Raw genomic sequence first — 115,343 nt, 5'->3', positions numbered from 1 at the left:
GTCAGCTGCGGCAGCGTTGAAAACAGCCAAGCTGGATCTGCAATACGCGAAAATTACAGCCCCGGTCAGTGGACGGATTTCAAATCGACGAGTTGACGTTGGTAATCTGGTTGGTAGTGGTGATGCCGGTCAGGCACTGACCACCATAGTTTCTCTAGACCCGTTACATTTTGTATTTGATGTTTCCGAAACAGAGTATCTGGAATTGATACGATTGCCTGAAGGACAGGAGCAACTTGCCAATGGCAGAACCATGCCCACTCAGCTCAAATTAATTGATGAAAAAGAATGGACACGCGAAGGACGTATCGACTTTGTTGATAACCGACTTGATGAAAATACCGGTACGCTGAGAATGCGCGTGGTGGTGGATAATGCTGATGGTGTTTTACGACCCGGCCTGTTTGCCAGATTGCGGCTTCCGACCAGTCAGAATGATGAAGCCATGCTGATTCCGGATAAAGCCATTGTCACCGATCAGGCGGCCAAGGTGGTGATGATAGTAAATGATGAAGGCAAGGTTGTACCCAAACCGGTTGAACTTGGCACATTGCAGGGTGATATGCGGGTGATACGCTCCGGTTTGAGTCAATCAGATCGAATTATCGTTGAAGGTTTATTGCGAGCTCGTCCGGGAACAGAAGTCAATGCGGTTCCCTATCAGGCTGATGAGCTGGCACAAAACAATGGGCAAGACTCATGAAATTCACACATTTCTTTGTTGAAAGACCCATTTTTGCAACCGTAATTTCGGTTCTGATTGTACTGGTTGGTACGATTGCCTATAGCAATCTGCCTGTTGCACAGTATCCTGAAATTGCGCCACCAAGTATTTCTGTCACCGCCACCTATCCCGGTGCGACAGCCGAGACCGCTGGTAATACGGTAGCGACAGTGTTGGAACAGCAGATAAATGGTGTAGAGAACATGCTCTACATGAAATCTGAAAATACTGCAGATGGGCGTACATCGTTAAATATCACCTTTAAGCCGGGTACTGATTTGGATACGGCACAGGTTCTGGTGCAAAACCGTATTGCCATTGCTGAGCCGTTGCTGCCAGAAGAGGTCACCCGGCAAGGTATCGATATACGTAAAAACTCGCCCGACCTGATGATGGTTATCCATATCCTGTCTTCCGATGGCAGTCGCGATAACCTCTATGTTTCAAACTATGCCAGAACCCAGGTAGTTGATCGTCTGGCACGAATTGATGGCGTAGGTGAGGCACGTATTGTTGCTGAGCGGGCTTATGCCATGCGGATCTGGATTGATCCGGAACGGGCTCAGGCATTTGGTATGACAGCTAGTGAAGTTGTCGCAGCATTACGTGAGAATAATACCCAGATAGCGGCTGGTACTATCAATAGAGAACCGATTGAAACCAAAGGCGGTTTTGAATTGAGTGTGGAAACTCAAGGGCGTCTGCTGGAAGAGGATGAGTTCAGCAATATCATTGTCAAACGTGGTACGGATGGCCGAACCGTAAGGTTACGTGATTTAGCCAGAGTAGAGCTGGCAGCGCAGGACTATAACAACATCGGTTATTTGGATGACAACCTGGCATTACCGGTCGTTATCTTTCAGCGTCCCGGTTCCAATGCATTGGAAACCGCCCAGGCATTACGGGCAGAAATGAAAGATATCGCCCAGAGCATGCCTTATGGCGTTGAATATCAGATTATTTATGACCCAACCGAATTTATCGCCAAATCGATAGAGAAAATTTATCACACCATCCTGGAAGCCATTGTTCTGGTTATTCTGGTAGTAATGTTGTTCCTGCAAAGCTGGCGTGCTTCGATTATCCCGATTCTAGCCATACCGGTTTCGTTGATTGGTACCTTTGCAGTCATGTCGATGTTGGGCGTTTCACTGAATAACCTGTCGTTATTCGGTCTGGTATTGGCTATTGGTATTGTGGTGGATGATGCCATCGTGGTTGTTGAAAACGTTGAACGATACATCCGTAATGGTTTTAGTCCACGTGAAGCGGCGCATAAAACCATGGATGAGGTTGGCGGTGCATTGGTTGCCATAGCGATCGTACTAACGGCCGTATTTATTCCAACAGCGTTTATTACCGGTATTTCCGGAGCGTTCTATCAGCAATTCGCCTTGACCATTGCTACCGCAACGATTATTTCGCTGATCGTTTCATTAACCCTGTCACCGGCCTTGTCAGCACTGTTATTAAAACCGCACGTCGATGGTCACCAGCCCAGCGGAGTCTGGGGCAAAATAAGTTATCCATTTCGCGCTTTTGGTAATGGCTTCAACCGTGCGTTTGAATGGATGGGCGATCGCTATTCGGTGATGACACGCAAGTTGTTACGAATGCTGTCGATCATGCTATTGATTTATGTCGGCCTGATTATGTTCACGGGGTATCAGTTTAATAAAGTCCCAACAGGCTTTATTCCTGAGCAGGATCAAGGCTATTTAATCAACGTATTACAGTTACCCCCCGGGGCAACGCTGGAAAGAACAGATGCGGCGGCACGTGAAGCCTCTGCGCGTTTAAGAGATGTTCCGGGTGTGGCACATGCTGTGCTGTTTGTTGGCCTGGATGGCCCAACCTTCACTAATGCCTCGAACTCAGCAGTTATCTTTACACCGCTTGATTCATTTGAAGACAGGATCGCTGCCGGTATTAGTATTGACGATATTGTGGCAGGTTCACAGCAAGCCTTATCACAGGTGGATGCGGCAATGGCTTTTGCTATCAGACCACCACCAGTTCGAGGTATGGGTAACTCCGGTGGCTGGAAACTTTATGTTCAGGATCGTGGTGGGCTTGGTCTTGAAAGGTTACAGGCCGTCACCAATGAAGTGATCGGCGCAGCCAATCAAACGGATGGGTTATCGGCCGTGTTTACCTTTTTTAATTCTGGCACCCCCAGAATTTATGCCGATATTGATCGCACCCGTGCAGAAATGCTCAACGTACCGGTCGGTAATGTGATCGATACGCTGGAGATCTATCTTGGCTCTCGATATGTTAATGATTTTAACTTCCTGAATCGGACGTATCGTGTGGTAGCACAGGCGGATGGTCCTTATCGTGATGAGATTGAGGATATCGGAAAACTACGTACCCGTTCCAATAATGGCGCGATGGTGCCAATTGGAACTATCGCGACGTTTGAAAACATTACGGGACCAATCCGGTTGCCACATTACAATCTGTATCCGGCGATTGAAGTGCAGGGAAATACCGCTCCGGGTTATTCCAGTGGTGAATCACTGGCCATTGTTGAACAATTATTGAGTGATACGTTACCCGAAGGAATCAGTTTTGAATGGACTGAGCTGGCCTTACAGGAAAAACTGGCAGGTGATACGGCATTTCTCAGCTTTTCACTGGCAGTAGTGTTTGTCTTTCTGTTGTTGGCTGCCTTGTATGAAAGCTGGTTGTTGCCATTAGCCGTAGTACTGATTGTGCCCATGTGTTTACTGGCGGCGATTCTCGGGGTCAGTTTGCGCGGTATGGATAACAATATTCTGGTTCAGATTGGCTTTGTGGTGCTGATTGGTTTGGCATCAAAAAATGCTATCTTAATCGTTGAGTTTGCCAAGCAGGCTGAAGATCGCGGTTTAAATCGTCTGGATGCAGCAATTGAAGCCGCAAGAACGCGTTTGCGTCCAATCCTGATGACCTCGTTTGCCTTTATTCTGGGCGTGGTACCATTGGTACTGGCTTCCGGTGCTGGTGCAGAAATGCGTCAGGCTCTCGGTACAGCAGTGTTTTTTGGTATGTTGGGTGTAACTTTCTTCGGGCTGATATTTACACCGGTCTTTTATGTGTTTTGTCGCTGGCTGGCATCGTTAAGAGATAGGCGTAAAGTAGAAACAGGCAATGATACTGACCCTTCAGACAAGGATGATAAGCTGGTTGTTGATCATTGAAACTTCATGTATTCAACCGAGTCCGACCAGATGTCACCTTTATTCAGGAGTAAATGATGAAAATACTGACGAGCATCATAGTTGCGCTGGCTTCTTCTGCGGCAATGGCAGAGACCCAAGTCGAGCTGTTTGAAGTCGATAAGCAGGGAACGGGTAAAAGTCTGGGCAGTGTAGAAGTACATCAATCTGCTTTTGGCTTAGTCTTTACGCCGGACTTAAAAGCCTTAACCCCGGGCTTGCATGGGTTCCACGTTCATGAGAATCCGAGTTGTGATGCGGCTGAAAAAGACGGTGAGCTGGTTCCAGCCCTGGCTGCTGGTGGACATTATGACCCTTACAATACCGGTAAACATGATACTCCTTGGGGCAGCGGTCATGCAGGTGACTTACCGCCGCTATATGTCGCTGAAGACGGCACGGCGACACACCCTGTTTTGGCTCCGCGGCTTACATTGGCTGATTTACAGGGTCGTTCCTTGATGGTACATGCTGGTGGAGACAATCACTCTGATCATCCCAAACCACTAGGTGGTGGTGGAGCAAGAGTGGCCTGTGGGGTCACAAACTAACTTTTTAAAATAATTTACTCGGCTTCAGGCGGGAAGCACAATGGCTATTTTGAGTCCACCTTCCTGCCTGTTTGCTGCCGTAATTTCACCACCATGAATTTCAATTGCACGATGAGCGATGGTCAGTCCCAAACCAATGCCATTATGATGTTGGTTATCCCGGCTGCGAAAGAATGGCTGGAAAATCTGTTGTAAATCCTGCTCTGCAATGCCCGGCCCCTGATCTTCTATTTTGATTGAAATGTATTTTGATGATTTCTCAACAGTAAGTTGAATAATTCCGTTTTGCGGTGAATATTTAATGGCATTTCGTAATACATTTTCGATAGCGCTATGTATCAGTTCAACCCGTCCAAACAGGTTGATATGGTTAAACGTATTATGCTGGATTTGAATAGCTTTGTTTTGTGCCTCGAAACGCGCGTCTTCAATAATATCCGTTAGTATCCCGGTGAGATCGAAGTGTTGCCGCTCATCATTTTCACTGGTCGGATTTTCTATTCTGGATAAATTCAGCAGGTCACCAATCAGATGATCGATGCGTTCTGATTCACGTTCTACGCGATCCAGCATTTTGGCTGTTTTATCGGGGCTTTGCTGAGCCAGTCCAATAGCCGCCTGCATACGTGCCAACGGAGAACGCAACTCATGTGAAACATCATGTAACAAGCGCTTCTGGGCATTAAGTAACTGACCGATACGACTGGTCATGCGGTCGAAGTTTTGGCCGAGTTCCGCTAATTCATCACGACGTTTGCCCATTGCAGGACGGATACGGGTATCCAGTTTGCCATCAGCCACATCATCGAAGGCATTGCGTAGAATGCGGATCGGCTTGGTGAACCACCAGGCCAGCAAACTGCTGAATAACAATCCCGAAAGCAGCCACATACTCAATAACAATATAAGTGGCGGCGGTTTGGGCCGTTTAGGCGGAGCAAACTGCTGGCCAAGTTTTTCTGGTGAAGGTATGAATATTAATATTGCCCGGCCATCTTCGGATATCGCCTGGCGAACAGAACGGATTCTCTGGTTTTCAAAGAGTAATTGTCGTGTCGATGCGAGCAGATTTTCATCAACTTCCCGGCCCAGAATATCATTATTATCTTGAGTGATTGCAAAGATAGTAATGTTATTAAACTGTTGATCGCGAAGATATTTCTTCAGAGGTTCGATGCCTGCATATCGCACTATATCGGAGGCGCTATCAACCAGATCTGCCGCTTTCCAGCCGACTTGTACCGGAATAGCTTCAAAAGACTGACGCTCTGCATTGTGACGTAACCACATGCCGCTGGCCACCCCGATACTGGTCAGCAGTAAGGCCAGCAAAAAAGCAAAAAAGAATTTCCAGAATAAACTACGCATTATTTAATCAGTTGATATCCTTTGCCACGAACTGTCTGAATATAGGAATGGCCATCTTCTTGCTGACCGAGCTTATGCCGGATACTGCTCATATGCACATCAATACTTCTGTCAAACCTTGCCAGAGGACGACCAAGTGCTGCTTCGGATAACGCATTTTTACTGACCACCTGTCCGGCATTTCTGGCCAGTGTTTCAAGCAGACTGAACTCGGTACTGGTCAGCTCCAGCGCACTATCAAACCATAATGCTTTACGAAGTTGCGGCCAAAGCTGTAAGGGCCCGGTTTGAATGACAGATTCATCCTGTTGCTGCTGTCGGGTAATTTCGCTGCGGCGTAAAATGGCCTTAATGCGGGCAATTAATTCTCTTGGTGTGCAGGGTTTGGGAACATAATCATCAGCACCTGATTCCAGTCCCATAATGCGATCCACATCGTCACCTTTGGCGGTGAACATCAATATAGGAACATGACTCTGTTTGCGTATGGCTTTTAATACTTCGGTACCACTCATATCCGGCAACATCACATCAAGAATCACAATGTCGAACTCACCTTGCAAAGCAAGCTGCAGACCTTCGGTTGCTGTATCTGCAGTACGAACCTGAAATTTTTCTTCCTCAAGATAGTCTTGAAATAGGCCAGAAAGAATCACATCATCATCAATTATTAATACTTTGCTCACAGATATTTCCTGTTATTTTTAACGTAATAATACGTTCACAAAATTTAATCAGCTATTTGTAAATCAGTGTTTTACCTGAATTTACATATCAAAACAGTCATTAACAGTTTATCCGTCAATACTGTCTGCAACCTGTCAGTTGACAGTATTTTTTAAACTAACCGTCTCAGGAGAAACTAAATGCGTATTAAATTAATAACGCTCAGCTTGATTCCAGTTTTATTTTTAGCAGCCCCTGCCATGGCCGATAAACATAAAAGTTGTGGTGAAGGAGAGAAATATGCCGAGATGAAGAAGCATAAAGAGCATGATGGCATACCACGCATGTTACAGGGCGTTGATTTATCTGAAGCACAAAAATCTGAAATTAAAGAATTAGTTGATGCCCAGCAGACAGATAAAAGAAATGAGATGAAGGCACACTGGGAGTTGCAAAGGAAATTAAATCGATTGGCCTTTAATGATCGTCTGGATCAAAACAAGCTTGAAGCCATAATCAACGATGCTACAGAATCTCATGCAGAAAAATTAGCTAAAAGAGCCAAATTAAATAATGCAATTTTCAATGTGTTAACAACAGAGCAAAAGCAGCAGTTGCAAGACAAAATAGCTGAGTACGAACAAAGAAAGCAGGATTAAAATATCAATCTATCCTCATCCTGTAAGTTTATGCAGGATGAGGTTTTAGGGAGCTTCTCTCAGCAGTGCTATCACGGAAGCTGTTTGTGGACGCACGCCACGCCAGATATGAAAAGCTTCTGCAGCCTGCTCAACCAGCATACCCAGTCCATCAATTGTTTTGGCGGCAGAATGTGCTTTGGCCCATTGAATAAATGCCGTGTCTTTATCACTGTACATCATGTCATAACAACAGGCGCCTTTTGCCAGCACTGAGTCAGGCAACGGTGGGACCTCGCCTTGCAGACTGGCGGCAGTGGCATTAATCACCACATCAAATTCACTTTGAATATCGCTGAATCCGCCACCTTTTACATTGCCAGCCTTATCAAACTGTTCTGCCAGATGTTTGGCTTTTTCCGCGGTTCGATTGGCAATAAATATAGTGGCAGGTTGAAATTCCAGTAATGGGGCAATCACGCCACGTGAAGCACCACCGGCACCAAGCAATAAAATCCTTTTACCATCAAGTGAAATCTGATGATTGACCGTTAAATCACGGCATAGGCCTACACCATCAGTGTTATCACCAAACAGAGAGCCATCAGTATTAAAGATAACGGTATTTACGGCACCAGCCAGTTCGGCTCGGGCTGAACGATGATCGGCCATTGCCCATACCTGTTCCTTAAATGGTACGGTGACATTGAGACCTTTTAATTTAAGAACATCACGCAGCTGTTGCAGACTGTTCTGTAAATTTTCCAGTGGGACTTCAATCGCCGTGTATTCAATATCTTCAGCCGTTTGTCTGGCAAACTCAGCATGAATCAATGGTGATTTACTGTGATGGATCGGGTTGCCGATTACTGCGTATTTATCTGTCATGTTCAGCGTTGTAATTTGTTCGCAATATCTTTGGCAAAGTAGGTGAGAATACCGTCGGCGCCAGCGCGTTTAAAAGCCAGCAGACTTTCCATGATCACCTCTTCACTGAGCCAGCCTTTGAGTGTAGCCGCTTTGAGCATCGCGTATTCACCGCTGACCTGATAAATAAAGGTGGGTTTCTGGAAGGTCTGTTTTACCCGATACAACACATCCAGATAGGGCATGCCCGGTTTGACCATTACCATATCTGCGCCTTCCTGAATATCCAACGCGACTTCATGCAGGGCCTCATTCGAATTGGCCGGATCCATTTGATAACTGAATTTGTTGCCACCGGCCAGGTTACCCGCACTGCCTACGGCATCACGGAAAGGTCCATAAAAACTGGAGGCATATTTGGCTGAATAAGCCATGATACGGGTATGAATATGACCGGCATTTTCCAAAGCATTACGGATCGCTCCGATTCGCCCATCCATCATATCGGAGGGAGCAACCACATCGGCTCCAGCTTCTGCGTGAGAGAGAGCTTGTCTGATTAATACGTCAACAGTCTCGTCATTCATAATGTAACCATTGTCATCTATCAGACCATCCTGACCATGAGTGGTGAAGGGGTCCAGTGCAACATCTGTCATCACACCTAAATCCGGAAAGGCTTCTTTCAGCGCTTTAACTGCGCGTTGTGCCAACCCATCCGGGTTAAATGCTTCGGCAGCATCAAGTGATTTTTGCTCCAACGGGGTTACAGGAAACAATGCCATCATTGGTATGCCCAATTTATGAATGGTTTCTGCTTCCTTAAGCAGTAAATCAATACTCAGTCTTTCCACGCCAGGCATTGAGTTAACTTTTTCCCGCTGATTTTGCCCTTCAAGCACAAAGCAGGGATAAATCAGATCATCGACAGTTAATTTATGTTCGCGAACCAGCCGCCGGGAAAAGTCATCTTTGCGCAAACGGCGCGGTCTTTGCTGTGGAAAACCGGAAAAATTAAAAAACTGTTGGGTCATAAGTTCTGCCAGGTGAATAAGCTGCGCTTCATACTACCGCTGGTAAGATAACTTGTCATCGTTTTTAGCGTGGACGCATTGGCAGCAGATGGGCTAAAATTGCAAAGATTTTGTCCGGGGAGAACGTCCTTTCCCCTGTTCCTTTTTTATCTGGTGGAGGTTCCCCTTGCGTACAACTGCGCTACTTGCTCTTGAAGATGGCACGGTCTTTCACGGCGAATCGATCGGTGCTGTGGGTCAGTCAGTTGGTGAAGTGGTTTTCAACACCGCGATGACAGGATATCAGGAAATTATTACCGATCCGTCATACTGCCGCCAAATTGTGACTCTGACTTATCCGCATATCGGCAACGTTGGAGTCAACAAAGATGATGAAGAATCTGACCAGGTGTATGCCAGTGGTCTGATTATTCGTGAACTGTCCCCGGTAATGTCCAGCTGGCGTGGTGAAGAGGCTTTGGATAAATATCTGGAGCGCCACAATGTCGTGGGATTAGCCGGTATTGATACTCGCAGCCTGACACGTCTGTTACGTGAAAAAGGTGCACAAAAAGGCTGTATCGTTGCCGGTGACAATATTGATGTCGATGCCGCTATTGCTGCTGCCAGAGACTTTGCCGGATTGAAAGGCATGGATTTGGCCAAAGAAGTTTCTACCAAACAGGCTTATGAATGGACTGAGGGTGTCTGGCATATCGACAACCAGTCGCGCAAAGCTGAATCGCGTTTTCATGTGGTTGCCTATGATTACGGTATCAAGAAAAATATTATGCGTATGCTCACTGAACGTGGCTGCAAATTGACCGTTGTACCAGCACAAATGCCAGCTGAAGAAGTGATGAAACTTAATCCGGATGGTATTTTCCTGGCCAATGGCCCAGGTGACCCGGAACCTTGCGATTACGCTATCAAAGCCATCCAGTATTTCCTCGACAAAGAGATGCCGATTTTTGGTATCTGCTTAGGTCACCAGTTACTGGCTTTGGCCTGTGGCGCAAAAACCGAAAAAATGAAATTCGGCCATCACGGTGCCAACCATCCGGTACAGGAGTTGTTGGCAGGATTGGTGATGATTACCAGTCAGAATCACAGCTTTTCCGTAGATGAATCCACCTTGCCGGATACGGTTGAAACCACGCACCGTTCTCTATTTGATGGTAGCTTGCAGGGTATCCATCATAAAACCAAACCGGCATTCAGCTTTCAGGGACATCCGGAAGCCAGTCCTGGACCGCAGGACGCATCCCCTCTATTCGATCACTTTATCGACCTACTCGAACAAGCGACAGGTAAATAACACACCATGGCGAAACGTACTGATATTCAAAGCATTCTTATTCTGGGTGCTGGTCCGATTGTTATCGGTCAGGCCTGCGAGTTCGATTACTCTGGCGCACAGGCTTGTAAAGCACTGCGTGAAGAGGGGTACCGGGTTATTCTGGTCAATTCCAATCCCGCGACGATCATGACTGACCCCAATATGGCGGATGCAACTTATATTGAACCGGTTACCTGGGAGGCCGTCAGCAAGGTCATTGAAGTGGAACGTCCTGACGCCATTCTGCCGACCATGGGAGGTCAAACAGCCCTCAACTGTGCATTGGCCTTGGAAAAACATGGTGTGTTGGAAAAATACGGCGTTGAAATGATTGGCGCTGACAGTGAAGCGATCAATAAAGCCGAAGATCGTGACTTGTTCCGGGCCGCAATGCGCAAGATCGGCCTGGATATGCCGCAATCTGATATTGCACATTCATTGGATGAAGCGCTGGAAGTCCAACAGAAGTTCGGGTTTCCAGTCATTATCCGTCCGTCATTCACCATGGGTGGTAGTGGTGGCGGTATTGCGTATAACCGCGAAGACTTTATCGATATCTGTCAGCGTGGCTTATATCTTAGTCCGACTTCCGAATTGTTGATCGAAGAATCAATTATCGGCTGGAAAGAGTACGAGATGGAAGTGGTGCGTGACAAAAAAGATAACGCCATCATTATCTGTTCTATTGAAAACCTGGATGCAATGGGGGTTCACACCGGTGATTCAATCACCGTGGCTCCGGCACAAACATTGACCGACAAAGAATACCAAATCATGCGTAACGCTTCGCTGGCCGTTCTGCGTGAAATTGGCGTGGAAACCGGTGGTTCGAACGTTCAGTTTGCAGTGAATCCGGAAACCGGGCGTTTGATTATTATCGAAATGAATCCGCGGGTTTCACGCTCTTCTGCATTGGCTTCCAAAGCAACCGGTTTTCCGATTGCCAAAGTGGCTGCCAAGCTGGCGGTCGGCTATACCCTGGACGAATTGCAAAACGACATTACCGGTGGTGCAACGCCTGCGTCGTTTGAACCGACAATTGATTACGTGGTGACCAAGATCCCACGTTTTACCTTTGAAAAATTCCCATTGGCAGATAATCGTCTGAGCACACAGATGAAATCTGTCGGTGAAGTTATGGCGATTGGCCGAAACTTCCAGGAATCCCTGCAAAAAGCGTTACGCGGTCTGGAGACGGATCGGGATGGCTTTAACGAAATTCTGGATCTGAAAGCGGAAAATGCCGCTGAAGTGTTACGTCGTGAGTTAAGCCTGCCGGGTTCGGATCGTCTCTGGTATGTCGGTGATGCGTTCCGTTATGGGATGAGCTTTGATGAAGTTCAGCAACTGACACATATCGATCCATGGTTTCTGATTCAGATTCAGGAGCTGGTGGAAATTGAAAATCAGCTTAAAGAACGTTCATTGAACGATATCGATGAAGTGGAAATGCGTGCGCTGAAACGTAAAGGTTTTGCGGATTCACGACTGGCCAAATTGCTGCATAAAACCGAAAAACAATTCCGCAGCCATCGTCATGCGATGGGCGTACGGCCCGTCTACAAACGTGTTGATACCTGTGCGGCAGAGTTCTCAACATCTACGGCGTATATGTACTCATCTTATGATGAAGAGTGCGAAGCCAATCCGAGCGATCGTGACAAGATTATGATTTTGGGGGGCGGACCAAATCGTATCGGTCAGGGGATTGAGTTTGACTATTGCTGTGTTCATGCGGCGCTTGCACTTCGCGATGATGGTTATGAAACCATTATGGTCAACTGTAATCCGGAAACCGTTTCCACCGATTACGACACATCAGATCGTCTGTATTTTGAATCGCTGACGCTGGAAGATGTGCTGGAAATTGTTGCACTGGAAAAACCTAAAGGTGTGATTGTGCAATTTGGCGGGCAAACACCATTAAAACTGGCTCGTGCTCTGGAAGCGGCAGGTGTGCCGATTATTGGTACGTCTCCGGATGCGATTGACCATGCGGAAGATCGCGAACGTTTCCAGCAAATGGTCGAAAAACTTGGTTTGCTGCAGCCGCCAAATCGTTTGGCGCATTCAGTCGATACTGCTGTTTCACTGGCTGCCGAGATTGGTTATCCACTCGTGGTTCGTCCTTCATATGTTTTGGGCGGCCGTGCGATGGAAATTGTTTACAACGAAGAAGAACTGCAACGTTACATGCAGACCGCTGTATCGGTTTCCAACGATTCTCCGGTATTGCTGGATCGTTTCCTGGATGATGCGATTGAAGTTGATGTGGATGCGATATGTGACGGTAAGGAAGTGCTTATCGGCGGCATTATGGAGCATATTGAACAGGCTGGTGTGCATTCAGGCGACTCTGCCTGCGCGTTACCACCATTCAGCCTGAGCCAGGAAATCATGGACCAGTTACGGGTTCAGGTAAAACAAATGGCGCTTGAGCTTGGTGTAGTTGGTTTAATGAATACGCAGTTTGCTATACAGGGCGACCGTATCTTTATACTGGAAGTGAATCCACGTGCATCACGTACCGTGCCCTATGTGTCAAAATCCATCGGTGTGCCTTTGGCGAAAGTGGCTGCACGTTGCATGGCGGGCATGAGTCTGGCAGAGCAGGGTGTTACTGAAGAGGTGATTCCGTCTTATTATTCTGTCAAAGAAGCCGTTTTCCCATTCATTAAATTCCAGGGTGTTGACCCGATTCTGGGGCCGGAAATGAAATCCACTGGTGAAGTCATGGGCGTTGGACGGACCTTTGGCGAAGCCTTTGCCAAATCACAGCTGGCGGCTTCTGTCAGCCTGCCAGTGGGTGGTAAAGCCTTTATCTCGGTTCGCGACGCAGACAAACAGGCGGTTATCAAGATTGCCAAAGATTTGTTAGGCTTAGGCTTTTCGTTGCTGGCGACTCGTGGAACACAGCAAACGTTGATGGAGGCTGACGTGCCTTGCGAACGAGTGAAGAAAGTCGCAGAGGGTCAACCGCATATCGTGGATATGATCAAAAACGATGAAATCGCTCTGATTGTGAACACAACTGAAGGTCGCCAGGCCGTAGCCGATTCCAGAGAGATCCGCCGCGCGGCATTGCAACATCAGGTGAATTACACCACGACTCTGGCTGCTGCTCGTGCCACGATTCTGGCCTTGCATTGTGAAGACAGCGTTTCAGTGAATCGTTTACAGTCATTACATGGAGAATTGATTTAATGGCCGTTCCAATTACCCAGCGTGGTGCCCAGGCACTGAAAGATGAACTACATGAACTGAAAACCATCAGGCGTCCAGCTATAGTCAATGCGATTTCTGAAGCGCGCGCTCATGGTGATTTAAAAGAAAATGCTGAATACCATGCCGCACGTGAGCAGCAAAGCTTCACAGAAGGTCGTATTCAGGAGTTGGAATCAACGTTGGCTGATTGTCAGGTAATTGATCCAACTGCCCTGCCAAAAGACGGTCGTGTTGTGTTTGGTGTGACAGTGGATTTGTTGAATATCGATACTGATGATGAAGTGCGTTATCAAATTGTCGGTGATTACGAGTCGGATATTAAATTGAACCGTATTTCCATTTCATCACCGATTGCCCGTGCTTTGATTGGTAAAGAAGTCGATGATATTGCAACCGTTCAGGCTCCTGGTGGGGCGATTGAATATGAAATTACCGGCATCCATTATCTGGATTAAATGTTGAACCTCTCTGAAACCATCGGCGAACGCCTGTTACTGACATTGTGGGTAGGTGCATTATGGTCTATTGGTTATCTGGCAGTTCCGCTTGCTTTTGTCAGCCTTGAAACACTGGTTGCTGCCGAATATGCCGCTAAACTGTTTTTTGCTGTCAATGTAATTGGTCTCATCAGTGGAACATTAATTTTACTCGGTAAACTGAGTATCCAGCGGGGCAGGGCGATACATTCATGGCGCTTCTGGGTATTGATTGTCATGCTGATGATTACATTGATATTCAGTATGTATATTCAACCTGAAATGGCCAGTATCAAAACCATCGATAATTGGCGTATGAATACAGAGCTTGCCGGGAGTTTCGAACGTCTGCATATGCTGAGTCAAAATTTGTATCTGATGTTAAGCATTGCCGGTTTGTTGCTGGTATTGAGTACCGATAAACAACATACTGCACGGCAGACCTGATATGGCGCGAAGTAAATCCAGTCATAATTGGCTTAGAGAACATTTTGACGATCCTTATGTCAAAAAAGCTCAGCAGAAAGGTTATCGTTCCAGAGCGACGTTTAAGCTGGAAGAAATCGATCAGAAAGATAAGTTAATCCGTCATGGCATGTCGGTTGTCGATTTGGGTTCTGCTCCCGGTGGATGGTCTGATTATGCTTTGCATCGTGTCGGTGACAAAGGTAAAGTCATTGCATTGGATATTTTGCCAATGACGCCACTGAGCGGAGTGCATTTCATTGAAGGTGATTTTCGTGAAGACCATGTACTGGATCAGTTGAATGAAGTATTGGCCGGACAATCGATAGACCTTGTATTATCGGATATGGCCCCCAATATGACAGGTGTGGATGCGATAGATCAGCCAGGCAGTATGCATCTGGTTGAGTTGGCCTTGGATTTTGCAATTAATAACTTAAGTAAACAGGGCGATTTTCTGGTCAAAGTTTTTCAGGGTGAAGGCTTTGATGATTTTTTGAAGTCCATGCGTACTCACTTTACTAAAGTGACTACCCGTAAACCAGATGCCTCACGCGCACGGAGCCGTGAAGTATATCTACTCGGACGTGGATTGAAATGACAGTAAAAAGACTAACGTTACTAGGGGTAACAAACATTGAGTGACATGATGAAAAACATTGTTTTATGGGTCGTCATCGCGATGGTATTGATGTCGGTATTTAACAATTTCGGTCCGCAACAAACTAAGCAGAGCGAAATGGATTATTCGACATTTATCAGTAATGTGAAAAACGGTGCGGTCTCCAGTGTCGATATTCAGGGACGCACCATAACCGGTAAATTAACTGATGGAAGCCAATTTACCACCTTCAGTCCTGAATATGATCCCGGTCTAATTGGCGATCTGCTGGATAACGGTGTTGCTATCAAAGCAGAGCCAGTCGAAAAAACTGGACTGTTGATGCAGATCTTCATTTCCTGGTTCCCGATGCTTTTACTGATAGCCGTGTGGATTTTCTTTATGCGTCAGATGCAGGGCGGTGGTGGCAAAAACCCTATGTCATTTGGTAAAAGCAAAGCCCGTATGCTCAATGAAGATCAGGTTAAAGTGACCTTCAAAGATGTTGCTGGTGTTGAAGAAGCCAAAGAAGAAGTACATGAGTTAGTCGATTTCCTGCGTGATCCTGGTAAATTCCAGAAGCTGGGTGGTCGTATTCCTCGCGGTATTTTGATGGTGGGTTCACCAGGTACGGGTAAAACTCTGCTGGCTAAAGCCATTGCCGGTGAAGCAAAAGTGCCTTTCTTTACCATTTCAGGTTCTGATTTCGTCGAAATGTTTGTGGGTGTTGGTGCATCACGCGTTCGTGATATGTTCGAACAAGCCAAGAAACATGCTCCCTGCATCATCTTTATTGATGAGATTGATGCGGTTGGTCGGCATCGTGGTGCCGGTTTAGGTGGCGGTAACGATGAACGTGAACAAACCCTGAATCAGTTACTGGTTGAGATGGATGGTTTTGAAGGTAATGAAGGTGTCATTATTATTGCCGCAACTAACCGTCCTGACGTATTGGATCCGGCATTGTTACGTCCAGGTCGTTTTGACAGACAGGTAGTCGTGCCATTGCCTGATATTCGTGGCCGTGAACAGATCCTTAAAGTACATTTGGGTAAAGTACCCGCTGATGAAGATGTAAATCCAAGCGTCATCGCGCGTGGAACACCTGGCTTTTCCGGTGCGGATTTAGCCAATCTGGTCAACGAAGCCGCTTTATTTGCAGCACGCACCAATAAACGCCTGGTTTCCATGAACGATCTGGAACTGGCAAAAGACAAAATCATGATGGGTGCAGAGCGCCGTTCCATGGTCATGAGTGATAAAGAGAAAGAACTGACCGCATACCACGAAGCTGGCCACGCTATTGTTGGTCGTAGCGTTCCGGGTCATGATCCGGTCTATAAAGTCAGTATCATTCCACGTGGTCGAGCGTTAGGTGTCACCATGTTTCTGCCAACGGAAGATCGTTACAGCTATACCAAACAACAACTGGAAAGTCAGATATCCAGTTTGTATGGCGGTCGACTGGCTGAAGAAATGATTTTTGGTGCTGAAGCGGTGACTACAGGTGCGTCGAATGATATTCAACGCGCAACCGAGCTGGCACACAATATGGTTACCAAATGGGGACTTTCTGACAACATGGGACCTTTATCGTATGGTGAAGATGAAGGCGAGGTGTTCCTTGGTCGTAGTGTCACTCAGCACAAAGCCGTATCTGATTTAACAGCCAAGCAGATTGATGAAGATGTTCGTGCCTTGATTACCCGTAACTATGATCGGGCAAAAAATATTCTGACGGAAAATCTCGATAAATTGCATACCATGGCCAAACTATTGATCACTTATGAAACCATCGACAGTGATCAGATCGATGCCATTATGGAAGGCCGTGAACCAGGTGCACCAAAAGGCTGGGATGACAAATCATCAACGCCGCCACCATCGGCAAAACCTGATGAAGATGGCCCGGAACCGACGGGTAAACCTGCTGATCAATTAAACTGAGATAGTTAAACCATGATCATGGACTTTGCGGGAAAATCACTGGATTTGTCCGCCCCGCAGGTTATGGGCATCGTCAATGTAACGCCTGATTCCTTTTCGGATGGCGGGCGTTTTTTTTCTGCTGACAAAGCCCTGGAACAAGCCCGCAAGTTAGTTGCTGATGGCGCCACCATTATTGATATTGGTGGCGAATCGACTCGTCCCGGCTCTGAACCTGTTGGCATTGAAGAAGAAATCCACCGTGTTGTTCCTGCAATAGAAGCTATTCATGCTGAGCTTGATGTGGTTATTTCTATCGATACTATGAAAGCCGATGTCATGCGAGCTGCAGTAGCGGCCGGTGCAAGCCTGATAAATGATGTCAATGCGCTGCGTGGCGAAGGTGCGCTACAGGCCGCCGCGGACCTGGGAGTACCGATATGTTTGATGCATATGCAGGGCACACCTCAAACCATGCAACAACATCCCCACTATGTCGATGTGGTCAATGAAGTGAATAACTTTCTGTCTGAGCGGATTGCTGCCTGTGAAGCAGCGGGAATCTCGCGTTCAGGAATTATTCTGGACCCTGGATTTGGCTTTGGTAAAAATGCCCGCCATAATCTGCGCTTAATGAAACATTTATCGGTATTCACCGAATCGGACCTTCCGGTTTTGGTTGGTGTCTCTCGTAAATCCATTATCGGTGCTATGTTGAAGGTTTCGGTTGATGAACGCTTGGCTGGAAGTCTGGCTTTAGCCTCAATAGCGGTTTGGCAGGGTGCAAAAATTATTCGCAGTCATGATGTGCGTGAGACGCTACAGGCAATACGATTGTGTGAACATGTAATGCAGGTTAACGATTTTGATTGAACAAAAACGACGTTATTTTGGTACTGATGGCATCCGAGGCCGGGTGGGCGATGGTGCTATTACTCCGGATTTTGTATTAAAGCTCGGTTGGGCGGTGGGAAGGGTTCTCGCCAAAGAGCGAAATAGCAAAGTACTCATCGGTAAAGACACGCGTATTTCAGGCTATATGTTTGAATCAGCATTGCAGGCAGGGCTTTCAGCTGCCGGCGTAGACGTTTATCTGATGGGGCCGATGCCTACCCCGGCGGTGGCTTATTTAACCAGAACATTTCATGCCCAGGCCGGTATTGTGATCAGTGCGTCGCATAATCCTTATCATGACAACGGCATTAAGTTTTTTTCTGATCAGGGGACAAAATTACCGGACTCAGTAGAACTGGCAATTGAGGCGATGCTGGATCAACCTATTAAAACGGTGGATTCTGCTCATTTAGGCAAGGCACATCGGATAGCCGATGCGGCAGGTCGTTATATTGAGTTTTGCAAAAGTACTATCTCCACTGGCGTCGATTTATCGAATCTGAAGATTGTGGTGGACTGTGCTCACGGTGCCACTTATCACATTGCGCCAAATGTATTTCGTGAGTTGGGTGCCGAAGTTATTTTAATGGGGGCCGATCCGGACGGACTGAATATCAATCAGAATTGTGGCTCAACCGAACCACGCTTGTTACAAGCCAGTGTTTTAGAGCACAAGGCTGACCTAGGTATTGCCCTTGATGGTGATGGCGACCGTCTCATTATGGTTGACCATCAAGGTGAACTGGTGGATGGCGATGACATTCTGTTTATCATTGCACGTGGCAGACAGCGTATGGGATTGGGAAGAGGGCATGTCGTCGGCACCCAGATGTCGAATCTGGGGTTGCAACACGCACTTGAAAAACACGACATCACATTACATCGCGCCAATGTGGGTGATCGGTATGTCATGGAGAAGTTACAGCAGGTCGATGGCCTGATAGGTGGTGAAGCATCCGGACATATTATCTGTCTTGATAAAACCAGTACCGGAGATGGTATTGTGGCGGCATTACAGGTGCTGGCTGAAATCCAGCAGACTGGCAGCAGTTTGCATGAACTGCGTTCAGCGGTGATTAAATATCCGCAGCGACTGATAAATGTGCGGATTAATAAACTGGTGAATTTACAGGATTATCCGGAAATTCAAACAGCAGTAGAAAGTGTTGAGGCCGAGCTCGGTAATGAGGGCCGAGTGTTGTTGCGAGCCTCTGGTACCGAGCCGGTTATTCGGGTCATGGTCGAGGGACATGATGCGACACGCACAAACCAATTATCCAAGTCACTGGCAGAGCAGATTGAGACAATTCTGCAGGGATAATGCGGTAACGTTTCAGGCCAAAAAGATAACGGGCGATGACATTGCTTTATCAACGGCCAGTCGGTAACCTTTATGATTAATCCTTAAATAAGAGTAGGTGTCTGTGCGCAAACCGCTGGTCGCTGGTAACTGGAAAATGAACGGCTCTAGCGCAAGTAACAAACTGTTGCTTGATGCGATACTGGCGCAAAGAGACTCCTTTGCATCGGTTGATGTTGCCTTATTTCCACCCGCACTTTATGTACAACAGGTACAGTCTGCCTTAACGGGCACGGGCATGTATTGGGGCACTCAAAACGTCTCTCAGTTTGATTCCGGTGCTTATACGGGTGAAATCTCGGCGGCCATGTTGCGGGATTTTGGTTGTCAGTATGTCTTGATTGGTCATTCGGAACGACGTGGTTTATATGCCGAACTGAACCTGGATCAGGTATTTCTTGATCACATCATCGCAGAAAAATACGAGATGACGTTACGTCATGGGATCACCCCGATTATCTGTATAGGTGAAAGTCCTGAAGAACACTCAATGGGCCGCACAGAAGAGATGGTGGCACGGCTGATGGATATTGTGATTGCGCAACAAGGCGTCGAAATGTTGTCAAAAGCGGTACTGGCTTATGAACCTGTTTGGGCCATTGGTACCGGTAAGACAGCCAGCCCGGAATGGGCGCAGGATGTGCATTCTTTCATGCGTCAGCGAGTGGCAAAACATGATGCGAAAATTGCCGCATCGCTCAGAATACTTTACGGCGGCAGCGTAAAAGGTAATAATGCTGCCCCATTATTTGCCAAGCCGGATATTGACGGTGGATTAATCGGTGGCGGTTCACGTGATGCCGATGAATTTGTTCAAATCTGTCAGGCTGCAGCTCAAAATTAGGAAATTAAATGGATGCGTTGATTCTTGGGATTCACGTTGTGATCTCGCTATTGTTAGTAGGTTTGATTTTAATCCAGCACGGTAAAGGTGCGGATGCCGGCGCTGCTTTTGGCGGTGGCGGTGGCGGCGGTGCTTCTGCTAGTCTGTTTGGCAGTCAGGGTTCAGCTTCTTTTCTCAGCCGTAGCAGCGCGATTCTGGCGACAGTGTTTTTTATCACCAGCCTGACGCTGGCTTATCTGGCAGGTAACACCGATCGGGTACAAAGTGTTACGGATTCAGTGGTGATTGAACAACCGGTAGAAGAAAGCCCTGCGGATCTTCCAGAGTTTCCGTAAAATATCCCTCAGTTAATTGCCGTCGTGGTGAAATTGGTAGACACGCTATCTTGAGGGGGTAGTGCCTTAGGGTGTGCCGGTTCGACTCCGGCCGACGGCACCAATTTCGAAGCCAGGTATTTGTAAAGCAGATACTTGGCTTTTTTGTATCTGGCTGCTTTGGAACAAATTACCGTTTACAGAACTCATGGGCTTTTACCCGTTGGTTAACCGGTCTTGTTTTGATGTGGAAACATTCTCAGTGACATTTGGTCACAGGCGTTACGAATAATACAGAGAAGGGACTTTTATGCTTAAGCTGTTGTTTCAACACTATCAAAAATTATCTGCTGCATTGTTGGCCAGTGGGATGTTGGTTACTTCCGGAATGAGTTATGCCGACTGGGATCTTGACCAAACCGATTCGCAACTGCATTTCATGTCAGTCAAGTCAACTTCCATTGCCGAGCTACATACTTTTAAAACCATCACCGGCAGTTTGTCAGATAGTGGTAAAGCCGAACTTGTCATTGATTTGAATAGTGTCAATACCAACATTCCCATCCGTGATGAACGTATGCAGGCTATGCTGTTTGATACCGTTAACTTTCCGCTGGCAAAGTTAGCGGCAGATGTTGATATTATTGCTGTAAAAGCTCTCGAGACTGGACAGACAATCACTCAGGATGTTGAGCTAAAACTCGATTTGCATGGTCAAACACAGACATTTCCTGCGCAGTTACAGGTTACGGCACTGGAGTCGGGTAAATTGATGGTCGCCACGACGGCGCCTGTGGTGATCAAAGCGGAAGATTTTAATTTGGTTGAAGGCGTCAATGCATTGCGCGATGTGGCTGGTTTGCCGTCAATTACACTTGCCGTACCAGTGACTGCTACTCTGTTTTTTAATCCGTAACAGAGTAAGGTCTGTAGACTTTTATATCGACACGGCTCGAAAGCATTGTTTTAAAAATTACCGGCCGCTAAGAGCGCTGTCGATGTTTTTTCCACATACCAGCGATAAAGAATATTAAAGCAATCCAGATCAGGCCAAAGGTAATCAGTCTTTCCGGCGGATAGGCTTCTTTTAGTACAAATACACCAATAACAAATTGGATGCTAGGATTAATGTACATGATGAAGCCCACTACGGATAAGTCGACTCGACTGGCCGCCATGGCAAACAATACAAGCGGTAAGGCGGTGAGCAGACCGGAACCAATAAGTAGTAGAGTTAATTGGGCAGAGTCACCAAACGCCAGGTCATAATCAGAGTTGGCTGCCTGCCACAAAATCCAGGCTAAGGCTACAGGTGCTAACCATAAGGTTTCTATCGTCAGGCCATTTACGCCATCCACCGGATGTTTTTTTCGGATGAGCCCGTACAAGGCAAATGCCAGAGCCAGTGATAACCCCACCCAAGGCAAACTACCCAAGCTGAACCATTCCCATAAAACAGCAATGGTAGCCAGAACCCCGGCCCACGCCTGTAACGGATGTAATTGTTCCTTGAGCAACCATCTGGCCAATAGCAGACTCATTACCGGTGTAATGAAATAGCCGAGACTGGCTTCCAGTACTCGGTGTTGTGAAACAGCCCAGATAAATATCAGCCAGTTTATGGCAATCAGGCATGAGGATAATGCCAGCCACAACAGCAATTTTTTATCTGCAAAGGTCTTGATCAATTTGCGTCCACGGCCGAGTAATAATCCAACCAGAGTGGTGGCAAGCAAAGACCATAGGATTCGGTGCGACAATACTTCAACTGCTGAAACGCTGTTCAGATAACTGAAATAAAGCGGGAAGCTACCCCATATTACATAAGCAGCAATAGCGAATATCAGGCCATACATAAATTACTTTGCTTTGAAAAAGTGTTATCGGAATCCATTGTAAATTGGCCAGGGTCTTGCGGCCTTGCACACAGTAATACAATAGCTATGCAAAATGGACAGTTTACGTAATTATTTTATGTAAACGATTTTTTAAAGCATTATTGTGTCAAAAGTTCATATCGATGAAAGTACTGGTTGGAGTAAACAGGGAGGTCAGGTGATCAGAACAAGGCTTAACCAATTGCAAAACCGGCTGGTTCAGTTGCGAAAAGCCGGCTTTTTTGCACCGCTGAGGATAGCCTTGAGTTATGCCCTTTTTGCCACACTTTGGATAATTTTTTCTGATCAACTGATGCAACGCATAACCGATGATAGCCAGTTGTTGTCTCGATTACAGACTTATAAAGGTTTGTTTTTTGTGACTATTACCGCCTTTCTGGTCTGGCTGTTGATACAACGTTTGTGGCTGTCGCAAAGCAAACTTATCGATGCTTTGCAGGATAGTCAGTCAAAGTTGTGCGTTATTTTCGATAATGTGCCGTGTGGTATTCAGGAATGTGATCTGCAGGGACGTGTAACTTTCAGTAATCAGGCACACCATCAGATCCTTGGCATTCAACCTGATAAGCTGATTGGACGATATATATGGGATTATCAACCCGATGAAAATGCCAAACAACAATTTAAACGTATATTTAATGATCTGGTCACGAATCAACCCAAGCCAGAGCTGTTAGTCACCATCAATCTTGCAGCTGATGGCCAGCAAAAAATCCTGGAATATAACTGGGATTATATCTATGACGATAAAGATGAGTTAGTGGGGCTTATTGCCGTCATATCTGACATTACGATGCGCCAGCAGCAGGAAGAAAGAATACTTCGTCTGGCGCATTACGATACGTTAACTGGCCTGCCAAATCGTTTCCTGTCCATGGATCGTTTAGCTCAATTATTGGAACTGGCTCGCCACAATAATGATCTGGTGGGGGTTTTATGTCTGGATTTGGATGATTTTAAAAAAATCAATGAATCAATGGGACATGAAGCTGGAGACGCCTTACTGATACAGATTGCACAGCGTATTCAATCACATATTCGTCATCGCGATATTCTCGGTCGGCTTGGTGGTGATGAATTTATCGTGTTACTGGCAGATATGCATTCTACGGAAGAGATTACGCCCATTCTGGAAAATCTGGTCCGACAATTCCGCCAGCCATTTATGATTGATGAACAGACAATAACACTGACCTTAAGCATCGGTGTGGCTACCTATCCTTTAGATGGCCATCATGCTTCACAATTGCTGCGACAGGCCGATACTGCTATGTTTTATGCCAAAAGCAGTGGCCGAAACACTTTCGTAAATTATACCGAATCGATGAACCGTGATGCGGCGCGAAAATTGCTCATAGAACAGTACATGTACGGGGCATTGGAGCGGGGTGAGTTTTATCTTCTCTATCAGCCGCAAATTGAATTGGCAACCGGCAAAATGACGGGGGCAGAGGCTTTATTACGTTGGCAAAATGAACAATTGGGACCTATTGGTCCGGATGAATTTATCCCGGTAGCGGAGCAGACGGGATTGATTGTTCCCATTGGTGAGTTTGTGATGCAGTCGGCGATAAAAAAGACTGCCGAATGGCAAAAACATCAGATGGGTTTCCGGATGGCTATCAATCTTTCTCCCTGCCAGTTTCGTGATCCGGGATTATTGGGGTTTGTTGAACAGCAATTACAGAAATACCCAGTTCATCCTCATACACTGGAACTGGAAATTACCGAAGGTGTGTTATTAAGCGGATACCTGATGACCGATGAGTTATTCAAGTCGTTTACGGCAATGGGCATTGATATGGCGATGGATGATTTTGGTACTGGCTACTCTTCACTCAGTTATCTTCGAAGCTATCCGTTTGCCATTGTAAAAATTGATCGTAGTTTTATTAACGATATGACTACTGATTCAGCGGATCGGGAACTGGTTAATGCCAGCATAGCCATGGCACATGGACTCGGTTTGAAAGTGGTGGCTGAAGGCGTGGAAACAGAAGAGCAGGCCATATCACTCAAGGCAATGAAATGTGATTACGTACAAGGTTATTATTACAGTAAACCCGTTCATCCTGACCAATTACTGTTGAAGCTCGTCGGGTAATCTGTAATAAACGATCTAAATACGCGCTTCAAATGCTGCACGTTAATGTGTACTATCGGGAGTTGATCAAATAAGTTTGAATGAACAAAAACAATAATAACTATCAGGTGTCACAAAGACACTAAATCTCGAGAGAGTGGAAGGGCGACATGTTAGAGGGATACCTCCCCATTTTGTTGTTTATCATTATCGGCATCGGCTTTGGTGTAATGCCGCTGATCGCAGGTTTTATTATCGGGCCGCAGCGGCCTGATGCCGAAAAACGCTCCAGCTATGAATGTGGTTTTGAACCTTTCGAAGACACGCATGGCAAATTTGATGTGCGTTATTATCTGGTCGCCATCCTGTTCATCATTTTCGATTTGGAAATAGCCTTTTTATTCCCCTGGGCCATTGTGCTTGATGAAATCGGGGTGTTTGGTTTGCTGGCCATGTTCCTGTTTCTGGGCATTCTGGTGGTGGGCTTTATCTATGAATGGAAGAAAGGAGCCCTGGAATGGGAATAGAAGGCGTTCTCCACGAAGGGATTGTGACCACCTCGGCAGATAAGTTGATCAACTGGGCGAGAACAGGCTCCTTGTGGCCGATGACCTTTGGTCTGGCCTGTTGTGCTGTTGAAATGATGCATGCCGGGGCTTCACGTTATGATCTGGATCGTTTCGGTGTGGTGTTTCGACCCAGTCCGCGTCAGTCAGATGTGATGATTGTCGCCGGTACGCTGGTCAACAAAATGGCACCGGCACTGCGTAAAGTCTATGACCAGATGTCAGAGCCACGCTGGGTCATTTCAATGGGCTCCTGTGCCAATGGTGGGGGCTACTATCATTATTCCTATTCGGTGGTTCGTGGATGTGATCGCATTGTGCCGGTGGATATTTATGTGCCGGGTTGTCCACCAACGGCTGAGGCCTTGCTCTATGGCATTATTCAGTTACAGAAAAAAATTCAGCGAACCAATACCATCGCTAAAAGCGTGCAGGCATAAGGTTGTTGCATGGAATCGCTTAAACATAAACTGGAACAGCATTTTGCCAATCAACTGGTGGAATGTGAGTTTAATCGTGGCGAAGTGACGATTCATGTTGAGGCGGAGCAGATTATTCCGGTATGTACAGCTTTGCGCGATGAGTTTGCCTTTACTCAGTTAATTGATTTATGCGGAGTGGATTATTCGGCTTACGGTAATAGTGGCTGGGAAACCAAACAGGCGACTGAACATGGTTTTAGCCGGGCTCGTGAAGCATTTTCGCAGATTGATAATGTTGACGAGGGCTTTCGTTATGCCGTGGTTTATCACCTGCTGTCCGTAAAATACAATAATCGACTGCGTCTGAAAGTGGATTTAATTGCTGAAACTCCGATTATCGATTCGGTGACCAGTATCTGGTATTCAGCAGACTGGTATGAACGCGAAGCTTTTGATTTATTCGGTATCCTGTTTAAAGGCCACCATGATTTACGACGCATTCTGACCGACTACGGTTTTGTGGGACATCCGTTCCGCAAGGATTTTCCATTGATTGGTAATGTGGAAATGCGTTATGACGCTGAGCAGAAACGGGTGATATATGAATCCGTCAGTATCGAGCCTCGAACGCTGGTGCCACGGGTGATTCGAGATGATAACCGGTATCTGCAACCTCATAATGAGGTCAAGAAATAATGGCTGAAATTAAAAATTACACCCTGAATTTTGGTCCACAACATCCGGCGGCACATGGTGTATTACGGCTGATTCTGGAAATGGACGGCGAAGTGATTGTGCACGCTGATCCACATATCGGTTTATTGCATCGCGGTACGGAGAAACTGGCCGAATCCAAACCCTATAACCAGAGCATCGGCTATATGGATCGGCTGGATTATGTGTCGATGATGTGTAATGAACATGCTTATGTCATGGCTATCGAAAAACTGTTAGGGATTGAACCTCCAGTCCGGGCACAGTACATCCGGGTCTTGTTTGATGAAATGACCCGGGTGTTGAATCATTTGATGTGGCTGGGAGCACATGGTCTGGATATCGGTGCCATGACTGTATTCCTGTATTGCTTCCGGGAACGTGAAGATTTGATGGATTGCTATGAGGCGGTATCCGGAGCCCGCTTGCATGCTACTTATTACCGTCCCGGCGGAGTGTATCGTGATTTACCCAACAGCATGCCGCAGTATCAAAAATCCAAATGGCATTCTGATGCCGAAGTCAAAAAGTTAAATCAAAGCCGTGAAGGCAGTTTGCTCGATTTTATCGAGGATTTTTGTCAGCGATTCCCAAAATGTGTCGATGAATATGAAACACTGCTGACCGATAACCGTATCTGGAAACAACGCACGGTGGGTATTGGTGTAGTGACACCGGAACGTGCATTGCAACTGGGATTCACCGGGCCAATGTTACGTGGCAGTGGCGTCGAGTGGGATTTACGACGTAAGCAACCTTATGAAGTTTATGAAAAACTGGACTTTGATATTCCGGTGGGCAAAGAAGGCGATTGCTATGATCGTTATCTGGTGCGGATCGAAGAAATGCGCCAGTCCAATAAAATTATGCAGCAATGTGTTGACTGGCTGCGAGCCAATCCGGGGCCGGTGATTATTGATAACGTTAAAATTGCCCCGCCCAGCCGTGCCGATATGAAAGATGATATGGAAGCTCTGATTCATCATTTCAAACTGTTTACCGAAGGCTATTGTGTACCGGAAGGTGAGGTCTATAGTGCTGTGGAACATCCTAAAGGCGAGTTTGGCATTTATATGGTGTCGGACGGTGCCAATAAACCCTACCGGGTCAAAATCCGTGCACCGGGCTTTCCCCATCTGGCCGCAATGAATGAAATGGCCAAAGGTCACTTGCTGGCAGATGTGGTGGCGATTATCGGCACCATGGATATTGTTTTCGGAGAGATTGACCGATGACAGCAGAATTGCAACTCACAGGCCACCGGGATCAATTATTCAATGAGACGTTACGTCAGCAGTTGGATAAATGGATCAGCAAATACCCGCCCGGGCAGTCCCAATCTGCGGTCATACCGGCGTTACATATTTTGCAGGATGCCCATGATGGCTGGCTTAGCGAGGGGGTGATGCGAGCGCTGGCTGAATACCTGGAACTACCCGCTATCAGTGTGTTCGAGGTTGCGACGTTTTATACGATGTTTGAACTCAAGCCAGTGGGTAAACACAAAATCAGCGTCTGTACCAATATTTCATGTTTGCTTTGTGGTTCTGAAGATATCGCCAATCATTTACAAAAACGACTTGGTATTGGTTTTGGCCAGACCACTGCTGACGGAAAATTCACGTTAAAAGAAGTAGAGTGTCTCGGTGCTTGTGTCGGCGCGCCGATGCTATTGCTGGATCGGGATTATCACGAACATCTGACACCGGAAAAAGTCGACGCGTTACTGGGCGGGGTAAAATGATGCAGCTGAATCAGGTTTGTTTTCGTACCATGCATCTCGACCAGCCCTGGTCGATGGAATCTTACCGCAGCGTTGGTGGTTACCAGATGCTGGAGAAAATCCTCCGCGAGAAAACCCGCCAGGAATCCATCATTGAGACAATCAAGAATTCCGCATTACGCGGACGTGGTGGCGCGGGCTTTCCTACCGGCTTGAAATGGAGTTTTATGCCGCGGCGTATGCCGGGTGATAAATATATCGTCTGCAACTCGGATGAAGGTGAACCAGGCACCTGTAAAGATCGTGACATTATGCGATTCAACCCGCATCAGTTGATTGAAGGCATGATCATCACTGGATATACCATTGGTGCCCAACGCGGCTACAACTACATTCGCGGCGAGTTTTTTGAACCGATAGAGCGGTTTGAACAAGCGTTAATTGAAGCGCATGAAGCGGGGTACCTCGGTAAAAATATCCTGGATAGCGGCTTTAATTTTGAACTGCATACCCACCCCGGAGCCGGTGCCTATATCTGTGGAGAAGAAACAGCATTACTGGAATCTCTGGAAGGCAAAAAAGGCCAGCCACGCTATAAACCCCCATTTCCTGCCGGTTATGGCTTATATGGTCGGCCGACAACCGTAAATAACACTGAAACACTGGCCTCGGTGCCGGTGATTTTGCAGCATGGTGCAGACTGGTTCCATGAGTTGGGAACGCCCAATAACGGTGGTCAGAAAATTTTCTGTATGAGTGGCCATGTTAACAAACCGGGGAATTATGAAGTGCCCCTGGGGATGCCGTTTGCCGAATTACTGGAACTTGCTGGTGGTGTGCGTAATGGTAATAAATTAAAAGCAGTGATTCCCGGTGGCACCTCGACGCCAGTGGTGCCAGCGGATGTGATGATGCAGACTGCGATGAGTTATGACGGTATCGGTAAAGCCGGCTCGATGCTGGGTGCTGGCTCGGTCATCGTGATGGATGAAACCACCTGCATGGTCAAGGCGCTGGAACGCATTGCCTATTTCTATTACGAAGAGTCCTGCGGTCAATGCACTCCCTGTCGTGAAGGTACCGGCTGGCTGTACCGGGTCATCAAACGTATTGAAGAGGGCGAAGGTCGCCAGGAAGACCTGGATCGATTAGTGGATGTTGCCAACAATATTAACGGCAATACTATTTGTGCCTTGGGTGATGCGGCTGCGGCACCGGTTATCAGTTTTATCAAGCATTTCCGTGATGAATTCCAATATCACATTGATCATAAATCGTGTCTGGTCACTGAACCGGAATTGAAGCTCAACTATGGTTAATATCGAAATTGACGGCATTCCACTGAAAGTGGATTCGGGCAAAATGATTATTCAGGCTGCTGATGAGGCAGGCATTGATATTCCGCGTTTCTGTTATCACAAAAATCTGTCGATAGTCGCTAACTGTCGTATGTGTCTGATCGAAGTGGATAACGCTCGAAAAGCATTGCCGGCCTGTGCCACGCCTGTTGCTAATGGCATGAAAGTCTTTACCCAATCAGAAACTGCGCTGGCCGCTCAGCGTGGGGTAATGGAATTTCTATTAATCAATCATCCACTGGATTGCCCGATTTGTGATCAGGGCGGGGAGTGTGAGTTACAGGATTTATCGCTGGGCTATGGCAGTGGTATCAGCCGATTCAGCGAGAAGAAACGTGTTGTCAAAGATAAGGATATCGGACCGCTGGTACAGACCGATATGACACGCTGTATTCACTGCACCCGTTGTGTAAGGTTTGGTCAGGAAATTGCCGGTATAAAAGAGCTTGGCGCGACGGGCCGTGGCGAACATATGGAAATTGGCACCTATGTTGAACACAGTCTGGCTTCAGAACTATCCGGCAATATTATTGATTTATGTCCGGTTGGAGCCTTAACCTCCAAACCATTCCGATACAAAGCCCGTGCCTGGGAAATGACTTCACATCCGTCAATTGCCCTGCACGATGCCGTGGGATCCAGTATTGACCTTCATACCCGGCAAAATGATGTGATGCGTGTAGTTGCCCGGGATAATGAATCCGTCAACCAGAGCTGGATCTCGGATCGGGACCGATTCAGTTATCTGGGATTAAAACACCCGGATCGCTTGCTGAATCCGATGATTAAACAAAATGGTGAGTGGCAGACCACTGACTGGCAGACAGCATTGGAATTTGCGGTTGATGGTCTCAAACACGTTAAAGCCAAAAATGGTGCTGATCAGATTGCTGGATTGATCTCGCCAACGGCTACCCTGGAAGAGGCCTATCTGTTTCAGAAATGGTTACGGGCATTTGGCAGTCAGAATATTGATCATCGTTTACGCCAGCTGGATTTCAGTGATGCAGCACATGAGCAGTTCGCACCAATAAGTCTGGCTGATGTTGAAGACAGTGATGCAATTGTTTTGCTGGGCTGTAATGTTCGTAGTGAGGCGCCAATGCTGGCACATCGGATTCGTCAGTCCGCGTGTGCCGGTGGCTTGGTCAGTGATATCAACTTCTTCAAGACCGATTTATTGATGCCGGTAGACCGCCAGGTTGTGGTCAATTCAGCACAGTTATTTACGCTGTTAAGTGGCATTGCTAAAGCCTTGTTACACCTTGATGCCAATGCGGCTAAAACATGGCAGCATCTGATGCGGGAACAGGCGGCTTCAGCGACCGAACAGAATATTGCCATGCAACTGGCTAATGCCGAGAAAGCTTTAATTGTGGTTGGAGCTTTAGCCAATCAACATCCTCAGGCATCGATTATTCGTGCATTGGTAGCTTTGATTGCCAATCTAACAGGAGCACGTTTATTAATTCTGCCGGAAGCCAACAGCCGGGCATTGCATCAGGCGGGCGCTTTGCCACATCAGGAAATGGCTAAGGACGTTAAGGATGGCCTCGATGCAAAAGCGATCTGGGAAGAACAGTTACGTGCTTATGTGTTATTTAATGTTGAGCCGGAGTTTGATTGTGCCAATCCGGCCGCTGCCCAGCTAGCATTGCAACGGGCAGGGTTTGTGGTGGCGATGAATAGCTTTCAGTGTGACAGCCTGCGTGAATATGCCGATGTGTTGTTACCCTTGGCGGCGTTTGCCGAGACTTCCGGTACGTTTGTCGGGCTGGATCATCAATGGCAATCTTTTACCGGCGCGGTTGCACCTCCCGGAGAAAGTCGTCCCGGCTGGAAGATTCTCCGCGTGCTTGGCAATATTTCGAAATTCACCGGTTTTGATTATGTTTCCTCAGAAGGTGTGCGTCAGGAATTGCAGGATCAGCTAAACCGTCAATCCACAGTCAGAAAGTCACTTTATATACCAGCTGAAATAAATACTTTCAAAGGTTTGCAGCTTATTTCAGAGGTACCGATTTATCGTACTGACAGTCTGGTCAGACACAGTAAAGCGCTTCAACTGACGCCGGAAAATCAGTTTCTGGATTCCTTACGTATACATCCGGCACAGGTTGAGAAATTCGGTTTGAATCAGGGAGATCAGGTACAGATTCAGCAAGGTGAACTCTGTATAACCGCGAGTGTATTGATTGATGAGCAGATTGCAGAAGACATGGTCTATCTGGCAGCTGCTTCACCACTTAGTGCTCGGTTGGGCCCGTCATTTGGCAATGTGGATTTATCCGCGATGCTGGAGACAGCTGATGCTTGATATTGTCACTCAGCATTTATTACCCAATATCGGCAAAATTTTGCTGATAGTGTCGGTATTGATGGTAGCCGTAGCTTATCTAACGTTGGCTGAACGCAAAGTAATCGGGTATATCCAGATGCGTATCGGCCCTAACCGGGTTGGACCAAGAGGCTTGCTGCAACCTATTGCCGATGGCCTGAAGTTATTGCTCAAAGAAATCATTGTACCAACCCGGTCCAATCTGTACCTGTTTGTATTGGCACCGGTATTGGCAATTGGCCCGGCTTTGGCAGCCTGGGCGGTGATTCCTTTTGATGCAGGCATGGTGCTGGCTGATATCAATGCCGGTTTGTTATATGTTTTAGCAATTACCTCAATGGGGGTTTACGGCATTGTGATTGCCGGTTGGGCATCAAATTCACGTTATGCGTTTTTAGGTGCGATGCGCAGTGCTGCTCAAGTTGTGTCTTATGAGATAGCCATGGGGTTTGCCCTGGTCGGGGTGTTGATTGCCGCAGGCAGTCTGAACCTGAGTGAGATAGTTCTGGCACAACAAGGCGGTATTTTGTACTGGTACTGGTTGCCATTGTTACCGTTGTTTGTCGTGTACTTTGTCTCAGGTGTTGCGGAAACCAATCGCGCGCCGTTTGATATTGCTGAAGGCGAGTCCGAAATTGTTGCCGGCTTTCATGTGGAATATTCCGGCATGGCATTTGCGATATTTTTCCTCGCTGAATATGCCGATATGATTTTGATTTCAATTCTGGCCGCTACCTTGTTTATGGGAGGGTGGCTGTCGCCCTTTGAAGGTATTCCGGTGCTGGAGCCGATGTTTGCCTGGGTGCCGGGGTTGGTATGGTTATTACTGAAAACCAGCTTTTTCCTGTTTGTTTATCTGTGGATCCGCGCCACCTTCCCTCGTTATCGATATGATCAGGTTATGCGCCTTGGCTGGAAAGTATTTATCCCGGTGACGCTGGTGTGGTTGGTAGTGATTTCGACCATGCAAGTATTTGATATTGGTCCCTGGTTTAATGATGTTGTGGAGGTGTCCACCTCATGATGGATTCCATACGTCACTTTTTTAAAAGCTTTTTATTGTGGGAGCTGGTTCAAGGCTTACGCTTGACCGGCCGGCATTTGTTTTCCCGAAAAGTTACGGTGCAATATCCCGAAGAACAGACACCGCAATCCCCACGTTTCCGTGGTTTACATGCATTGCGACGCTATCCGAATGGCGAGGAACGCTGCATTGGTTGCAAGTTGTGTGAAGCGGTTTGCCCGGCATTGGCTATCACCATTGATACTGAACCACGCGAAGATGGTACCCGTCGGACCACACGCTACGATATTGATTTATTTAAATGTATTTATTGCGGGTTTTGTGAAGAATCCTGTCCTGTGGATTCAATAGTTGAAACCCGGGTATTCGCCTATCACTTTGAGAATCGTGGCGAAAATATTATCGACAAACAACAGCTATTGGCCATTGGTGATAAATATGAAGCTGAAATTGCTGCTGATCGGGAGGCTGATGCGCCTTATCGCTAGCAACTAGCCTTGGCCTGAGGATTATGGAAAAAATACTGTTTTACTGCTTTGCTGGAATTTTGTTATTTGCTGCCACCATGGTGATTACGGTACGAAATCCGGTACGTGCTGCCTTATTTCTGGTACTGGCATTTTTTACCAGTGCGGCAATCTGGCTGATGCTGGAAGCTGAATTTCTGGCGATTAGTCTGGTGCTGGTTTACGTCGGTGCAGTACTGGTCTTGTTTCTGTTTGTAGTAATGATGCTGGATATTGATACCAGCACACTTAAGGAAGGTTTCACCCGTTATTTGCCGTTGGGCTTGTTTGTCGCGGTGCTGATTGTTCTGGAGTTAATTGCGGTTTTGGGCGCAGCGAATTTTGGTCTGGATCAATTTCCAGCCCCGGAAAGTTCAACAGAAAGTAATACCAAAATGCTCGGCCGATTGCTTTACACGGTGTATGTATATCCATTTGAAATTGCATCCGTGATACTGACAGTGGCGATTGTGGCTGCGATTATGCTGACCTTGCGACCCAATAAACGCAAAACCCAGGATCCGGCTGAGCAGGTCAAGGTGCGTAGTACCGATCGCGTGCGTCTGGTCAAAATGGCTTCGGAGAAACGTCAGGATGGGAAAGACAAATCATGATTGCTTTATCTGACTACCTGATTGTTGCGGCTATATTATTCAGCTTGTCAGTAGCGGGTATTTTTCTTAATCGTAAAAACATCATTATTCTGCTGATGTGTATTGAATTGATGCTGTTAGCAGTGAATCTCAATTTTATCGCTTTTTCCCACTATGCCGGCGACGCTGCAGGTCAGGTATTTGTATTTTTTATTCTGACTGTTGCTGCCGCAGAAGCGGCGATTGGACTCGCCATACTGGTGGTGCTTTTCCGTAATCTCAGCACCATCAATGTTGATGATCTCAATCGGTTAAAGGGCTGATGGCATGACGCAGTCCTTATTATTAACCATCGTTTTAGCGCCATTACTGGGCAGTATTATTGCCGGTTTGTTTGGCCGCAAGATTGGCCGTAACTGGTCACATCGTGTAGCAATTGCCGGAGTCAGTATTGCGTTTTTTTTATCACTCTGGGTTTTGAAGCTGGTGGTGATGGATGGCGCCAGTTATAACCAGGCGGTGTATCAGTGGTTACAGGTCGGCAGCCTGAGCATAGAAGTCGGTTTTATGGTTGATTCACTGACAGCAGTGATGATGACAGTGGTGACCTTTGTGTCGCTGATGGTGCATATCTACACGATTGGCTATATGCATGACGATGATGGCTACAGCCGTTTCTTCAGTTATATTTCGCTGTTCACTTTCTCCATGCTGATGCTGGTCATGGCGAATAATTTCATGCAATTGTTTTTCGGCTGGGAAGCGGTTGGTGTGGTGTCATATCTGCTTATTGGTTTCTGGTATAAAAAGCCCACGGCGATTTACGCCAATCTCAAGGCATTCCTGGTTAATCGTGTCGGTGACTTTGGCTTTCTGCTGGGCATCGCTGCAGTACTGATGTATTCCGGCAGTCTGGATTATCTGGAAGTATTTAATCAGGCACCGGTGATGGCTGGGCAGACCATTTCCATATTTGATAACCATACATGGTCATTAATGACTGTTATTGGCATTCTGTTATTTATCGGTGCGATGGGTAAATCGGCCCAGGTGCCATTGCATGTCTGGTTACCGGATTCGATGGAAGGTCCGACCCCGATATCCGCATTGATCCATGCGGCGACAATGGTCACGGCGGGTATTTTTATGGTGGCAAGAATGTCGCCATTATATGAATATTCTGAAACAGCACTGTCGTTTATTCTGGTGATTGGTGCGATTACCGCTTTGTTTATGGGCTTTCTCGGTCTGATTCAAAACGATATTAAACGGGTTATCGCTTATTCCACCCTATCACAACTTGGCTATATGACAGTGGCTCTCGGCGTATCAGCTTATTCTGCCGCGATTTTCCATTTATTCACTCACGCATTTTTTAAAGCTTTGCTGTTTCTGGCGGCGGGATCGGTGATTTTAGCTCTGCATCACCAGCAGGATATCCGGCAAATGGGCGGTCTGAAAAAATATCTGCCTATCACTTACTGGACCAGCTTAATTGGGACCTTGGCGTTAATTGGGTTTCCTGGTCTGGCAGGCTTTTTTTCCAAAGATGCCATCATTATGGCGGTGCATGAATCCACCATTGCGGGCAGCAGCTTTGCGTTATGGGCGGTAATGATTGGGGTGTTTGTCACCAGTCTGTACAGCTTCCGGCTTTTGTTTCTGGTGTTCCATGGCAAGGAACGCTTTGATGCACATGGTCATCCGCCTCATGAATCCCCAAAAGTCGTTACCTGGCCATTAGTCCTGTTAGCGGTTCCGTCAGTCTTGTCAGGTTATCTGATTGGCAGTCTGGTGTATGACAAATTCTTTGGCGATGCAATAACGGTTATGCCGCAGCATGATGTATTGGCAGCAGCTGATTATCATGGGCTTGCTGGCTTTATTTTACATGGTTTGATGACAGCACCGTTCTGGCTGGCAATGGCCGGTTTGGTAACCGCTTGGTATCTGTATCTCAAACGTCCGGATCTCCCCGCCAGGATTCAGCAAAGATTGATGTGGTTGTGGCGAATTCTGGATAACAAATATGGCTTTGATACGTTTAATGAAAAAGTCTTCGCCGGTGGATCACGAGGATTAGGCTGGTTGTTTTCCCGCGTTGGCGATCGCCTGTTGATTGATGGTTTGGTGGTGAATGGTGCGGCGCGGACAGTGGGCTTAATTTCGCGGGTAGGCCGCAAAATGCAAACCGGCTATTTGTACCATTATGCCTTTGTGATGATTATCGGGGTGTGGCTACTGCTCACCTGGTTTGTGGTTTAACAGGAGCAACAGCGTCAGATGATGGACTTTCCACTTCTCAGTGTGTTGATTTTGCTGCCGATTATCGGTGGCGCTGCACTGTTGCTGTGCAAACAAAATAATAAGCTGGCACGGCAATTGGCCTTGCTTGTCAGTGTGGCGACCATGTTGTTGTCTTTTTTACTATATATCGGTTTTGACAGCACTACTCATCAAATGCAGTTTGTTGAACGCCTGTCATGGGTGGCGACATTTAATATTGAGTATTACCTGGGGGTTGACGGTTTTTCAATGCCGCTGATGATCCTCACAACAATTTCAACAGTGTTGGTTGTCATTGCCGGCTGGCAGGTGATTGAGGATAGAGCCGCTCAATATATGTCGGCTTTTCTGATCATGGAAGGACTGATGTTAGGCGTGTTTGCAGCACTCGACGCCATACTGTTTTATCTGTTTTTTGAAGCGATGCTGATCCCGTTGTTTCTGGTAATTGGTATTTGGGGTGGCCCTAATCGGGTTTATGCCACCATCAAGTTTTTCCTCTATACCTTTTTTGGATCGGTATTTCTGCTGATAGCATTGCTGTATCTGCAATTTCAGGCAGGTAGTTTCTCGATTCTGGATTTTCACAATGTCAGCTTGAGTTTAACGCAGCAAATCTGGATTTTCCTGGCTTTTTTAATTGCCTTTGCGGTGAAAATTCCGATGTGGCCGGTACATACCTGGTTGCCTGATGCTCACGTGGAAGCACCTACAGGTGGTTCGGTAATTCTGGCGGCGATCACGCTGAAAATTGGTGGCTATGGTCTATTACGTTTTGCTCTGCCGATTACCCCGGATGCCAGTATGACGCTGGACTGGCTGGTGATTGGCTTATCGTTGATCGCCATTGTTTATATCGGTTTTGTCGCGCTGGCCCAATCGGATCTGAAAAAACTGATTGCTTATTCGAGTATTGCCCATATGGGCTTTGTGACCCTGGGACTGTTTATTGTGTTTCGCATCGTCGCCAATGATGCGATTACACTTGGTGTCGGTAATGGCGAAGTGTTAGCTATTGAAGGCGCAATGGTGCAGATGATTTCGCATGGCTTTATTGCCGCCGCGATGTTCCTCAGTGTCGGTGTGTTATACGACCGGATGCATACCCGTGAAATCAGTGCTTATGGCGGTGTTGCCAACAGTATGCCGAAATTTACTGCACTGGCCGTATTCTTTGCGATGGCCAATGCAGGTTTACCCGGCACCTCCGGATTTGTCGGCGAGTTTATGGTGATCCTGGCGGCGTTTCAGGCCAACTTCTGGTATGCCTTTTTAGCGGCTACCACCTTAATTCTTGGCGCGGCTTATACCTTGTGGATGGTCAAACGGGTGTTTTTTGGAGAGATTGCCAATGATGAAGTTGCCAAATTACAGGATATTAATTCACGAGAAATGCTGCTGTTGGCAAGTCTGGCAGTCATAGTATTAGTGATTGGTATTTGGCCCGATCCATTACTTAATGTGATGCATGCTTCGGTAGATAATCTGCTGCTGCAAATCACTCAGTCAAAGCTTTAAAGGACACACCAGATGGCGTTTGAGGTTCCAAATATGCTGTTTGCCTTGCCAGAGATGCTGATGCTGGCAATGTGCTGCATCGTGCTATTGGTGGTGGCGTTTACCGGTAACCGTCGAATTATGCTGGTACATGCGTTAAGCCAATTAACGCTGTTGATGACCTTTCTGACCGTTTTCTGGATGATGGGGGACGGTGGTCTGACATTTTCTGAAAGCTATATCAAAGATCCGCTAAGCGACTTACTCAAGCTGGCGATCTGTCTGGTAAATATGCTGGTATTAAGCTATTCCTACCGCTATTTGCAGGACCGGAATTTATTACAGGGTGAGTTTTATGTGCTGGCTCTGTTTGCCACTCTGGGAATGCTGGTCATGGTATCCGCTCATCATTTTCTGACCTTGTATCTGGGATTGGAGCTGATGTCACTTTGCCTGTATGCGATGGTGGCGATGCACAGAGATTCTTTTGCCGCCACAGAAGCAGGTATGAAGTACTTTATTCTCGGGGCGTTGGCATCAGGCATGTTGTTGTATGGCATGTCGATTATCTACGGTGTCACCGGTGAGTTAGGGATAGAGGCTATTGCAGCTGCCTTGACTAATGAAGAACTGAATCAAACCGTATTGAGTCTGGGCATCGTATTTCTGGTGATCGGAATCGGTTTCAAATTTGGTGCGGTACCGTTTCATATGTGGTTGCCGGATGTCTATCAGGGCGCGCCAACGGCCATTACCTTATTTGTGGCCAGTGCCCCCAAGATCGCCGCATTTGCCATGCTGATACGCATATTGACTGAAGGGATGGGCGATATGCTCAGTGTGTGGCGCGATATGCTGATTATGCTGGCGGTATTGTCTATTGTTGTGGGTAACCTGCTGGCAATCGCGCAAACCAATTTGAAGCGCATGTTAGCGTATTCCACTATTTCGCATGTCGGCTTTTTACTGTTAGGCGTATTAGCTGGAAGTCAGGCGGGTTATGCCGCAGCCCTGTTCTATACTTTGGTCTATGCGCTGATGACATTAGGTAGTTTTGGCATGATTCTGCTGCTCAGCCGGGAAGGTTTTGAGGCCGAAGAGATCGATGACTTTAAAGGTCTGGGGCAGCGTCATCCCTGGCATGCATTGATGATGCTGTTACTGATGTTTTCCATGGCGGGCATTCCACCTTTGGCCGGTTTTTATGCGAAATTAAGTGTGATTAAATCGGTGGTCGATGTTAACTTACTGGCCGTGGCAATAGTTGCAGTCGTGATGTCGGTGATTGGTGCTTATTATTATTTACGTGTCGTCAAAGTCATGTTTTTTGATAAACCAACACAACAACCGCATATTCAAGCGCCAGTCTCAGTGCAATATTTACTGAGTGGAAATGTGTTGGCGGTACTATTTCTCGGATTATTTCCGGGGGCTTTATTTGCGCTTTGCGCGAGAATATTCAGTTAGGTTATAAAGATGTCGATTTGGTTAATGCTGTTCATTATGTTTGTACTGGCGAATCTGCCCTGGGTAAATTCACGCCTGTTTTTATTTATACCGTTAAAAAATGGCAAAAATGCCTGGCTGAGACTGTTTGAAGTTGTGGTGTATTATTTTGTGGCATTATTGGTGGCCATTGCCTTTGAACAGCAGTATGCGGGGAATATTTATCCCCAGCAGTGGGAGTTTTTTGTCACTACCCTAAGCTTGTTTCTGGTGTTTGCCACCCCGGGTGTAGTGTATCGGCACCAATGGTTACCCTTACAGAAAAAGCTACGATAGCAATCGCAAAAATGCGCCCGCCGAATGCATTGCAATATTAGCCTGAAACTCTAAAGACCGCTATCAGGGCGCTTACAGGCCCTAACGTTAATTCAGGATGCATCCCGAAGGATAGTAGTTTAGAATTTGCGGGTTTAACTCCCTGATGATGTAAACAACATCAGTTATTCACACAATAGAGACAGGATTTATGGCTTCCGATTTATCCAAATACAGAAATATTGGTATTTTCGCCCACGTTGATGCGGGCAAAACCACCACAACCGAACGTATCCTTAAACTGACCGGCAAAATCCATAAGTCTGGTGAAGTACATGATGGTGAATCCACCATGGACTTTATGGATCAGGAAGCCGAACGCGGTATTACTATCCAGTCAGCGGCGACAACCTGTGAATGGAAAGGCCACCGGCTGAACGTTATCGATACCCCGGGTCACGTTGACTTCACTATCGAAGTTTATCGTTCACTGAAAGTGCTTGACGGCGGTATCGGTGTTTTCTGTGGTAGTGGTGGTGTTGAACCACAATCCGAAACCAACTGGCGTTATGCGAATGACTCAGAAGTTTCGCGTCTTATCTATGTCAACAAATTAGACCGCATTGGTGCTGACTTCTACCGTGTTGTTAAACAGGTTGAGACGGTATTGGCGGCAACTCCACTGGTCATGGTTCTGCCAATCGGTATTGAAGATGAGTTTACCGGTGTTGTTGATCTGCTGACCCGCAAAGCGTGGATCTGGAAAGATGATAAGAGCGCTGAAGATTACACCATCGAAGAGCCACCAGCAGATATGGCTGATGCTATTGAAGAATGGCGTGAAAAACTGATCGAAACCGCTGTTGAGCAAGATGACGATCTGATGGAAAAATATCTGGAAGGTGAAGAGCCTTCTGTTGAAGATCTGAAAAGATGTATCCGTAAAGGTACATTGAAACTGGACTTCTTCCCGACTTACTGCGGTAGCTCATTCAAAAATAAGGGTATGCAGTTAGTTCTGGATGCCGTTGTTGATTACCTGCCAGACCCAACGGAAGTTGATCCTCAACCAGAAGTTGACCTGGAAGGTAACGAAACCGGTAAACACGCTATCGTTGATATCAAAGGCCCGTTACGCGCCTTGGCATTCAAAATCATGGATGACCGTTTCGGTGCTTTGACTTTCGTTCGTGTCTATTCTGGCGAGCTGAAAAAAGGCGACACCATCCTCAATACTTTCACCGGCAAAACAGAGCGTGTAGGTCGTATGGTGGAAATGCATGCCAATGACCGTAACGAACTGGATTACGCTCATGCCGGTGATATCATCGCCATCGTGGGTATGAAAGACGTACAAACTGGTCACACCTTATGTGACCCGAAAAATCCGGCCACATTGGAACCAATGGTATTCCCGGATCCTGTTATCTCAATCGCGATTGCGCCTAAAGATAAAGCCGCCGCTGAAAAACTCGGTGTTGCACTGGGTAAAATGATTAAAGAAGATCCTTCATTCCGTGTTGAAACCGACGACGATAGCGGTGAAACCATTATGAAAGGTATGGGTGAATTACATTTGGATATCAAAGTTGATATTCTGAAACGTACCCATAACGTTGATGTAATTGTTGGTGAGCCGCAGGTTGCTTACCGTGAAACGATTACGCAAAAAATCGAAGACAGTTACACCCACAAGAAACAATCGGGTGGTTCTGGTCAATTCGGTCGTATTGACTACATCATTGAACCAGGTGAACCAGGCAGCGGTTTCAACTTTGAATCAACCGTAACCGGTGGTAGTGTTCCTCGTGAATACTGGCCAGCAGTTGAAGCTGGCTTTAAGAAAATGATGGGCCGTGGTGTGTTGGCTGGCTTCCCATTACTTGATGTTAAAATTAACCTGTTCGATGGTGCATTCCATGCTGTGGATTCATCAGCAATGGCCTTTGAAATTGCTGCGATGGGCGCTTTCCGTCAAACGATTCCAAAAGCGGGTCCACAATTGCTGGAACCTATCATGAAAGTAGACGTGTTCTGCCCGGATGATAACGTCGGTGATGTTATCGGTGACTTGAACCGTCGTCGTGGCATGATCAAATCGCAGGACGCGGGCGCTACTGGCGTACGTATCAAAGCTGAAGTGCCACTGAGTGAAATGTTCGGTTACATCGGCACTCTGCGTACTATGACTTCTGGTCGTGGTCAGTTCTCTATGGAGTTCCTGCACTACCTGCCATGCCCACGTAACGTGGCAGAAGAAGTTATTAAAGAAGTTAAAGAGCGTGAAGCTGCTGCGAAAAAATAAGCAGTTTGCTAAAAGTTCGATTGAGAAAGGGGCGTTTATCGCCCTTTTTTTTTGGCCAGAATTTGACCTTAACTCAGGTTAGCCCTGACTTGAAATAAGTAGGCTATGCTGAGGTTTACTAATAGTGGTCAAGGCTGAAAAAAATGGATCTGAAAAGCGGTTATCCCTTCTGGGCGATTAAAAATGGATTAATGCGAACCTTTCCGGCACTGGACCATAATATTGTGTGTGATGTGGCCATTATCGGAGGGGGGATTACCGGCGCATTGATTGCTGATGATCTCAGCTCAAATGGTTATGCAGTGGCGGTTATCGAACAGCGTGATATCGGCTGGGGCAGCACCGCTGCCAGTACGGCATTACTGCAATATGAAATAGATACCCATCTGACCGAGCTTGCCGCTTTATATGGCGAGGTTGATGCATTAAAAGCCTATCGGGCTTGTGCAGAGGCTATTACCGATCTGCAAACACTTGCTGAAACAGTCGGTGATGTTGATTTTGAAATGCAGGACAGTCTGTATTACGCCAGTCGCCGTCGTGATAAACAACCGCTCAAAGATGAATTTTTGTTACGACAAAAACATGGATTTGATGTTGAATGGTTGGAACCTGATGGCATTAAAAAACAATATGGTTTTAAATCTTCTGGCGCCATACTTAGTAAAAAAGCCGCTCGAATTGATCCTTATCGCTTAACCCATAAATTGCTCGACAGAATGCAAAGCAGTGGATATCACGTCTATGATCGGACGGAAATAAAAAATTTGAAGCCTTCTGCTGAGCAAGTTGAGTTAACGACTACATCGGGATTTAAGATTAGCTGCCAGTCTGTGGTGATGGCAACCGGTTACGCCAGCCAAAAATGGTTAAAACAAAAGGTAGCTTCAAATCGTAGCAGCTATGCTTTTATTACCGATCCGATAGATCCTGAGTTATTGGGCGAATTAAATAGAACCATGATGTGGGAATCCGCCAGGCCTTATCTTTATATGCGAACGACAGGCGATGGTCGTTTGCTGGTCGGTGGGGAAGACGATGATATCGATATTCCGGCAAAACGGGATAAACGGGTAGATAAAAAAGCCCATACTCTGGCTAAGAAAGTCGAAAAATTGTTTCCCAAACTACCCCTGAACCCGACATTTTCCTGGGCCGGCACCTTCGCTGAAACCGAAGATGGTTTGCCGTTTTTTGGTCCGCATAAACAATATGGCGAGCGAGTTCAGTTTGCCATGGCCTATGGTGGTAACGGTATTACCTACAGCATGATTGGTGCTGGCTTGTTAAGAGCCAATATCGAACAGCGTGAGCATCCGCTGGCTGAGCTGTTCTCTTTTTCCAGATTAGATTAATGCAACAGCAACTGAGGCTGCGACACAGAACAGCACCGTCCATAAAGCGGAGCGTTTCAGCACAAAAATAATCAGAAAACCACCAAGTGCAATCAGTAAATCCAGCCAGTGATTCACACCTTCGGTAAAAATAGGATCGTATAAAGCCGCGGCTAACAAGCCCACTACTGCCGCGTTGATTCCAGCTACTACCGCACCTGCGTTTGGCAGATGAGCAAGTTGTTGCCACAGGGGTAACATCGCCAGCAGTAATAAAAATCCCGGGACAAAAATAGCGAGAGTAGCGAGCAGGGCATTCCAGCCCGGGGGCAATTGTGAAGGAATTTCAGCACCGAGATAAGTTGCCAGCGTAAACATCGGACCTGGAACGGCCTGAGCAGCACCATAACCGGTTAAAAACTGATCGGTAGTGAGCCAGCCAGTGGCAACCGTCTGCTGTTCAAGCAGCGGCAGCACAACATGGCCGCCACCAAATACCAATGCACCGGCCTGATAGAAGCCGGCCAGCATATTAGTGGTATTAAGCTGACTGCCTGCAAACAGACTGAGAATAAGCAATAGCAGAAACAGGCTGAACAATAGCCAGGCAGTTTGTTTGCCGTAATTAACCGGAAATTTAAAATCTGCTGACAATTGTTGCTGACGACATAAAAACCAGCCGGCGAGGCCACCCAAGATAATCACTGCGATTTGCATAATCGCTAATTTGAACAGCAGCAAGAGGGCTAAAGCCAATAAGGCAATCAGAATGCGTTGCCAGTCTGGAGTCAATTTCTGAGCCATGCTGATAACCGCATGCGCTACTACGGCAACGGCTACCAGTTTTAAACCATTAATAATGGCTATACCGATCGCATTATCCAGCTGGTGGGCAATAGCAGCAAAAGCAAACAACAGCAATGCAGAAGGTAGGGTAAATGCAATGAATGCCGCAATGGCGCCAGGCCAGCCGGCACGAAATAAACCAATGGAAAAGCCCATCTGGCTGCTGGCCGGGCCGGGCAGAAACTGTGTCACAGCAAGTAACTGAGAAAACTGTTGTTCAGAAAGCCATTGGCGTTTGCTGATAAATTCAGTTCGGTAATAACCAATATGAGCAATGGGGCCACCAAATGCCGTTACACCCAGTTTGAGAAAGGCCAGAAACACGTCCACTACGTTCTGCAGATTGTTTGTTGCCTTCACAGTTATTTCCTCTGGTTAATCGGTATGACTGGCCGCATCGATTCGTAACAGTTCCAATAATCGTTGCATATCATCGGGTAAGGGAATCTGCCAGCTCACGGCTTCACCCGTAGTGGGATGATCAAAACCTAATAAACCGGCATGCAAAGCCTGGCGACGCGTATTCTGCAAAGCGGCCAGGCAGCTATCCGTCATACCTTTTGGTGTTTTAAACCGGCCACCATATAAAGGATCACCTAATAACGGATGGCGAATATGCGCCATATGCACTCGGATTTGGTGCGTGCGCCCGGTTTCCAGTTTGCAACGAAGATGGGTATGCGCCCGAAAACGCTCTTCAATCCGGTAGTGTGTCACGGCAGGTTTACCGTTCTGTGACACCGCCATTCGTTTTCGATCAATGTGATGTCGACCAACCGGTGCATCAACCGTTCCGCCTGCGGTAAACACACCACAGGCAATGGCCTGATATTCACGTACCACAGTACGTTCCTGTAATTGACTGATTAATGAATGATGCGCCTGCAAACTTTTGGCGACCATCAATAAGCCAGTGGTGTCCTTATCAATACGATGCACAATACCGGCACGTGGAATATGCGTCAGTTGTGGCGCATGCGCCAACAGCGCATTCACCATGGTGCCGTTCTGATTTCCTGCACCGGGATGCACCACCATGCCAGCCGCTTTATTGATGATTAACACATCGTCATCTTCATAAATAATATCCAGGGCGATGGATTCGGCCTGCCAGTTATCATCATGGATGATTTGCTGTGCGGCAATTTCAATCTGATCCCCGGTTCGTACCGCATCTTTTGGCCGACATGTTTGCTGATTCAGTAATACATCGCCAGCTTTAATCCATTTGGTCAGCTGGCCACGGGAGTATTCTGAGAACAGCTGTGCCAGGGCCTGATCAACACGCAGGCCAGTTAATGACTCGGGAATAGTGGCATCTAGTTTAATAATTTCAGTCATCAATGGCTTTGCATAAAATAGGGAGGGTATTATAACGTAGCTGGAATCATCGCCGTGAAACGGGCGAAAGGGAAATTATGAAACGATCACTGAGCTGCCTTATTTTACTGCTGGCTTCAACCACGGTTTACGCAGAACCGAATATGGCATTAATGGCATCATCCTGCGCAGGTTGTCATGGAACTGATGGACACAGCAAAGGTGATATGCCAAAGCTGGCTGGCTTAGCGCCGGAGTACTTTATTGAGCAGATGCAGGATTTTATCAGTGGAGAGAGAGAATCCAGCGTTATGCGGCATCATGCCGGGGCTTACAGCGAAACTGAAATTCGTTTACTGGCAAAGTATTTTTCGGAACAATAATCTAGATTTACCGTTTTTGGCATTGTGGGCAAAAATAGGTGGCTCGTTGTGACTGTCGAATCAGCTCAATCGGATGACCACATTGTTTACAGCCCATGTTCTGCCGCGCATATACCCATAATTCCTGCGCAAAATAACCTGGTTTGCCTTCACTGTCTCGAAAATCCCGTAAGGTTGTGCCGCCGGCGGCAATGGCTTTTTGCAGGGTCAGTTTAACGGCATCAACCAGTTTTTCAGCCTGTGATTTTTTTAATTTTGCTGCCTTTAATTGTGGATGAATACCGGAAAGAAACAGCGATTCACTGGCATAGATATTTCCTACACCGACTACGATTTCGGCATTCATAATAAAGGTTTTGATGCTGACCTGACGTTTACGGCTGCGTTGTAAGAGATATTCAGCATCAAATGCATCCTCCAGAGGTTCCGGTCCTAAATGGTTTAACAGTGGATGTTGCATGGGCGATTCACTGGTCCACAATACCGCGCCAAAACGGCGAGGATCGGTAAAGCGCAGAATAATGCCGTCGGCAAATACGATATCCACATGATCATGTTTTTCGGGTGGTTGGAAAACCGTCAAAATACGTAAGCGACCGGACATGCCCAGATGAATGAATAAAGTGCCAGTGGCCGTCGTGAACAGTAAATATTTGGCACGGCGGCTGACTGACTGAATAACCTGACCGGAAATTTTTTCATCGAGGTTATCCGTGATGGGCCAGCGCAGACGTGAGTCTCTGATGACTACCCGTTCTACAGTGTTATTTTCAACGTAAGGTGTAATACCACTGCGGGTGGTTTCAACTTCAGGTAATTCGGGCATATATCAGTCGTTTATTGAAAAAAGGGCGGAGATCATGGCTGCAGGAAATTGATACTGCAGCTGCAGTTCTGGATCTGTCAGAGTGAGGCCATCATTATTGTGCGTTACGACAAAATTACGTTGTGTATTATCGGATAATTCCATCACTACCTGTGGCTGATTTTCAGTGACTATTTCATCTGGATCGACAATGATAACCACCTGCATGGCATAAGCCTGTTGCCAGTTCTGCAAAAGACTTAGCAGTTTGTCCTGTTCGTGGTTTGCCGGTTTAGAATGCCAGCTGGAGTTTTGCTGATAGACAGACAGTCCGGCAGATTGCTGTTGAGCATTTTTATCAAGCAACTCGGGTAAATGAATTGCCTGAATGGTGCTGGCAGGATCCAATAGGCGATTATCGACAAAACTGCTGGCGCTGGCACCGAGCAGCGGTGAAATATCATCGTTAATCAGATATATCTGCTGATGATGCAGAATATAACGATAACCACTGAGAGACTCAGTATTACCAAAAACAAAAGCTTGTTGATTAAACAGTAACGTTAAATTTGGCTGCTCTAAACCAAACTCAGCAAGATTAGTATTATCTGTTACCGGGATCGGCGATTGTACCGGTTGATCTAACAGGCTTAACAACAGCTTGATACGGGTTTGATTGGCTCGCGCTTTGACGGGCTGGACTAACTGCCATTGTTTATCCAGTTGCAGTTGAACGGTTTGTTGCTGGCGACGCTGAATTTCAATTTCGCTTACTTGAGATTGGGTAATGCTGTCAGTGATATAGGTGTTTGGTTTTTGCACCTGTGACTCGGTCATCAGCCATACTAAAAAAACGGCGACCACCAATAACAACATGTTTGTCAGATAGGTACTTTTCATCGGCGTCTTCTAATCCACCACACACTAATGCCAATAATCAGCAAAGTTAACGGTAATCCCAGTAAAAAGCCGATACCGATAAACAATGATTGCCCATCCGATAATATCAGTTGATTATCGCGCGTTTTGATGACCGGGATTTCTATTGAATCATCTTCAACGACCAGCCAGTTCATCAGCGCCATGGCCAGCTCCAGATTAGCAGCTGTGCCGAGGTATGAGTTAGAGACAAAGTCGCCGTCACCCATGACGGCAATCCTCTGTCTGTGGTTGTCTGGAAATAATTTTTCCAGTAAGACACCCAACATTAGCGGGCCCTGAATATCCAGCTCATCATCAAACTGTAATGTATCCAGATTTGCAGTATTAATATCGCCCAGTTCGGACCAGCTTTCACTCTGGGACTGCATCAGTTGGGTAACTTGCCAGTCAGATTCTGCAGCAGAAAATTGGATGGCATGCGCTCCAGGCATCAGAGTGACGCTGGAGGTCGCGGCGGTAACGGGATGATTGGCGTAATCGGTCACAATCACAAAACGGGGATCTTCCAGGCCTAATTTGCCAGCATTCGGATCCACCATCGTACCGGGTACAAAGTTCAGATTTAGCTGCTCAGCAATAACGTTCAGACCAATATCCGTCTCCGGTTCGCTGAGCCAAAGCAGATTGCCACCTTGCTGTAGATAATCCTCTAACTGGACAATATCACTCTCTGGCCAAGGCTTTTGAGAGCTGGCAATAACTAACACAACGTTATCGTCAGGACTAATGTTTTGCATGGATTCAGCCATGGAAAGTGTCTGCACTTCAAAGCCGGTGATGGTCAGTTGATTGCGCCATTGCGCCATATCAAAGGCTGCATCACCCACAATATCGCGTTCCCCGTGACCGGAAATAAATATCAGTTTCGGCAAGCTGCTGCGACTGACTTTTATAATAGCGTTGCTAAGTGATTGCTCGGATAAATCAAATACATGCTGTTGGCCCTGCTGACCTGAAACCACCATTTCTGCCTGTTGTTGGATATTCAGTTCACGAACCCGCTGCGGCTGACTGACAGGATCAATAAAGGTGATCGTTAACTGCTCACTATATTGCTGATAGCGTTTTAATAAACTTTCAGCTGCGGGTTGGTATTGATGGCCCGGGCTGACAAATACTTCGACGGTTACCGGACTATCAAGAGACGTTAATAAGTTGGTGGTTGCAGAGGAGAGGGTATGTCGCTGATTGACCGTCCAGTCTGATTCAAAAGTGTAACGGTGTGACAAAACCGCTACGGCGATAATGATCACCAGTAATAAAATATAAAAGATGATCTGTTGCAGACGGTGCTGATATTTAAACTGTTTTGACATCTTCATTGACTCAGCCTCGCGGCATCAAGACGTCGAATAGTCATCAAGAGAAAGACAATACAAAACAAGGCAAAAAAACTCAGATCGACGCTGTTGACCTGTCCTGCCAGCATGGGTTGAAAATGCCCCAGCAGTGAGATCCAGCCCAGCCAGTTTATCTGACCGGAAAGCGTACTGGCGGCGGCAAAATCAATTATCCATAACAGAAACAGTAAACAGAACGTCATTACGGCCGCAATAATCGGCTGTGTAGTAAGCGAGGAAATAAAGGTTCCGGCAGCGACAAAACTGGCTACCAGAAATAATAAACCAAACATTGCGGCCCCAAGCTGGTAAAGATCGATAGCAGCGCCAGTCATCAGTGATAATGGCATGAATGCAATAAGCAGTAATTGCAGCAGAAAAAAACTGAGATAACCGAGGTATTTTCCTAAAACAATCTGACTGGCAGAAAGTGGTGCAGAGATTAATAATGGCAGACTATGATTACGATGTTCATCGGCAAAAGCCCGCATGGTGATAAACGGAGCGATTAATAGCATCACCAGAGCAGCATTATTTAATAACGGTGCGATAACCAGCTCCGTGACACCGGGGGCACCGGGTATAGCCGAAATCTGTCCCTGGATCTGCGCAAAATACTCAATATGACTGAGAAACAGATAAGCCAGTAAAAACTGTACTAAAGCCAGCATCACCCAGGCGAAGGGCGATAAAAACAAACGCGATAATTCCAGTCTTGCCACACACCACATCAGCTGTTGGCTCCCACTGTCGAAGGATCAGTATTTATCAACTGCATAAAAATATCTTCCAGCGAATCCTGTTCACGCACCAGTTCCTGCATTTGCCACTGTTGTGATACGGCATTGGCTAACAGACTTTCAGTAGGATCCTGCTCCGGGTGAAAGATGATTCTGAATTGGTTGGATGATAACGCTTCAACCGACGAAACATTGTCCAGAGTATAAAGCTCATTGAGTGACGGAGGATTAGATAAAATGACACGGAGGCTGCTGTGATGTCGTTGCTGATGCAACGCGCTCAGACTATCAGCAAACACCACCTGACCCTTACTGATGATTTGTACCCGATCACAGAGCATTTCCACTTCCGGCAGAATATGCGTCGACAGGATAACGCTATGCTCGTTGGCGATTTCACGGATTAATTCTCTGATCTGACGGATTTGCTGCGGATCCAGACCGGAAGTGGGTTCATCAAGTATCACCACTGCCGGGGTATGCACAATGGCTTGTGCAATGCCGGTACGTTGTTGATAACCTTTCGATAATTGGCCGATCAAGCGACGACTGACGTCACCCAACCCACAGCGTTCGATCACGGTGGCAACTGCCAGTTTTAATGGTGTACCTGTCAAACCATTGAGTCTGGCGCAATGCTGCAGATATTCGCGAACCGTCAATTCGCGATACAACGGTGGGGTTTCCGGCAGATAACCCAATTGGGCTTTGGCCTGTTTGGGTTGGGACAATAAATCAAATCCATTAATACGGATTTCACCTTTATCCGGTGCCAGATTGCCGCTGAGCATTTTCATGGTGGTACTTTTACCGGCACCATTGGGACCAAGGAATCCAAGGACCTCTCCGCGTTTTACCTTGATATCAATATCCTGGACCGCGATATTGGGGCCAAAAAAACGAGACAGGTTTTGTGCTTCAAGCAATATAGTCATAGCGCACTATAATACGGTTTTGGCCGGAATCGGCCAATCTTGTTTCAACAAAAATTTCAATCGAATTTAATTTATTTTAGCCATAAAAAAACCCGCGTTAAATTGCGGGTTTTCTTAGAAGCAGTTATCAGTAAAATTATTTGATTTTTGCTTCTTTATACATCACGTGCTGACGGATAACAGGATCAAACTTTTTGATCTCCATTTTTTCCGGCATGGTGCGTTTGTTTTTATCAGTAGTGTAGTAGTGACCTGTACCTGCTGATGAAACTAATTTGATTTTATCGCGCATGTCCTGACTCCTTAGATTTTTTCGCCGCGGCTACGGAGATCAGATAAAACGGTATCAATACCTCTTTTATCAATGATACGCAGACCATGATTGCTGACACGCAATTTTACCCAACGATTTTCAGACTCAACCCAAAAACGGTGTGAGTGAAGATTAGGTAGGAAACGGCGTTTTGTTTTGTTGTGAGCGTGTGAAACGTTGTTACCGCTCATAGGGCGTTTGCCCGTTACCTGACATACTCTGGACATGTTAATCCTGCTCCTGATGCATTTTTAGTGACTGACGCGTCCTGCCAACGCATCATTCTGAATAACTAAGCCGGACTTTATACCATATGTGCTATCTGATGTGTAGCAGTTTTGCGCTATAAATCAGCTGAGGCCCATTTTGACAAGTTGTTCTGAAACGCTCTCTTTATTCAATACGCCGATTTTGCGCATCACAATTTTGCCCTCGGGTGAAATCAGGTAATGGGTAGGTGTGACTCGGACATTATTAAATGCACTGGAAATTTCACCTTCACTGTCCCAGATAAGTGTATAGGGCAAACCCCGGGCTTCACGCATTGCTTTGATATGTGATGGGGTGTCATGCGGCAGTGAAACGCCGAGCATCACTAGCCCTTTTTCGGCATATTCTTCATGCAATGCAATCAGCTCCGGCAGCTCCTGCACGCAAGCAGGACAATCAGTCGCCCAGAAAATCATCAATATCGGCTGGCCGGCATAATCGGAGAAATGATGTATTTCTCCGTCGACATCTTCAAATTTTAGATCCGTATAGACTGGTGCAGTTGCGTTCTTGTATAAAAACACAATAAACAGTAACGCAAACAAAGCGGCTATAAAGGCAATAAAACGTTTTCCAGACTTCATTTTTACTCTCAGGTTGGCTGGGTCAATTGACTCAGAGATTCGGTCAGTTTCAGGTTTTCCCGATAATCCACCGGGCAGTCAATGACGGTAACGGTATGACTGTCTAATGCGGTTTTTAGCGCAGGCATCAGCTCTTCAGTCTTGTTGATTCTGACACCGGTAGCACCAAAAGATTGCGCGTATTGAATAAAATCAGGGTTATTGAATTTTACATTACTGGTACGGCCAAACTGGTTTTGCTGTTTCCATTCAATCAGGCCATAACTCGCATCATTCCATATCAGAATCACAATAGCGATATTCAAGCGCATCGCGGTTTCGATTTCCTGCGAGTTCATCAAAAAGCCGGCATCACCGGTAACGGCAACCACTTTGCGTTCGGGATGTGCCAGTTTGGCTGCAATTGCGCCCGGTACAGCAATGCCCATGCTGGCAAAACCATTGGAAATGATGCAGGTGTTTGGATATTCGCAACGAAACATACGCGACATCCACATCTTGTGGGCACCGACATCACAAATCACGATATCCTCAAGATGCATGGCCGTGCGCAGATCCCAGATAATTTTTTGGGGTTTAACCGGGAATTCGGTATCACGGCGGTGCTGATTCATTTCGGTAATTAAACTGTCACGTAAAGTACGCATGGCTTTGCCTTTATGGGGCGTAGTTAGCGCAGCGATGCGATTTAAACTGTGATTGATATTACCCACTACACCAAGCACCACACTGTAATAAGCATCAACCTCAGCGTGGGTTGAGTCGATATGAATTAAGATTCGATCCCGTGAAGGATGCCATAAGTAGGGATGGTATTCGACCATGTCGTAACCGATACAGATAATGACATCGGCATTGGCGAATCCGGTATTGACATAATCATTGGACTGCAAACCCACGCTGCCTAACGACATCGAATGACCAAACGGGATAACGCCTTTGGCCATAAAGGTATTAGCGACAGGAATCCCCAGTTTTTCCGCGAAATCGGTCAGGGCTGCTGAGGCATGCGCCCGCACCACGCCATTACCGGCCAGAATAATAGGATTCTGGGCATTGGAAATTAATTCAGCTGCCCGTTCAATATGCTCTGCGGCCGGTTCTGGAGGCGTGGCATGTTTAACTCGCAGCGGTGCATCGTCAATTTCCATTTCAGCAATATTCTCGGGAAATTCGATAAAGCAGGCACCGGTTTTTTCAGTCTGCGCCACTTTGAAGGCTTTACGCACAATTTCCGGAATCACCTCGGGGCTGACAATGCGGGTGGAGTATTTAGTGATGGGCAGAAACATCGCTTCCAGATTAAGCACCTGATGCGATTCTTTATGTAAACGATTGGTGGACGCCTGACCGGCAATAGCCACCAGCGGAGCATGATCCATATTGGCATCTGCGACACCGGTAATAAGATTGGTTGCTCCCGGTCCTAATGTTGCCATACAGACACCGGCACGGCCGGTTAGTCGACCATAAACATCGGCCATAAATGCTGCACCTTGCTCATGACGGGTGGTAATAAAATGAATTGGCGAACTGAGCAAAGCATCCATAACATCCAGATTTTCCTCACCGGGAATTCCGAATACATACTCGACACCTTCATTTTCCAGAGTACGGACAAATAGCTCTGCTGCTTTCATTTAAGATGACTCCGTTAAATTGCCTTGGCGCAAGCATACCCTGTTTTATTTGCGGCATGCGAGAGGCTGATTTGATTATTATTGAAGTGAATAATGACCATTAAATTTCTTGTGAGTTTTTTATAAAAAAACTCCCTAAAAAAGGGGCTTTCGCCCCTTAATTTTTACTGAAATGCTGTGGGAATTTGCTTATGCCAATCGGTAACCTGTTGATAGCGATGAGCAACATTAAGTAAACGTGCTTCATCAAAATAATTACCAATAATTTGCAGGCCTGCAGGTAACCCTCCGGCAAAACCTGCCGGAATAGACATGCCTGGCAGTCCGGCAAGATTGGTATTGATGGTATAGATGTCTGCCAGATACATAGCCACCGGATCATCTGTTTTATCACCCAGTTTAAAGGCTGTTGTTGGTGCAGTAGGGCCCATAATGACATCTACTTCTTCAAAAGCCTGCTGAAAGTCATCACTGATCAAACGGCGGCATTTCTGAGCTTTCAGGTAATACGCATCGTAATAACCGGCAGACAGCGCATAGGTGCCGATCATGATGCGGCGTTTAACTTCGTCTCCGAAACCTTCACCGCGTGAACGTTGATAGAGATCCAGCAAGTCTTTTGGATCGTCACAGCGATGACCGAACCGTACCCCATCCATTCGCGATAGATTGGATGAACATTCCGCTGGAGCGACAACATAATAGGTTGGTATTGCCAGCGCTGTATTCGGCAGGCTGATTTCTTTAACGGTTGCGCCGAGTTTTTCAAATTCTTTAATGGCAGCCTCGATAGTTACAGCCACTTCAGGTGACAGGCCTTCGCCAAAGTATTCTTTCGGCAGGCCAATGCGCAAACCTTCCAAAGAATCATTCAGATTGGCGGTGTAATCTGGAACATCGCGTTCCACACTGGTGGAATCACGCTCATCAAAACCGGACATCACGTTTAATAACAATGCCGCATCTTCGGCATTGGCCGCCATCGGTCCTGCCTGATCCAGACTGGAGGCAAAGGCAATCATGCCGTAGCGGGAAACGCGGCCATAAGTTGGCTTCAATCCGGTTAAATTACACAAAGAAGAAGGTTGACGAATCGAACCACCCGTATCTGTTCCGGTAGCAACCGGCGTTAAACGTGCAGCGACTGCTGCTGCAGAACCACCTGATGAACCACCCGGAACACGCTCGATGTCCCAGGGATTTTTTACCGGACCATAGAAGCTGGTTTCATTGGATGAACCCATGGCGAATTCATCCATATTGGTTTTACCCAGCATGACCATGCCGCTGGCAGCAATTTTTTCAACCACGGTGGCATCATAGGGCGCGATAAATTTATCAAGCATTTTCGATGCACAGCTGGTGCGGACACCTTTGGTGCAGAAAATATCTTTATGCGCCATCGGGATGCCGGTCAATTTACCGGCGGTTTTTTCCGCAAACTGTTTATCGGCAGCGGCGGCCTGCGCCAGCGCACTTTCCTCAGTAATGCTGATAAAGGCATTCAAATTACCGTTATGCGTTTTGATGCGATTTAAGAAATGTTTGGTCAGTTCCACACTGGTGATATCACCGTTGTGCAGCAACGCCGAAAGTTCAGATAAAGTTTTGTTATGCATGAGCTTGCCTGTGTTGGAATTTATTCGATGACTTGCGGAACCAGATAAACGCCAGCCTCGGTTTTGGGTGCGATAGACTGGAATAATTCACGCTGATCGGTTTCTGTCACAACGTCTTCACGAAGTCTCTGGTGAGCATCCAGAGGGTGTGCCATCGGACTGACCTCATTGGTATCCACAGCGCTCATCTGTTCAACCAGAGTAAGGATATTGTTCAGATCCCGTGCATAATCAGGAATGGTGCTTTCATCAATGGCGAGTCGCGCAAGATGCGCGATTTTTTCAACATCGGATTTATCTAAACTCATCAGTCGTCCCGTAAGTTAATTGATTTCACAAAGTTGAAGTTTAAATCATTAGTTGCTTGCCCAACAGACCTGAGCATTGCTAAAGTACTCATTTTACCTCTTCCGGATGTGGTTTCTTAAATGTTTGAACGTTTACGCGGGATATTCTCTAACGATCTGTCTATCGATCTGGGTACAGCCAATACGCTGATATATGTGCGGGGACGGGGCATCGTTTTAGATGAACCTTCCGTAGTGGCAATTCGACAGGATAAGGGGCCGGGCGGTCCTCGCTCGATTGCCGCCGTTGGTGCAGAAGCAAAAAGAATGTTGGGGCGAACCCCTGGAAATATCACGGCGATTCGACCATTGAAAGATGGGGTGATTGCTGACTTCACAGTCACCGAAAAAATGTTGCAGCATTTTATTCGCAAAGTGCATGAAGGGCGCTTTTTAAAACCAAGTCCGCGCGTTTTAGTCTGTGTTCCTTGTGGATCCACTCAAGTTGAACGTCGGGCCATTCGTGAATCCGCTGCCGGTGCCGGAGCGCGTGATGTGTTTTTGATTGAAGAACCGATGGCAGCAGCCATTGGCGCTGGTATGCCAGTTGAAGAAGCCAGTGGTTCGATGGTATTGGATATCGGTGGTGGTACGACGGAAGTGGCCATTATTTCATTAAACGGTATTGTTTATTCAGCTTCTGTTCGTATCGGTGGCGATCTTTTTGATGAAGCAATTGTGAACTATGTGCGTCGTAATTACGGCACATTAATTGGTGAAGCCACTGCGGAAAAAATCAAAAAAGAAATTGGTTCAGCTTACCCGGGAAATGAAGTCAGAGAGATGGAAGTGCGTGGTCGTAATCTGGCCGAAGGCATACCTCGCAGTTTCACTTTGAACAGTAATGAAATACTCGAAGCTTTGCAGGATCCGCTTGCCGGTATTGTGGCTGCAGTGAAGACTGCTCTGGAGCAGACACCACCTGAACTGGGTGCTGACGTTGCTGAACGCGGTATTGTTTTAACGGGTGGTGGTGCGCTGTTAAAAGATTTAGATCGCTTGCTGATGGAAGAAACTGGCTTGCCAGCCATTGTCGCAGAAGACCCGTTGACTTGTGTTGCCAGAGGTGGTGGCCGGGCGTTAGAACTTATCGACGAACGCGGGAGCGATGTATTTACGTTTGAATAGCCTTCAGTAAGATTGATGTTGGTATTTGACCTTTACAAATAACACGCTTGTTTGTGAAGGTCTTTTCATTTTCGGAACTGAGCCATTAAACCGCTATTTACCCATACACCGTCGTTAAATACACGAATGCTACTTGCCGTAGTCGCTTCTGTATTGCTGTATTTTCTCGATACCCGGCTGGATTATTTCAAGCCCGTAAGAGCCACACTATCGACTGTTGTCTATCCGGTGCAGAAACTTGCCTCGATGCCGGATGATTTCGTCACTTGGTTTAGTGAGTTATTTCAGGGACATCAGCAGCTTCGCGAAAAAATCATGACACTGGAAGCGCAAAACCTTACCAATAGTGTGCGGATGCAAAAAATGCAGGCACTGGAAAGTGAAAATATGCGTTTGCGAGAGTTACTTGGTTCTTCATTCCGTCTGCAGGAGCGAGTTCAAGTCGCTGAATTGTTGAGTGTCGATTTAGATCCTTTTTATCAACATGTCATTATCGATAAGGGCGAATCATTTGGTGTTTATGAAGGACAGCCAGTACTCGACTCATTAGGGGTCATGGGGCAGGTCGCTGAGGTGAGTCAGTTTTCCAGTCGCGTAGTATTGCTGACTGACCCGAGTCATAGTATTCCGGTACAAATTGTCAGAAATGGTTTACGTGCCGTGGTCACGGGGCGAGGTTTGGGCGAAGCCCTACAGATGGAGTTTTTACCCCACAATGCCGACGTGCGTGTCGGCGATATGTTAGTGACTTCCGGTTTAGGTGGCCGTTTCCCCGTGGGTTATCCTGTTGGAACAGTGACCGCAGTTGATTTCCCACAAGGAAAATCTTTTGCTGAAATTGCGGTTGCACCAGCCGCGCGTTTATCGACCAGTCGAGAAGTCATGCTGGTATTGCCCGGCGAAAAAATTGATTTCGGCATTACTTCCCCTTTGCAGATTGAAGAAGATGATCTGCAACGATTGGAAGAGCCACTTGCTATTGATGAAGTGGTGACGCCAGCAGAGGGAAATGACTGATGGTATTGGTGAGACCACAGCATAGTAGTGTGATTTACATTACCTTATTATTCGCCATATTGTTAATGCTGGTGCCAATACCGGATAGCCTGCGTTATGCACGGCCGGAATGGGTAGCAATGACATTGATTTATTGGGCTATGGCGTTACCGCAACGCGTTAGCATTGGTGTTGCCTGGTTAACCGGGCTGGTCATGGATTTGATTACGGGTGGTGTTCTCGGCATTCATGCGTTTGCCTATGCTCTGGTGATTTATCTGGTAGGCCGACTGCATTTACAGCTCCGCCAATACCCCCTATGGCAGCAAGCATTCACCATATTATCTCTGGTTTTTCTGGTGCACTTTATCGTCATGTTAAATGCGCCCAGCAGCTTTAGTTTGACTAATTGGATGACTGTTCTGACAAGTACGCTGGTCTGGCCGCTGGTATATGCCGTATTAAGGAAAATACGTCGTAGTTTTCAGGTGAGCTGATCGTGATCGATCCACGGCACCGACTTAAAGATCATTTTCGTGAAAGTCGTCTGGTGAGCAACCGGCTGATAATTGCCGGGCTTTTCTTTCTGGTATTGTTCGGCATTATCATTTTTCGGCTGGTGATGTTGCAGATTGTTGACTTTGAACATTTTGATTCACTGTCAAATCGTAATCGTGTTGCTATTGAACCCTTACCACCTCAACGTGGACTGATTTACGATCGTAATGGGGTATTGCTCGCTGAAAATATTCCAACTTTCAGTTTGGAAGTCATTCCTGAAAAAGTGACGAATCTGGATGAGACCATCGCCGAACTGGCGGAGTTACTGTCTTTAACCGAAGAGGATGTTGCTGCTTTTAACGAGCGACGTAAACGTCACAGGGCTTTTGAAGAAATCGTTGTTCGTAATCAGCTGACGCAAAAAGAAGTTGCGCTGTTTTCAGTGAATCGGCATCGATTCCCTGGAGTTGATGTTGTGGGCCGACTGATTCGTCATTATCCCCAAGGGACACTTTTCGGCCATGCGGTGGGCTATGTTGGCCGTATCAATCAACAAGAGATGCAGGTTATTGATCGGCAGAATTACAAAGGCACCCTGCAGATTGGTAAAAATGGTGTTGAAAAGCAATATGAAGATCTGTTGCATGGCACAGTAGGCTATCGGCAGGTGGAAACGAATGTTCAGGGACGTACAGTCAGAGAACTGTTCAGTGAACCAGCCACGGCGGGCCAAGATCTCTATCTGCATTTAGATATACAGCTGCAAAAAGCCGCTTCAGAAGCATTAGGAGAATACAATGGCTCTGTCGTGGTGCTGGACACGCGCAATGGTGGTGTTCTGGCCATGGTCAGTAAGCCTGAGTACGATCCCAATGCATTCGTGACCGGGATTAGCACCACAGACTATGCAGCGTTAAGAGATAATCCTGAGCAACCTTTATTTAATCGTGCCTTGCGCGGTCATTACCCTCCGGGTTCTACATTTAAACCCTTTGTTGCATTAGCGGGACTGGAGTTGAATGTGGTCACTGAGCAAAGCCGGACTTATTGCCCCGGTTTTTACAGGCTTCCAGGACATGAGCACCGTTATCGTTGCTGGCGGCGACAGGGACATGCCCATGTCGATCTGAAAAGCGCCATGGCAGAATCCTGTGATGTCTATTTTTACGATTTGGCTCATGCCCTGGGCATTGATCGGCTGCATGGCTTTCTGGATTATTTTGGTTTTGGTAAACGCTCAGGAATTGATGTGCCTGGGGAGAGTGCGGGACTGTCACCTTCAAGGGAGTGGAAACGGGCCCAACGAAATCAGGCCTGGTTTCCGGGGGAAACGTTGATTTCAGGCATTGGCCAAGGCTTTAATCAAACAACACCTTTGCAGTTGGCTCATGCCACTGCGACATTGGGTATGTTAGGTACTGTATATAAACCGCAGCTGGTACGTGCCACAAAATCAGATAGTGATGATGGTATGCAATTGATTGGGGGACAACAGACTGACAGTCTGCCAATTCAGAAATCGAGTAATTGGCAGGCTGTCATTGAATCCATGGTTGAAGTGGTGCATGGCAAACGCGGAACGGCACGGCATATTGGAGAAGACTTGCCATTCAAAATTGCGGGTAAAACCGGCACAGCTCAGGTATTTGGGATTGCACAGGATGCAAAATATGATGCAGAAACCCTGGCGAAAAAACTGCATGATCATGCTTTGTTTGTCGCTTTTGCCCCTGCAGATGCCCCTGAAATTGCTATTTCGGTTATTGTCGAAAATGGTGGCAGTGGCAGTGCCGTCGCAGCACCCATCGCCCGAAAACTGATTGATGTGTATTTTGGTATAGAAACAGAGAAAGAGAGCGATGAGCCAATTACTGAATGATCGTCGCAATCCACCCAGAACGATAAGCCCGTTGTTGCAGGATCGTCGCAAGGTCTCCAGAGTTCACTGGACTTCTATACTGCAGCGTATTCATCTGGATGGCTTATTGGTGCTGGGAATCGTGGCGCTGATGGTATTTAGTGCTGTGGTATTGTACAGCAGCGGCGGTGAAGATATCAGCTTGTTAATTCGCCAGGGTGTGCGTATGGCGATCGCCATTGCTGCCATGATTATTCTGGCACAAATCCAACCTGACAGATTTAAGGATATGGCTTTTTGGGTGTATGGCATCGGCGTTTTAATGTTGGTTGCAGTATTGCTGTTTGGCACGATTGGCAAAGGTGCACAACGCTGGCTTGATTTAGGATTTTTTCGCTTTCAGCCATCTGAAATAATGAAGTTGGCAGTGCCTATGGCTGTCGCCGTTTATCTGGCCGAGCGACCTCTGCCCCCCAGTTTTGCAAGATTGTTTATGGCTTTGCTGATGATTGCCATTCCGGTAGTACTCATCGGTAAGCAACCGGACTTGGGAACTGCATTGTTGATCGCCAGCTCTGGCCTGATTGTGGTGTTTTTGTCGGGTATGTCGTGGCGATTGCTCATGAGTTTTATAGTACTTTGCGCTTCCGCTGCCCCGGTATTATGGTATTTCATGCATGATTATCAGCGGCGACGGGTCATGACCTTGTTTAACCCTGAGTCAGATCCACTTGGCGCCGGGTATCACATTATCCAGTCAAAAATTGCGATTGGTTCCGGTGGTTTGCATGGACGGGGGTGGTTGCAGGGAACGCAGTCACATCTCGAGTTTTTACCGGAACGATCCACCGATTTTATTTTTGCTGTGATTGCAGAAGAATTCGGTTTGATTGGTCTGGTGATGTTAATCACAGTTTATCTATTGATTACGGCAAGGGGGCTATATATTGCCGCTCAGGCGCAGATGAGTTACATGAAATTACTGGCGGGCAGTATTGCCATTACTTTTCTGGTCTACGTATTTGTAAATGTTGGAATGGTTACTGGTTTATTACCTGTTGTCGGGGTGCCGCTGCCACTTATCAGCTATGGAGGCACTTCAATGGTGACCTTGCTGGCAGGCTTCGGTATCCTGATGTCTATACACACCCATCGGAGGATGATGTCACCGTGAAGAAGCATATTGTAGCCACACTTATAGGCCTGATGCTGACGCCAGCTTATGCCAATCCAGAGTTACCGGAATTGGATAAATTTATTGACGAAATGGTGCAGGAGCACGATTTTAATAGAGCTGAACTTGAAGCGTTGTTTGACCAGGTGGAAGTCAAGGACAGTATCCTTAAAGCGATTTCCAGACCAGCGGAAAAAAGTAAGCCGTGGTATGAATATCGCGAAATTTTTCTTGACCAGGCGCGTATTAATGCCGGTGTTGCCTATTGGAAAAAACATGCTGCTGCTCTGGAAAGGGCGGAAAATGAGTTGGGCGTACCAGCGGAAATTATTCTGGCAATTCTAGGTGTCGAAACGCGTTTTGGTGGCAATATGGGGAGCTTCAGGGTAGTTGATGCATTATCTACACTGGCCTTTCGTTACCCGCCGCGTAGTCCGTTTTTCCGTTCGGAATTGAAAAACTTCTTAATTCTGACGCGTGAGGAGGAAATGTCACAGCTGGAGCCAGTAGGGTCTTATGCCGGTGCGATGGGGCTGGGGCAATTTATGCCAAGCAGTTTCCGCGAGTATGCAGTGGATTTTGATGGTGATGGACATCGCGATATCTGGAAAAACCCGACGGATGCCATTGGCAGTATTGCCAATTATTTACGTCGCCACGGTTGGCAGCCTGGTCAGACAATAGTTCACGCGACACAATATCAAGGTAATGATTTACCACAGGATTTGGTTGATCGTGGGTTGAAGCCCAGCATAACCCGTGAAGAATTACGCAAGTCAGGATTGTCGACTGCCGATTTACCAGAAGGCGATGATGCTATTACTGTTTTCAGTCTGACTCAGCCGGGTGGCGAAGAACTCTGGTTAGGACGGCAGAATTTTTATGCGATTACCCGTTACAATCACAGTCGTATGTATGCCATGGCGGTTGTGCAACTGTCCGAAGAGATTCGTAATACTTATGAGTCCTCAAAATGAAACGCCATATAGTTAGGCATTTAAGTTTATCGTTGGTGCTTGTTAATCTGTGGTCCTGCGGAACGATCACAGAACAACAGGATGGTGCGCCCAGAGTCAAACCGGATGTGGCAAATATTCCGGATGCCGTACCGCGAGATGAGCCCCGCAGTAAATATGGAAATCCCGCTTCTTATGAAGTATTTGGCAAACGTTATTACACACTTGCCAGCAGTGAAAATTATGTGGAACGAGGTAAAGCGTCATGGTACGGCACCAAGTTTCATGGCCGGCGAACTTCCAGTGGCGAGCCTTACGATATGTATGCCATGACAGCAGCACATAAAACCTTACCATTACCAAGTTATGCTGAAGTGACCAATCTGGATAATGGACGTAAAATCGTGGTTAAAATTAATGACCGAGGTCCATTTCATGATGATCGGCTGATTGATTTATCCTATAGTGCTGCCACGAAATTAGGCATTATCGATAAAGGCACTGGCAATGTTGAAGTCCGCGCAATCACTAAAAAGAATGTGACGGCATCTGCTAACATCAGAGCGACTGAAAATGTTGCCAAAGCCGCCTCTGTTTCCAATGCGGTGGCACCAACCAGCACAATTGGAAAAGTAGTATTGTTCCTGCAGGTCGGGGCTTTCAGCACGATGAGTCGTGCGGAACAAATCAGACAGCAAGTTCAACAACAGATCGAAGAACGGGTGCATATTTCCCCTGTTGAACGTGCTCAAACGCCACTATATCGAGTCAGAGTCGGACCACTGGAAAGTGCTGAGTATGGCGAACGCATTGCCAGCAGGCTAGTGGATATGGGATTTTCCGATACCCGTATTGTGACCGAATAACGTTTTTACACTTGAGAGTAACTAATGATTAAATTGTTAAAAATGAGTCTGGCAGGTTTGCTATTCAGTGTTTCAACACTGACAGCAGCCGGCATGATTACACCGAATCCAACTGCACCATCTATCGCTGGCACTGCTCATATTTTGCAGGATTATGACAGTGGTCATATTCTGATGTCAGAAAATGCTGACGAACGCCTTCCACCCGCCAGTATTACCAAACTGATGACATCTTATGTGGTGTCACAGGAAATTCATGACGGCAACATTAATCTTGATGATGAAGTGTTAATTAGTGAAAAAGCCTGGCGAATGATTGGTTCGCGGAGTTTTATTGAGGTGAATACCAGAGTCACTGTAGAAGCTTTATTAAGAGGCATGATCGTACAGTCTGGCAATGATGCTGCGGTAGCACTGGCTGAACATGTCGCAGGCAGTGAAGAAGTCTTTGCCCAGATGATGAATCAATATGCTCAAAAACTTGGTATGTTCAATACCAATTATGAAAATGCCACCGGGTTACCCGGGCCGGAGCACTATACTACAGCCCATGATATTGCCATTCTGTCTGCGGCATTGATTCGCGATTTTCCCGAGCATTACAAATGGTATGCCGAAAAGGAATATACCTATAACGGTATCACCCAACACAATCGTAATAAGTTGCTATGGCGTGATAATACTGTCGATGGTTTGAAAACCGGTCATACCGAAGAAGCCGGTTTTTGTTTGTCTGCATCAGCCAAGCGCGATGGTATGCGTTTAATTGCTGTTGTAATGGGAACTGCCAGTGAGAACGCTCGTGCTCAGGAAATCCAGAAGATGTTTAATTTTGGATTTCGTTTTTTTGAAACGCATCAACTCTATGCTGCCGATGAAGCGATTACTCAGACTAAAGTCTGGAAAGGTGAAACCAAACAATTGAACCTGGGTTTGGCTCAGCCGTTATCGATTACTGTTCCGCGCGGCCGCTATAAAGATTTACAGGCCTCCACTAATATTCAGCAACCGGTTGTAGCACCGATAGTCAAAGGCACTGAGCTGGGTGAAGTTGAGATCCGTCTGGGAGACGAAGTGGTTGCTCAGCAAAAGCTGGTGGCTGTAGAAAATATTGAAAAAGGCAGCTGGTGGAGAAGAATCCTGGACAGCTTGTTAATGCTGATCTGGGGTTAATAAGACGTGGCAATTGTTTATCTTAATGGCGAGTTTCTATCCGCCGATAAAGCACAGGTTTCTGTTTATGATCGCGGGTACTTACTAGGTGATGGTGTTTATGAGGTGATTCCGGTGTATGCCGGAAATGCCTTTTTACTGGATCGTCATTTGCAGCGATTGCAGAACAGTCTGGATGGCGTTCGCATTGAAAATCCGTTCTCCGGTAAGCAATGGACTGACATTGTAAATGAGCTGATCGCCCGGAATAATGCGGGTAATCAATCCTTATATTTACAGGTTACCCGTGGCGTTGCACCCCGCGATCATATTTTCCCAATCGGTGTTGCGCCTAGTGTGTTTATGATGAGTAATCCTTTGCATCCGGTTGCTGAAAGCTGGAAAACCGAAGGCATCAAAGCGATTACTACAGCAGATATTCGCTGGATGCGTTGTGACATCAAAGCGATAACCTTGCTGGCAAATAGTTTGATGAAGCAATTGGCGCAGGATGCGGGGGCGCAGGAAGCATTACTGATTCGTGACAATTATCTCACTGAAGGCTCGGCCAGTAATGCCTATGCGGTGATCGACGGCGTTATTTTCACGGCACCGAAAGATGAAAAAGTCTTGCCCGGTATTACCCGTGATCTGCTCATCGAATTAGCAGCGAAAGCCGATATTCCCTTACATGAAAGAGCGATCAGCGAATCCGCTTTACGTAATGCTGATGAAATATGGATCAGCAGTTCGACGAAAGAAGTTGTGCCAGTCACATTATTGGATGGTGAGATTGTCGGTAGCGGTAAGCCCGGTCCGGTCTGGCAGCAAATGGATGCGTTGTTTCAGCAATATAAAAATGAGGTAGCTTGATGAGTGAAGCAAGCGGAGAAGATACTTTACTGGAGTTTCCCTGCGAATTTCCGGTAAAGGCAATGGGGGAGACACACCCGCAGTTGGATAATATTGTGGTGGAGATCGTGCGCAAGCATGCTGGTGATATTGCTGAGGGGGCAGTCACCAGTAAACAAAGTTCGGGTGGCAAATATACTTCCATCACCGTGGTCATTGAGGCGACCAGTAAAAAACAACTGGACGCCATCTATCAGGAACTCAGTAGTCACGAAGCGGTTAAATACGTGCTCTGATGAAAATTCATGATCTCGGTCTACGAGATTACCTGCCTACATTGATCGCCATGCAGCAGTTCACGCTGCAACGAGATAACCGCACGGAAGACGAGCTTTGGTTGCTGGAACATTTTCCTGTCTACACACAGGGTTTTAATGGTCAGGATGCACATCTGCTGCATAAGAATGCTATTCCAGTCGTAAAAACCGACCGTGGCGGACAGATTACCTACCATGGCCCGGGACAATTAATTGTCTATCCATTGATTGATTTACGCCGCCATAACCTGGGGGTGCGCAACATGATCAGTTGTCTGGAAAACTCAGTCATCGCATTATTAGCCCAGTATGGTATTGATGCTTATGCACGTAAAGATGCTCCGGGGGTATATTGCAATGACGCTAAAATTGCCTCGCTGGGATTACGAGTTAAACGCGGTGCCTGCTATCATGGGCTGAGTTTGAACATTGATATGGATCTGCAACCTTTTGCCGATATCAATCCCTGCGGTTATCCGGGAATGCAAATGACCGACATGAAAACATTAGGTGTAAAGGTAAATATGGCCTCAGTAAAACAACAATTTGTGTCTGTTTTTCTGTCACACATGCAACTGGGTGATAAGTAATGAACGACACGGTTGAAACAGTAAAGCGTGATGTAAAAGCCCTGAAAGGCGCTTCTAAAGTTGCGCGGATTCCGATAAAAATCGAGCCCAGTGATCCGAAACGTAAACCGGAATGGATTCGTGCCAAGTCTCAAGGTGCTCCAGAGGTACAGCGCATCAAACAAATGTTGCGTGATCACGATCTGCATACCGTCTGTGAAGAAGCCTCCTGTCCGAATCTCGGTGAATGTTTTGCTCATGGCACGGCGACGTTTCTGATTATGGGTAATATCTGCACCCGGCGTTGTCCTTTCTGCGATGTGGCACATGGCCGGCCGGATGCGTTGGATGAAAATGAACCGAATCATCTGGCCAAAACTATTGCTGCAATGCAGCTCAAACATGTGGTGGTAACCTCGGTAGATCGCGATGATTTACGCGATGGTGGCGCGGCGCATTTCAGTCGCTGTATCAGTGAAATTCGTCAGCAATCGCCGCAAACCCGTATTGAAGTGCTGGTGCCTGACTTTCGTGGGCGTATGGATGTGGCACTGGAGATTCTGGCGGACAATCCACCGGATATCTTTAATCATAATCTGGAAAGTATTCCACGGCTTTATAAGGCCGTTCGACCGGGTTCGGACTACCAATGGTCACTGGACTTAATCAAACGTTTTCAGCAAATGCATCCTGAAGTGCCCACCAAATCCGGATTGATGCTGGGTCTGGGTGAAACGATTGATGAAGTCAAACAGGTGATGCAGGATTTACGGGACCATGGTTGCCGTATGCTGACACTGGGCCAGTATCTGCAGCCCAGCCGCCATCATCTGGCCGTTGAACGGTTTGTTACTCCTGCTGAATTTGATGAACTCGCTGTGGCAGGCAAAGCAATGGGCTTTGATCATGTGGCCAGTGGACCCATGGTGCGTTCTTCATATCACGCTGATTTACAGGCACAGGGTGAAAAAGTATCTTGAGTCAGTGAATTAGCCGCTGAGGACTTTGATATGACTATCAAACGGCGTCAATTGTTAAAAAATGCAGCCTATCTATCTGCAGCAATGGCCATGCCTTTAGGCTTATCTACCGCGTGTTATCGCGGACAGAAACAGCGTGTTGTCATTGTAGGTGGCGGGTTTTCCGGTGCGACTGCTGCCCGATATCTGTCACTGTGGGCTCCTGATATTGATATCACTTTGATAGAAAAAAACAGTCAGTTTATTTCCTGTCCGCAAAGTAATCTGATGCTTAGCGGTAATCGTAATCTGCAGCAGCTTACCCATGAATATGTGAACTTACAGGCAGATAAGGCTATTCGATTTATTCAGTCTGAAGTAACCGCTGTTGATGTGGATAAGCGTCAACTGTGGCTGGCGGATGATAGCCGTGTAGATTATGACCGGTTGATTATTGCGCCGGGAGTGGATTTTATTTATGACCAGTTTCCTATTTTGGCTACGGCAGAAGCTCAACAACATGTCCCCCATGCCTGGAAAGCGGGTGCCCAGACCGAATTGATGGCTAATCAGTTAAAGTCGATGCGCCAGGGCGGGCTGGTCATCATGACGGTGCCTGCAGCCCCTTTCCGGTGTCCACCTGGCCCGTATGAAAGGGCCTGTCAGATTGCGTTATATCTTAAAAATCATAATCCATCTGGCAAATTACTGATATTGGATGCCAATCCGGATATTGTTTCCAAAAAAGCGTTATTTACCGAGGCCTGGCAACAGCTTTATGATGGCTTTATCGAGTATCAACCGATGAATCCAGTTGAATCGGTCAACGTCGCTAATCTTGAAGTTGAAAGTTTTTTCGAAAGTTACAAAGCTGATGTTTTAAATGTTATCCCCCCTCAGAGAGCCGGGAAAGTAGCTGCGATGGCGGGGGTGATTAATATTGATAACCGTTGGTGTGATGTTGATTATCTGACTTATGAATCCACGGCGGTTGAGCGGGTGCATGTGATCGGTGATGCAGTGGCAGCTAAAGTCCCCAAATCGGCACATATTGCCAATCAGCAAGCCAAGGTCTGTGCGGCTGCGGTAATTGCTTTGTTACGCGATGAATTACCCGAACAGCAACCCGTATTCAGCAATACCTGTTACAGTTTTGTTGATGGACAGCAAGCGGGGCATGTTGCCGCTGTTTATCGTTATGATAAAGATAGCCGGGATATGCTGCCTCATCCCAGCGGCGGGGTTTCCGAATCCGCCAGTGAACAGGAAGGTCTCTATGCCCAAGGCTGGGCGGAAAATATCTGGGCTGATACATTAGGCTGACATTCAGCTTTCTCTGCACTGGCCTGGTCGGGGTTTCGGTCTTTTCCCTTTGCAGTATAATGAGCCGCATTTTCAATAACTCCACCAGCTGGATTTAAACACGAGGTAGTAGATGAGCGATTTTTTACCCGGCCTGGAAGGTGTGCCTGCCACGAAGTCAGCCATTTCATTTATTGATGGCGAAAAAGGCATCCTTAGTTACCGTGGTTATCCACTGGAAACACTGGCAACCAACAGTACTTTTGAAGAAACCACGCTATTGTTACTCGATGGCGAATTACCTACCAAAGCTGCACTGAATCGCTTTTCCAAACAACTGCGCAGCAGCTACCGTATCAAATATCATATCCGCGAAATGATGCGGCATTTTCCGCATACCGGTCATCCGATGGATATGTTACAAACTGCGGTTTGCAGTTTGGGCATGTTTTATCCCGGAACCGAATGTCTGACCGATGCGGATAGCTGTAAAGATATCGATTATGTCCGCAATATGACGGTCAATATCATTGCGCAGATGGCGCCTCTGGTGGCGATGTGGGAACACATGCGTCAGGGCTACGATCCAATCAATCCTCGCGATGACTTATCGGTAGCCGAAAATCTGTTGTATATGTTTACCGGTAAAGAACCGGATAGTCTGATGGCGCGCATTATGGACGTCTGTCTGATTCTGCATGCTGAACATACGTTGAATGCGTCAACCTTTGCCGCCCTGGTTGCGGGTTCCACATTGGCATCACCTTACAGCGTTATTTCGGCAGCAATTGGTACACTTTCTGGCCCGTTACATGGTGGAGCTAATCAGCGTGTCGTCGGCATGCTGCAGGAAATTGGTTCGCCTGATAATGTTGAAGCCTGGGTTGATAAGAAACTGGCCAATAAAGAAGTTATCTGGGGCATGGGGCATCGGGAATATAAGGTTAAGGATCCCCGCGCCACTATCCTGCATAAACTGGTGACCAAGCTGGTGGAAGAACGCGGTGGTTCACTGGATAAGATGTTTGCTACCGCAATGAAGCTGGAAGAAGTCTGTGTGGATCGTCTGGGCCATAAAGGCGTGTATCCGAATGTAGATTTCTACTCCGGTATTCTGTATTCGGAAATGGGCATTCCAGAAGATCAGTTCACTGCCTTGTTTGCGGTTGCTCGTTCAGCCGGTTGGCTGGCACATTGGCGCGAACAGATTTCCAATAACCGTATTTATCGTCCAACGCAGATTTATGTGGGACATGAACAGCGTGAATATATTCCGATGTCTGAACGGAAAAAAGCGCCTAAGCAATAATGGTTTTACTGGCTTCACCTTGTTGCTCGCGTACCAGCCGCGGCACAAGGTAGCCGGGTAATTCACGGCGCATCTCAGCGGTTAAGGCAATGCCTTTAGCTTCGTCTACATCAAAATGACTGGCACCTTGCACTTTATCGAGTAAATGCAGGTAATAGGGCAAGACCTGAACCTCGCTTAATTTTTCACTTAGTGCGATTAAGCTCTCAGCATCATCATTAACTCCCCGTAACAGCACCGCCTGGTTCAACAACTCACACCCGGCATCGCGTAACAGTGATAGTGCATCAGCGGTTTCAGCATCAATTTCATTGGCATGATTAGCATGGATGACCATTACTACACGTAAGGAGGATTTACTGACCCAGCTCAATAAGCTTTTATTGATTCGCTTAGGCAGCACTAATGGTAATCGGGTATGAATTCGCAGCCGTTTGATATGGGGGATTTTTTGTAAGTCTTCTACCATAGCGGCTAATTTTGCATCGGTTAACGCCAGCGGATCACCGCCACTGAAAATAACTTCACGAATACTGTTATCACTTTGCAGTGCAGCGATTGATTGTTGCCATTGACTCGCTAATGGATTGCTTTCACTGTACGGAAAATGCCGGCGAAAACAGTAACGGCAATGAATGGCACAGGCTCCGGTTGTCAGCAATAATGCCCGGCCCTGATATTTATGCAAAATACCGGGTGAGCTGATTGCCAGATGATCTCCCACCGGATCCGCTGAAAAACCTTCGACCTCAATATTTTCATCAATCAGCGGGAAAACCTGACGCAAAAGGGGATCCTGAGGATCGCCATAGCGCATTTTATTGATATAACTTTGCGTTACGCGTAGCGGGAAGTTTTTTAAGCTCTCGGCATCAATCGCTTGCAGACGATTCTCCAGCCCCAGCATTTGCAGCAAGACTGTTGGGTTTTTAATGGCATGACTTAATTCATCCTGCCAATCAGCAAAGATTACGTCAGCTTGCGATTGCGGTATCATAGTGGGCTTTGATTTTGTGAACAGGCGACGATCGTCCCCCAAAAGAGGTAAGCATGGCAAGTTATAGTACAAATGAGTTTAAAGCCGGACTGAAATTCATGATGGATGGCGATCCTTGCAGCATCATCGAAAATGAATTTGTGAAACCCGGTAAAGGCCAGGCGTTTAATCGCGTAAAATTCCGTAACCTGAAAACAGGTCGTGTTAACGAACGTACTTTCAAAACCAATGAATCCGTTGAAAGTGCCGATGTCGTTGAGATTGATTTGGAATTTTCTTATACCGACGGTGAATTCTGGCACTTTATGGATCCGACCAGCTTTGAACAATATGCTGCCGATGCCAATGCCATTACGGACAGCAAAGACTGGCTTAAAGAACAATATACCTACACAGTAACTTTGTGGAATGGCACGCCGTTGCTGGTCACACCACCTAACTTTGTTAATCTGACTGTGGTTGAAACCGATCCAGGTGTGCGTGGTGACACCTCTGGTGGCGGCGGTAAACCGGCAACGTTAGAAACTGGCGCTGTGGTTCGTGTACCGTTATTTATCGAAATCGGTGAAGTGTTACGGGTTGATACCCGTTCAGCATCTTACGTTGAACGCGCCAAGAAAGATTAAAACAATTTTGTTTTTTGCGCTGTTGATGTGCCATTTGAATGATGACAGGCCCTAGAGCATAACTCATGCTGCAAGGCCAACAATTACAGAGCATATTAAAACGGCGGGCAGAGCTTTTAGCAAATGTCCGCCGTTTTTTTTCGACACGTGAAGTGTTGGAGGTCAGTACACCGATCCTGTCTTCGGCGGCACCAACGGCGCCTTATCTCGATAGTTTTCATACGCTGTTTGAAGCTGGAAATCGTTCGAAAACGCTTTATCTGCATACCTCCCCTGAATTTGCGATGAAACGCTTGCTAGCGGCCGGTAGTGGTGGGATTTATCAGATTGCCACGGTATTTCGCAATGGCGAGCTAGGACGGCAACATACACCCGAGTTTTCTATGTTGGAATGGTACCGCCCAGGATTTACGCTGGCGGATTTAATGGCAGAAGTTAATGCCTTTATACAGCAGGTTATCGGAACGCCTCCAGCAGTAACCTGCGCTTACAGTGATTTATTCGCCAGGTATCTGCAGCTGGATATTTATCAAACTGATGTTGATACACTCAAAGCCGTGGCTTTAAAGCATATTTCAGCTTTACCTGCCGATTGGCAGACGGATTATGATGGCTGGCTGGAAATGCTGATGAGTGAAGTGATTGAACCAGAGTTAAAAGCTTTAAATACGCCGGTGCTGGTCACCGAATTTCCTGCATCACAGGCACAGCTTGCCAGAATTCAACCAAATGCAGCCGGTCAGCCAGTGGCAATGCGTTTTGAACTGTACGCTGGTGGTATGGAACTGGCGAATGGTTATGACGAGTTATGTGATGCCACTGAGTTAAGGCAACGCTTTGAACGCGATAATATCGCACGTCAGCAGCAGGGAAAACCTGTCATGCCCATAGATGAAAATCTGCTGGCAGCGATGCAGTCCGGTTTGCCCCAATGCAGTGGTGTGGCTTTAGGGCTGGATCGTTTAATGATGCTGCACCTGGCTGAAGATAATATCTCCAAGGTACAAAGCATCAGTTTTGCAGATAACTGATTTATTCCATCATCCCCGGCAACCACAACGTAATGCCCGGAACCGCAATCAATAGTCCCAGAACCAGCAACTGAATCATCACAAACGGTCGAATTCCACGGTAAATATCCATTAGTTTTAATGTCGGTGGTGCACTGGCTTTCAGATAAAACAATGAAAAACCAAATGGTGGCGTCAGAAACGAGGTTTGCAGATTAATCGCGATCAGCAGGGCAAACCACAACGGATCAATTCCCATATGTATTGCCACTGGCGCAATAATTGGCACGACGATAAAGCAGATTTCGATAAAATCCAGAAAAAATCCTAAAACAAAAATCAGTAACATGCTGAGGAGCAGAAACGTCCATTTGCCTCCAGGCAGTTCGGAAAATATATCCAGAATCAGACCATCACCACCCATGCCGACAAAGACCAGACCAAACGCCGTGGCACCGATAAATATTAAAAACACCATGCTGGTCAAGCGTGCTGTTTTTTGCATCGCATCATTAAGATTAGCGATACTCAGACGGCGATGCAGGGCGGCCAGAATCAACGCCCCTAATGCACCCACTGCAGCAGATTCAGTAGGTGAGGCAATACCGTAAAAAATCGATCCCAAAACGGCAATGATAAGAAATAAAGGCGGCAGCAAGCTTTTTATAACACTGATCCATAGTGCAGCAAGTTCAGGATTGTCATCACGCACGGCGGGTGCCAGATGCGGGTGGCGCCATGCAACAAACGCAATATAAAGCATATAGGCCATGATCAACATCATGCCCGGGACCACGGCACCGATAAACAATTCACCTACCGGTACGCCAATTACATCGCCTAATAGAATCAGAATAATGCTTGGTGGAATAATCTGTCCCAATGTCCCGGAAGCAGCAATGGTGCCACTGGCTAATGACGGTGCATAACCGCGTTTGAGCATGGTAGGTAAAGCAATGACGGTCATGGTCACCACCGACGCACCCACGACTCCGGTTGTTGCTGCCAGCAGCGCACCGACCATGACAACTGAGATAGCCAGGCCTCCACGAATACGGCCAAATACCCGGCCCATGGTATCGAGCAATTCTTCCGCGACACCGGATTTTTCCAGCACAACCCCCATAAACACAAAAAGAGGGACAGCCAGCAAGGTGAAGTTGGTCATGATGCCCCAGATGCGAAACGGCAACAGCTGGAAGAAATCAAAACCCAGATAGATACTGCCAAATAACAACGAAATGGCACCCAGCACGAAGGCGACCGGATAACCGGTCAGTAACAGCAGGATTAACAGTCCAAACATCAGCAGAGCAATATATTCCATTACTTTTGCTCCTGATGACTGCGAATAATGCGGATATTACGAATTAGCTCAGCCACCGCCTGAATCATTATCAACAGAAAGCCCAATAACAGTGCTGATTTGAGAATAAACCGATAGGGCAGGCCGCCCGGGTCTGGTGAGCCTTCCTGATAGAGAAACGAATTGTAGGCAAATGGCCAACTGCTGATCAGAATCAGCAGACAGAACGGCATCAGAAACAATACAATGCCAAGCGTATCTATCCAGGCGCGATGCTTATCCGTCAGGCGCTGACTGCGATATAAAATATCCACCCGCACATGGGCGTCGTGCTTCAAGGTATAAGCGCTGCCGAGTAGAAATATGAGCGCGAACAGGTGCCATTCCAGTTCTTGCAGTCCTACAGAGCCTTGTTGAAACAGATAACGCATCATCACGTCGTAACAGGTTAACAATACCAGCAGTAATACCAGCCAGCTACTGAGTTTGCCGGTGTATTCGGTAAAACGGTTTATCGAGGTTTCCAAAGTGATAAAAAATCGGTCCATGGTGGTTTCGGTCATCAACAGGAATAAACGCCAAAGTTTCCCACAAACCAGCTGATTGCTCCAGTAATTGCTCAGTTTATGAAATTTATGTTTTGACTATCCGCAATGCGTAATGGAAGTGTTAAAGTGATATGGACTTATCATTAATCAGGAGACACGACATGGATAACACTGGTCTTAAAGATAGTGGTGAAAAGCAGCAACTAATCCGCTTACTGTATATGTTGCTTTATGGTTTTGTGCTGTATCTGACCATGACTGTTTTAGCCATAGTGGTCATTGTGCAGTTTGTCTTTGCATTATTTAGCGGTAGTGCCAATGAATCAATCCGGGGTTTTTCAAAAGATTTGGCCCGCTTTATCCAGCAAATTGTTTTATTTCTGACATACAATGATGAAAGAAAACCTTTTCCGTTCAATCCTTTATATGATGAGGTAGAGGTTGAGGCGGTGTATGATAACGATGATTATATTGCGGATTATGAAGATATTAGCGACCGAGATGATCCGAACAAACCTAAACCATAAATCTGACTGAAGGAACCTTAAATTTCTTATGCTCACTGTAATCTCACCAGCGAAGACGCTCGATTTTGATACACCTTCGCATACCGATAAATACACTGAACCACGGTTTCTGACACAATCACAGCAATTGATAGATCAATTGAAAAAGCTGTCTTCTCAGGAAATTGCCGGCCTGATGAAGATCAGTGACAAACTGGCTGGTTTAAATATGGCACGGTTTCAACAATGGGAAACGCCTTTTACCGAGAAGAACGCCAAACAAGCGATCCTGGCATTTAAAGGAGATGTGTATACCGGCCTGAACGCTGAAACCCTGAATGAAAATGGGTTGGCGTTTGCACAGCAACATTTACGGATCTTGTCCGGCCTGTACGGTGTATTAAGACCTTTGGATCTGATACAGCCCTATCGTTTGGAGATGGGTACGCCATTTCAGAATGATGCTGGCAGAGATCTCTACAGTTTCTGGGGAGAGAAATTGCAGGAATCGTTGCAAGCAGAACCGGCGTTAAGTGATGGCGTGTTAATCAACCTTGCATCGAATGAATATTTTAAAGCAGTGAATGCTAAAAAACTTAATGCGACCATTATTACACCGGTTTTTAAAGACTGGAAAAATGGTCAGTATAAAATGATCAGTTTTTATGCCAAAAAAGCACGGGGACTGATGAGCCGTTACATTATTGATCAACAAATTAATTCGCCGGAAAAACTCAAGCAATTTGACTTGGATGGTTATCGATACAGTGACGAAATGAGTCAAAAAAATGATTGGGTATTTATCCGGGATCATGATTAACTAAGGTGAGCTAGTGAAGGCAATGGAGCCAAGGACGGTATGTCGATACATAGCATTTATGCTGGTTTGGATTGGCTTTTTGGTGTGCCTCCCTGTTAGAGCAGAAGTGGTTCTGAGTTCAGACGAGCAGGACTATCTCACCAAAAAACAATCGATAACGCTATGTACGGATCCCGACTGGCTCCCGTATGAAGGTATCGATGAAAAAGGCCGGTTTACCGGCATCATGTCTGACTTTTATGACTTATGGTCCGACAAAATAAAGACACCAATAGAGTTGGTTACCACATCAAGTTGGGAGCAGTCACTGCAATTTGTGCAGGCTGGTCAGTGCGATATTCTTGCCAGTGCTCAGGATGTTCCCAGTCGGCGTGAATGGCTCAACGTAACGCGTCCCTTTATTTTTTATCCATTGGCTGTTGCCACACAGCCGGACCATGAGTTTGTGGTGAAATTCGAACAGATTCGCGAGCGTGATTTTGTCATGGTGGAGGGGTATGCCGGTGTTGAAATGCTGCGTAATCGTTATCCGCATATCAATATCCGCATTGTCGATACGCCACGGCATGGTTTGAAACAGGTCGAAACGGGTCAGGCTTATGGATATATCGATACCGTCCCGACGATAAATTACCAGATGTTACGCTGGGGAATTTCCCACCTGAAAATCAGTGGGGTGCTGGATCAGCAATATGCAATGTCGGTGGGGGTGAGCACCAGAGAGCCGCAATTGCTTGATATTTTCAACAAGGTGATTACTGATACCACTGAGATGGAACGTCAGAGAGTGCTGGCTAACTGGTTGTCAATCGATTATCCGCAACCCGCAGATAATGCTTTGTTCTGGCAGTTACTGGCTGGCATTTTGTTGGTACTGCTGGTGCTGGTTTATCGTTATTGGCAGATGCATCACCATAACCGGAATTTATTGCATTTAAATACCAGGCTTGAACAAATTTCCCAGCATGACCATCTGACAGGGCTGGCCAATCGCTATGCATTGTATCAGCGGTTTACTCTGGAACTGGATGCGGCCAATCGATCACAACAGGCCTTTTCGTTAATCCTGTTGGATGTGGATTATTTTAAAACGATTAATGACGAGTATGGCCATGATGTGGGTGATGACGTTATCAAAGAGTTTGCCTTGCTGTTGAAGTCGATGGTGCGTGAAAATGACCTGGTAGGTCGATGGGGCGGTGAAGAATTTTTGATCCTCTGTTCACAAACCTCACAAAATGGCGCTTTGCGATTGGCTGAGCAAATGCGTCTTCAGATACAACAATATGTTTTTAATGTTGATCAGCTTATTACAGCCAGTTTCGGAGTAAGTGAATTCAGGCACGGTGAAGTGATTAATGATACGATTAAACGTGCTGACGAGGCATTATATCGGGCCAAAGATAATGGGCGAAATCAGATTGTAACGGCGGATTCTGATTAATATGAATTTAAAACAAAACAGGGAGTTAACGCCGGGAAGATATTTTTTTGCCCTGTCTCCAGACTTAAACTCCCGCATGCAGATTCAACATATAATGAAACGTCTGCCAGATGACCCTTCTCTCAAGTTACAAACTACTGATAACTTACATCAGACTTTATTATTTCTCGGACAACTGGATCAACAGCAAATCAATGCATTGTTAAAACATGTCGACTCAATACGCTGTCCGGCAATAGATATGCAGTTTGATCTTGTTTCCTACTGGGAAACGCCGGGTATTTTCTGTCTGACCAGTCGCACGCCCAGAGCGGTATTGTTTGATTTAGTCAGTAAGCTGGAACAGATTGCCAGGGAAGCAGAGATAAAAGTAGATGAAAGACCCTACCAACCCCATATTACATTGGCACGTAAAGCCAGCGGAGCAGTATCTGTGCCGATTGCTCCGGTGTGTTTTAAAGCAGAACAACTGGTACTAATGAAGTCGGTATCAACAGAACAAGGGCCGCAATATCAACCAATCATGCACTGGCCAATCACCGCTGCCTGAATGGCTCTATTTTGGTCAGTGAGAACACAGTAAATCTGTTATAAATATAACAGTCTCCTATTGGCCAGCCTGTTCATGATCTCAAAAGCCAAACCAATCAATTTAAGTTCGTTATTGATGCTGGTATCAGCATTGTTAACCAGCGGACAATTATTGGCAGAGCAAACCACCTTGCGGGTCGGTGTCTATGAAAATCCACCCAAGCTGTTGACGGATTCAAAAGGACAGCTAACGGGCATTCTGGGTGACATTCTGCAAGTGATCGCAGCTCAGGAAAACTGGCAGTTGATTGCCGTGCCCTGTTATTGGAATGAATGTCTGCAGCAGCTCGCCAATGGTGAAATTGATTTGTTACCGGATGTAGCAGCGAGTTCGGCACGCAGTGAATTATATGATTTTCATTCCACTGCAGCATTACTCAGCTGGTCACAGATTTATGTCAATCGCAGGCATACCCTGAGCAGTTTACTGGAGCTTGATGGTAAACGACTGGCGTTACTTCGAGGTTCGATTCAATACGATTATTTACGTCAATTGGCAGAAAATTTCAGTATTGATGTCACCTTTGTTCTGGTTGATACACAGGAAGCAGCTTTTGCAGCGTTAATGAATGGCATTGCCGATGCCGTAACAGCAAATAACTTTATTAGTGAACTTAAAGCTGCCGAACTGAACTTAAAACCCACGCCGGTTGTTTTTCAACCCAGCCGTTTGTATTTTGCAACGACTCGCGGTCAGCATGGCGAAGTGTTGCAGGCCATTGATAAGTATTTGCAACAATGGCAAGCAGACACTGAGTCGCCCTACTTTTCCATTTTGAATGATTGGAATAGTTCTGAAACCAAGACAACCATTCCAAAAGAAATCTGGTGGTTAGTTATTGCCCTGATTGCAGGTTTTGCCAGCGCAATACTATTTTCACTGTTAATGCGGCGTCGCGTTCATGAAAAAAATATTTCGCTGCGTCAAACTCAGCAAAATTTGAGTGTCATTCTGGATAGTGTCGATGCCCATGTTTATATCAAAGATCTGCAATTGCATTACCAGTATGTCAATCAAAACCTGTGCAAACTGATTGGCCTGGAAGATAAAGATATATTAGGTAAAACCGATGAAATACTGTTTGACCGTGAAACCTGCCAGACTTTGCGTGAAAATGATCTAAGGGTTATCGAAAAAGGTGAACGTATTGTAGAGGAAGAAACCATTAAGGTTCATGGCTCTGCTAAACCTCTAACCTTCTTATCGGTCAAAATGCCGTTGCGGCGTGAAGACGGCACTATCTACGCCTTATGCGGCATCTCGACAGACATCACGGATCATCTTTTGATTCAAAAGCAGCTTCGTAAACTGGCGTTATATGATTCGTTGACGGGATTGGCAAATCGTCGGTTACTGATGGAATTTCTGGATGATTCACTGGCAGAAAGTCATCAATCGAAAATGGAAGGCGCATTATTGATAATCGATCTTGATGCGTTTAAAACCTTGAATGACACGTTAGGACATCACGCAGGCGATTTATTACTCCAGGGGGTTTCCAAACGCCTTCAATCACGGTTGGCACCCAATGATTTAGTTGCCAGATTGGGATCGGACGAGTTTGTTATCGTCAAGCCGAACATGGGAGCAAATCGAGTTGAGGTGGAAGCGGCCGCACAACAGCTAGCTGAAGAGATCCTGCTGGATTTTGTGTTGCCCTTTATATTGGATCAGACACAGTATATTGCCTCTGCCAGTGTGGGTATTGCCTTATTTTCTGATGCAGAAGGCGATGTTGAACGTTTACTGCAAGAGGCTGATATGGCGCTATACCGGGCCAAAGCATCAGGCCGTAACAGCCTGAGGTTTTTTGACCCGATCATGCAGAAAGAAGTGAACCGTCGCAGTGAATTGGAACGCAAATTACGAGAAGCTATTTCACTGCAGCAGTTAGAATTGTACGTGCAACCGCAAATCAGTAGTGATCAGCAATATGTTGGAATGGAAGCGTTATTACGCTGGCATGATCCCGTAGAAGGGTTTATTTCACCTGCTGACTTTATCCCGGTCGCTGAGTCGAGTGGCCTGATCATCCCATTGGGTGCATGGGTGTTGAGAAAAGCCTGTGAAATACTGGCTGAGTGGTCAACGCTACCAGGCATGGAGAATCTGACTTTATCGGTCAATATCAGCCCCAGACAGTTCCGTCATTTGCAGTTTGTTGAGTATATAGACAGCTGCATCGACGAATTTGGTGTGAACCCCAACCATCTGGAACTGGAAGTCACAGAGAGTTTATTGATTGAAGATATTGATCTCACTATCGAGCGAATGAATATGTTACGTCAGCGAGGATTACGCTTTGCCCTGGATGACTTCGGTACCGGTTACGCGTCATTGAGTTATTTAAAATTACTGCCGTTAAACAAATTGAAGATTGACCAGTCATTTGTGCGGGATGTGCTGACAGATATTAACGATGAAGCCATTGTCAGTACTATTATTGCGTTGGGACAAAGTCTGGATTTAGCCGTGATTGCCGAGGGCGTGGAAACGGCTGAACAGGCGACCCTGTTGGAAAGATCCGGTTGTCACGTATATCAGGGGTATCACTTCGGTAAGCCCGCACCGGTTGGCGAATGGCAGCAGATTATTGGCGAAATTCGTTTAAAGCATAAAGCCCATTAATTGTTTGTCGCTGAACTTGGTTAAAGCTTGCGCAACTCAATGCCACCTGGTTTTGGTATCAACGTGTTTGTTGTAAAAAATTGTATGGCTTTATCAGTAGTGAGCTGATGAAATAAGCTGTATTTCCATACAATATGTCAGTTCAATAAAAGGCATGCCATACATTGTCGTTTTTTGTATGCAGATATGCTTGTTTTTGTCGGGAAGAATGCCTAGCGTGTGCCTATCTATTCATAGGATTCAGCCATGCCTTTGTGGAAACCCCGAATTGAAGCGGATGCCAAATCCAAGTATCTCGGCATCGTCGAAGCATTAGAAGCCGATATCTATTCCGGTTATGTTAAAGCCGGTGATCGTTTACCGGCACAGCGAGCGATTGCTGAAGCATTGAATGTGGATCTGACTACGGTAACCCGTGCTTTCAATGAAGCACGCCGTCGTGGATTGATTGATGCCACCACGGGACGAGGCAGTTATGTCAGGCATCATGTTGAAAGTAAACTGATTTCCCATATTTCAGAAGCCCGCCCATTGCTCGACCTGAGCATGAATAATCCGCCACAACCAGAATCTGCTGGTTTACAGCAACATATACCACAGGGTATTGCCCAGCTTATTGCCGGGGCGGACAGGGTATTGCAGCTGCATTATCAGGACAGCGCCGGTAATCCGCATGATCGGAGCGCTGCTGCTGGTTGGCTGAGACAAACAATAGATAGTGTTACCGTCGAACGCACCTTGATTACCGGTGGAGCACAGTCTGCGTTGTATGCCATTTTGCATTGTATGGCTCAACCGGGCGACATTATTGCCTGTGGTGAATTTGTCTATCCCGGCTTGAAATCGGCCGCCGAGCAGCTTCGGCTAACTTTGCAACCATTGACTATGGATGAAGAGGGGGTGTTGCCGGATGCTTTTGAGCAGGCTTGTCGGCTACATGCCATGAAAGCGATTTATCTGGTGCCGAGCATGGACAACCCGACAACAGCCACCATGTCATTACTGCGACGCCAGCAAATCGTAACCATCGCCGATGAATATGACATCACCATCATAGAAGATGATCCCTATTCGCCGCTGCAAACTGAGCCTGTTAAAGCATTAGTTGATTTAGCCGCTGAACGCACATGGTATATACGCACACTGTCCAAGTGTATAACTCCCGCGCTGCGTCTGGCCTATGTTATTGCTCCCAGTAACTCAAAGGCATTGGGACTGACCAATGTCTTGCGTGCGATGAGTGTCATGGCGTCACCGCTGATGGCCGCCCTGGTTTCACGCTGGATTTATGATGGGCGTATTAACCGGTTTGCTGAAGCCATTCGAGAAGAAAACCGTCTGCGCCAGCAAATTGCCGGGCAAGTATTAACGGGTATGGAGTTTTACAGCCATGAAGAAGGACACCATATCTGGCTGCAATTACCCACTTACTGGCAGGCCAGTGCATTTTCCGAACAGGCCACAGTACTAGGTGTATCGGTAGTCGCATGCAACAGTTTCGGCTTCAGCGAGAATCAACGACAGGCTGTTCGATTGTCGTTGGGTCTGTCACCGGATCATGCAACGCTTTCTCAGGCATTAACCATTTTGCGCGGCTTGCTGACTCAGCCAGCAAGCTCCCTGCATCACATTATCTGACCCCAGAGGTGAAGAAATATGACTGAACAACCGATTCACTTTATGGAAAAAAACGGCGATATCTATGAGGAAATGGCCGATTGGGATGTGAATGCCGGTGGCGAGAAAATCGTCGCCAAACGTATGTCTGGCCGGTTTCGTAATCTGAAATGGTTTGGTATGTCGGTGTGGCTTTTTTACTTTCTGGTACCTTACATTCGTTGGAATGGTGAACAAGCCGTATTACTGGATATCCCCAATCGTCAGTTTCATTTCTTTGACTTGACTATTTTCCCTCAGGATATCTGGATGTTATCGCTGACCTTATTGTTTTTTGCCATTCTGCTGGCGGCAGTGACCAGTGTTGCCGGGCGGGTTTTCTGTGGTTATTTCTGTTTTCAGACCGTTTGGACAGATATATACACCTGGATTGAAGGCAAGCTGGAAGGCGATACACCTCAGAAACAATTGCGCTTTAAACAGGCGCCATGGTCGGCAGGAAAACTGCTGAAGAAAATCAGCAAACACAGTTTATGGATGGCAATTGCATTGCTGACGGGGCTGACATTTTCGGCCTGGTTTATGGATGCTTTTGAATTGTGGCGGGATGTTTTCAGCCTGCAGGCACATATTGCCGTGTGGATTGTGATGGCGGTATTTACCACTTTCACTTATGTATTCGCCGGATTTATGCGCGAACAGGTGTGTTTCTGGTTATGTCCGTATGCACGTTTACAGGGCGTTATGTATGACCAGAATACAATTTTGCCTGCGTATGATGCCGAGCGGGGCGAACCTCGTGGCAAACTGAAAAAAGGTCAGACCGATCCCAGTAAAGGTAGCTGCATAGATTGCAAACTTTGTGTCAACGTCTGCCCGACAGGTATTGATATTCGTAAAGGCCAGCAGGAAGGCTGTATTACCTGTGGTATGTGTATCGATGCCTGCGATTCGGTGATGGACAAAATAAATGAGCCGCGCGGCTTGATACGCTATGCCTCTTATGCTGAGTTACAAGGGCACAGTAAACCGCAGCCTTTATACAAACGTCCGCGAGTCATTATTTACAGTCTGATCCTGCTGGCTTCTCTGGCTGGTATTGCTTATGGCTTTTTATCCCTGTCAGCGACCGACTTCAGTGTCAGACCTGATCGTCAGCCTTTATACGTTCAACTCAGCGATGGTTCGATTCAAAACCGTTACTCGCTCAAATTACTGAACAAACAGAATGTGCCGATTGAGGTGCAATATCAGATTGAGGGGCTTGCTGGTGCAAGCCTGCATGGTTTGGATGAAACCTACATTATCGAACCGGCCAGGGTAAGTGTGGTTACAGCGCTGGTCCGTGTAGCCGAATCTGATCTGCAGGGTGGCATCAGCAAACTCAGGTTTAAAGTTAACGTAATTGAAGGACCACAGTCAGAAATTACCTATGAAACTATCTTTATCGCACCCGAATAATGTCGGGTGCGATAAGCTGTTTAATCCTTTTGTTTGACAAACAGCTCATACAGATCGGCCCGGCGATCTTTCAGATTGGTGACTGCACCTTCGTTTCGCACCAGTTTGAGTTTATCCAGATCCAGATCGGAAAACATGATCATTTCGCTGTTCGGTGTAGTTTCAGCCATTATCGCATCGTGTGGAAAAGCAAAATCGGAAGGAGAAAACACCGATGACTGGGCATACTGTACATCCAGGTTTTCAACTTTCGGCAAGTTGCCCACACTGCCGGTAATTGCCACATAACATTCATTTTCGATAGCGCGTGCACGGGCACAATGACGAACGCGCAGATAACTGTTTTTGGTGTCAGTCCAGAACGGTACAAAAATAATATCCACTTCCTGATCTGCTGCAATTCGGCCCAGTTCAGGGAATTCAATGTCATAGCAAATCATAATGGCAACACGCCCGGCATCGGTTTCGAACACCTGAAACTTGTTGCCGCCTTCAATGACCCAGTCACGGCGTTCATGGGGTGTGATATGGATTTTGCGTTGTTCGTCAACCCGGCCATCACGATGACAAAGATAGGACACGTTATAGACCCGGTCATTTTCCAGTAGCGGCATTGAACCGGTAATAATATTGATATTGTAACTGACCGCCATGTCAGACATTTCATTACGGAACTGCTCGGTAAAGCCTGCCAGATAACGAATTGCCCGGGTTTGATCCATTTGATCGGTGAGCCCCATCAAAGGTGCATTAAAAAACTCGGGAAACAGCGCAAAGTCACTTTTATAATCCGATAATGCATCGACAAAATACTCGACCTGTTTAAGTACTTCCTCTACCGAATGAAATTCACGCATCTGCCATTGCACTGCACCTAATCGAACCTGAGTTTTTTTTACATCCAGCAATGACGTTGGCGGGGTATAAAGAATATTATTCCAGTCCAGTAACGTGGCATGTCCCAGTGATTTTTTATCTTCTGGTAAATACTTATGCATCAAACGCATCACCTGAAAATCATTGGAGAGCTGAAATGTCAAAATGGGGTCATAAATTTCTTTTCGTGAGACCTGCTCAATGTACTCGGCAGGTGAAAGCTTGTCGGCAAATTTGTGATAATTGGGGATTCTCCCGCCGGCCAGAATAGCGCGCAGATTCATTGAACGGCACAATTCCTTACGTGCTTCATACAAACGGCGGCCCAGCCGGTAGCCACGATATTCAGGGTGGATAAAAACATCCAGTCCATACAATGAGTCACCTTTTGGGTTATGCCAGATTTTGTCATTTTTCAGGATTAAATCATCATAGGTGTGCGGATTGCTGAATCGTTCATAACTGACCATGACGGTTAGCGCTACAGCAATTAATTCCCCTGAGTCTTCTATGCAGATTTGCCCATCCTGAAACTGATTGATCAATCCTTCAATGGTGGGTTGAGGCCAGGCGCCACCAATATCATCGTACACAGTGTCCATCAGATTTTTGAGCTGATCGTAATCCTCTAATGTTAGATTACGTAAATTCAGGTGCAGCTCTTCGTGGGCCATAAACGCTCCGTAGTTCAATAATGAAATATCGATTGAGTCTAGCAGATGCAGACAGGCATGTTTTAATGTTGAAGATAAACACGCCCTAAAGCTGTTCATAAAACAAGCTGTTATATTGCTGGGTAAAAGGATTGTGATGACCACTGATCAAATCATTATTTTCGCGGTACTGGCAGCAACGCTCGGCTTGTTTATCTGGGACAGGTTGCGTTATGACGTGGTTGCTGTATTGGCATTATTAGCCGTCGCTTTAACCGGTTTGATTCCGGCCGATGAGGTGTTTTCCGGTTTGGGACATCCTGCAGTAATTACCGTGGCGGCGGTATTGATTCTCGGACAAGCACTGGTGAATGCCGGAGTGGTTGACGCTATCGCCAGACAACTCACCCGTGTTGGCAATCATCCCACCCTGCAGATGGCTGCCCTGACTATTACTGTGGCAATCTGTTCGGGGTTTATGAACAACGTGGGTGCATTGGCGTTATTAATGCCTGTGGCAATCTGGATGTCCCGTCAAAGTGGTCATTCACCGTCGATGTTTTTGATGCCGTTGGCATTTGGGTCGTTACTGGGCGGGTGCCTGACGCTAATTGGTACGCCACCTAACATCATCATTGCCAGTTATCGTATTCAAACAGATTCCCCTGCGTTTGGCATGTTCGATTTTTTACCCGTGGGTATAGCGATAACCGTTGTCGGCGTTATTTTCCTGATACTCCTGGGACGCTTTCTTACCCCGCAGCGACAGGTCAATAATAATGAAGAAGAGTTATTTGAAATCAGCAGCTACCTCACAGAATTAACGGTGCCTGAAAAATGTGAATACAGTGGACGAAGTTTGATGGATCTGGTTACCTCTGTTGAAGATGAAGCTGACATAACTGTAGTGGCATTGCTCCGTCAAGATGAGCGGTTCAGCACACCCTCCATGTACCGAGTTCTGCGGCAGGATGATGTACTGTTGATTGAAGCAGATTCCGATAGTTTGAAAGCGTTGACCGATATCACGGGTTTGAAACTGTCTGGCGATAAAACGGATCCTCAAACTGAAGCAGAGAAAGAAACATCTGAATCAATAAAAACCAGGGACTTGGATGTTGTTGAAGCCATTCTGGCGCATGATTCACTATTGGTTGGAAATACCTTAAGCAGTTTATCGATCCGTCAACGTTACGGGATCAATATCCTCGCTGTCGCACGGCGAGGTCATCAGCTGAAACAACGTCTTCATCAGATTCGTTTTGTTGCAGGTGATATTTTATTGATGCAGGGCAGTGAGGAGGTACTCAAGTCGGTCATGGTGGAATTGGGGTGTCTGCCTTTGGCTTCGAGGGGGCTGCGGTTAGGGCAGCCAAGAAAAGTCGTTATCGCTTCACTGGTCTTTGCTGCTGTTATTGCGCTGATCATGTTTGATACCGTTTCCACGGCAACGGCTATGGTTGCTGGGGTGGTGGCAATGTTTTTTACGGGCTTGCTGCCCGTAACAAAAATTTATCAAAGTCTGGATTTACCGGTCATTGTTTTACTGGCGGCGATGCTGCCGGTAGGACAGGCTCTGGAAACCACCGGGGGCTCCGAATTGATTGCCAGCTTTTTGTTGAATCTTGCTCAATCGACACCGCCAGCAGCGACCATCATCATATTGATGGTCGCCACTATGTTACTGTCAAATATTATTAATAATGCTGCGGCGGCGATATTAGCCGCACCGATAGCTATCAGTGTGGCCAGTGGCATGGATGTGTCAGCAGACCCATTACTGATGGCGGTGGCGATAGGCGCTTCCTGTGCTTTTCTGACACCCATCGCACATCAATCCAATACTCTGGTGATGGAACCGGGGGGGTATAGTTTTACCGATTACTGGCGACTGGGTTTACCGTTATCTATTTTGGTGATCCTGACCGCCGTACCAGTTATTTTGTGGGTATGGCCGCTGTAAACTTGTAATCAAGCCTGCTGACCCAATCTTAAAATATTACTCCACAGATTTTCTGCGAACAGGAATTAAAATGGCCCAGCAAATTATTCAACTGCAACTCAGCGGTATGCGTTGTGCCGCCTGTGCCAACAGCATTGAGAAAGCCTTGAAAAAAGCGGCTGCTGTGAAGTCTGTTCAGGTTAATTACGCTAATGAAAAAGCCACTATTCGTGGTGAAAATCTGGATGCCGACAGTTTGATAATAACGGTCGAAAAGGCTGGCTATGCCGCCCAGTTGATTGATATCGAACACCCGCAGACGGATTCAAACCAGCAGCTGCAACAAAAACAGTTTTATAAGTTTATCGCGGCGGCCATCTTGTCACTGCCTTTGCTGTACAGCATGGTCGGACATTTCAACTGGACCAGCGGTATACCGATTCCAACATTATTAATGAACGCCTGGGTGCAAATGGCATTAGCCACACCGGTGCAGTTTATTATTGGCTGGCAGTTCTATCGAGGCAGTTATTACGCTTTAAAAAATCGCAGTGCCAATATGGATGTACTGGTGGCGTTGGGTACCTCAGCCGCCTATTTTTACAGTTTATGGCTGACTTTCAACTATGGCGCGATGGCGGCGCATGATGGTTTGTATTTTGAAACCAGCGCAGTGTTGATTACGCTGATTCTATTGGGTAAATGGTTTGAAGCCCGGGCCAAAGGTCATACTTCAGAAGCCATCAAAAAACTGTTAAAACTCCAGCCCCAACAGGCATTAAAGGAATCAGCTGACGGTCAGACAAAATTGGTGTCAGTCAAAGAACTGCAACAGGGTGATATTGTGCAGATTAAACCCGGGCAGCAGATTCCGGTTGATGGTGTCATTGTTGAGGGGCAATCGGCAGTCGATGAATCCATGTTGACAGGCGAAAGCATGCCCGTAGAAAAAAGCGTCAATGATAAAGTTGTCGGCGCGACTTTTAATCAAAATGGTTTTTTACGGGTTCGCGCTACCCATCTGGGGGAAGAGGCTGCATTAGCACGGATTGTCAGGGTAGTGGAGCAGGCGCAAGGCTCCAAAGCACCCATCCAGCGTATGGCAGATAAAGTGTCAGGCATTTTTGTACCCGTGGTGGTCATGATTGCCCTTATCACTTTCCTGCTTTGGTGGTTATGGTTTACCCCCGGCGATATTGGCAGAGCATTGGAAACCATGGTGGCTGTTCTGGTCATTGCTTGTCCCTGTGCCCTGGGTTTAGCCACACCCACATCCATCATGGCGGGTTCAGGCCGTGCCGCTGAGGCCGGTATTCTCTTTAAACAAGCCGATACTCTGGAATTAACCCAATCTCTGACCACGATTGTGTTTGATAAAACCGGCACGCTCACTGAGGGAAAACCCGCCTTAACGGATTTTGTGGTGGCCGAGGATTATGATCAATCGGTTATAGCCGCTGTGGTGAGTTCAATAGAGGCCAAATCAGAGCATCCGCTGGCACAGGCAATTGTCGAGGGTTTAACAGCACTCAGCGCTAAATCAATAGTCATTAATGATTTCAAGTCGCTGAGTGGTCATGGCGTGATGGCCAGTGTTGAACTCAATAGCCAGCTTTCACAAATCAAGCTGGGTACCAAAAAACTGATGTCGGAAAATGGCATTGATATGGGGGGCTGGCAACATCAACAACAGCAGTTGGAGCAACAGGGGAAAACGGCCATGTTGATTGCTGTGGATCAGCAAGTGATTGGGTTGATCGCGGTTGCGGATACAGTAAGAGAGACGGCAGAAACAGCCGTTATTGCCTTGAAAAAACGTGGTCTGCAGGTTGTTATGTTAACCGGTGATAATCAACTTACCGCTGAGGCAATTGCCCGGGAGCTGGGCATAGATAACGTGATTGCAGAAGTTTTACCTGAACACAAAGCTGATAAAATCCGTGAATTACGTCAACAGGGTCAGGTTGTAGCAATGGTTGGTGATGGTATCAATGATGCACCTGCACTGGCTGAGGCGGATATCGGCATAGCCTTGGGAAGCGGCACCGATGTGGCTATTGAAACAGCAGATATTGCATTGATGCGAACTGATTTAAATGCTGTCTCTTCCGCTATACAGTTAAGTCATCTGACCGTGCGTAATATTCGTCAAAACCTGTTTTGGGCCTTTGCCTACAATTCTCTGGGCATTCCAATTGCGGCAGCGGGCTTACTGGCGCCCTGGCTGGCCGGTGCAGCAATGGCATTCAGCTCGGTTTCTGTTGTGTTAAATGCCCTAAGACTACAGCGGGTTAAACATATACAGTAAATGCTAATATCACATAAGATTTTGTACTGATAAAACAACGAACATATTTCAGCGAAAGGTTTCAACTTGCTGAATTATTACGGGCTTGTTTCACATTGCGTTAACTTTTAGGTATAGATCCTTTCGAAGCTGTTGTAATATCCCTGTTTAAAATATGGACAATATACCTGAAAAAAGGTTGGACCCATGACGACAGAAGAACTGGAAAGCAAACTCGAGCAATGGAAGCAGAAGTATCTTGAGTTGCTTGCAAGTGATGAGAAACAAACAACCTATACCCAACTTTTGGAACGTAGTCTTGGACGACTGGCTTTAGTTGCAGAAGGCATTGATTCCGCATTGGACAAACAGCTGCATGCCCTTCGACGTGAGTTACGCAGCCAAAAAAACGTTGAGCAAATTAGCGATATTCTGGAAAAAATCCAGCAATGCATCAACCTAATGGATGAGAGTCCTCAGAGTTCCGATGCCTCCGAACTGTTACGACATCTTCTGTTATCCATAAGCTTTCCAGCGGATTCACAGCCCCGTGTTGATAATCTGCTGATTCAACTCAAAGATGCTTCCAGTCATCAGGCGCGTGAGCTTTTACCGGAATCTGTCAACCTGCTGGAATCAATTATTTCCAAGGCTTCTGTTACACCCGTGGTCGAAAAAAACCGTTCGGGACTGTTGCAAAAGCTTGGGTTTAGCAAAGTTAATACTGAAATATCACTGTTGTTATGCGGCATGATAGATAATTTGCAGATACCGGAGATGTTCAATGACCAGCTCCAGGAAATAAAAGCGCAACTGCAGACCGAGCCGGCAAAAAAGAAATTACCGACAATCATTGATTCGCTGACCAGCCTGATAAATGCGCTAGGGGCTCAGGCACAGCTGCAGCAGCTAGAATATCGCGCTTTTCTGGCGACGCTAAGTGATCGCATTAATGAACTTGATGATCTGTTACGACTGACGGTAAAGGATGATGAAGAGGCTTTTCAGCAACGCCAGAAAATAAGTCAAAAGGTTGATGCGGGATTGGATGATATTTATAAACAGATTGATGTCACCAGTGAACCGCGTGAGCTGAAATCCATTATTCGTCAGCGTTTAACCGCCTTATGCGGTGCGGTCGATGAATATCGTAATGCTGATCAGACGCGTTATTACCAATCACAACAGGAAATAAAAAAACTGACCGATCGGCTTCAGGAGTTGGAAGCTGAAACCAAATCGCTACAGGATGGCATACGCAAAGCCCATGAAATGGTTCGTAAGGACACGTTGACCGGCATCAGTAACCGTCAGGCACTGATGGATGCCCTGGAAACAGAATATATTCGCTGGCAGCGTTACAAACATCCATTAAGCCTGGTGGTCTGGGATATTGATAATTTCAAACAGATAAATGACAGTCTTGGTCACCTGGCTGGCGATAAGATCTTAATCCGCATTGCCGAAATTTTATCGACTTCCACCCGTGAAATTGATTTTGTGGCCCGTTACGGTGGCGAGGAGTTTGTTGGCATATTTCCGGCTACCGCGTTAGCTGACACGGAAGTGCTGGCCAATAAGATTCGCGAGGAAATCAACAACACACGATTTTTATATGATGGCAAGCCGGTGCCAATCACCGTGTCTGCCGGTGTCGCTACTTTTCATCAAGGAGATAACACTGAAAAAGTGTTTAACCGTGCTGATACCGCATTATTCAGAGCTAAAAAGCAAGGCAGGAATATGTGTATTGTTGAAGACGTTGAGGCGAGTCGCTGAGACACGCTTAACTTTCCCCAAAGTTTCTGGTCCCGGGCGTTGGAGTGTTTATGAAAATTATGAGCTTTTTCCTGTTATGCCTCTCAGGACCGTTGTTAGCCGCGAATGATTGCCCAAACGCCAATAACACCTATGAGATTGGACAATGTCTGACACAGCAACTGGAGCAACAGGAAGTTGAATTACAGCATTATCTTGCAGAAGCCAGAGCACGTTATGCTGAAGATGAGTTGATTGTTGACTCTATCGATAAGGCCCAGCAAAGTTGGCTGACTTACCGCAAGGATCAATGCAGTTCACTTTATGATATCTGGAGAGATGGGACCATCCGCAGCATTATGGGATTAAGCTGCTCTATTCGGATGACAAAATTACGTACTCATCAGATATGGCACAGTTATCTCACCTATATGGATAGCACGCCAGCTTTGTTACCCGAACCACAAACAGAGTAATTGATTACCTTTGAAATTGTTTCCATGAACAGCAGTATTCAGGAAAAGATCTATCTGGAGCATGAAGCAGCCAGATTGTTTATGCGGTTTTATGAAAAGCAGACTGGCATTCCAATGCGACATATCTGGCATAATCTGCCACGCAAGCCTGATGTCAGCTGTTACCTGAATGACAGCAAGCTGGATCTGGAAATCGCCCACATTTACGGCAGTGAAGCCGAGGCCAGACTCATTCTCGGCAGAGGAGCGGGTGACAAGATGCTGGCTGCCTTGCATCAGTTGACACAATTACCGGTCAATCGCCGTTTGATCGCAGCGTTAAATGCTGTACTCGCCAGCAAGGCGGAGAAAAACTATCATAGCCAACGTGTATGGTTGGTGTTGCGTAATATGAATGCTTTGTGGCAGCAAAAGGATTTTGAAAAGCACCGGCATCAGATAGTCCTGCCCGAAGCACATCCGTTTGAGCAAATCTGGTTAATAGGGGATCCTAAGGGGCATAGCGGAGCCAGCCGGTTATTTCCTGAATAAAAAGGTTTTTTTATTTCAGTCTGGTTTTTTATTTGATGTTGGTTTTTCCAAACCACTGCTCAGAGCATGGGTTTGTGGATCATAATTCTTCTGCAGTTCATCTTTTACCGTACCTTTCCATAAGGGCACCCCGACAAAATAACCCGCCCGGCCAATCACATGCGCTGCAACGGGTGCCGTCAGAATAATAAACGCAATAATCGCTATTACACGAGTAACCACGGTGGTATCAGCAAAATAGACCGCCACGCCAATCATTATCAGACTGGTTCCCAGTGCCCCGGATTTGGTGGTGGCGTGCATTCTTGTCGGAAGATCCGGCAGGCGAATGATACCGATGGCGGCCAGTAACATTAACGCTGCGCCTGAAATCAGAAAAAAAGCGACCAGTATGTCAGTCATCACGCGGTCCTCCACGTTCCAGAAAGCGGGCAAAGCCAATGGCGGCCAGAAAAGCAGTCAGCGCTAATACAATCGCTACATCCAGAAAACTGCTGACTCCGGTATCGATGGCATGAACGCCGACAATACCGGCTACGATGGAAGCAATGAGTTCTAATGCGACCACTCGATCCGGCAATGAAGGGCCTTTCGCCATTCTGATAAATGCCAATAGCAGAGCGCTGGATAGCATCAGATAGACAAGATTGATAATAAATGTGCTCAATGCAGGCTCCTCAGCGTAATATTTCCAGTAAACGCTGTTCGATTTCATGCAAGTCAGTTAATAGTTCCTTTTCATTCTGCAGAAACATCGCATGAATAAACAACACCCGGCGATCATCTGAAATATCCAGCGTTAATGTCCCGGGGGTTAACGAAATAAAGTTTGCCACCATCGTGATCTCAAAATCTGACTTGGCTTCCAATGGAAACGCGATAACTCCTGGTTGCATATGCCAGGGTGGGGTCAAAATATCAAAACCGACTTTGTAGTTGGCCTTAACCAGTTCCTTGATAAAAAAACCGGCAAACCTAAGCAGTAATGGTAAGCGTTGAGCATAACCACTCAGTGAGGGTAATTGATTTTGAGAGATGGCCAGAACAATATAGCCCAGTGCAAAACCGAATATAAAATTCAGCCCCCCAAAATTGCCGGTTAACGCCACCCAGCACAGGGCCAGCACGATATTCAGGAAAAAACCGATCATAAGTTTTCTCCCAGCACCGCTTCAATGTAGGCTGCTGGATTTAATAATTGATCAGCAGCATCACTGGCTAACTGATAAATGGGCTCACCATTCAGACCAATGTACAAAGTGCATAAGGTTAAGCCAACCACCGGTATCAGCATGACCAATAATTGCGAGTCTGTTCGATTACTGATTAAACGAGAATCATCTATACCCTCCGGTAATTTTTTCCAGAACACTTCGGCCCAGATTTTGATCATTGAATATAAAGTCAACAGTCCGACTAACAGGGCAGTACCGGTCGCTATCCAGGCGTCCACTTCAAGACCGGCCCGTATCACCAGAAACTTGGCAAAAAAACCTGATAATGGTGGTATACCGGCAAGCGACAGGGCAGGGATCAGAAATAAAATCGCCAGCCATGGACGTTGTTTATAAACTCCGCCCAGCTTTTTCAGGTCATAACTGCCCAACAGTCGATACACCACACCACTAATCAAAAACAGATTCGTTTTCACGATAATGTGATGCATGATGTAAAACACCCCACCGATAATGGCTAATGGTGTGAATAGCGCCAATCCCAGCAGCATGTAACCAATCTGGCTGACGATATGAAATGACAGAATCCGGCGAAACTCAAACTGTGCCGCCGCACCCAATACACCGGTCAGCATTGTCAGCACAGCGATCCATAACAAAATAGTGTGGGTATAGCCGGTATCGCCAATGAATATCAGCGTAAACACCCGGTATAAAGCATAAACGCCGACTTTGGTCAGTAATCCGGCAAACAATGCGGACACACCAACCAGGGGGGTATGGTAAGACGCTGGCAACCAGAAAAACAACGGAAAGGCAGCGGCTTTAATGCCAAACGAAATAAGAAACATCATCGCCAGCACATTGACCATGCCGGTATGTTCTACCTGACTCAGTTTGTCACCAATATCGGCCATGTTCAGCGTACCAACCATGCCATATAACAAGCCGATGGCGGATAGAAATATCGCTGATGAAAACAGGTTCAACGTGGCGTATTTAATCGCGCCTTCCATCTGGGCGCGTTCGCCGCCCAAGGTCAACAGCGCAAATGAGGCCAGCAACATCACCTCAAACCAGACAAACAGATTGAATATATCGCCGGCCAGGAAAGAACCGGCAACCCCGGCAAGTAACAGATGCATTAACGGGAAATAGCCGAATTTCTGATGTTTATCAGGTGTGGCTGCCATGGAAAAAACTGCAATCGCCAGACCGATAATACCGGTTAACACGATCATGATCGCACTTAGCAAATCGGCCACAATGGTGATACCAAACGGTGCCGCCCAGCCGCCCATCTGCATCACTACAAAGCCAGTTTCACGAATACTGCTTAATAGCCAGATGCCTGATCCGAGTAAAGCGGTGGTGGCGAACAGGCTAATCCAGCGCTGATAAAACGTTGAACGCCAGAAGGCTAACGTTAAAGCGCCTGCCAATAACGGGATGATAATGGGTAAAACAACTTCCGGGCTCAAGTGTCAGTATCCTTCATTTGGTCCAGATCATCATTACCCACCACTTCATAAGCCCGGTGGATTAAAACCACGGCAAAGGCCAATACCCCAAAGGCAATAACAATGGCGGTCAAGATCAATGCCTGAGGCAAAGGATCGGCAATGATTCCCAGTGGGGCAGCCGCACCTTCAGGTATTAATGGTGGAGCCCCGCGGGTCATCCCGGAAACGGCAAAAATCAGCAGGTTGGCCGCATTGCTGAGAATAATCAGGCCGATAACCAGTTTGACGATTGAGCGACGTAACATCATATAAATCGCTGCTGCAAACAGAATGCCGATCACATAAGCCATCAGTGATTCCATACGGATAGCTCCTGTCGAATAGTCAGTTTATCGTTCACTCTTCAGACTCCGTCAGTGACATCACGATAGTCAAAATCGTCCCCAATACCGCAAAATAAACGCCGATATCAAAAATCAATACCGTTGATAATTTGATGTCGGTTTCACCCAGTGAAAACTCCCACCATTGGGCCGTAAGAAATGCTTCACCATGGAACATGCCCGGAAACATGGCTGCCAGCCCCAACAAGAGTCCTAACGCCAGTAAGTCCCGTGGTTCGACGCGCATGATTTCACGCGTTGATGCCACGCCATGGGCAAATAAATACAACACAAAAGCACCCGAAGCGACCAGCCCGGCAATAAAACCACCGCCTGGTTCATCGTGACCGCGTAATAATAAAAACACTGAAAAAATTAACTGCAATGGCAACAGAAACAAAGCTGCCGTGTGCAGGATCAATGTATTGAAAGTCATTATTTTGGTTTTTTTATCGTTCATGACTTCTCCTCAGCACGCAGTTTGAGCATTGAGAAAACACCAAGAGCAGCAATCGCCAGCACAAAGATTTCGCCCAGCGTATCCAGTGCCCGAAAATCAACCAGAATGACATTGACGATATTGCGGCCTTTGGCCAGCGGGTAACTGGACTCGATAAAGAAGTCTGATATGGAGTCAAAAAACTGCACATCGATTGCTGCGAGTATCAGTAATGTCATTAACACGCCCATCAGCACCGCAACGCTGGCATCCCGAATCACTTCATAGCGGCTTGAGTACCGAGAGAACCCCGGCAGTTTAAATAACACCAGTATCAGTAAAATAACCGTGAGAGTTTCTACCAGAACTTGGGTAATGCCCAAATCCGGGGCACTGAAATGAATAAACACCAACGCTACAGTAAAACCCAGAACGCCCATGCTGGCGACTGCCCCTAAGCGTGAAGGGGTGTAAATGGCGTAGAGGGTGGCCATTAGCATCAGTAAAGCAATGGAAAGCTCATAAAACGCCACACCTTCAACATTCAGATACACATTCAAACCATACTGACTCAGCAAGGTGTAGCCGACCAGAATCACCGTGGTCAGGATCATGACAATCATGTAGTTACCTAATTTGCCATTTTGCAGCAACCGGGTCTGCCAGCTGGCGATCCCGGTGATACCATTCATCATGCCGAAATAGCCAGCTTCCGGTCCGTAATGACTTAGTTGTGTGGTCAGATTACCGATGGCTGGCCGTATTTTTTGCCAGACCATAAATAGCAGGATACCGCCAGCCAGAGCAATCACCGATAACAGCAACGGTAGATTAAAGCCATGCCATAAGGCCAATGACAAACTGGCTGGAGCTACTGAAATCGCATTGACGGTCGCGCTTAGAATGGCGTTTTGGGGAACCCAGGGCAGCAAACCAAATATAAGCGACAATACCGCCAGAATCGACGGTCCTATCAACATTGCCATAGGCGCTTCATGAGGTTTTTTCGGTGTGGGGCGTAATTCCCCGTAAAAAGGTTTAATCGCCACGACTGCAGCAATCGCCATGACCAGCATTGCGGCGGCCAGGGCCAATATGAGGAGTAATAACTGATAATTATCATTGCCCAGTACCGCTTCAAACATGGCTTCTTTGGCGATAAAGCCAAATAAGGGTGGCATCCCGGCAAGCGATAAAGCGGCGAGGGCAGTTATCAGCGCAGTACGTGGCATGTTACTTCGCAAACCACCCATCAGGGTTAAATCCTTAGTGCCAATTTCGTGGTCAATTGCGCCTGCCAACATAAACAGCGCCGCCTTGTACAATGAATGAGCCAGTAGGAAACAGGCAAAAGCAATCAACGCATATCCGGTGCCGATTCCAAGCAGCATGGTCAATGTGCCGAGTGCCATTACGGTGGAATAGGCCAGTACTTTCTTGATATTGGTCGCGCTATAGGCCAGATAGGCTCCGACAAACATGGTGATGGCACCAAACAGGCTAAGAGAGAATGTCCAAACAGCATGTTCGGTAAATGCCGGATTCAAACGTGCCATCAAATAAATCCCGGCTTTCACCATCGTGGCGGAATGCAGATAGGCCGATACCGGAGTTGGTGCCGCCATCGCATTGGGTAACCAGAAATGAAAAGGGAATTGAGCGGATTTGGTAAACGTACCCAACAGAATACAGATGATCATGCCAACGGCCAGCGGACTCTCCAGCAGACTGTCTGATGCGCTTAGCAACTCGGAGATCTGATAGCTACCACCCGCAGTGGCCAGCATAATCAGTCCGGCCATCAGGGCCAGACCACCTCCTACCGTGACAAACAAACCTTGTAATGCTGAACGCCTGGCGGATTCGTCTTCATGATCAAAACCGATCAACAGATAGGAAGTGATGCTGGTTAATTCCCAGAACACAAACAGGCTGATCAGATTATCGGACAGCACCAGCCCGAGCATTGAAGCCATAAAGGCGAGCATGATGACAAAAAAACGAGCGATCGATTGATGCCCTTTCAGGTAACTGCCTGCGTAAATAAAAATGAAGATACCGATAAAACTAATCAGCAGTGCAAATAGCAAAGACAGTCCATCCAGCATAAAGCTCAGATTGATATCCATCCCCGGCAACCACTGCCATTGCTGATAGATGACTTCACCCTGGCCCAACGATGGGATAAAACTGGCAAAATACACCGTTAGCGATAATGGCAAGATCGCTAAAAGCCAGCCGGTTTTATTCCCTGCAATACGCTGCAGAAAAGGCGTAAAGAGGGCCAGAATAAAACCTGATAAAACGGCAAATAACATCGTATCCGATATCTCCTGAATTCAGCTCACAGCCCAGCTGACAATTCCATTGACTAAAATGTGAATTTGTCATTGTTGAGCTGTGATTTAAGTCATTTTCTAGCGGGAAAAGTTGCCTGTGAGAATAGTGGAGAGTATTTGACGGTGCAAGGAAAGACCGCAAAATCAGATAAAAATATGTAAGCAAAATAAGGTTTTTGGACGATTGCTTATCTTATTTATATACGGCGTCAGAAATTGTGAAAAAGCAATCTTGCTGCAAAATTTTAAAAAGTCAGCGAATTGCGCAAATGTAGACTCTGCGTCGGCCAATATCAAACCCCGATCGTGGGTTCTACTTCTGGTTCTGCTGGAACCATCGTAACCTGGCGTCGCAACTTGGGTACGTTTTGTATCTGCCAATGCTGTATTGCCCATTGCCATAAATCATCAAGCGGGACATGTGCCAATTCTGCCGGTGGTTGCAAACCCAGAAAGCGTAATACCCGGCATAAGACCACGCCACTGTCTCTCTGCTTTATCGGCTGTGCACGGGTTTGTTTACTGAGTTTTTCGCCTTGCAGATTGGTCGCTACGGGAATATGTGCATAAAGTGGTGTGGTAAATCCAAGTTGTTGCTGTAGATAAATTTGTCTGGGCGTTGAGTCCAGCAGATCAGCACCTCGAACAATATGCGTCACACCCTGCATGGCATCATCAACCACGACCGCCAACTGATAGGCATACAAACCATCTGCACGTTTAATCACATAATCACCCACATCACGAGCCAAGTTCTGCGATTGGTTCCCCTGAATCTGGTCATAAAAACACACGGGTTGTTCATTGACTTTGAGTCGCCAGGTACGTACTTGTTTTACAGCAGACAAGCCATCACGACAAAAGCCTGGATATACAGGTCCATCAATCCCCATTAGAGCACTGGCATTAATTTCTTTTCGGCTACAGGCGCAGGGATAGGCCTGTTTTGACAATTGCAACTTTGTCAGCATTTCACGGTAAACGGGATTGCGCTGACTTTGAAACAGCACATCAGTGTCCCACTCAAAACCAAAACTTTGCAGCGTATCGAGAATATCCTTTGCCGCGCCTGCAACTTCGCGGGGTTTGTCCAGATCTTCCATCCGCACCAGCCATTTTCCATTGTGCGCACGTGCGTCCAGAAAGCTTGCCGTAGCAGCTACCAGCGAGCCAAAATGCAACGGTCCGGTCGGTGAGGGGGCGAAGCGTCCAGTGTATGTGGGTTCTGTTAAGTCTGAATTCATATTTAGTTGTGATAATTCTCCACGTAGAATGACATCAGAGTCTGTTCATCAATGAATTTCACAGCCCTTAATCTATGACTGAAAACTATCTTTTTGTATACGGTACCTTACGTAAAGACACTGCTCGTCACGATTTGCTGCAAAGATTCTGTGAATTCATCGATATTGGAACGCTGCAAGGACAATTGTATCTGGTTGATTATTATCCCGGCGTAATAACAAGCGATGATTCGCGGCAACTGGTTTTTGGTGAAGTGTATCGGATTTACAATTACCAATTGCTGTTTGCTGCTCTGGATGATTATGAAGAATGTTCTTCCAGTTTTCCTCAGCCACACGAATATGTGCGGCAACAGTTAATGGTTTCGCTGTCGGATGGGCATAAACTGAAAGCCTGGGTATATCTCTATAATCGACCGGTCTCAGGATTGAAACTTATTGCCTCCGGTGACTTTCTCAATCCATGACTAAACAGGCACTATGTCGCTACCATTAAGTTATCAAACCAGCACAAAAGGTGCTTGAAAAAGAGGTTATATGTTTCGATCTGATGCTTTTCGCCAGCAAGCTCAAGCCTGGCAACAACAATTCAGACAGTTGCAGTCTGCCGGTTTGCTGCAACGGATCTTTGCATGGATTATGCTGGGGCTGATAATGATGCTGAGTCTGACACTGCTGGTTTTTGTGGTGTTGCTGAGCTGGATCCTGATTCCGCTGATGCTTTACCGGGCACGCAGACAAATGCGTAAAGCCCGGGAATCGGCTTCTCAACAACAACCGTTTTCACAACGCTCGTCTCAGCAATCACGTCATGAAACCCATATCATTGAAGGTGAAATTATCAGCCGTAAAGAGGAATGAAATAAGCCAGTCGAAAGGTGATACTTACTCAGCCTGTTACGATCAGCAATCACATCATGACCAAGGAGGCCGCGATTGTCCGAGTCTATTAGCCCAATCGGGTTTAGTGCTGTTGAGGATTGGACGGTAGAGGACTTTTACCGTTTTTTTCACCAGCTTAATATTCTGTATAACCGGCTCTATGTGTTGGAAAAGTTAAAATACAAAGGCCAGAATCCGAAGCTTAAAATGGCGTTATATGGTTCATTATCTGCTGTCAAAGCGCATCACAGACTTATTATTCAGTCCATTGAGATCCACTCTCCCGGCGATTTCAATCTGTTGGGACTGGATAAAGTTATCGAACAATTACGCGAACTCTGGAAAGATATTTCCTATCAAAATCGCCTGATAAAACAGAAGCTTACTGAACAGAATCGCCACAATAAACAGATGAATCAGCTCAGGGAAATCGCGGCGATGCAAAAGTTACTGCAAAACCAGGTCGCTACCATGCAGCAGCTGGGTTATAGCGAAGACGAAATTGCTGAAGGACTCAAAGCGCTGGCTGATCCACTTGAACAATTAATCGAACTGGCAGACAGCCGTAAGATTTCTTTGAAAGAATGATGACGTAAAGATAAATAGTGGTCCATCAAATTTATATTGAAAACCAGTAGATACGGCAAAAAAAGCGGCGGAAATCATAAATAACCGCCGCGATTTCCCATGGCCTGTTGATCTGTCAGAGCCACCACTGCCGGAGGCTATATCTTTGTCTCACAAGGCGCCTATGAAACATCAACAGGCCCTAATTACAAAAGTTATTTTAGGGTGTGATATTCAGATTGCCACCGAAGATACCAACCAATCCGATAATAATCAGATAAATAGCCACGATGTAGTTGAGCAGTCTCGGCACGACCAAAATCAGAATACCTGCGATCAATGAAATAAGTGGTGTCAGTGCAATAGTCATAATGTAAGCCTCTGTTGTCTAAAAAAATAGCATGTTTGTTATTTGCTTCAGCAGTATGCCTGAATACGAACCGGGCATATTAAGGGATAAAACCAAATCTAACTTTTTTCCTCAATCAGAATATCTTCCATCAGCTCAGGCTTTTCAACTATCTCTTCTGGCATAGCAGAAGAATGATGATTAACAATCAACCATTCACCATCATTTTGACGTTCATAAACAAAGCTATAACGGGCCTGCACCTTTTTTTCATGTTCTTGCTTTGTCAATGTAAAAGTATAAATACCGGTATTTATAGCAACATTGCCGTTGATAGAAATATGCTGTTTGTCAATCCGGCCATTAGGTTGCAATACCAGGAAATAGTCAAAATAGTCACGAATTCCATCATGGTCGGTTCGAATGGTGTTTGATAACGTCGGTAAAAGCACAGCATCATTTGCGTAATAAGCTGTCACTGTGGCGGAATCTCCGGTCTGCAGGGCGTTGTTCCAGCGATCAAACAGATATTCAATTTCAGCTTCGCTGGCCTGAACATCTTTTACCTCTGGTTCCGGCGCACAGGCCATCAGCATCAAGCCCAAAAATATAAGAAAACCCGGTTTGAGTATGCGCGTGAGTGGGAATGCATTTTTTGTCATAGTTATATTCTCCAATGCCGTTTATAGACTCTCCCTTATCAAAACCGATAAATTTCGATTCAGATGGTGTTTGACCGTACCACTTTTCGTTATCTCCGTGAAGTTACTGCGTTTTATTAGGTTCCAGGGTCTGGAAAAATGAAAGCTAACAAGCATTCATTAGTTTAATTATTCTTACATTTGGCTTTAAACTGTTGCCAAATTTATTCAGGATCGCACAATGCAAGCACATTACTTTCAGCACGTGCCATTTGAAGGCTTGGGCAGTATTGAAACCTGGTTCAATAAAAATGGTTATCAAATCAGTTCTACGGCGTTTTATCGGCAAGCCGTATTACCCGAAATCAGCGATGTGGATTATCTGGTGGTAATGGGCGGGCCAATGAGCGTGAATGATGAGGCTGAGTATCCCTGGCTAAAAGCAGAAAAGCAGTTTATACGGCAATTTATCGCAACGGGTAAACCTGTATTGGGGATTTGTCTGGGCGCACAGCTGATTGCCAGTGCAATGGGCGCCAGAGTGACTCCCAATAATGAAAAAGAAATTGGCTGGTGGCCGATTCAGGCTGTAGCAAATGTGAATTCATCTTTATTCACGTTTCCCGAAATGGCACTGGTTTTTCACTGGCATGGTGAAACATTTGATTTACCTGAAGGTGCTGAGCGAATCGCTGAGAGTTATGGCTGTCGCAATCAGGCGTTTCAGTTAGGAAAATCGGTGATTGGCTTGCAATTCCATCTTGAAACTACGGAGGCTTCTGCCCAGGCGATTGTTGAGAACTGTGCTGATGAGCTGGTACCTGCACCGTATGTGCAATCCGAGGGTGAAATACTATCTGCCGGTCCACCAAAATATCAGAGCATCAATCAGTTAATGGGCGCCGTACTGGAGTATTTACATACCGCAACAAAACATCCAGATAACGAAAGGCTTGCTGATGATGACTGAAAATCAACGGCTGGAACGATATCTCCATCAACATATCCCGTTATCAGCAGCCATGCAGGTATCGGTGCGGGAGATGACCCCGCAGACACTGACGTTATGTGCGCCGATTGCCCCGAATATTAATCATCAGGAAACCGTGTTTGGCGGTAGTGCTTCGACGCTGGCGATTCTGTCAGCCTGGTCGTTGTTGCAGACCCGTTTGGCAGAAGAGGGGCTGGCTTCCCGTTTGGTGATTCAACGCAATGAGATGGCTTATCTCAAGCCCATGACCGCAGATTTTTCCGCCACGGCCGCATTGAGGGATGAACATGATTGGCCAGGCTTTCTCAAAATGCTGCGACGCAAAGGAAAGGCCCGTATTCGTTTAACGGCTGTTTTATATTCCGGAGGCATCCTGGCAGGAAAGTTTTCGGGAGAATATGTTGCACTGCAGGATTTCCAATAGAATGACCCAATCAGTCAGACAATAGCTGGATGGATGACTGATACACTCGGCACAACAAAGCCAGCAACGAAGCACGGAGCCAGGATTCTATGTCGGTCAAACAGCCCTTTGTCTATCCGGAAATGCGATTGGTATTTATTTTATTGATTACCTGTTTTGCTGCCTGGGGCGTGGCTGCCAATATGACCGATCCATTGGTTAAGGTATTCAGTCAAATCTTTGCTATGAGCACCGTACAATCTGCGTTGGTACAGTTTGCCTATTACGGGGCGTATTTTTGTCTGGCAATACCAGCTGCATTTATCAATCGCCGATATTCCTATAAAACCGGTGTTTTATGCGGTTTAGGTTTGGCCGTAATAGGCGCTTTAGCGTTTTATCCCGCCAGTCTGGCAATGAATTATCATTATTTTCTTGCGGCGTTATTTATTCTCGCGTCAGGCTTATCGATTCTGGAAACGTCGGCTAATCCGTTTGTGATGGCGATGGGCCCGATGGAAAATGCCACACGCAGACTAAATCTGGCGCAGGCCTTTAATCCCGTGGGTACCAATCTTGGGGTGTTTCTTGCCGCCACCTTGATTCTGCCGAATTTGCATATTGCTGAAGCGGCTGATCGGGCATTAATGACGGTCGAAGAATTACAGCTGGTACAAGGCGCCGAGCTCAAAGCCGTGATGTTGCCCTATGTCAGTATGGCATTGGCATTATTGTTGATCTGGCTGATGATTTTATTTTCAAAAGTGCCGCAACCGCGAGAAGCCGTCGCTTCGAGCATCAGTGAGTTACATTTCACTCAGACGCTGAAACGATTGATGGCCAATCCTCATTACCGGTTTGGCGTGATCGCACAATTTTTTAACGTAGCGGCGCAAGTCTGTGCCTGGACTTTTACCATTCAATACGTGCAGCAGGCAATCGGTGGAACAGCGGCCGATGCCAGCGTTTATCTGCAATACAGTTTGCTGGTGTTTCTGGTGTCACGCTTTGCGATGACATGGTTGATGGGCTATGTTCGTCCCACCGTGCTGATGACAATACTGGCAATAACAGGATCGGCGTTATGCTTGTTTGCGATGCTGAACCCGACTATTTCCGGGGTTTGGGCTGTCGTGTCGATATCTGCCTGTTTATCGCTTATGTTCCCGACTATTTACGGAGTGGCATTAAAAGGTTTAGGCGAAGATACCAAATTCGGGGCCGCTGGACTGGTGATGGCGATTCTTGGCGGAGCGCTTTTGCCGTTAGTTCAAGGTGCATTCATTGATGTGTTTACTACGGCGATTTCTTATGTTGTCCCCGGTATCTGCTTTCTGGTGGTCGCTGCCTATGGTTATTTTGATGTACGTTCTAAGAGAGTGTGTTAGAAAACATTAAAAATTTTGAGACACACTTACGGCAATCAAACCAAACACGATCAATGCAATAAGGACACTGATGGTTTTAGTGGTTTTTCCGGGAGCTTTACTCAGTTTAATGGGCGAGTTTCTGGTTTTTAAGGATGCTTCACGAGTGACATTGATAGCCCGGGTTTTACCCTCTGGGGTGGTTTCTATTGCAAAATCCAGTGTTTCGCCGACTTTAGGACGTGGGCTACCACTCGGAAAAGCAGAAATATGTACAAATACTTCCTGTTGATTATGCTCACAGAGAATAAAGCCAAACCCCCTGTCATCTTTCCACTTGATTAACTTGCCATGCATTTTGATATCAGTTTCTGTAAATAATTTAAGCCAGGCACCATAACAGAGTTATTGGTCTGGAGGAATGCTGGACAATCACTGCCCACGCGGATTAATGATGACAGTCATGATTGCTGCCGAGCAGACAGAAACTGGCATCATCCGCTGACTCCAGCTGAATCGTTGCATGCTCAATAGCAAAGTGATCGTGTAAATCATGTTGTAGCTGGGATAAAAAAGCGTTATCCAGCGGACTGCCTTTTACCACCAGATGCACAGTTAACGCTGTTTCACTGGTACTTAACGGCCAGACATGTAAATCATGCAACGAGTCTACCTGATCACAATCCAGTAAATACTGCTGGATTTTTTGCAGATCCACATTTTCTGGCACGGCGTCCATCGCGTAATTTAACGATTCACGTAATAAACGCCAGGTACCAATCAGAATAATCATCACGATCAGCAAGCTGACCAGCGGATCAATCCATAACCAGTTTTTAAACAGAATAAAAATCCCGGCAATAACAACACCAAGCGATACTGCTGCATCAGCGGCCATATGCAGAAAAGCACCACGAATATTCAAGTCATGCTGCTGCCCTTTGAAAAATAACAGTGCGGTAATCGTGTTGATGACGACACCGATACTGGCCACTACGATTACCGTCATACCCTGAACCGGCTGCGGATTGAACATTCTGTTGATGGATTCCCAGGCAATGCCGCCCAACGCAATTAACAACATAATGGAACTGAGTAAGGCTGCCATAACGGTGGCTTTGCGAAAGCCATACGTGCGTTTTTCGGTGGCGGCTTTTTTGGCCAGAACGCTGGCACCCCAGGCGAGCAACAAGCTCACTACATCGCTTAAGTTATGTCCTGCATCTGCCAGTAAAGCCATTGAACCAGCCAAAATGCCATAGCTGGCTTCAATAATGACAAACACCACATTTAATAAAATACCAATCGCAAAAGCGCGATTATAGTTAGCGACCTGATGGTGATGTGGGTGACTGTGTTCCATGTTGCATCCGGGATCGATTAATAACAAAGCGGATGGCTACGTGAGCTTAATAATTCAATTCTGCCAGATTTTCCGCTTGGCAAGGATCACGGTTATTAACGTATATGTCTATAAAAAATGCTGTAACAAATCATGAACCACTCTGGCGTAACGCATTGATGATACGGTTCTGTTCTTCTTCCCCATAAAAGCTCGGATCATCAAACAAATCGCGTTGTTGTTGATCAAACATCATGTTCAACGCCTGGGCACTGGTTTGCACCATGGGTTCAAAATGGGCGCTCTTACCGCTGACCAGGTCGATGACATGGCGTCGACGGTAAGTCGTATAACCAGCAAGCATCAATAACACGATTCCAATATAAACCGGTAGACCATGAGCGCCAACTACGGTCATTAACCAACCAGCAATAATCGGCGCAAATGCACAGCCTGCACCATGCAAAACCAACATATCAGATGAGCCGGAGACAATTTCATCGGGATGCAGCTGATCAATTAACTGAGCAACTGCCAACGGATAAATGGAAAACGACAAACCGCCCCAGAGAAAAAAGATGCCGAACAGGAAGCGTTGTGAAGGAGCGATAGTCATTAATAGCGCCAGTATCGCTGCCATGATCACCACCCAGGTCATCACTTTAGGTCGGTCATGTTTATCGGAATAACGTCCAATGGGGATTTGTAAAACAGCCCCACCGATAATCGTCAAGCTCATAATCGTCGCAATGCCGCTGATGCCATAACCCAGTTGAGTGGCATAAATGGGTGTCATTGCCCAGAAAGCCCCCATGGCCAATCCTGACAAAAATGCGCCGGCAACTGCCAGAGGCGCAATTTTCAATAACGTTTTAAGACTGCTTTTAGGTCTTTCAGTGGCAATATTCGGTTGATTACGTCGCGTTAATGTTAATGGCAGAATCGCCCAGCTCACCAGAATGGATACCAGAGCGAATAATAAAAATCCTTCTGGCGAATCAAGATGCAGCATCTGTTGTGCAACGGCAAGTGCGCCCAGGTTGACCACCATATAAAACGCAAAGATTCGGCCACGTTCATGGCTGGCGGCCTGACTGTTAAGCCAGCTTTCAATCACCGTCATCAGTGTGATGTATGCCAGACCATAAAAAAAGCGAAAGCCCATCCAGGCCCATTGATCAATAACGATAATATGTAACAGAGTGGTGGTGGCACAGACTGAGGCGCAGAAAGCAAAGGTGCGAATATGTCCCATCCGGCGAATTAAACGACCGCTGACCCAGGTACCACAGATAAATCCGACGAAATAGGCCGACATGATCATGCCCATCACGGCACTGGTAAAGCCTTCACTGGTCCCGCGCAGAGTGAGCAGAGTACTGATCAACCCATTACCAAGTAGCAGCAGAGCGACGCTCCACAATATTGATTGAATGGGTTTTAGCAGTGTCAGAGATTGCATGTTGTGCTCCTTCTCTTTCTCTGAATGTCCGTTTTGTTTCTTAATGAATCAACACGCACCAAAATAAGGCTGTGATTGACTTGGATAAAGATAGCGTTCCGGAGTGCGATGCATGACTAAAACCGCATTCTATCGGCCTTCACAGGCTAAACCTGCTCTCCGGATTCTCCTGCTCTGAAGATTGTTTAAAGACACATGCAATTGTCGAACCGCATGAAAATGTTGAGAGATGCGCAGATTGACGATGGCCTGTTGATCTTTCATCGCCACAAACGCCGAAGCGGTTCTGAGAGATCAACAGGCCATCGTGCCGGGTATGGAAGGATATTTAACCAATCAGGCTGTGATACAGCGGAATACCGATGATGACATTAAAAGGGAAAGTCAGCCCCAGTGCTGCCAGCATGGCTAATCCAATATCCGCTTGTGGAATGGCCGAGCGAACAGCCACTGGCGCGGCAATATAGGAAGCACTGGCTGTCAAACTTGCCAGAATTAATACAGAGCCATTAGGCAGGCCAAGCAATTTACCGGTGAACAATCCTGCCAGGGCCAGAATGGTCGGAGCGACGATGGCAAAAATCACCACCGGAATTTTATCGCGGGATAATTTGCTCAACGCTTCTGCGGCGACAATTCCCATTTCCAGGAGGAACAGGGCCAGTACGCCCATAAATGCACCGGTGTATAGATCGGTCACCCCAGCCCCTTGCCTCGGACCGTACATCCAGCCGATTATCACGCCCCCAACCAGCAAAATCACGCCTCTATTGGTTAAAGACTCGTGCAATATGCTCAGCATGCCACCGGATGAGGCTTGTTTAACACCACTAAAATGCCTGTACAGCATTAAACCGATAACAATAGCGGGTAATTCCAGTAACACCAGATAAAGGGTGACCTGACCACCGATAATCATTTGATTGCTCTCGGCATAAGCGAGTGCAACAGCAAAGGTACCGGCACTGACCGAACCATAATGTGCAGCAAAACTGGCACTGTCTGCCAGGTTCAAACGCACCACTTTCCACAGCAGGGGAAATAAAATCAGCGGTATCAAAAAACCTAACAAGGCAACTGATAGCAGTTCTGGTAGCAGGCCCCAGCCCATATTGCCATGTAAGGCCATACCACCCTTGAGACCAATGGTCAGCATTAAAAGCAGACTTAAAACATCGTAAGCCGCTTTGGGAATAGCCAGATCGGATTTAACCAGACCACCGACTAAACCTAACAAGAAAAACATGACAACTATGTCAGGCACAAGCACTCCTTGAAATTAGACCTTAGGCAAGAAGCCTATTGTAACGATCTAACCAGATATCTCCGAAAAAATATTCAATAGAGGAAATTTGATAGGGCTTGTTTTTAAAACTCAAACGCTGCAATGAGCGGCGCATGGTCTGATAACATTTTCCAGGAGGAGTGGGGAGGGCATTCGCAAAAAGTGGGCTCAAGGCCACGATAATAAATACGATCCATTTTAAAAATCGGCATCCATGACGGCCATGTACGGGCATGTCTTTTGTGCAGAGTCCGAAAGGCTTCTTTCAAATCAAGGCGTTGAGTGAAGTGTTTTTCCGCCTGACCATTCCAGTCATTAAAATCACCGGCAACAATCAGTGGCGCATTATGGGGAACATGCTCATCAATACGTTCACACAGCGTTTGCAGCTGGCGTTTACGTTCGGTTCCAGTCAGACCAAGATGCAGACAGACGATATGAAGTTCATTTTGGGTATCGGGAATATGAATGACGCCGTGCAACAAACTACGGCTGGCCCAGGAATACGGAGAAACATTGATATTTTCCCAGCTTTGCAGGGCATATTTACTGAGAATGGCATTGCCATGATGCCCCACGCTATACACCGCATTTTTGGCATAGGCAAAATGCGGCCACATATCTTCAGCAATAAAGTCACAGTGAGGACAATCCGGCCAATGCTGATGTTTCTGCTGATGACCTATGTGTTCACCCTGAATTTCCTGCAACAGCATAATATCGGCATCCGCTTTTCGCAGGGCTTCCCGCATTTCATGCAGGATGAACTGCCGATTGCCGGTATTAAAGCCTTTGTGCAGGTTATAAGTCAGGATTCTAAGTGATTGTTTGGACATTCCATCTCTGAAAAAAGCTTAAAGCAATACAGTAACATCTCTTTTGGGTAGAAAATATGACCTATATTAAGTCCATTGAATCGTAACCAAAAAAACGCCGGTTCAACGATGAACCGACGTTATGTAATGTGGCTTATGTAATAGCGATCAGAGAATCAAGGTTGTACCTCGGGAAGTTCTTCCGGATCTTTTTTTGCCAGTTTCACTTCACATTCCGGGGATGCAACCATTTTTTCCGATGAACTCACTAATAAGGAATTTTCCAGGAAGTTGCGTCCGACCAGAATCGGGAACGTCATACGACTGCGGTCAGCCAGCGTAAAGCGGCTTTCTTCATAATGATTACCTACACATAAGCCCATCTCTACAACATAACGGGTTTGTTTGCCGCTGGCCTGTTTGATAGTCACTTTATCCACGATTGGGCGTGTCAGGATATGTTCATTATCTTCGTGATCTATAAATGTGAAACGGATCCGTTCCTCCCCGTTTTCTTCGAAAACCCGGGTATTAACGGCATACATTGAGTTTGTTGCAGCTCCCGTATCAATCCGTGCTTTGGTCTGGATTTCGCCAGGAAATAATGTAACGATTTCCTCATGGCCCAGAACCGATTGTTCTTCGATATCGACTTTGCTTTCATTGGCATGGGCTGTGAAGCCGAAAGCCAATAACAAGCTCAAAGTGAGTTTACGCATGGTGTCTATCCTTTTCATTTTTTTCTGGAATTGGGTGGGCATCATGGCCGAAAACAGGCTAACACATTAACGTTAAATCGAAGCTTAAATGCGTTTAAATGCCTGAATTCTCAAATTTTTACGATTTTTGCTATGTCGTACTCTTGATATCCAATCCTGCTAACCCCATCTGTGAGCTATCGTTAAAACAGCCAGATGGAGGCAACACAGAAATGGGCGTTGATGCACATAAGGAAACAATGGGTTTCCAGACAGAAGTTAAACAACTTCTCAACCTGATGATTCATTCGCTTTACAGCAACAAAGAGATCTTTCTGCGTGAGCTGATTTCCAATGCGGCCGATGCCGCGGACAAGTTGCGTTTTGAAGCCTTGTCCGATGATGCTTTATATGAAGAAGATGGCGATCTGAATATTCGCGTCGCTTTTGATAAAGAAGCCCGTACCATCACCATCAGTGATAATGGTATTGGCATGACCCGTCAGGAAGTTATCGACAATATCGGTACCATTGCCCGTAGCGGTACCAAAGCATTTTTCGGACAGTTAACCGGTGATCAAGCCAAAGATTCACAGTTGATTGGCCAGTTTGGTGTGGGTTTTTATTCCGCATTTATTGTTGCTGATAAGGTGACACTGAAAACCCGCCGTGCCGGCACCACCAAAGAACATGGTGTGATGTGGGAGTCAGCCGGAGAAGGTGAGTTTAATATTGAAACCATTGAAAAGCCGACACGTGGAACGGAAGTGACGCTGCACCTGCGTGAAGGTGAAGACGAGTTTCTTAATGGCTGGCGTCTGCGTAACGTGATTCGTAAATATTCCGATCACATCAATCTGCCAATCGTTATGTTGAAAGAGCCTGTGCCTGATGAAGAAGGCAACATCGATGAAAGCATTATCGAAGATGAAACCGTCAATAAAGCCACGGCATTATGGACGTTGTCTAAAAACGACATTACTGAAGAGCAGTACAAAGAGTTCTACAAACAAATCGCCCACGACTTCCAGGATCCAATGAGCTGGAGCCATAATAAAGTCGAAGGTAATACCGAATACACTTCACTACTGTATATCCCATCCAAAGCACCTTTTGATCTGTGGGATCGTGACCGCATGCACGGCATCAAGCTGTATGTAAAACGTGTCTTCATCATGGAAGACAGCGAACAGCTGATGCCTCGCTATCTGCGTTTTATTCGCGGAGTGATTGATACCAACGATCTGCCATTAAACGTATCGCGTGAAATTCTGCAAAGCAGCAAAGTCATCGACACTATTCGTGCCGCTTCAGTGAAGAAAATTCTCTCTGAACTGAACAAAATGGCGAATAACGAACCGGAACAATATGCTGAATTCTGGAAAGAATTCGGTCAGGTGATCAAAGAAGGTCCGGGCGAAGACTTTGCCAACAAAGAAACGTTGGCGAAATTACTGCGTTTTGCCAGCACCGAATCCGGCAATGACGAGCAAACTGTTTCCCTGGAAGACTATGTCAGCCGGATGAAAGACAAGCAGGACAAAATCTATTACATCACTGCCGAAAGCTATGCGGCGGCGAAAAACAGCCCGCATCTGGAAGTGTTCCGTAAGAAAGGTATTGAAGTCCTGTTGCTGACGGATCGTGTCGATGAATGGCTGGTCAATTCTTTGACCGACTTTGATGGCAAACACCTGCAATCGGTTGCTAAAGGCGATCTGGATCTGGGTGAGCTGGAAGACGAGGAAGAGAAAAAAGCCCACGAAGAAGTTGAGAAAAACTTCGAAGATCTGGTTGAGCGGGTCAAGAAAACACTGGATGATAAAGTCAAAGATGTACGTATCACTCATCGTCTGACCGATTCACCCGCCTGTCTGGTAGCCGATCATTACGATATGAGCGGTAATCTGGAACGTATGCTGAAAGCGGCTGGCCAACAGGTCTCTGCCAGCAAACCGATTCTGGAACTCAATCCGGAACATCCAATGGTCGCCAAACTGAAAGATGAACAGAACGACGAACAATTCGGTGACTGGACTTCAATCCTGTTTGACCAGGCCTTATTGGCCGAAGGCGGACAACTGGAAGATCCGGCCAGCTTCGTGAAAAAACTGAACGCAATGCTATTGCAACGCGCTTAATCTGAAATCAGCCCATTACTCTGAGTTGTACGAGTAATGGGCTTTTTCATCATATCTTCCCCTGACTGCTTAAACTTAAAGCCTAATTTTCGGCTCTAAAAACATTTGTTCATGGTAGGTTGGGTTGAAGCATGTAACCCAACAATCCACCCCTGTTTTCATCACACTTGCCAAAACCCCACGATCGAATCACAATCTAATTCCTCGAAAAAAAACACTCTAACCATCGCGAAGGACAGCGCTGATGAATATCACTAAAAAACAGCTTGATTCAGCTGTTAAACAACAGCTTATCTCCCAGGATCAGGCAGAAAAGCTATTCGAATTTTTTAAATCCCAACCATCGTCTGGTCCCAGTTTTGACTTTACCCATGTGCTTTATTATATGGGCGGCTTGATTGCCATTGGGGCGATGACCCTGTTTATGACCCTGGGCTGGGAAAGCTTTGGTGGCTGGGGGATATTCTTTATCAGTCTGGCGTATGCCGGTGTGGGACTCAAACTGGCTAATCGTTTTCAAACAAAAGGTTATGCCATTCCTGCCGGGATTTGTGCGACCTTTGTGGTGGCACTGACACCTCTGGCTTTTTATGGCTTACAGCAGGGGATGGGCTGGTGGCCGGATGAGAGTGTTTATCGTGATTACCATCGTTATATCCAGTGGCATTGGTTATATATGGAATTGGGTACATTGATTGTGGGCGCAATGATTTTTTATCGCTACCGTTATCCATTTTTACTGATGCCAATTGCCGTGACACTATGGTATCTGTCGATGGATATTGCCGCCATGATGGTTGGTGGCTATGCCAACTTTGAACTGCGTGCTTTGGTGTCGATGTACTTTGGTCTGGCGATGACACTGTTTGCGTTCTGGGTAGATATGCGGGGTTACAAATCAGGTGATTATGCTTTCTGGTTATATCTGTTTGGTGTGATAGCGTTCTGGGGCGGTATGACCTCACAATACTCTGATAGTGAGTTGGCTAAATTCATCTATTTCAGTATTAATCTGTTGATGATTGGTATTGGTGTAGTGATATCACAGCGGGTATTTGTGGTATTCGGTGCACTGGGCTCGGCCTTTTACCTTGGGCATCTTGCCAATGTGGTTTTCAAGGACAGTCTGCTGTTTCCTATTGCACTGACCGCTATCGGTCTTGGGCTGATTTATCTGGGTGTTTTGTGGCAGAAACATGAACAACAAATCAGTGAGAGCATTCAGGCCCATCTGCCAGTGACACTAAGAGAATTTCTAGCTGCTAAAAAACGCTGAATGCAGATGCTTAAAGCAGATTCCTGCTTTAAGCATTTATGGCTTGATCTTCTTCACCATAAGCCCCACTTGTTATCAGATACGTTAAAATGCCGGTTAATCCCCGGTATTTTTATTTGCCACATAACCACCCGCTAGATGCAGTATGAGGAATCATCATGCAAGACGACGCCATTCAGGCAGATCATTTACAACGTTTTATTTTTGATAATGCCGCTATTCGTGGGGAATGGGTGCAACTCAAGCAAACCTGGCAGATCGTTAAAGTTCAGCGCGAATACCCACCGGCAGTGGCTTCCTTGCTGGGGCAAATGCTCTCTGCTGCGGCATTACTGGCTGAAACCGTCAAAATGTCGGGTCGACTGGTGTTGCAATGCCGTTCTGATGGTCCAGTTTCGCTGCTTATGGTTGAATGTACCAGTGACCATACTTTACGAGGTCTGGCGAACTGGGAGGGGGAAATTGCTGATGACGCCACCATGCAGGAGTTGTTAGGTGAGGGGAATCTGGCGATTACCATTGAAAATGTAGAAGCCAAGCAACCCTACCAAGGTATTGTCAGTGTGCAGGGCGAAACGATTGCGGAAATGCTGGAAGTATATTTTGCTCAATCCGAGCAATTAAAAACCCGTATCTGGTTAGCCACAGATGAACACACTGCCGGCGGTTTGATGCTTCAGCAATTACCCGAGCAGGATCCCGAACAACATGATGAGAACTGGACCCGAATCAATTTTCTGGCCGAAACAGTCACGAATGAAGAACTGTTGAATCTGGATGCAGTCTCCTTGTTATATCGATTATTTCATGAAGAAATGGTGCGTTTATTGAGTACAACCATGCTGGAATTTGCCTGTACCTGTTCACGTCAACGGGTGGCTGATACTATCAAGCTGCTGGGGCGACAGGAAGCAGAAGATATCATTGCCGAACGTGGCTTTGTCGAACTGGCCTGTGAGTTCTGTAACACGCATTATCAGTTTGATCCGGTGGATGTGGCGGGGTTATTCAGTGACCCGCTGAATATCCAGAATGATTCAGATACTTTGCATTAACCTGGAATAAACATGGCGCATATTGTCATTATCGGTGCGAGTACCGGTGGTTTACCGGCTGCTTATGAATGCCGGGCAGCTTTAGACAAAACACACCATATCAGCGTGGTATCCAATACACCGATTTTTCACTTTGTACCCAGCAATCCCTGGGTAGCCGTGGGCTGGCGAAAGCGTGCTGATATCAGCTTTGAACTGGTATCCGTGTTATCCAGTAAAAACATCGATTTCTACGACTCTGGCGCCACCAAAATCAAACCCGCCACTAATCAGGTTTTGCTGGGTGATAACACCATTCTCAATTACGACTATCTGATTATTGCTACCGGTCCCAAACTGGCCTTTGATGAAATCGAAGGTTTTGGTCCGCAAGCCCATACCCATTCCATCTGCACGGTGAGCCATGCTGAAGACAGCTATCATGCCTGGCGTCATTTATTGAAAAATCCTGGTCCAATTGTCGTGGGTGCAGTGCAAGGGGCTTCCTGTTTTGGTCCCGCCTACGAATTTGCCTTCATCATGAACCGGGCATTACGCAAAGCCAAAGTACGGGATCGGGTACCGATGACATTTGTCACGCCGGAGCCTTATATCGGCCACATGGGCTTGGGGGGAGTTGGTGATTCCAAAGGACTGTTTGAATCCGAATTTCGTAAAAACGATATCAAGTGGATCACCAATGCCCGGGTTAAGTCCATCAGCAAAGGCAAAATGCTGGTCGAGCAGGTGGATGATAATGCTGAGACCATCAAAACCCATCAACTGGCGTTTGATTACAGTATGTTAATTCCAGCATTTAAGGGTGTCGACTGTGTTGCAAATCTGAGTGAGGATTTGGTCAACCCACGAGGCTTTCTGAAAGTCGATGAATTTCAGCGTAATCCTGCTTACCCGAATATCTATGGTGTCGGTGTCTGTGTGGCGATTCCACCAGTTGAAGCGACAGCTTTACCGGTGGGCGTACCCAAAACCGGCTATATGATTGAAAGTATGGCGAAAGCTGCCGTAGCCAATATTCAGGCTGCCTTAGAAGAGCGTCCAATTGAAACACGGGCCAGTTTGAATGCGGTGTGTCTGGCCGATATGGGGCATACCGGTGCCGCGTTTGTTGCCTTACCACAAATTCCACCACGCAATCTGGCCTGGATGAAAAAAGGCCGTTGGGTGCAAATAGCGAAAATCGCCTTTGAAAAATACTTTCTGTTCCGTATGAAACGCGGATTGCCTGAATCCTTCTACGAACGCTGTCTGCTACGTTGTTTCGGGATCAGCAAAATTAAATAATCTAATGAAAGCAACTTATATCAGAATGTGGTGGCTGAGCTTAATCATTCCTATCATACTGATATTAAGCGGTTGCTCCGGCCGGATCACGCCACCTAAATCCCCGGAAATTCCACGAGCCGTGTTTGTACTTGATCATGGGCAACACTCCAGTTTGATCATTGAAGATAAACAGGGTGATCTGGCACGTTATTCCTACGGCGACTGGCGCTATTATGCTGAGGGTAAAACCGGTATATTTTCGGGTGTCAGAGCCATCTTCGTGCCAACCAAGGCGGCGTTAGGTCGTAAACAACTCTCGGGACCGGCAACGCCTGAAAACATCCATGAGCAAGTCAAAATAGCGGTGTTAACTATTGTTTCACTTGAAGCAGAAGCCTCAGCAGTCGATGCTTTACAGCAGAAACTCGACACTGTTTATCAGCAAAACCAGGCATCACGGATCTATCGACAAGATTTTGACCTCGAATTTGTACATTACCCGATGACATACAGTGTTTTGAATAACTCCAATCAAGTCATAGGGCAGTGGCTTACTGAACTGGGCAGTGAAATCGAAGGCTGGCCGTTGTTATCAAATTGGCAGGTTAACCCCTGAACAGACAGCTTGTCTCACAGTCCACTTCAAACGTCATTTTTGGAATTGCAGACAACTTTACTGACATAATTGGCTGATACTATCTGCTCTGCAAAATTTATTGGGGTAGTCTGCATGTCAGAAAAAATCAAAGCTGTGGTGAATCATTCTCTGGCAATTGC

At 46.5% G+C, this 115,343-nt stretch carries 112 protein-coding genes and 1 tRNA gene (2 of these 113 only partly in view); 75 read left to right on the top strand and 38 right to left on the bottom strand.

Translation table 11 applies throughout. The features are described from left to right. The 3 genes in view from B2W60_RS04835 to sodC are tightly spaced (at most 56 nt apart) and all read left to right on the top strand, a layout consistent with a single transcriptional unit that may run on beyond the window. A protein-coding gene (locus tag B2W60_RS04835; protein ID WP_292362353.1) for an efflux RND transporter periplasmic adaptor subunit crosses the window boundary here: on the top strand, positions 1 to 703 show its 3' portion. It extends 473 nt beyond the left edge of the window; 703 of the gene's 1,176 nt are visible here — the last part of the coding sequence; the start codon falls outside the window, past its left edge; it ends in the stop codon at positions 701 to 703. Then, entirely contained in the window at positions 700 to 3,909 is a 3,210-nt protein-coding gene (locus B2W60_RS04830) for an efflux RND transporter permease subunit (RefSeq protein WP_292362354.1), read from the top strand. The genes B2W60_RS04835 and B2W60_RS04830 overlap by 4 nt, the downstream gene beginning before the upstream one ends. 56 nt (positions 3,910 to 3,965) lie before the next feature. After that, entirely contained in the window at positions 3,966 to 4,478 is a 513-nt protein-coding gene (gene sodC, locus B2W60_RS04825) for a superoxide dismutase [Cu-Zn] SodC (protein WP_292362355.1), read from the top strand. Positions 4,479 to 4,502: 24 nt separating this feature from the next. Here the strand turns inward: sodC and B2W60_RS04820 are convergent, their stop codons facing one another. After that, positions 4,503 to 5,846: an ATP-binding protein gene (locus tag B2W60_RS04820; RefSeq protein ID WP_292362356.1), complete on the bottom strand. Its 1,344-nt coding sequence runs from the start codon at positions 5,844 to 5,846 to the stop codon at positions 4,503 to 4,505. After that, a complete protein-coding gene (locus B2W60_RS04815; RefSeq protein WP_292362357.1) occupies positions 5,846 to 6,532 on the bottom strand; it encodes a response regulator transcription factor in 687 nt (228 codons plus the stop codon). The genes B2W60_RS04820 and B2W60_RS04815 overlap by 1 nt, the downstream gene beginning before the upstream one ends. 180 nt (positions 6,533 to 6,712) lie before the next feature. On the opposite strand from B2W60_RS04815, the gene B2W60_RS04810 reads away from it, so the two are divergent. Beyond that, positions 6,713 to 7,171 (top strand): Spy/CpxP family protein refolding chaperone, encoded by a 459-nt coding sequence (locus B2W60_RS04810; RefSeq protein WP_292362358.1) that lies wholly within the window; start codon positions 6,713 to 6,715, stop codon positions 7,169 to 7,171. A 45-nt stretch (positions 7,172 to 7,216) separates the two neighbouring features. On the opposite strand, the gene aroE is transcribed toward B2W60_RS04810, so the two are convergent. After that, entirely contained in the window at positions 7,217 to 8,038 is an 822-nt protein-coding gene (gene aroE / locus B2W60_RS04805; protein WP_292362359.1) for a shikimate dehydrogenase, read from the bottom strand. Positions 8,039 to 8,040: 2 nt separating this feature from the next. Continuing rightward, entirely contained in the window at positions 8,041 to 9,051 is a 1,011-nt protein-coding gene (hemB, locus tag B2W60_RS04800; protein ID WP_292362360.1) for a porphobilinogen synthase, read from the bottom strand. 166 nt (positions 9,052 to 9,217) lie between these two features. Here hemB and carA point away from each other — a divergent pair, with 166 nt between their 5' ends. The 12 genes from carA (at position 9,218) to B2W60_RS04740 (ending at position 21,390) form a co-directional block, all read left to right on the top strand. Continuing rightward, on the top strand, positions 9,218 to 10,348 hold the full coding sequence (gene carA / locus B2W60_RS04795; RefSeq protein WP_292362361.1) for a glutamine-hydrolyzing carbamoyl-phosphate synthase small subunit: 1,131 nt from the start codon (positions 9,218 to 9,220) through the stop codon (positions 10,346 to 10,348). 6 nt (positions 10,349 to 10,354) lie between these two features. Next, positions 10,355 to 13,573 (top strand): carbamoyl-phosphate synthase large subunit, encoded by a 3,219-nt coding sequence (gene carB, locus B2W60_RS04790; protein WP_292362362.1) that lies wholly within the window; start codon positions 10,355 to 10,357, stop codon positions 13,571 to 13,573. Beyond that, complete coding sequence (gene greA, locus B2W60_RS04785) at positions 13,573 to 14,049, top strand: transcription elongation factor GreA (RefSeq protein WP_292362363.1); 477 nt, start codon at positions 13,573 to 13,575, stop codon at positions 14,047 to 14,049. The genes carB and greA overlap by 1 nt, the downstream gene beginning before the upstream one ends. Beyond that, complete coding sequence (locus tag B2W60_RS04780; RefSeq protein WP_292362364.1) at positions 14,050 to 14,517, top strand: DUF4149 domain-containing protein; 468 nt, start codon at positions 14,050 to 14,052, stop codon at positions 14,515 to 14,517. Between the two features lies 1 nt (position 14,518). After that, a complete protein-coding gene (gene rlmE, locus B2W60_RS04775) occupies positions 14,519 to 15,136 on the top strand; it encodes a 23S rRNA (uridine(2552)-2'-O)-methyltransferase RlmE (RefSeq protein WP_292362365.1) in 618 nt (205 codons plus the stop codon). Positions 15,137 to 15,181: 45 nt separating this feature from the next. Next, positions 15,182 to 17,083: an ATP-dependent zinc metalloprotease FtsH gene (ftsH, locus tag B2W60_RS04770; protein ID WP_292362367.1), complete on the top strand. Its 1,902-nt coding sequence runs from the start codon at positions 15,182 to 15,184 to the stop codon at positions 17,081 to 17,083. A gap of 12 nt (positions 17,084 to 17,095) precedes the next feature. Next, a complete protein-coding gene (gene folP / locus B2W60_RS04765) occupies positions 17,096 to 17,935 on the top strand; it encodes a dihydropteroate synthase (protein WP_292362368.1) in 840 nt (279 codons plus the stop codon). Beyond that, the gene (gene glmM, locus B2W60_RS04760; protein ID WP_414673256.1) at positions 17,928 to 19,277 is read left to right on the top strand and encodes a phosphoglucosamine mutase; all 1,350 of its coding nucleotides are present in this window, start codon (positions 17,928 to 17,930) and stop codon (positions 19,275 to 19,277) included. The genes folP and glmM overlap by 8 nt, the downstream gene beginning before the upstream one ends. Before the next feature lie 103 nt (positions 19,278 to 19,380). After that, a complete protein-coding gene (gene tpiA / locus B2W60_RS04755) occupies positions 19,381 to 20,160 on the top strand; it encodes a triose-phosphate isomerase (protein WP_292362369.1) in 780 nt (259 codons plus the stop codon). A gap of 8 nt (positions 20,161 to 20,168) precedes the next feature. Continuing rightward, complete coding sequence (gene secG, locus B2W60_RS04750; RefSeq protein WP_292362370.1) at positions 20,169 to 20,495, top strand: preprotein translocase subunit SecG; 327 nt, start codon at positions 20,169 to 20,171, stop codon at positions 20,493 to 20,495. Positions 20,496 to 20,513: 18 nt separating this feature from the next. Beyond that, positions 20,514 to 20,598: transfer RNA gene (locus tag B2W60_RS04745), tRNA-Leu, on the top strand. 186 nt (positions 20,599 to 20,784) lie between these two features. After that, a complete protein-coding gene (locus B2W60_RS04740) occupies positions 20,785 to 21,390 on the top strand; it encodes a YceI family protein (RefSeq protein ID WP_292362371.1) in 606 nt (201 codons plus the stop codon). Between the two features lie 67 nt (positions 21,391 to 21,457). Here the strand turns inward: B2W60_RS04740 and rarD are convergent, their stop codons facing one another. After that, a complete protein-coding gene (gene rarD / locus B2W60_RS04735; protein WP_292362372.1) occupies positions 21,458 to 22,330 on the bottom strand; it encodes an EamA family transporter RarD in 873 nt (290 codons plus the stop codon). Between the two features lie 199 nt (positions 22,331 to 22,529). Here rarD and B2W60_RS04730 point away from each other — a divergent pair, with 199 nt between their 5' ends. The 18 genes from B2W60_RS04730 (at position 22,530) to B2W60_RS04645 (ending at position 42,903) form a co-directional block, all read left to right on the top strand. Beyond that, positions 22,530 to 24,476 carry a sensor domain-containing protein gene (locus tag B2W60_RS04730; protein WP_292362373.1) on the top strand — a complete coding sequence of 649 codons (1,947 nt, stop codon included), beginning with the start codon at positions 22,530 to 22,532 and terminating at the stop codon, positions 24,474 to 24,476. Between the two features lie 149 nt (positions 24,477 to 24,625). After that, on the top strand, positions 24,626 to 24,982 hold the full coding sequence (gene ndhC, locus B2W60_RS04725) for an NADH-quinone oxidoreductase subunit A (RefSeq protein ID WP_041354701.1): 357 nt from the start codon (positions 24,626 to 24,628) through the stop codon (positions 24,980 to 24,982). Next, on the top strand, positions 24,973 to 25,461 hold the full coding sequence (locus tag B2W60_RS04720; RefSeq protein ID WP_292362374.1) for a NuoB/complex I 20 kDa subunit family protein: 489 nt from the start codon (positions 24,973 to 24,975) through the stop codon (positions 25,459 to 25,461). The genes ndhC and B2W60_RS04720 overlap by 10 nt, the downstream gene beginning before the upstream one ends. Before the next feature lie 9 nt (positions 25,462 to 25,470). Further along, positions 25,471 to 26,139 carry an NADH-quinone oxidoreductase subunit C gene (locus tag B2W60_RS04715; RefSeq protein WP_292362375.1) on the top strand — a complete coding sequence of 223 codons (669 nt, stop codon included), beginning with the start codon at positions 25,471 to 25,473 and terminating at the stop codon, positions 26,137 to 26,139. Continuing rightward, positions 26,139 to 27,392, top strand: a complete 1,254-nt coding sequence (locus tag B2W60_RS04710) for an NADH-quinone oxidoreductase subunit D (protein ID WP_292362376.1) — start codon at positions 26,139 to 26,141, stop codon at positions 27,390 to 27,392. The genes B2W60_RS04715 and B2W60_RS04710 overlap by 1 nt, the downstream gene beginning before the upstream one ends. After that, on the top strand, positions 27,389 to 27,901 hold the full coding sequence (nuoE, locus tag B2W60_RS04705) for an NADH-quinone oxidoreductase subunit NuoE (RefSeq protein ID WP_292362377.1): 513 nt from the start codon (positions 27,389 to 27,391) through the stop codon (positions 27,899 to 27,901). The genes B2W60_RS04710 and nuoE overlap by 4 nt, the downstream gene beginning before the upstream one ends. Then, positions 27,901 to 29,199: an NADH-quinone oxidoreductase subunit NuoF gene (gene nuoF, locus B2W60_RS04700; protein WP_292362661.1), complete on the top strand. Its 1,299-nt coding sequence runs from the start codon at positions 27,901 to 27,903 to the stop codon at positions 29,197 to 29,199. Before nuoE ends, nuoF begins: the two co-directional genes overlap by 1 nt. Next, positions 29,192 to 31,555: an NADH-quinone oxidoreductase subunit NuoG gene (gene nuoG / locus B2W60_RS04695; RefSeq protein WP_292362378.1), complete on the top strand. Its 2,364-nt coding sequence runs from the start codon at positions 29,192 to 29,194 to the stop codon at positions 31,553 to 31,555. Before nuoF ends, nuoG begins: the two co-directional genes overlap by 8 nt. Then, positions 31,548 to 32,600, top strand: a complete 1,053-nt coding sequence (nuoH, locus tag B2W60_RS04690; RefSeq protein ID WP_292362379.1) for an NADH-quinone oxidoreductase subunit NuoH — start codon at positions 31,548 to 31,550, stop codon at positions 32,598 to 32,600. Before nuoG ends, nuoH begins: the two co-directional genes overlap by 8 nt. Next, a complete protein-coding gene (gene nuoI / locus B2W60_RS04685) occupies positions 32,600 to 33,088 on the top strand; it encodes an NADH-quinone oxidoreductase subunit NuoI (RefSeq protein ID WP_292362662.1) in 489 nt (162 codons plus the stop codon). Before nuoH ends, nuoI begins: the two co-directional genes overlap by 1 nt. Positions 33,089 to 33,111: 23 nt before the next feature. Further along, the gene (locus tag B2W60_RS04680) at positions 33,112 to 33,720 is read left to right on the top strand and encodes an NADH-quinone oxidoreductase subunit J (protein ID WP_292362380.1); all 609 of its coding nucleotides are present in this window, start codon (positions 33,112 to 33,114) and stop codon (positions 33,718 to 33,720) included. Beyond that, complete coding sequence (nuoK, locus tag B2W60_RS04675; protein WP_069296551.1) at positions 33,717 to 34,022, top strand: NADH-quinone oxidoreductase subunit NuoK; 306 nt, start codon at positions 33,717 to 33,719, stop codon at positions 34,020 to 34,022. Before B2W60_RS04680 ends, nuoK begins: the two co-directional genes overlap by 4 nt. A 4-nt stretch (positions 34,023 to 34,026) precedes the next feature. Next, positions 34,027 to 35,964, top strand: a complete 1,938-nt coding sequence (gene nuoL / locus B2W60_RS04670) for an NADH-quinone oxidoreductase subunit L (protein WP_292362381.1) — start codon at positions 34,027 to 34,029, stop codon at positions 35,962 to 35,964. An 18-nt stretch (positions 35,965 to 35,982) separates the two neighbouring features. After that, positions 35,983 to 37,503, top strand: coding sequence for an NADH-quinone oxidoreductase subunit M (locus B2W60_RS04665; RefSeq protein WP_292362382.1), 1,521 nt, complete (start codon positions 35,983 to 35,985; stop codon positions 37,501 to 37,503). Between the two features lie 12 nt (positions 37,504 to 37,515). Beyond that, the gene (gene nuoN, locus B2W60_RS04660) at positions 37,516 to 38,949 is read left to right on the top strand and encodes an NADH-quinone oxidoreductase subunit NuoN (protein WP_292362383.1); all 1,434 of its coding nucleotides are present in this window, start codon (positions 37,516 to 37,518) and stop codon (positions 38,947 to 38,949) included. 9 nt (positions 38,950 to 38,958) lie between these two features. Then, on the top strand, positions 38,959 to 39,264 hold the full coding sequence (locus B2W60_RS04655) for a DUF2818 family protein (RefSeq protein ID WP_292362384.1): 306 nt from the start codon (positions 38,959 to 38,961) through the stop codon (positions 39,262 to 39,264). A gap of 190 nt (positions 39,265 to 39,454) precedes the next feature. After that, on the top strand, positions 39,455 to 41,548 hold the full coding sequence (gene fusA / locus B2W60_RS04650; protein WP_292362385.1) for an elongation factor G: 2,094 nt from the start codon (positions 39,455 to 39,457) through the stop codon (positions 41,546 to 41,548). Positions 41,549 to 41,691: 143 nt separating this feature from the next. Continuing rightward, on the top strand, positions 41,692 to 42,903 hold the full coding sequence (locus tag B2W60_RS04645) for an NAD(P)/FAD-dependent oxidoreductase (protein WP_292362386.1): 1,212 nt from the start codon (positions 41,692 to 41,694) through the stop codon (positions 42,901 to 42,903). On the opposite strand, the gene chrA is transcribed toward B2W60_RS04645, so the two are convergent. Together chrA and rluD are read right to left on the bottom strand one after the other, a co-directional pair. Continuing rightward, entirely contained in the window at positions 42,895 to 44,088 is a 1,194-nt protein-coding gene (gene chrA / locus B2W60_RS04640; RefSeq protein ID WP_292362387.1) for a chromate efflux transporter, read from the bottom strand. The two genes, B2W60_RS04645 and chrA, sit on opposite strands and share 9 nt — an antisense overlap. Positions 44,089 to 44,103: 15 nt before the next feature. Then, the gene (rluD, locus tag B2W60_RS04635) at positions 44,104 to 45,069 is read right to left on the bottom strand and encodes a 23S rRNA pseudouridine(1911/1915/1917) synthase RluD (protein WP_292362388.1); all 966 of its coding nucleotides are present in this window, start codon (positions 45,067 to 45,069) and stop codon (positions 44,104 to 44,106) included. Positions 45,070 to 45,146: 77 nt separating this feature from the next. Here rluD and B2W60_RS04630 point away from each other — a divergent pair, with 77 nt between their 5' ends. Beyond that, complete coding sequence (locus B2W60_RS04630) at positions 45,147 to 45,431, top strand: c-type cytochrome (RefSeq protein ID WP_292362389.1); 285 nt, start codon at positions 45,147 to 45,149, stop codon at positions 45,429 to 45,431. A 7-nt stretch (positions 45,432 to 45,438) separates the two neighbouring features. Here B2W60_RS04630 and mutM read toward each other — a convergent pair whose 3' ends face one another. From mutM to gatC, 11 genes are all read right to left on the bottom strand, one after another. Continuing rightward, on the bottom strand, positions 45,439 to 46,257 hold the full coding sequence (mutM, locus tag B2W60_RS04625) for a bifunctional DNA-formamidopyrimidine glycosylase/DNA-(apurinic or apyrimidinic site) lyase (protein ID WP_292362390.1): 819 nt from the start codon (positions 46,255 to 46,257) through the stop codon (positions 45,439 to 45,441). Positions 46,258 to 46,260: 3 nt separating this feature from the next. Continuing rightward, positions 46,261 to 47,136, bottom strand: a complete 876-nt coding sequence (locus B2W60_RS04620; protein ID WP_292362391.1) for a DUF4340 domain-containing protein — start codon at positions 47,134 to 47,136, stop codon at positions 46,261 to 46,263. Continuing rightward, positions 47,133 to 48,500 carry a GldG family protein gene (locus B2W60_RS04615; RefSeq protein ID WP_292362392.1) on the bottom strand — a complete coding sequence of 456 codons (1,368 nt, stop codon included), beginning with the start codon at positions 48,498 to 48,500 and terminating at the stop codon, positions 47,133 to 47,135. Before B2W60_RS04615 ends, B2W60_RS04620 begins: the two co-directional genes overlap by 4 nt. Further along, a complete protein-coding gene (locus B2W60_RS04610) occupies positions 48,497 to 49,249 on the bottom strand; it encodes an ABC transporter permease (protein ID WP_292362393.1) in 753 nt (250 codons plus the stop codon). The genes B2W60_RS04615 and B2W60_RS04610 overlap by 4 nt, the downstream gene beginning before the upstream one ends. Continuing rightward, positions 49,249 to 50,193 (bottom strand): ABC transporter ATP-binding protein, encoded by a 945-nt coding sequence (locus B2W60_RS04605; RefSeq protein WP_292362394.1) that lies wholly within the window; start codon positions 50,191 to 50,193, stop codon positions 49,249 to 49,251. The genes B2W60_RS04610 and B2W60_RS04605 overlap by 1 nt, the downstream gene beginning before the upstream one ends. Positions 50,194 to 50,329: 136 nt before the next feature. Further along, positions 50,330 to 50,485: a 50S ribosomal protein L33 gene (gene rpmG, locus B2W60_RS04600; RefSeq protein WP_014707985.1), complete on the bottom strand. Its 156-nt coding sequence runs from the start codon at positions 50,483 to 50,485 to the stop codon at positions 50,330 to 50,332. A gap of 11 nt (positions 50,486 to 50,496) precedes the next feature. Next, complete coding sequence (gene rpmB, locus B2W60_RS04595) at positions 50,497 to 50,733, bottom strand: 50S ribosomal protein L28 (RefSeq protein WP_226070964.1); 237 nt, start codon at positions 50,731 to 50,733, stop codon at positions 50,497 to 50,499. Between the two features lie 123 nt (positions 50,734 to 50,856). Further along, a complete protein-coding gene (locus B2W60_RS04590; RefSeq protein ID WP_292362395.1) occupies positions 50,857 to 51,360 on the bottom strand; it encodes a peroxiredoxin family protein in 504 nt (167 codons plus the stop codon). Between the two features lie 8 nt (positions 51,361 to 51,368). Continuing rightward, the gene (locus B2W60_RS04585) at positions 51,369 to 53,000 is read right to left on the bottom strand and encodes an acetolactate synthase large subunit (protein WP_292362396.1); all 1,632 of its coding nucleotides are present in this window, start codon (positions 52,998 to 53,000) and stop codon (positions 51,369 to 51,371) included. 164 nt (positions 53,001 to 53,164) lie between these two features. After that, on the bottom strand, positions 53,165 to 54,619 hold the full coding sequence (gene gatA / locus B2W60_RS04580) for an Asp-tRNA(Asn)/Glu-tRNA(Gln) amidotransferase subunit GatA (RefSeq protein WP_292362397.1): 1,455 nt from the start codon (positions 54,617 to 54,619) through the stop codon (positions 53,165 to 53,167). Positions 54,620 to 54,639: 20 nt separating this feature from the next. After that, complete coding sequence (gatC, locus tag B2W60_RS04575; protein WP_292362398.1) at positions 54,640 to 54,927, bottom strand: Asp-tRNA(Asn)/Glu-tRNA(Gln) amidotransferase subunit GatC; 288 nt, start codon at positions 54,925 to 54,927, stop codon at positions 54,640 to 54,642. A gap of 120 nt (positions 54,928 to 55,047) precedes the next feature. Between gatC and B2W60_RS04570 the strand changes: the two genes are divergently transcribed. The 14 genes from B2W60_RS04570 to B2W60_RS04505 all read left to right on the top strand — a co-directional run bounded on the left by B2W60_RS04570 (position 55,048) and on the right by B2W60_RS04505 (position 68,905). Then, positions 55,048 to 56,094 carry a rod shape-determining protein gene (locus B2W60_RS04570; RefSeq protein ID WP_292362399.1) on the top strand — a complete coding sequence of 349 codons (1,047 nt, stop codon included), beginning with the start codon at positions 55,048 to 55,050 and terminating at the stop codon, positions 56,092 to 56,094. Positions 56,095 to 56,178: 84 nt separating this feature from the next. Next, entirely contained in the window at positions 56,179 to 57,111 is a 933-nt protein-coding gene (gene mreC, locus B2W60_RS04565) for a rod shape-determining protein MreC (RefSeq protein WP_292362663.1), read from the top strand. Beyond that, positions 57,111 to 57,587: a rod shape-determining protein MreD gene (gene mreD / locus B2W60_RS04560; protein ID WP_292362400.1), complete on the top strand. Its 477-nt coding sequence runs from the start codon at positions 57,111 to 57,113 to the stop codon at positions 57,585 to 57,587. Before mreC ends, mreD begins: the two co-directional genes overlap by 1 nt. 2 nt (positions 57,588 to 57,589) lie before the next feature. Further along, a complete protein-coding gene (gene mrdA / locus B2W60_RS04555; RefSeq protein WP_292362401.1) occupies positions 57,590 to 59,470 on the top strand; it encodes a penicillin-binding protein 2 in 1,881 nt (626 codons plus the stop codon). Beyond that, a complete protein-coding gene (gene rodA, locus B2W60_RS04550; protein WP_292362402.1) occupies positions 59,451 to 60,623 on the top strand; it encodes a rod shape-determining protein RodA in 1,173 nt (390 codons plus the stop codon). The genes mrdA and rodA overlap by 20 nt, the downstream gene beginning before the upstream one ends. Continuing rightward, positions 60,620 to 61,600: a lytic murein transglycosylase B gene (mltB, locus tag B2W60_RS04545; RefSeq protein ID WP_292362403.1), complete on the top strand. Its 981-nt coding sequence runs from the start codon at positions 60,620 to 60,622 to the stop codon at positions 61,598 to 61,600. The genes rodA and mltB overlap by 4 nt, the downstream gene beginning before the upstream one ends. Further along, positions 61,597 to 62,445 (top strand): septal ring lytic transglycosylase RlpA family protein, encoded by an 849-nt coding sequence (locus B2W60_RS04540; RefSeq protein ID WP_292362404.1) that lies wholly within the window; start codon positions 61,597 to 61,599, stop codon positions 62,443 to 62,445. The genes mltB and B2W60_RS04540 overlap by 4 nt, the downstream gene beginning before the upstream one ends. 24 nt (positions 62,446 to 62,469) lie before the next feature. Further along, on the top strand, positions 62,470 to 63,618 hold the full coding sequence (locus B2W60_RS04535) for a D-alanyl-D-alanine carboxypeptidase family protein (RefSeq protein WP_292362405.1): 1,149 nt from the start codon (positions 62,470 to 62,472) through the stop codon (positions 63,616 to 63,618). 6 nt (positions 63,619 to 63,624) lie between these two features. After that, the gene (gene dat, locus B2W60_RS04530; protein ID WP_292362406.1) at positions 63,625 to 64,470 is read left to right on the top strand and encodes a D-amino-acid transaminase; all 846 of its coding nucleotides are present in this window, start codon (positions 63,625 to 63,627) and stop codon (positions 64,468 to 64,470) included. Continuing rightward, positions 64,470 to 64,745 carry an HP0495 family protein gene (locus B2W60_RS04525; RefSeq protein ID WP_292362407.1) on the top strand — a complete coding sequence of 92 codons (276 nt, stop codon included), beginning with the start codon at positions 64,470 to 64,472 and terminating at the stop codon, positions 64,743 to 64,745. Before dat ends, B2W60_RS04525 begins: the two co-directional genes overlap by 1 nt. Next, positions 64,745 to 65,356 (top strand): lipoyl(octanoyl) transferase LipB, encoded by a 612-nt coding sequence (gene lipB, locus B2W60_RS04520; protein WP_292362408.1) that lies wholly within the window; start codon positions 64,745 to 64,747, stop codon positions 65,354 to 65,356. The genes B2W60_RS04525 and lipB overlap by 1 nt, the downstream gene beginning before the upstream one ends. Then, a complete protein-coding gene (gene lipA, locus B2W60_RS04515) occupies positions 65,356 to 66,315 on the top strand; it encodes a lipoyl synthase (RefSeq protein WP_292362409.1) in 960 nt (319 codons plus the stop codon). The genes lipB and lipA overlap by 1 nt, the downstream gene beginning before the upstream one ends. 30 nt (positions 66,316 to 66,345) lie before the next feature. Then, positions 66,346 to 67,617 (top strand): NAD(P)/FAD-dependent oxidoreductase, encoded by a 1,272-nt coding sequence (locus B2W60_RS04510; RefSeq protein WP_292362410.1) that lies wholly within the window; start codon positions 66,346 to 66,348, stop codon positions 67,615 to 67,617. Positions 67,618 to 67,729: 112 nt separating this feature from the next. Beyond that, the gene (locus tag B2W60_RS04505; RefSeq protein WP_069295554.1) at positions 67,730 to 68,905 is read left to right on the top strand and encodes a citrate synthase; all 1,176 of its coding nucleotides are present in this window, start codon (positions 67,730 to 67,732) and stop codon (positions 68,903 to 68,905) included. On the opposite strand, the gene epmB is transcribed toward B2W60_RS04505, so the two are convergent. Then, positions 68,895 to 69,902: an EF-P beta-lysylation protein EpmB gene (gene epmB / locus B2W60_RS04500; RefSeq protein ID WP_292362411.1), complete on the bottom strand. Its 1,008-nt coding sequence runs from the start codon at positions 69,900 to 69,902 to the stop codon at positions 68,895 to 68,897. The two genes, B2W60_RS04505 and epmB, sit on opposite strands and share 11 nt — an antisense overlap. A gap of 53 nt (positions 69,903 to 69,955) precedes the next feature. Between epmB and efp the strand changes: the two genes are divergently transcribed. Both efp and epmA read left to right on the top strand, forming a co-directional pair. Continuing rightward, complete coding sequence (gene efp / locus B2W60_RS04495; protein ID WP_292362412.1) at positions 69,956 to 70,528, top strand: elongation factor P; 573 nt, start codon at positions 69,956 to 69,958, stop codon at positions 70,526 to 70,528. A 65-nt stretch (positions 70,529 to 70,593) separates the two neighbouring features. Further along, a complete protein-coding gene (gene epmA, locus B2W60_RS04490) occupies positions 70,594 to 71,559 on the top strand; it encodes an EF-P lysine aminoacylase EpmA (RefSeq protein ID WP_292362413.1) in 966 nt (321 codons plus the stop codon). Between the two features lies 1 nt (position 71,560). On the opposite strand, the gene B2W60_RS04485 is transcribed toward epmA, so the two are convergent. Both B2W60_RS04485 and B2W60_RS04480 read right to left on the bottom strand, forming a co-directional pair. Next, positions 71,561 to 72,865, bottom strand: coding sequence for a TRAP transporter large permease (locus tag B2W60_RS04485; protein WP_292362414.1), 1,305 nt, complete (start codon positions 72,863 to 72,865; stop codon positions 71,561 to 71,563). Beyond that, positions 72,865 to 73,407, bottom strand: a complete 543-nt coding sequence (locus B2W60_RS04480; RefSeq protein WP_292362415.1) for a TRAP transporter small permease subunit — start codon at positions 73,405 to 73,407, stop codon at positions 72,865 to 72,867. The genes B2W60_RS04485 and B2W60_RS04480 overlap by 1 nt, the downstream gene beginning before the upstream one ends. 146 nt (positions 73,408 to 73,553) lie before the next feature. Between B2W60_RS04480 and B2W60_RS04475 the strand changes: the two genes are divergently transcribed. From B2W60_RS04475 to ccoG, 7 genes are all read left to right on the top strand, one after another. After that, positions 73,554 to 73,919 (top strand): DUF4389 domain-containing protein, encoded by a 366-nt coding sequence (locus B2W60_RS04475; RefSeq protein ID WP_292362416.1) that lies wholly within the window; start codon positions 73,554 to 73,556, stop codon positions 73,917 to 73,919. 28 nt (positions 73,920 to 73,947) lie between these two features. Continuing rightward, entirely contained in the window at positions 73,948 to 74,718 is a 771-nt protein-coding gene (gene yaaA / locus B2W60_RS04470; RefSeq protein ID WP_292362417.1) for a peroxide stress protein YaaA, read from the top strand. A 106-nt stretch (positions 74,719 to 74,824) separates the two neighbouring features. After that, positions 74,825 to 76,162, top strand: a complete 1,338-nt coding sequence (locus tag B2W60_RS04465; protein WP_292362418.1) for a diguanylate cyclase — start codon at positions 74,825 to 74,827, stop codon at positions 76,160 to 76,162. Between the two features lies 1 nt (position 76,163). Then, the gene (thpR, locus tag B2W60_RS04460; protein WP_292362419.1) at positions 76,164 to 76,712 is read left to right on the top strand and encodes an RNA 2',3'-cyclic phosphodiesterase; all 549 of its coding nucleotides are present in this window, start codon (positions 76,164 to 76,166) and stop codon (positions 76,710 to 76,712) included. A gap of 75 nt (positions 76,713 to 76,787) precedes the next feature. Continuing rightward, positions 76,788 to 79,382 carry an EAL domain-containing protein gene (locus tag B2W60_RS04455; RefSeq protein ID WP_292362420.1) on the top strand — a complete coding sequence of 865 codons (2,595 nt, stop codon included), beginning with the start codon at positions 76,788 to 76,790 and terminating at the stop codon, positions 79,380 to 79,382. 246 nt (positions 79,383 to 79,628) lie between these two features. After that, on the top strand, positions 79,629 to 81,020 hold the full coding sequence (locus B2W60_RS04450) for a PLP-dependent aminotransferase family protein (RefSeq protein WP_292362421.1): 1,392 nt from the start codon (positions 79,629 to 79,631) through the stop codon (positions 81,018 to 81,020). Between the two features lie 18 nt (positions 81,021 to 81,038). Then, positions 81,039 to 82,460, top strand: a complete 1,422-nt coding sequence (gene ccoG, locus B2W60_RS04445) for a cytochrome c oxidase accessory protein CcoG (protein ID WP_292362422.1) — start codon at positions 81,039 to 81,041, stop codon at positions 82,458 to 82,460. A gap of 20 nt (positions 82,461 to 82,480) precedes the next feature. Here the strand turns inward: ccoG and B2W60_RS04440 are convergent, their stop codons facing one another. Next, on the bottom strand, positions 82,481 to 84,010 hold the full coding sequence (locus tag B2W60_RS04440) for a bifunctional GNAT family N-acetyltransferase/carbon-nitrogen hydrolase family protein (protein ID WP_292362423.1): 1,530 nt from the start codon (positions 84,008 to 84,010) through the stop codon (positions 82,481 to 82,483). A gap of 136 nt (positions 84,011 to 84,146) precedes the next feature. On the opposite strand from B2W60_RS04440, the gene B2W60_RS04435 reads away from it, so the two are divergent. From B2W60_RS04435 to B2W60_RS04415, 5 genes are all read left to right on the top strand, one after another. Further along, the gene (locus B2W60_RS04435; protein ID WP_292362424.1) at positions 84,147 to 85,952 is read left to right on the top strand and encodes an SLC13 family permease; all 1,806 of its coding nucleotides are present in this window, start codon (positions 84,147 to 84,149) and stop codon (positions 85,950 to 85,952) included. Positions 85,953 to 86,022: 70 nt separating this feature from the next. Continuing rightward, positions 86,023 to 88,239 (top strand): heavy metal translocating P-type ATPase, encoded by a 2,217-nt coding sequence (locus B2W60_RS04430; RefSeq protein ID WP_292362425.1) that lies wholly within the window; start codon positions 86,023 to 86,025, stop codon positions 88,237 to 88,239. Positions 88,240 to 88,425: 186 nt separating this feature from the next. Then, entirely contained in the window at positions 88,426 to 89,997 is a 1,572-nt protein-coding gene (locus B2W60_RS04425; protein ID WP_292362426.1) for a GGDEF domain-containing protein, read from the top strand. A gap of 50 nt (positions 89,998 to 90,047) precedes the next feature. Then, positions 90,048 to 90,452 (top strand): lysozyme inhibitor LprI family protein, encoded by a 405-nt coding sequence (locus tag B2W60_RS04420; protein ID WP_292362427.1) that lies wholly within the window; start codon positions 90,048 to 90,050, stop codon positions 90,450 to 90,452. 24 nt (positions 90,453 to 90,476) lie between these two features. Further along, positions 90,477 to 90,983: a hypothetical protein gene (locus B2W60_RS04415; RefSeq protein WP_292362428.1), complete on the top strand. Its 507-nt coding sequence runs from the start codon at positions 90,477 to 90,479 to the stop codon at positions 90,981 to 90,983. A 15-nt stretch (positions 90,984 to 90,998) separates the two neighbouring features. On the opposite strand, the gene mnhG is transcribed toward B2W60_RS04415, so the two are convergent. From mnhG to gluQRS, 8 genes are all read right to left on the bottom strand, one after another. Continuing rightward, positions 90,999 to 91,385, bottom strand: a complete 387-nt coding sequence (gene mnhG, locus B2W60_RS04410; protein ID WP_292362429.1) for a monovalent cation/H(+) antiporter subunit G — start codon at positions 91,383 to 91,385, stop codon at positions 90,999 to 91,001. Continuing rightward, positions 91,378 to 91,650 carry a monovalent cation/H+ antiporter complex subunit F gene (locus B2W60_RS04405; protein ID WP_292362430.1) on the bottom strand — a complete coding sequence of 91 codons (273 nt, stop codon included), beginning with the start codon at positions 91,648 to 91,650 and terminating at the stop codon, positions 91,378 to 91,380. The genes mnhG and B2W60_RS04405 overlap by 8 nt, the downstream gene beginning before the upstream one ends. Before the next feature lie 10 nt (positions 91,651 to 91,660). Then, the gene (locus B2W60_RS04400) at positions 91,661 to 92,134 is read right to left on the bottom strand and encodes a Na+/H+ antiporter subunit E (RefSeq protein ID WP_292362431.1); all 474 of its coding nucleotides are present in this window, start codon (positions 92,132 to 92,134) and stop codon (positions 91,661 to 91,663) included. Continuing rightward, positions 92,131 to 93,639, bottom strand: coding sequence for a Na+/H+ antiporter subunit D (locus B2W60_RS04395; protein WP_292362432.1), 1,509 nt, complete (start codon positions 93,637 to 93,639; stop codon positions 92,131 to 92,133). Before B2W60_RS04395 ends, B2W60_RS04400 begins: the two co-directional genes overlap by 4 nt. Continuing rightward, complete coding sequence (locus B2W60_RS04390) at positions 93,636 to 93,983, bottom strand: Na+/H+ antiporter subunit C (RefSeq protein WP_069295530.1); 348 nt, start codon at positions 93,981 to 93,983, stop codon at positions 93,636 to 93,638. The genes B2W60_RS04395 and B2W60_RS04390 overlap by 4 nt, the downstream gene beginning before the upstream one ends. 34 nt (positions 93,984 to 94,017) lie before the next feature. Further along, on the bottom strand, positions 94,018 to 94,464 hold the full coding sequence (locus B2W60_RS04385) for a Na+/H+ antiporter subunit B (protein ID WP_292362433.1): 447 nt from the start codon (positions 94,462 to 94,464) through the stop codon (positions 94,018 to 94,020). After that, a complete protein-coding gene (locus B2W60_RS04380; RefSeq protein ID WP_292362434.1) occupies positions 94,461 to 96,761 on the bottom strand; it encodes a putative monovalent cation/H+ antiporter subunit A in 2,301 nt (766 codons plus the stop codon). The genes B2W60_RS04385 and B2W60_RS04380 overlap by 4 nt, the downstream gene beginning before the upstream one ends. A gap of 314 nt (positions 96,762 to 97,075) precedes the next feature. Next, positions 97,076 to 98,026 (bottom strand): tRNA glutamyl-Q(34) synthetase GluQRS, encoded by a 951-nt coding sequence (gene gluQRS, locus B2W60_RS04375; RefSeq protein WP_292362436.1) that lies wholly within the window; start codon positions 98,024 to 98,026, stop codon positions 97,076 to 97,078. 74 nt (positions 98,027 to 98,100) lie between these two features. Between gluQRS and B2W60_RS04370 the strand changes: the two genes are divergently transcribed. The 3 genes from B2W60_RS04370 to B2W60_RS04360 all read left to right on the top strand — a co-directional run bounded on the left by B2W60_RS04370 (position 98,101) and on the right by B2W60_RS04360 (position 99,496). After that, a complete protein-coding gene (locus B2W60_RS04370) occupies positions 98,101 to 98,493 on the top strand; it encodes a gamma-glutamylcyclotransferase family protein (protein WP_292362438.1) in 393 nt (130 codons plus the stop codon). Between the two features lie 70 nt (positions 98,494 to 98,563). Next, positions 98,564 to 98,887 (top strand): hypothetical protein, encoded by a 324-nt coding sequence (locus B2W60_RS04365; RefSeq protein ID WP_292362439.1) that lies wholly within the window; start codon positions 98,564 to 98,566, stop codon positions 98,885 to 98,887. A gap of 75 nt (positions 98,888 to 98,962) precedes the next feature. Then, positions 98,963 to 99,496, top strand: coding sequence for a hypothetical protein (locus tag B2W60_RS04360; RefSeq protein WP_292362440.1), 534 nt, complete (start codon positions 98,963 to 98,965; stop codon positions 99,494 to 99,496). 199 nt (positions 99,497 to 99,695) lie between these two features. On the opposite strand, the gene B2W60_RS04355 is transcribed toward B2W60_RS04360, so the two are convergent. Both B2W60_RS04355 and B2W60_RS04350 read right to left on the bottom strand, forming a co-directional pair. Then, positions 99,696 to 99,845 carry a DUF3096 domain-containing protein gene (locus B2W60_RS04355; protein ID WP_014707945.1) on the bottom strand — a complete coding sequence of 50 codons (150 nt, stop codon included), beginning with the start codon at positions 99,843 to 99,845 and terminating at the stop codon, positions 99,696 to 99,698. Between the two features lie 98 nt (positions 99,846 to 99,943). Next, a complete protein-coding gene (locus B2W60_RS04350; RefSeq protein ID WP_292362441.1) occupies positions 99,944 to 100,486 on the bottom strand; it encodes an SgcJ/EcaC family oxidoreductase in 543 nt (180 codons plus the stop codon). A gap of 220 nt (positions 100,487 to 100,706) precedes the next feature. Here B2W60_RS04350 and B2W60_RS04345 point away from each other — a divergent pair, with 220 nt between their 5' ends. The 3 genes from B2W60_RS04345 to fucP all read left to right on the top strand — a co-directional run bounded on the left by B2W60_RS04345 (position 100,707) and on the right by fucP (position 103,247). Beyond that, positions 100,707 to 101,435, top strand: a complete 729-nt coding sequence (locus B2W60_RS04345) for a type 1 glutamine amidotransferase (protein ID WP_292362442.1) — start codon at positions 100,707 to 100,709, stop codon at positions 101,433 to 101,435. Further along, positions 101,425 to 101,880 (top strand): thioesterase domain-containing protein, encoded by a 456-nt coding sequence (locus B2W60_RS04340; RefSeq protein WP_292362443.1) that lies wholly within the window; start codon positions 101,425 to 101,427, stop codon positions 101,878 to 101,880. The genes B2W60_RS04345 and B2W60_RS04340 overlap by 11 nt, the downstream gene beginning before the upstream one ends. Positions 101,881 to 101,969: 89 nt before the next feature. Next, positions 101,970 to 103,247: an L-fucose:H+ symporter permease gene (gene fucP, locus B2W60_RS04335; RefSeq protein ID WP_292362444.1), complete on the top strand. Its 1,278-nt coding sequence runs from the start codon at positions 101,970 to 101,972 to the stop codon at positions 103,245 to 103,247. A 6-nt stretch (positions 103,248 to 103,253) separates the two neighbouring features. Here fucP and B2W60_RS04330 read toward each other — a convergent pair whose 3' ends face one another. The 6 genes from B2W60_RS04330 to B2W60_RS04305 all read right to left on the bottom strand — a co-directional run bounded on the left by B2W60_RS04330 (position 103,254) and on the right by B2W60_RS04305 (position 108,849). Next, complete coding sequence (locus B2W60_RS04330) at positions 103,254 to 103,583, bottom strand: cold shock domain-containing protein (protein WP_292362445.1); 330 nt, start codon at positions 103,581 to 103,583, stop codon at positions 103,254 to 103,256. 91 nt (positions 103,584 to 103,674) lie between these two features. Beyond that, complete coding sequence (locus B2W60_RS04325; RefSeq protein WP_292362446.1) at positions 103,675 to 104,589, bottom strand: cation diffusion facilitator family transporter; 915 nt, start codon at positions 104,587 to 104,589, stop codon at positions 103,675 to 103,677. A 130-nt stretch (positions 104,590 to 104,719) separates the two neighbouring features. After that, complete coding sequence (locus B2W60_RS04320; protein ID WP_292362447.1) at positions 104,720 to 106,030, bottom strand: MFS transporter; 1,311 nt, start codon at positions 106,028 to 106,030, stop codon at positions 104,720 to 104,722. 328 nt (positions 106,031 to 106,358) lie between these two features. Next, positions 106,359 to 107,294, bottom strand: coding sequence for a sodium-dependent bicarbonate transport family permease (locus B2W60_RS04315; protein ID WP_292362448.1), 936 nt, complete (start codon positions 107,292 to 107,294; stop codon positions 106,359 to 106,361). 104 nt (positions 107,295 to 107,398) lie between these two features. Continuing rightward, a complete protein-coding gene (locus tag B2W60_RS04310; protein WP_292362449.1) occupies positions 107,399 to 108,151 on the bottom strand; it encodes an endonuclease/exonuclease/phosphatase family protein in 753 nt (250 codons plus the stop codon). 155 nt (positions 108,152 to 108,306) lie between these two features. Beyond that, positions 108,307 to 108,849 carry an ATP-dependent zinc protease gene (locus B2W60_RS04305; protein ID WP_292362450.1) on the bottom strand — a complete coding sequence of 181 codons (543 nt, stop codon included), beginning with the start codon at positions 108,847 to 108,849 and terminating at the stop codon, positions 108,307 to 108,309. Between the two features lie 212 nt (positions 108,850 to 109,061). Between B2W60_RS04305 and htpG the strand changes: the two genes are divergently transcribed. The 6 genes from htpG to B2W60_RS04275 form a co-directional block, all read left to right on the top strand. Next, complete coding sequence (gene htpG, locus B2W60_RS04300) at positions 109,062 to 110,969, top strand: molecular chaperone HtpG (protein ID WP_292362451.1); 1,908 nt, start codon at positions 109,062 to 109,064, stop codon at positions 110,967 to 110,969. A gap of 244 nt (positions 110,970 to 111,213) precedes the next feature. Further along, a complete protein-coding gene (locus tag B2W60_RS04295; RefSeq protein ID WP_292362452.1) occupies positions 111,214 to 112,245 on the top strand; it encodes a DUF2157 domain-containing protein in 1,032 nt (343 codons plus the stop codon). Positions 112,246 to 112,403: 158 nt separating this feature from the next. Continuing rightward, complete coding sequence (gene hslO, locus B2W60_RS04290; RefSeq protein WP_292362453.1) at positions 112,404 to 113,300, top strand: Hsp33 family molecular chaperone HslO; 897 nt, start codon at positions 112,404 to 112,406, stop codon at positions 113,298 to 113,300. Positions 113,301 to 113,312: 12 nt separating this feature from the next. Then, entirely contained in the window at positions 113,313 to 114,584 is a 1,272-nt protein-coding gene (locus B2W60_RS04285) for an NAD(P)/FAD-dependent oxidoreductase (RefSeq protein ID WP_292362455.1), read from the top strand. A 4-nt stretch (positions 114,585 to 114,588) separates the two neighbouring features. Next, a complete protein-coding gene (locus B2W60_RS04280; protein WP_292362456.1) occupies positions 114,589 to 115,182 on the top strand; it encodes a hypothetical protein in 594 nt (197 codons plus the stop codon). Between the two features lie 114 nt (positions 115,183 to 115,296). Next, positions 115,297 to 115,343 carry the 5' end (the start) of a phosphate-starvation-inducible PsiE family protein gene (locus tag B2W60_RS04275; RefSeq protein ID WP_292362457.1) on the top strand. 358 nt of this gene lie beyond the right edge of the window, so only the first 47 of its 405 coding nucleotides appear in the window; its start codon is at positions 115,297 to 115,299; its stop codon lies beyond the right edge, outside the window.

The organism is Methylophaga sp. UBA2496 (assembly GCF_002341635.1).
In the GTDB taxonomy this organism is placed as follows: domain Bacteria; phylum Pseudomonadota; class Gammaproteobacteria; order Nitrosococcales; family Methylophagaceae; genus Methylophaga.
The sequence above is the reverse complement of the archived record's forward strand: the minus strand, read 5'-3'. Positions and strand labels throughout refer to the sequence as shown.

Bases quoted from the DNA above. Each gene is read 5' to 3' on its own strand.
- B2W60_RS04830 (WP_292362354.1), top strand. From the start codon at position 700: ATGAAATTCACACATTTCTTTGTTGAAAGACCCATTTTTGCAACCGTA.
- sodC (WP_292362355.1), top strand. From the start codon at position 3,966: ATGAAAATACTGACGAGCATCATAGTTGCGCTGGCTTCTTCTGCGGCA.
- B2W60_RS04820 (WP_292362356.1), bottom strand. From the start codon at position 5,846: ATGCGTAGTTTATTCTGGAAATTCTTTTTTGCTTTTTTGCTGGCCTTA.
- B2W60_RS04810 (WP_292362358.1), top strand. From the start codon at position 6,713: ATGCGTATTAAATTAATAACGCTCAGCTTGATTCCAGTTTTATTTTTA.
- aroE (WP_292362359.1), bottom strand. From the start codon at position 8,038: ATGACAGATAAATACGCAGTAATCGGCAACCCGATCCATCACAGTAAA.
- hemB (WP_292362360.1), bottom strand. From the start codon at position 9,051: ATGACCCAACAGTTTTTTAATTTTTCCGGTTTTCCACAGCAAAGACCG.
- carB (WP_292362362.1), top strand. From the start codon at position 10,355: ATGGCGAAACGTACTGATATTCAAAGCATTCTTATTCTGGGTGCTGGT.
- greA (WP_292362363.1), top strand. From the start codon at position 13,573: ATGGCCGTTCCAATTACCCAGCGTGGTGCCCAGGCACTGAAAGATGAA.
- B2W60_RS04780 (WP_292362364.1), top strand. From the start codon at position 14,050: ATGTTGAACCTCTCTGAAACCATCGGCGAACGCCTGTTACTGACATTG.
- rlmE (WP_292362365.1), top strand. From the start codon at position 14,519: ATGGCGCGAAGTAAATCCAGTCATAATTGGCTTAGAGAACATTTTGAC.
- ftsH (WP_292362367.1), top strand. From the start codon at position 15,182: ATGATGAAAAACATTGTTTTATGGGTCGTCATCGCGATGGTATTGATG.
- folP (WP_292362368.1), top strand. From the start codon at position 17,096: ATGATCATGGACTTTGCGGGAAAATCACTGGATTTGTCCGCCCCGCAG.
- secG (WP_292362370.1), top strand. From the start codon at position 20,169: ATGGATGCGTTGATTCTTGGGATTCACGTTGTGATCTCGCTATTGTTA.
- B2W60_RS04740 (WP_292362371.1), top strand. From the start codon at position 20,785: ATGCTTAAGCTGTTGTTTCAACACTATCAAAAATTATCTGCTGCATTG.
- rarD (WP_292362372.1), bottom strand. From the start codon at position 22,330: ATGTATGGCCTGATATTCGCTATTGCTGCTTATGTAATATGGGGTAGC.
- ndhC (WP_041354701.1), top strand. From the start codon at position 24,626: ATGTTAGAGGGATACCTCCCCATTTTGTTGTTTATCATTATCGGCATC.
- B2W60_RS04720 (WP_292362374.1), top strand. From the start codon at position 24,973: ATGGGAATAGAAGGCGTTCTCCACGAAGGGATTGTGACCACCTCGGCA.
- B2W60_RS04715 (WP_292362375.1), top strand. From the start codon at position 25,471: ATGGAATCGCTTAAACATAAACTGGAACAGCATTTTGCCAATCAACTG.
- B2W60_RS04710 (WP_292362376.1), top strand. From the start codon at position 26,139: ATGGCTGAAATTAAAAATTACACCCTGAATTTTGGTCCACAACATCCG.
- nuoE (WP_292362377.1), top strand. From the start codon at position 27,389: ATGACAGCAGAATTGCAACTCACAGGCCACCGGGATCAATTATTCAAT.
- nuoF (WP_292362661.1), top strand. From the start codon at position 27,901: ATGCAGCTGAATCAGGTTTGTTTTCGTACCATGCATCTCGACCAGCCC.
- nuoG (WP_292362378.1), top strand. From the start codon at position 29,192: ATGGTTAATATCGAAATTGACGGCATTCCACTGAAAGTGGATTCGGGC.
- nuoH (WP_292362379.1), top strand. From the start codon at position 31,548: ATGCTTGATATTGTCACTCAGCATTTATTACCCAATATCGGCAAAATT.
- nuoI (WP_292362662.1), top strand. From the start codon at position 32,600: ATGGATTCCATACGTCACTTTTTTAAAAGCTTTTTATTGTGGGAGCTG.
- B2W60_RS04680 (WP_292362380.1), top strand. From the start codon at position 33,112: ATGGAAAAAATACTGTTTTACTGCTTTGCTGGAATTTTGTTATTTGCT.
- nuoK (WP_069296551.1), top strand. From the start codon at position 33,717: ATGATTGCTTTATCTGACTACCTGATTGTTGCGGCTATATTATTCAGC.
- nuoL (WP_292362381.1), top strand. From the start codon at position 34,027: ATGACGCAGTCCTTATTATTAACCATCGTTTTAGCGCCATTACTGGGC.
- B2W60_RS04665 (WP_292362382.1), top strand. From the start codon at position 35,983: ATGATGGACTTTCCACTTCTCAGTGTGTTGATTTTGCTGCCGATTATC.
- nuoN (WP_292362383.1), top strand. From the start codon at position 37,516: ATGGCGTTTGAGGTTCCAAATATGCTGTTTGCCTTGCCAGAGATGCTG.
- B2W60_RS04655 (WP_292362384.1), top strand. From the start codon at position 38,959: ATGTCGATTTGGTTAATGCTGTTCATTATGTTTGTACTGGCGAATCTG.
- fusA (WP_292362385.1), top strand. From the start codon at position 39,455: ATGGCTTCCGATTTATCCAAATACAGAAATATTGGTATTTTCGCCCAC.
- B2W60_RS04645 (WP_292362386.1), top strand. From the start codon at position 41,692: ATGGATCTGAAAAGCGGTTATCCCTTCTGGGCGATTAAAAATGGATTA.
- rluD (WP_292362388.1), bottom strand. From the start codon at position 45,069: ATGACTGAAATTATTAAACTAGATGCCACTATTCCCGAGTCATTAACT.
- B2W60_RS04630 (WP_292362389.1), top strand. From the start codon at position 45,147: ATGAAACGATCACTGAGCTGCCTTATTTTACTGCTGGCTTCAACCACG.
- mutM (WP_292362390.1), bottom strand. From the start codon at position 46,257: ATGCCCGAATTACCTGAAGTTGAAACCACCCGCAGTGGTATTACACCT.
- B2W60_RS04620 (WP_292362391.1), bottom strand. From the start codon at position 47,136: ATGAAAAGTACCTATCTGACAAACATGTTGTTATTGGTGGTCGCCGTT.
- B2W60_RS04615 (WP_292362392.1), bottom strand. From the start codon at position 48,500: ATGAAGATGTCAAAACAGTTTAAATATCAGCACCGTCTGCAACAGATC.
- B2W60_RS04610 (WP_292362393.1), bottom strand. From the start codon at position 49,249: ATGTGGTGTGTGGCAAGACTGGAATTATCGCGTTTGTTTTTATCGCCC.
- B2W60_RS04605 (WP_292362394.1), bottom strand. From the start codon at position 50,193: ATGACTATATTGCTTGAAGCACAAAACCTGTCTCGTTTTTTTGGCCCC.
- rpmG (WP_014707985.1), bottom strand. From the start codon at position 50,485: ATGCGCGATAAAATCAAATTAGTTTCATCAGCAGGTACAGGTCACTAC.
- rpmB (WP_226070964.1), bottom strand. From the start codon at position 50,733: ATGTCCAGAGTATGTCAGGTAACGGGCAAACGCCCTATGAGCGGTAAC.
- B2W60_RS04590 (WP_292362395.1), bottom strand. From the start codon at position 51,360: ATGAAGTCTGGAAAACGTTTTATTGCCTTTATAGCCGCTTTGTTTGCG.
- B2W60_RS04585 (WP_292362396.1), bottom strand. From the start codon at position 53,000: ATGAAAGCAGCAGAGCTATTTGTCCGTACTCTGGAAAATGAAGGTGTC.
- gatA (WP_292362397.1), bottom strand. From the start codon at position 54,619: ATGCATAACAAAACTTTATCTGAACTTTCGGCGTTGCTGCACAACGGT.
- gatC (WP_292362398.1), bottom strand. From the start codon at position 54,927: ATGAGTTTAGATAAATCCGATGTTGAAAAAATCGCGCATCTTGCGCGA.
- B2W60_RS04570 (WP_292362399.1), top strand. From the start codon at position 55,048: ATGTTTGAACGTTTACGCGGGATATTCTCTAACGATCTGTCTATCGAT.
- mreD (WP_292362400.1), top strand. From the start codon at position 57,111: ATGGTATTGGTGAGACCACAGCATAGTAGTGTGATTTACATTACCTTA.
- rodA (WP_292362402.1), top strand. From the start codon at position 59,451: ATGAGCCAATTACTGAATGATCGTCGCAATCCACCCAGAACGATAAGC.
- B2W60_RS04540 (WP_292362404.1), top strand. From the start codon at position 61,597: ATGAAACGCCATATAGTTAGGCATTTAAGTTTATCGTTGGTGCTTGTT.
- B2W60_RS04535 (WP_292362405.1), top strand. From the start codon at position 62,470: ATGATTAAATTGTTAAAAATGAGTCTGGCAGGTTTGCTATTCAGTGTT.
- B2W60_RS04525 (WP_292362407.1), top strand. From the start codon at position 64,470: ATGAGTGAAGCAAGCGGAGAAGATACTTTACTGGAGTTTCCCTGCGAA.
- lipB (WP_292362408.1), top strand. From the start codon at position 64,745: ATGAAAATTCATGATCTCGGTCTACGAGATTACCTGCCTACATTGATC.
- lipA (WP_292362409.1), top strand. From the start codon at position 65,356: ATGAACGACACGGTTGAAACAGTAAAGCGTGATGTAAAAGCCCTGAAA.
- B2W60_RS04510 (WP_292362410.1), top strand. From the start codon at position 66,346: ATGACTATCAAACGGCGTCAATTGTTAAAAAATGCAGCCTATCTATCT.
- B2W60_RS04505 (WP_069295554.1), top strand. From the start codon at position 67,730: ATGAGCGATTTTTTACCCGGCCTGGAAGGTGTGCCTGCCACGAAGTCA.
- epmB (WP_292362411.1), bottom strand. From the start codon at position 69,902: ATGATACCGCAATCGCAAGCTGACGTAATCTTTGCTGATTGGCAGGAT.
- efp (WP_292362412.1), top strand. From the start codon at position 69,956: ATGGCAAGTTATAGTACAAATGAGTTTAAAGCCGGACTGAAATTCATG.
- epmA (WP_292362413.1), top strand. From the start codon at position 70,594: ATGCTGCAAGGCCAACAATTACAGAGCATATTAAAACGGCGGGCAGAG.
- B2W60_RS04485 (WP_292362414.1), bottom strand. From the start codon at position 72,865: ATGGAATATATTGCTCTGCTGATGTTTGGACTGTTAATCCTGCTGTTA.
- B2W60_RS04480 (WP_292362415.1), bottom strand. From the start codon at position 73,407: ATGACCGAAACCACCATGGACCGATTTTTTATCACTTTGGAAACCTCG.
- B2W60_RS04475 (WP_292362416.1), top strand. From the start codon at position 73,554: ATGGATAACACTGGTCTTAAAGATAGTGGTGAAAAGCAGCAACTAATC.
- yaaA (WP_292362417.1), top strand. From the start codon at position 73,948: ATGCTCACTGTAATCTCACCAGCGAAGACGCTCGATTTTGATACACCT.
- thpR (WP_292362419.1), top strand. From the start codon at position 76,164: ATGAATTTAAAACAAAACAGGGAGTTAACGCCGGGAAGATATTTTTTT.
- B2W60_RS04455 (WP_292362420.1), top strand. From the start codon at position 76,788: ATGATCTCAAAAGCCAAACCAATCAATTTAAGTTCGTTATTGATGCTG.
- B2W60_RS04450 (WP_292362421.1), top strand. From the start codon at position 79,629: ATGCCTTTGTGGAAACCCCGAATTGAAGCGGATGCCAAATCCAAGTAT.
- ccoG (WP_292362422.1), top strand. From the start codon at position 81,039: ATGACTGAACAACCGATTCACTTTATGGAAAAAAACGGCGATATCTAT.
- B2W60_RS04440 (WP_292362423.1), bottom strand. From the start codon at position 84,010: ATGGCCCACGAAGAGCTGCACCTGAATTTACGTAATCTAACATTAGAG.
- B2W60_RS04435 (WP_292362424.1), top strand. From the start codon at position 84,147: ATGACCACTGATCAAATCATTATTTTCGCGGTACTGGCAGCAACGCTC.
- B2W60_RS04430 (WP_292362425.1), top strand. From the start codon at position 86,023: ATGGCCCAGCAAATTATTCAACTGCAACTCAGCGGTATGCGTTGTGCC.
- B2W60_RS04425 (WP_292362426.1), top strand. From the start codon at position 88,426: ATGACGACAGAAGAACTGGAAAGCAAACTCGAGCAATGGAAGCAGAAG.
- B2W60_RS04420 (WP_292362427.1), top strand. From the start codon at position 90,048: ATGAAAATTATGAGCTTTTTCCTGTTATGCCTCTCAGGACCGTTGTTA.
- B2W60_RS04415 (WP_292362428.1), top strand. From the start codon at position 90,477: ATGAACAGCAGTATTCAGGAAAAGATCTATCTGGAGCATGAAGCAGCC.
- mnhG (WP_292362429.1), bottom strand. From the start codon at position 91,385: ATGACTGACATACTGGTCGCTTTTTTTCTGATTTCAGGCGCAGCGTTA.
- B2W60_RS04400 (WP_292362431.1), bottom strand. From the start codon at position 92,134: ATGATCGGTTTTTTCCTGAATATCGTGCTGGCCCTGTGCTGGGTGGCG.
- B2W60_RS04390 (WP_069295530.1), bottom strand. From the start codon at position 93,983: ATGGAATCACTGATGGCTTATGTGATCGGCATTCTGTTTGCAGCAGCG.
- B2W60_RS04385 (WP_292362433.1), bottom strand. From the start codon at position 94,464: ATGAACGATAAAAAAACCAAAATAATGACTTTCAATACATTGATCCTG.
- B2W60_RS04380 (WP_292362434.1), bottom strand. From the start codon at position 96,761: ATGTTATTTGCCGTTTTATCAGGTTTTATTCTGGCCCTCTTTACGCCT.
- gluQRS (WP_292362436.1), bottom strand. From the start codon at position 98,026: ATGAATTCAGACTTAACAGAACCCACATACACTGGACGCTTCGCCCCC.
- B2W60_RS04370 (WP_292362438.1), top strand. From the start codon at position 98,101: ATGACTGAAAACTATCTTTTTGTATACGGTACCTTACGTAAAGACACT.
- B2W60_RS04365 (WP_292362439.1), top strand. From the start codon at position 98,564: ATGTTTCGATCTGATGCTTTTCGCCAGCAAGCTCAAGCCTGGCAACAA.
- B2W60_RS04355 (WP_014707945.1), bottom strand. From the start codon at position 99,845: ATGACTATTGCACTGACACCACTTATTTCATTGATCGCAGGTATTCTG.
- B2W60_RS04350 (WP_292362441.1), bottom strand. From the start codon at position 100,486: ATGACAAAAAATGCATTCCCACTCACGCGCATACTCAAACCGGGTTTT.
- B2W60_RS04345 (WP_292362442.1), top strand. From the start codon at position 100,707: ATGCAAGCACATTACTTTCAGCACGTGCCATTTGAAGGCTTGGGCAGT.
- B2W60_RS04340 (WP_292362443.1), top strand. From the start codon at position 101,425: ATGATGACTGAAAATCAACGGCTGGAACGATATCTCCATCAACATATC.
- fucP (WP_292362444.1), top strand. From the start codon at position 101,970: ATGTCGGTCAAACAGCCCTTTGTCTATCCGGAAATGCGATTGGTATTT.
- B2W60_RS04330 (WP_292362445.1), bottom strand. From the start codon at position 103,583: ATGCATGGCAAGTTAATCAAGTGGAAAGATGACAGGGGGTTTGGCTTT.
- B2W60_RS04325 (WP_292362446.1), bottom strand. From the start codon at position 104,589: ATGGAACACAGTCACCCACATCACCATCAGGTCGCTAACTATAATCGC.
- B2W60_RS04320 (WP_292362447.1), bottom strand. From the start codon at position 106,030: ATGCAATCTCTGACACTGCTAAAACCCATTCAATCAATATTGTGGAGC.
- B2W60_RS04310 (WP_292362449.1), bottom strand. From the start codon at position 108,151: ATGTCCAAACAATCACTTAGAATCCTGACTTATAACCTGCACAAAGGC.
- B2W60_RS04305 (WP_292362450.1), bottom strand. From the start codon at position 108,849: ATGCGTAAACTCACTTTGAGCTTGTTATTGGCTTTCGGCTTCACAGCC.
- htpG (WP_292362451.1), top strand. From the start codon at position 109,062: ATGGGCGTTGATGCACATAAGGAAACAATGGGTTTCCAGACAGAAGTT.
- B2W60_RS04295 (WP_292362452.1), top strand. From the start codon at position 111,214: ATGAATATCACTAAAAAACAGCTTGATTCAGCTGTTAAACAACAGCTT.
- hslO (WP_292362453.1), top strand. From the start codon at position 112,404: ATGCAAGACGACGCCATTCAGGCAGATCATTTACAACGTTTTATTTTT.
- B2W60_RS04285 (WP_292362455.1), top strand. From the start codon at position 113,313: ATGGCGCATATTGTCATTATCGGTGCGAGTACCGGTGGTTTACCGGCT.
- B2W60_RS04280 (WP_292362456.1), top strand. From the start codon at position 114,589: ATGAAAGCAACTTATATCAGAATGTGGTGGCTGAGCTTAATCATTCCT.